This is a genomic window from Pseudomonas sp. Lb2C2, assembly GCF_052112205.1.
Classification (GTDB): Bacteria; Pseudomonadota; Gammaproteobacteria; order Pseudomonadales; family Pseudomonadaceae; genus Aquipseudomonas; species Aquipseudomonas kilonensis.
Map to the genome: position 1 here is coordinate 1 of NZ_JAUTYW010000002.1, position 115,343 is coordinate 115,343.

Sequence of the window (115,343 nt, forward strand, 5' to 3'; positions counted from 1 at the left end):
CATTGGAACCACCTGATCCCATCCCGAACTCAGCAGTGAAACGATGCATCGCCGATGGTAGTGTGGGGTTTCCCCATGTGAGAGTAGGTCATCGTCAAGATTAAATTCCGAAACCCCTATCTGCTGATGCAGGTAGGGGTTTTGTTTTGCCCGCAGGAAAGTTCTTACGACAAGTGCGGACAGCTCCCGGCTGTCACACCCCCCCGACAGTGCTAAGGTTCTGCCCCTAGCTTTTGCATTTTCAAGGATGCCTTTCATGCCGGACGCAACGTCCCTCAGCCCTGCTTTCATGGTGGTTCACGGGAATCGCCTTGATGAATTGCGCAGCCTGGTGATCAGCTTGATGCGGCGTTATCCGCTGGCACCCCTTGAAAATGAAATCGCCCTGGTACAGAGCAACGGCATTGCCCAATGGCTTAAGCTCGCATTGGCTGAAGACCCGGAAGACGATGATTCCGGCGGTTGCGGTATTGCGGCAGCCATTGATGTACAGCTACCGGGCAGTTTCATGTGGCAGCTTTATCGAACAGTCCTGGGACGCGACGAAATTCCGGCCAAGTCCCTGCTGGATAAGGCTCCGCTGACCTGGCGCCTGATGCGTCTGCTGCCGCAGTTGATCGAGCAGCCTCATTTCGAACCTCTGCGACGATTCCTTACCCACGACACCGACTTGCGCAAGCGCTATCAACTGTCCGAGCGTCTTGCCGATCTGTTCGACCAGTACCAGGTCTACCGGGCCGACTGGCTAGAGGATTGGGCGGAAGGTCGACACCAGACAAGAAATGTCCGAGGCGAAATCAAGCCGCTCGCGCCGGCAAATTGCTGGCAAGCGGAACTGTGGCGAGCCTTGCTGCTGGATGTGGGGGAACAAGGCATGGCGCAAAGCCGTGCCGGCGTTCATCAACGTTACATCGAACGCATCAACAGCCTGGAAGTCGCTCCGCAAGGCCTGCCTGCGCGGGTCATCGTGTTTGGTATTTCTTCGTTGCCTGCCCAGGTCCTTGAGGCGCTCGCCGGCCTTTCCCGGTTCAGCCAGGTTCTGCTCTGCGTGCATAACCCGTGTCGTCATCATTGGGCGGACATCGTCGCCGACAAGGACTTGCTGCGTCACCAATACAAGCGCCAGGCACGCAAGGCTGGCATGCCCGTCGTCCTCGATCCGCAAACCCTGCATCAACATGCCCATCCGTTATTGGCCGCCTGGGGCAAGCAAGGGCGCGACTATATCAACCTGCTCGACAGCTACGATGATCCCAACAGCTATCGCTCGGTATTTCGCGATGGGCGAATCGACCTGTTCACCGATGGGACCCCCACGACCCTTCTCAGCCAGTTGCAGGATGACATCCTGGAACTGCGCCCCCTGGACGAAACCCGGGAACACTGGCCTGTCGTCGATCCGGAGCGAGACGGCTCGATCCGTTTTCATGTGGCCCATGGCGCCCAGCGTGAAGTCGAAATTCTCCACGACCAATTGCTGGCCCACTTCAGTGCGGATCCGACCCTGCGCCCACGGGATATCATCGTCATGGTCCCGGACATCGACAGTTATGCACCGCACATTCGTGCAGTGTTCGGCCAGCTCGACAGGAGCGACCCGCGTTTCATTCCCTTCACGCTGACCGACCAGGGCCAGCGTGGACGTGATCCATTGCTGATCGCCGTCGAGCATTTGCTCAAGCTGCCGGACAGTCGTTTCCCGGTCAGCGAAATCCTCGACCTGCTGGATGTCCCGGCGTTGCGCGAACGGTTTGGCATCGATGAGGCCGACCTGCCGACACTGCACCGCTGGATCGAAGGCGCCGGCATTCGCTGGGGGATGAGCGCCGAACACCGTGCCGGCTTGGGCCTGCCTGCCGAGCTTGAGCAGAACAGCTGGCATTTCGGCTTGCGTCGCATGTTGCTGGGGTATGCCGTCGGCAGTTCGAACGCTTATGAGGGCATTGAGCCTTATGACGAGATCGGTGGCCTGGATGCGGCGTTGATTGGTCCCTTGGTTGCTTTGCTGGATGCCCTGGAGGTCGCCCATCAGGAACTCACCCGGCCGGCATCGCCGCAGCAATGGGGTTCACGCCTGCAAGATCTGATGCAGCTGTTTTTCCAGGCAAGCAACGAGCATGACGACTATTTGCTGGCCCAACTCGAAGACTTGCGTGAAACCTGGCTTGAAACCTGTGAGTCGGTGGGGCTGCACGACGAATTGCCGCTGACGGTGGTACGAGAGGCGTGGTTGGCCGGACTGGATCAGGGGCGACTGTCCCAGCGTTTCCTGGCCGGCGCAGTCAACTTCTGTACCTTGATGCCGATGCGCGCAATCCCCTTCAAGCTGGTGTGCCTGCTGGGGATGAATGATGGTGATTATCCGAGAGCCCAGCCGCCTTTGGACTTCGACCTGATGGGGGGCGATTATCGTCCGGGTGATCGTTCCCGCCGTGAGGACGACCGTTACCTGCTGTTGGAAGCGCTGCTTTCTGCCCGGGAAAAGCTGTACATCAGTTGGGTGGGGCGCAGTATTCGCGACAACAGCGAGCGCCCGGCATCGGTGTTGATCGGCCAACTGCGCGATCATCTCGCCAGTGGCTGGCGGTTGGCAGATGACAGCAAGCCTCTTCTCGATGCCCTGACCCAGGAGCATCCGTTGCAACCGTTCAGTGCGCGTTATTTCCATCAAGGTGACGCGCTGTTCAGCTACGCCAGCGAATGGCGGATGCTCCATGACGCTTGCGATCACACCGACAAAAACCAGGTATTGGAACCCTATGTCCAGGAGGAGCCCTTGGGCCTCGGGCAGTTGCAGGACTTCCTGCGCAATCCTGTCCGCCATTTCTTCAGTCAGCGGTTGAAGGTGTTCTTCGAGGCCATCGAAGCGCCTCTGGCCGATGACGAACCTTTTGTGCTCGATGCGCTGCAACGCTACAGCCTGAGTGACAGCTTGCTCGAGGCCGCCCTGGTACGCCTGGACCAGCCGGATCTTGCCCTCACCGCCCACGCCAAAAGACTGCAGAACAGTGGCCTGTTACCCATGGCCGGTTTCGGTGAGTGCATGCAGCGTGAATTGATCGAACCCCTGCCGGATCTCCTCCAGCGTTACCAACAGCTTCTAGCTTTATGGCCGACACCGTCGGTCAGCGCTGTGCCAGTCAGCCTGCAATTGCAGGGAGTGAATGTCGAGGGCTGGCTCAGTGGTTTGCACCAGCGTTCCGACGGTGCGGTCCTCGCCATCACGGCCATACCCAACAGCATTGGCTCCACCAAGACCCGTAAGTGGCATCGCTTGATACGGCCTTGGGTCAATCATCTCGTGGCCTGCGCTAATGGCTTGTCGTTGACGACGGCACTGGTGGCCAGTGATGACAGCTTGCTGCTGGCACCTTTTGACGAGCCTGTCGCACAAAGGCTGCTGGGCGACATGCTGTTGGCCTGGCAGACCGGTATGCGCCAGCCGCTACCGATCGCGGTGAAGACGGCTTTTGCCTGGCTCGGCCAGACTGATCCGGTCAAGGCCGAAGCGGCGGCTCGCAAAGCCTATGAGGGCGATGGACAGACATTTGAAGGCGAACGGCGGGAAAGTCCGGCGTTGGCTCGACAGTTTGCTGATTTCGATGCCTTGATGGCTGACGAAACATTCCCCGATTGGTGCGATGCGCTCTACCGGCCGTTGCTCGAAGCCCCATGGCGTTCATTGGTCGGCGAGGAAGCCCGTTCATGAGTCGACAGACACCATTGGCCCTGGCTTTCCCGCTACGTGGCAGCCAACTGATCGAGGCCAGCGCCGGTACCGGCAAGACCTTCACCATCTCGGCGTTGTACCTGCGTCTGGTGCTGGGGCATGGCGGTTCGGCGTCCGGCTTTGGCCGCGAGTTGCTTCCGCCGCAAATCCTGGTAGTGACCTTCACGGATGCCGCCACCAAAGAGTTGCGTGAACGAATTCGCACCCGTCTGGCCGAAGCCGCGCGTTTCTTCCGCGACGAAGTTCCCGCCCCGGACTCGCTGATCGCTGCGTTGCGCGACGAGTTCAACGCTGACCAATGGCCTGGCTGTGCGAACCGGCTGGACATCGCTGCGCAGTGGATGGACGAAGCGGCCGTCTCGACCATCCACAGTTGGTGCCAGCGCATGTTGCGTGAGCACGCCTTCGACAGCGGTAGCCTGTTCACCCAGACCCTGGAAACCGACCACAGCGAATTGCTGGGCGAGGTGCTGCGCGATTATTGGCGGTTGTTCTGCTATTCGATGCAAGGCGAGGCGCTGAACTGGGTGCGTACCCATTGGGGAGGGCCTGCTGCGCTGTTGCCGCGGGTACGAGGCTTGTTTTCCAGCGAGCGTGGCGATGGTGACGGGCTTGAGCCTGCCGAACTCATCGCCGCGGCCTTGCAGGAGCGCAGTGCCGCCTTGCTTGATCTCAAGGCACCGTGGCGGCAATGGGCGGTGGAACTGTTGGAGATCTGCCAGCAAGGCGTGGCCAGCAAGTCTGTCGACGGGCGCAAGATGCAGGCGCGTTACTTCGAACCGTGGTTTCAGAAAATCACTGCCTGGGTCGATGACGAAAGCCTTGAGCTGTTGGACATCGGCACCGGGTTCTCGCGGTTGACGCCCGAGGGCATGGCCGAAGCCTGGAAAGGTGAAGTGCCCAACCACCCCGGGTTGGACGCCATGGCCAGTCTCAAGGCCAGCCTGGACGCGTTGCCCACACCAGATGCCGCCGTGCTGCAGCATGCCGCGCAATGGGTCGGGGCGCGCTTCGAGGCAGAGAAGCGTCGCCGCGCCGAGATGGGCTTTGATGACATGCTGCTGCGTCTCGATGCAGCCCTGCAGGCCGACGGAGGCGAGCGTCTGGCGAGCCTGATCCGCGAGCAGTTTCCGGTGGCGCTGATCGATGAGTTCCAGGACACCGACCCGGTTCAATACCGGATCTTCGAAAGCATCTACCGTATCGAAGACAACGACCCCGGGACCGGACTTTTCCTGATCGGCGATCCGAAGCAGGCGATCTACGCTTTTCGCGGTGCCGACATCTATACCTATCTGCGCGCTCGCGAAGCCACTGCTGGCAGGCTGCACACGCTGGGCACGAACTTCCGTTCCAGCCATGCCATGGTGGGCGCGGTAAACCATGTTTTCCAGAATGCCGAGTCCCGCCCGAAGGGGCGCGGGGCCTTTCTGTTCCGTGAACCTTCGGGCGAGAACCCGGTGCCGTTCCTGTCCGTTGAGTCCCAGGGGCGCAAGGAGTCCTTGCAGGTCGCTGGGCAGGCGGTCGCGGCGCTGAACATCTGGCACCTGTCGTCGGAGCAGCCACTTTCCGGTGCGGTGTATCGACAATCCATGGCTGCCGCCTGCGCCAGTGAGATCACGGCGTTGCTCAACGGCGGCCAGTCGGGACGCGACGGCTTCACGGTCGATGGAGACGTGCTGCGAGGCGTGCGTCCGGCAGATATCGCCATCCTGGTGCGCGATGGTAAAGAAGCGCAGGCGGTGCGAGACGCGTTGTCCGCGCGAGGCGTGCGCAGTGTCTATCTGTCCGACAAGGATTCGGTCTTTGCCTCGCAGGAAGCGCGGGACTTGCTGATCTGGCTCAGGGCCTGTGCCGAGCCGGATGCCGAACGACCGCTACGGGCGGCCCTGGCCAGCATCACGTTGAACCTGTCGCTGACGGAACTGGAGCGCCTCAATCAGGATGAGCTGGCCTGGGAAGCGCGGGTCATGCAATTCCGCGGTTATCGTACGGTCTGGCGCAGCCAGGGCGTGCTGCCGATGTTGCGGCGCCTGCTGCATGATTTCGAACTGCCCCAGGCCTTGATGGCGCGCAGCGATGGCGAGCGGGTGCTGACCAACTTGTTGCACCTTTGCGAACTGTTGCAGCAGGCAGCCGGTGAACTGGATGGCGAGCAAGCCTTGATCCGGCATTTGTCCGAGCACCTGGCTTTGTCCGGGCAAGCGGGAGAAGAGCAGATCCTGCGCCTGGAAAGCGATGAGCAACTGGTCAAGGTGGTCACGATCCACAAGTCCAAGGGTCTCGAATATCCGTTGGTCTTCTTGCCCTTCATCTGCTCGACGAAACCGGTGGACGGCAGTCGATTGCCGTTGCACTACCACGATGAGGCCAACAAGGCGCAGATCAGCCTAAAACCCACTGCCGAATTGATCGCCAAGGCCGATGACGAGCGTCTGGCCGAGGATCTGCGGCTTCTCTACGTGGCCCTGACCCGCGCGCAACATGCCTGCTGGCTAGGTGTCGCGGATCTCAAGCGGGGCAGCAACAACCGCTCGATCCTCCATGTGTCCGCGCTAGGGTATCTATTGGGCGGTGGTGCACCGCTGGCCGAGTCGGTGGAGTTGAGGCGTTGGCTGGAAGACCTGCAGCAAGGCAGTGACGCGGTGAGCTACCAGCCAATGCCTGAGGCCACCGACGAGCACTACCGGCCCCCGCGCAACGAAGCCGTGTTGCTTGAACCCTTGGTGCCCTTGCGAAAAGCCAGCGAGAACTGGTGGATCGCGTCCTACAGTGCCTTGCGCATCAGCGAAAGCCTGAGCGAAGGCAGCGATACCGCGCCAGAGAGTCCCCAGGCCCAGAAACTGTTCGACGATGAACGACTGGACCCGGACGCTCCCAGGGAGACCGTCGCTGTCGGTGGCGACATCCACCGCTTTCCCCGTGGCCCCAACCCCGGCACTTTCCTGCATGGCCTGCTGGAGTGGGCCGCTGGGGAGGGCTTTTCATCGGCGCCAACGGATATCGAGGATGCCATCGCCCGACGCTGCAATCGCCGAGGCTGGAAAGGCTGGATCACCACGCTGAGCGATTGGCTGCAGCACCTGATCAAGATGCCCATGCACGTCGGCAACGATCAGGCGCCAGTGGTGCTCGAACACCTGAGCCAATTCCAGGTGGAGATGGAGTTCTGGTTCGCCAGCCACAAGGTCGATGTGCAAAAGCTCGACCAGCTGGTTTGCCGGTTCACCCATGGCGGTGTGGCCCGCGTCGCGGCGGAGCCGGTGCTGCTCAACGGCATGTTCAAGGGCTTCATCGATTTGACGTTCGAGCACGACGGTCGGTACTACGTGGCCGATTACAAATCCAACTGGCTGGGTGTCGATGACATGGCCTACACCGTACCGGCCATGGAACAGTCGATCCTGGACCATCGCTACGACCTGCAATACGTGCTGTACCTGTTGGCCCTGCATCGCCAGCTCAAGGCACGGCTCCCCGATTACGACTACGACCGGCATGTCGGCGGCGCGTTGTACCTGTTCCTTCGCGGAACCCGCTCGGCCAGCCAGGGCGTGTATTTCACCAAGCCGCCACGGGCATTGATCGAACAACTGGATCGCCTGTTCCAGGGGGCGCCCGAACCCAAGGCCGAGCCGGCGTGGGTACAGGGGGAATTGCTATGAGTCGTTCTTTTGCCGACCTGCTGCCTAAATCGTCCGACGACGAAAGCCTGGTGGAGTTGGCACCCTTGAGCCGTGCGCAGGACCTGCTGTTGTTACTGACGCGCTGGGTCGAGCGCGGCTGGTTGCGCGCCTTGGACAAGGCATTCGTGGCGTTCCTCCATGAGCTGGCACCTGACGATGATCCATTGGTCCTGCTCGCCGCTGCGCTGACCAGTCATCAACTGGGCCACGGCCATGTTTGCCTGGATGTGTTCGAGACTCTCAAGGAACCGGATTTTGCGCTGTCGCTGCCTCCCGAGGGTGACCTGCAGACGGGCGTGATGCTGTTGCCATCGCAAATATTGGCGACACTGGACGGCGTCCATTGGTGCAAGGTCCTGGCGTCCAGTCGTCTGGTGGCCCTGGCCGTGGATGGGAGCGAAGAGGCGCAGCAACGTCCGTTGGTGTTGTCTGGCAAGCGTCTTTATCTGCGCCGCTACTGGGGTTATGAACGGCGAATCGATGAAGCGTTGCGTCAACGGCTTATCGAGCATGAAGCGGCGCCCGGCGACCTGCGCGAGCGTTTGGACGGGTTGTTCGGGCCGGCCAATGCAAGCGGCCCGATCGATTGGCAGAAACTGGCCTGCGCGCTGGCGACCCGCGGGGCCTTCAGCATCGTGACCGGTGGCCCGGGCACCGGCAAGACCACGACGGTTGTGCGCCTGCTGGCCCTGCTCCAGGCACCGGCCGTCGAGGCCGGGAAGCCGCTGCGGATTCGTCTGGCTGCGCCCACCGGCAAGGCGGCGGCGCGCCTGACCGAATCCATCAGCCAGCAGGTCCGGACCCTGGATGTGGACGACGCGGTGCGCGAACGGATTCCCTGCGACGTCACGACAGTCCATCGTTTGCTGGGTAGCCGCCCCGGTACCCGGCATTTTCGCCACCATGCAGGCAATCGCTTGCCATTGGATGTGCTGGTGGTCGATGAAGCGTCGATGATCGACCTGGAGATGATGGCCAATCTGCTGGATGCGCTGCCGGCCCATGCACGGTTGGTGTTGCTGGGGGACAAGGACCAGTTGGCCTCTGTAGAAGCCGGTGCGGTGCTCGGGGATTTGTGTCGAGACGCCGAGGATGGCTGGTACAGCCCCCGGACCCGAGCCTGGCTTGAGTCGGTCAGTGGTGAAAATCTGGCGGCCAGTGACCTGCAACAGGACCTCGCCGGCACTCATCCCCTGGCACAGCAAGTGGTCATGCTCAGGCATTCCCGGCGCTTCGGCGAAGGCAGCGGGATCGGTCAGCTGGCCCGTTGGGTCAACCAGCAGCAGCCTGAAAAAGCCCGTCAGTTGCTGGAGCAAGGGCAGCATGCCGATCTGTCTTCCCTGAAGTTGGCGAGTGAACACGACACGAAACTGGAGAAGCTGTTACTCGATGGCAAGCCAGATGGGCCCCAGGGTTATCGGCATTACCTGAGCCTGCTACGGCAGCGACGCCCGGTCAATTCTCGCCCGCTGGAAGACCATTGCTGGGCCGATTGGGCCCGGGAAGTCCTGGCGGCCTTCGACGAATTCCAATTGCTTTGCGCGGTGCGCAAAGGTCCGTGGGGCGTCGAAGGGCTGAACCTGCGAATCACCGCCGCCTTGCTCAAGGCCCGCCTTATCGATAGCGATCACCAGTGGTACGAAGGACGCCCGGTGTTGATGACCCGCAACGACTATGGGCTGGGGCTGATGAACGGCGATATCGGTATCGCCCTCAAGTTGCCCGAGCGTGACGGCCCCGATGCCGGCAAGCAGGTTCTGCGGGTCGCTTTCCCGCGCAACGACGGCCAGGGCGGTGTGCGTTTCGTCCTGCCCAGCCGCCTGAATGATGTGGAAACCGTGTATGCCATGACGGTGCACAAATCCCAGGGCTCGGAATTCACCCATACCGCATTGATCCTCCCGGATGCGCTGAACCCGGTATTGACCAAGGAGTTGGTGTACACCGCCATTACCCGGGGCAAGCAATGGTTCAGCCTGATTGAGCCGCGAGCGGGGGTGTTCGAGGAGGCGGTGCGGCGCAAGGTCAAGCGTTTGAGCGGGCTCATGTTGGAGTTGGAGGGTGATGACTGAATGATCAGCTTTCGTGATTCAATGCTGGAGTCACGATTTTGGCTGTTTTCTGTCAGATATGTCTGTAGGGCGCCGGCTCGCTGGCTTTTTGGCACTGTGCTATCGTTCCGACACTTATCGTATTACCTAGAGATTTTCCATGAAAGTGGCGGTTCGGGAGGCTGTGCGCAGCAAGGACTGGGGGCATTATCTGCTTGCCGGTCTTCTGTGGTTGCTGTCGCCTATGGTGCTTGCCGAAGACCTGCCCTCCACGAGCCGGGCTGAACAGCGGGCTGAATCGGTCACTCAAGTCGTCTTGGGCATTCTCAGCTACGCTCGCTGGCCAGTGGAGCCTGCGCAGTTGCAACTGTGCATCGTCGGCCCGACCCAATACACCGACGACCTGGTCAAAGGCACCACCCAGGCCACTGGTCGACCGGTGACCGTGCAGCGATTGCTGGCCGATCACCCCAACATCGCTACGGATTGCAACGCCGTCTACATCGGCAGGCTGACCAGCGACGAGCGTATCCGTCTGTTTGACTCCCTGATCGGCAAGCCCGTGTTGAGCATCAGCGAAGGCGGTGACCAGTGCACCGTGGGTAGCCTGTTCTGTCTGCGGGTCGGTGATGAGCAGGTATCGTTCGAGGTCAACCTCGACTCGGTAGCGCGCAGTGGCGTGCGTATCCATCCGAGCGTTCTGCAGCTTTCCCGTCGCAGGCCGGCAGTACCATGAGCCTGTCCAAGTCGCGGATCCGTCCCACCTTGGGCTCGGTCATCGGGCGCGGCCACCTGATTGTCGCGTTGGTGGCGATCACCATGGCCAGTCTCTCCCTGACGTTGCTGGGTGTGCTTGCGTTGCGGGTCTACGCCGATCACAACCTGCACCTGATTGCCCGTTCGATCAACTACACCGTGGAGGCCGCCGTGGTGTTCGATGACCGGGCTGCGGCCACCGAAGCACTGGCGTTGATCGCCTCCACCGAAGAAGTCGCCGATGCCCAGGTGTTCAATGAACATGGCCGTCTGTTGGCGCGTTGGCAGCGACCGGAAACCGGCCTGTTGTCGGGGCTGGAAGTGCATATTGCCAAGGCATTCCTGGAGAAGCCCATCAGCCTGCCAATCGTTCACCAAGGACAGAACATCGGCCGCATCGTGTTGGCGGGGCATGGCGGCAGCTTGTTGCGCTTTTTGCTCAGCGGCCTGACGGGGATTATTTTGTGCACGGCGGTGAGTGCCTGGGTGGCGCTTTATCTGGCGCGGCGCCAGTTGCGGGCGATCACCGGACCGTTGCGCAGCCTGGCCGAAGTGGCCCACGCGGCACGCAGCGAGCGGGCCCTGGACCGGCGCGTGCCCCCGGCCGCCATCGCCGAACTGGATAACCTGGCCAATGACTTCAATGCACTGCTCGACGAACTGGAGTCCTGGCAGACCCACCTGCAAAGCGAAAACGAAACCCTGGCACACCAGGCCAGCCACGACAGCTTGACCGGCCTGCCGAACCGGGCGTTCTTCGAGGGGCGGCTGATCCGTGCCTTGCGCAATGCCAGCAAGCTCAACGAGCAAGTGGCCGTGTTGTACCTGGACAGCGACCGGTTCAAGGGCATCAACGACAATTTCGGCCATGCTGCCGGTGACGCGGTGCTGACGGCCGTGGCGACCCGGGTCCGGGCACAGTTGCGTGAAGACGACTTGGTTGCACGCCTGGGAGGCGATGAATTCGCCGTGCTGTTGGCACCTCTGCACAAGGCCGAGGACGCCGAGCGGATCGCTGAAAAAATCATCGCCAGCATGGAAATGCCGATTCAATTGCCTGGCAATGCTTCAGTGCTGACGTCCCTCAGTATCGGCATTGCCGTTTATCCCGATGATGGTGCGACACCGGGCACCCTTCTCCATGCCGCCGATGCGGCGATGTACCAAGCCAAACGCCTCGCCCGAGGCGGTCAACATACGGCGGAGTCGGATCACTCCGTCGCTGATCTTCAAACCAGGAGCTGACTCGTGCGTTCATATCCTTCATTTTCCCTGCGCTGGTTCGCGGCGTTTTTGTTGCTGGCAGTCCTGGCAATGAGCGGTTGCCAGACGGCACCGCAGAAGGGCCTGACCCCGGCGCAAATCGCCGTACTCAAGCAACAAGGGTTCGAATTGACTGACGATGGCTGGGCGTTCGGTCTGTCGGGCAAGGTCCTGTTCGGCAGTGACGTGGAAAACCTCAACCCGGCCAGCACCGAAATCGTCGAGCGTATCGGCAAGGCACTGCTGGGGGCGGGAATCCAGCGGGTACGCGTCGATGGTCATACCGACGCATCGGGCTCCCAGGCCTACAACGAACAACTGTCGATGCGGCGGGCCGCCAGCGTGAGCAAGGTGCTGACAAGCGTTGGCATGCGCGAAGAGAACGTCCAATTGCGCGGCCTGGGCAGCAGCAAACCGGTCGCCTCCAACGACACCGCCAGCGGCCGCACCGAGAACCGCCGCGTCGCCATCGTGGTCATCGCCGACTAGTCGGCAAACACCATCTCCCGGCTGTCACCCATCAGCAGTGGCTGGTTCTGTTCAGTCACCTCGCGAATGTAATCCCACAACAACGTAATCCGCTTCAGCTTCCTCAAGTCCTCCCGGCAGTACATCCAGAACTGCCGGGTGACGGTGATGTCCTCCGGCAACACCGGCAACAACCGTGGGTCCTGGGCGGCGAGGAAGCAGGGCAGGATTGCCAGCGAGCGGCCTTGCTGCGCTGCCACGAATTGCGCGATCACGCTGGTGCTGCGCAGGTGGGCGTTGGCGCCGGGCAGGACGTTGGCCAGGTAGAGCAATTCGGAACTGAACGCCAGGTCATCCACGTAACTGATGAACGAGTGCTTGCCCAGGTCGGCCGGGCGCTGGATGGGTGGGTGGTTGTCCAGGTATTGCTGGGTGGCGTAGAGCTGCAGTCGGTAGTCGCACAATTTGCAGCACACATACGGGCCATGTTCGGGGCGTTCGAGGGCGATGACGATGTCGGCTTCGCGCTTGGAGAGGCTGATGAAGTGCGGCAGCGGCAGGATGTCTACCGAAATGGCCGGGTAGGCGTCGACGAAGTGGCTCAGCTGGGGGGTGATGAAGAAGCTGCCGAAGCCTTCGGTGCAGCCCATGCGCACGTGGCCGGACAGCGCGACGCCAGAGCCTGAAACCTGTTCGCAGGCCATGTGCAGGGTACTTTCGATCGATTCGGCGTAACCCAGCAGGCGCTGGCCTTCGGCCGTCAGGACAAAACCGTTGGTCCGGGACTTCTCGAACAGCAGCGTGCCCAACGAGGCTTCCAGCGAGCTGATGCGTCGCGACACCGTGGTGTAGTCGACGGCCAGGCGCTTGGCGGCCGTGCTGGCCTTACGGGTGCGAGCCACTTCGAGGAAAAACTTGAGGTCGTCCCAATTCAGCGACCCCAGGGAGGTGATGTTTTTTTGCATGTTGGACCGGCTTTTATGTGCATTCTTATTAGAAGTTTGCACATCTATACTCCAAAAACAGTCTCATCACCAAGCGTGTCCTGTGCACCTTGGTTTTTGCTGAACCAGCGCTCTCTATAAGAACAATCCCGGAGGCCAGCATGAACGTTTCCCTTACGCCCAGCGATACCACCCTGCAAACCGTCAGACTACTGATCGATGGCGAGTGGGTTGAATCCCAATCCAGCGAATGGCACGACATCGTCAACCCGGCCACCCAGCAGGTGTTGGCGAAGGTTCCGTTCGCCACGGCCTCGGAAGTCGATGCTGCCATCGCCGCTGCCCAGCGTGCTTTCCAGACCTGGAAACTGACGCCCATCGGCGCGCGGATGCGCATCATGCTCAAGCTCCAGGCGTTGATCCGCGAGCATTCCAAGCGCATCGCCGCGGTGCTCAGCGCCGAACAGGGCAAGACCATCGCTGATGCCGAGGGCGATATTTTCCGTGGCCTGGAAGTGGTCGAGCACGCCTGTTCCATCGGCACCCTGCAGATGGGCGAATTTGCCGAGAACGTTGCCGGTGGCGTTGATACCTACACGCTGCGCCAGCCGATTGGGGTGTGCGCGGGCATTACCCCGTTCAACTTCCCGGCAATGATTCCGCTGTGGATGTTCCCGATGGCCATCGCCTGCGGCAATACCTTTGTGCTCAAGCCATCGGAACAGGACCCGCTGTCGACCATGCTCCTGGTGGAGCTGGCCATCGAGGCCGGCGTGCCGGCGGGCGTGCTCAACGTGGTGCACGGCGGCAAGGACGTAGTGGATGCGCTCTGCACCCACAAGGACATCAAGGCGGTTTCGTTCGTCGGCTCGACGGCGGTCGGCACCCACGTGTATGACCTGGCGGGTCGTCACGGCAAGCGCGTGCAGTCGATGATGGGCGCCAAGAACCACGCGGTGGTGTTGCCCGATGCCAATCGTGAACAGACCCTCAACGCCTTGGTCGGCGCCGGTTTCGGCGCGGCGGGCCAGCGTTGCATGGCCACCTCCGTGGTGGTGCTGGTGGGCGCTGCCAAGCAGTGGTTGCCGGAGCTCAAGGCCCTGGCACAGAAGCTCAAGGTCAATGCCGGCAGCGAGCCGGGCACTGACGTCGGCCCGGTGATTTCCAAGCGCGCCAAGGCGCGGATCCTCGAATTGATCGAGAGTGGCGTGCAACAGGGGGCGAAGCTGGAGCTCGATGGTCGTGGCATCAGCGTGCCGGGCTTCGAGCAGGGCAATTTCGTCGGCCCGACCCTGTTTTCCGGCGTGACCACCGACATGCGTATCTACACCGAAGAAATCTTCGGCCCGGTGCTGGTGGTGCTGGAAGTCGACACCCTGGATCAGGCGATTGCCCTGGTCAACGCCAACCCATTCGGCAACGGCACCGGCCTGTTCACCCAGAGCGGTGCGGCGGCGCGCAAATTCCAGAGCGAAATCGACGTCGGCCAGGTGGGCATCAACATTCCGATCCCGGTGCCGGTGCCGTTCTTCAGCTTCACCGGTTCCCGCGGTTCGAAACTCGGCGACCTCGGTCCGTACGGCAAACAAGTGGTGCAGTTCTACACTCAGACCAAGACCGTGACCGCGCGCTGGTTCGATGACGACAGCGTCAATGACGGTGTGAACACCACCATCAATTTGCGTTAAGGAGCCGGACATGAACATCGCATTTATCGGCCTGGGCAACATGGGCGCCCCCATGGCGCGCAACCTGCTCAAGGCTGGCCATTCGCTGAACCTGTTCGACCTGAACCAGACGGTGCTGGCTGAACTGGCGGCGTTGGGCGGCACGATCAGCGCCTCGCCGCGCGACGCGGCCCAGGGCGCGGCACTGGTGATCACCATGCTGCCGGCCGCCGCTCATGTGCGCAGTGTCTGGCTGGGTGAAGACGGCGTGCTGGCTGGCATCGCCGCCGGCACACCGGCGGTGGATTGCAGCACCATCGATCCACAAACCGCCCGCGACGTGGCGGCTGCTGCGGCGAAACAAGGGGTGGCGATGGCCGATGCACCGGTCTCGGGCGGCACCGGCGGTGCGGCGGCGGGCACGTTGACCTTCATGGTCGGCGCCACGGCCGAGTTGTTTGCCACCTTGCAACCGGTGCTGGCGCAAATGGGCCGTAACATCGTGCACTGTGGCGAAGTCGGCACCGGGCAGATCGCCAAGATCTGCAACAACCTGCTGCTGGGGATTTCCATGGTCGGTGTCAGCGAAGCCATGGCGTTGGGTGATGCCTTGGGGATCGACACCCAGGTGTTGGCCGGCATCATCAACAGCTCGACGGGCCGTTGCTGGAGTTCGGACACCTACAACCCGTGGCCGGGCGTGATCGAAACGGCACCGGCGTCCCGTGGTTACACGGGTGGCTTTGGCGCCGACCTGATGCTCAAGGACCTGGGCCTGGCGACCGAAGCCGCACGGCAGGCCCATCAGCCGGTGGTGCTGGGGGCGGTGGCGCAGCAGTTGTACCAGGCGATGAGCCAGCGGGGCGAGGGCGGCAAGGACTTTTCGGCGATTGTGAACAGCTATCGCAAGCCGCAGTAAGAGCGGCGATATCGACGTGCTTTTGTGGCAAGGGCAATTATCTGTGGGAGCAAGGCTTGCCCGCGATTACAGGTGCTGGGCTCCCTGAGAGAATGAGGTGCCTGCATCGCGGGCAAGCCTTGCTCCCACAGATTGCTCCGTCGCCACAGAGGCTACGCAATCTACAAAGTTGTTTTCCGAGAGACCATGTCGGGTGGCCTCTCGGTTTTTTGTTTCAGGCAAAGACGAAATATTTGCGCACGGTTTCGACCACTTCCCAAGTGCCTTTCATGCCTGGCTCGACGACGAAGATGTCACCAGCACGCAGATGGATCGGCGCCATGCCGTCCGGGGTGATGATGCAGTAGCCTTCCTGGAAATGGCAGTACTCCCACTTCACATAATCCACGCGCCATTTGCCGGGTGTGCAGATCCAGGTGCCCATGATCTTGCTGCCGTCTTCGCTGGTGTAGGCGTTGAGGTTGACGGTGTGCGGGTCGCCTTCGAGTTTTTCCCATTTGCAGGCGTCGAGTACGGGCAGCGGATGGGTGTCGCGCAGGACGGTGATGGGTGCGGTCATGTGAGCTCCGAAAGGGGCAGAAGAGAACAGGCACCCTAACGCGCGGCATGAGCGGGTAGATGTCTGTGGTCGACACCGGGCTATCCAGAAGCGCGCATCAATCGGCCAGATGCCGAGCCAGGGCCGTGGCGTAGGCCGGCAAACCGTCGAAGTTGCGGGCGCACAGCAGCAACGCCCGGTGCGCCCAGGCTTCTTGCAGCGGGACGCATTGATACGCAGGCTCGGGTGGGCGCCGGTCGATAGCGGCCTTCGGCACGATGGCAATGCCTGCACCATGGGCCACCATGCGAATCATCCCGTCGAAACCTTCGGCGCGAATGCGCACTTGCATGCGTGAGCCGATGTGCAGGGCCTGCTCTTCCAGGTGGATCGCCAGGGCGCTGGAGGCGTTCAGGCCGACATAATCGTGGCTGAGGGTCTCGCTGAAACGTATGGCGCGACCGTCAGCCAGGGGGTGCCCGGTCGGTAGGATCAATACCAGCGGATCGTCGCGAAAAGGCCAGGTCTGAAGGCCATCGGTCTCCACTGCGTCGGAAACTATCCCGAGGTCTGCCGCGCCTTGGCGCAGCGCATGGGTGATCCGAGAGCTGGGCAATTCCTGGAGGTCAATGTCGAGGTTGGGATGGGCCTGGAGAAAACCGGCCAGCAGCTCGGGCAGGTATTCGGTCATGGCGCTGGTGTTGCACAGCAACCGCACCCGGCCTTTGACGCCTTTGGCGTATTCGGCCAGGTCCTGTCGCAGGCGTTCGGCCTGTTGCAACAGGATCCGGGCATGCTCTGCCAGGGCTTTGCCCGCGGGAGTGGGCGTTACGCCACGCCGCCCGCGTTCAAGCAGGTCGATGCCCAGGGACGCTTCCATGGCACGCACTCGTGCGCTGGCCGCGGCCAGGGACAAATGGCTGCGGGCCGCACCGGCGGTGATGTTGCCGGTGTCGAGGATGTTCAGGTAGAGGCGCAGGTCGGTGAGGTCGAAGTGCATGGGCGGGGATCCTGTGCCGGTTTTTTTGGTGCCTGATGCATTGCTATCGCGAGCAAGCTCGCTCCCACATGGGATTGCATTTCAGCTGTGGGAGCGAGCTTGCTCGCGATGGCGTCGGCCGCATCAGCGAATTCACAGCCTCTTGCCGCAAGAGAGGCAACCTCAGTATATGGCAGATTTTCAAGCCAAGCCCCGGGGCGCACGATACCCCCATGAACACACTCGTCGCTTTTTATCAAAACCTCGGCCTGGCCCTTTCCCTGCTGGTTGTCGGTACCTTCCTGCTGGCCGGCACCATCAAGGGTGTGATCGGCCTCGGCCTGCCGACCATCTCCATGGGCTTGCTTGGGCTGGCTATGGCCCCGGCGCAGGCTGCGGCGCTGCTTATCATCCCGGCGACCCTGACCAATCTCTGGCAATTGGCTTTCGGCGGTCATCTGCAAGCCCTGCTCCGGCGCCTGTGGCCGCTGTTGCTGGCGATTTTCATTGGCACCGGGCTCGGTACGCTGTGGCTCGGCATGACGGGCGGGGCCTGGGTGGTGCGGGCTTTGGGCGCGGCGCTAGTGCTGTATGCGTTGAGCGGGCTGTTGCTGCCAACGCTGCGGGTCGGCGCCCATGTCGAGCCGTGGATCGCTCCGCTCTGCGGGTTGCTCACCGGCCTCATCACATCCGCCACTGGCGTATTCGTCATTCCGGCGGTGCCCTATCTGCAAGCGCTGGGCCTGAGCAAGGACGAACTGGTACAGGCCTTGGGCCTGTCATTCACCGTTTCTACCCTGGCCCTGGCCGCCGGCCTGTTGTGGCGCGGCGCATTGGGTGGGGGCGAATTGAGCGCTTCGTTGCTGGCGCTGGCACCGGCGCTGCTGGGGATGTGGCTGGGGCAATGGTTGCGCCAGCGGATCAGTGCCGTGTTGTTCAAACGGGTGTTTTTCATCGGCCTCGGCGTGCTCGGAGGCCATTTGCTGATCAGCGGCTAGCCGAAGACAGGCTGAGCATGTCGACGCGGCGGATGTCGAAGTCACGCTCCAGATAATCCATGCGTTGCTCGAAGAACTGCTGCATGTGCGGCAGGTTCGAGTGCACCTCCAGGTGCGCCGGGGATGCCCAGATCTCATAGAAAATAAACAGCGTCGGATCCTGCTGGTCCCGCAGCATGTGATATTCGATGCAGCCGGGCTCGGCACGGCTGGGTTCGACGTAGGCGCGGAACAGCGCTTCGAAGGCTTCGGCTTTTTCCGGACGGGTCTTGGCGTGCAGGATGAAACCGTGCAGTTCGCTCATCGAGGTGGCTCCTGAGATAAAAGAGGTCTCGAATTCTAAGGCAATAATCGGTCGTTCATTCGTGCGTATAGGTCAAATCACTTTTGCCGTTTGGCTGCTTATTCCCCATGAAGCTCATCGTTATTCTGCCGCCATCATTTTCAATCTTTCCATGCAGTGGCCCTTTGACGGCCATGCCGTGGAACCCGATGAGGCTCCCCATGAAAAAAGTCCTGTTGCTCAATGGCGGCAAACAATTCGCCCACTCCGACGGTCGCTACAATGCCACCCTCCACGACACGGCGCTCAGCGTGTTGGACCGTGGCGGTTTTGATGTGAAAACCACCTTCATCGACGGCGGCTACGACATCAAGGAGGAAGTTGCCAAGTTCCTTTGGGCCGACGTGATCATTTACCAGATGCCGGGTTGGTGGATGGGCGCGCCCTGGACCGTGAAGAAATACATCGACGAAGTCTTCACCGAAGGCCATGGCAGCCTCTACGCCAGCGACGGCCGGACCCGTTCCGATGCTTCGCAGAAATACGGCAGCGGTGGCCTGATCCAGGGCAAGCAGTACATGTTGTCGCTGACCTGGAACGCCCCGCAGCAAGCCTTCGACGACCCGACCGACTTCTTCGAGGCCAAGGGCGTGGACGCGGTGTACTTCCCGTTTCACAAGGCCAATCAGTTCCTCGGCATGACCGGCCTGCCGACCTTCCTGTGCGTGGACGTGATGAAGCGCCCGAACATCGACGGGGATGTGGTGCGGTATGAGCAGCATTTGCGCGAGGTGTTCGGCCTTTCGCGGTAATCCGGCTACTATCGGGACTTACCCGAAAGCAATTCTGCACCCAAGGAGAGCGCGCTTTTGTGGCGAGGGAGCTTGCTCCCGCTCGGGCGCGCAGCGGCCGCTTTTTTTGGGGGCTGCTACGCAGCCCAGCGGGAGCAAGCTCCCTCGCCACAAAGGCATCTTCATCACATTGAGTGTGCATTCCACGAGAGGATGTCCGTGAAAGCCAGATCCGACGAATTGCAGATTTTCGTCTGCGTGATCGAGTGCGGATCCATCTCCGCCGCCGCCGAGCAGGTCGGGCAGACGCCGTCGGCGGTCAGCCGCACGTTGTCGCGGCTGGAGGCCAAGCTCGACACCACGCTGATCAACCGCACCACGCGGCGCATGGACCTGACCGAGGAGGGCAAGTATTTCTTCGAGCAGGCCAAAGGCATCCTCGACCAGATGGACGAGCTGGAAGAGCGCCTGTCATCCCGCCAGAAGAACCCTGCAGGCCGGTTGCGCATCAACGCGGCCTCGCCGTTCATGCTGCATGCCATCGTCCCGCACATCGAAGAGTTCCGCAGGCTCTACCCGGACATCCTGCTCGAACTCAACAGCAACGACCTGATCATCGACCTGCTGGAGCAAAGCACCGACATCGCCATCCGCATCGGCACCCTCACCGACTCGACGCTCCACGCCCGCGCCCTGGGTTGCAGCCCGTTGCACATCCTGGCCAGCCCCGCTTATCTGAAGCAGCACGGCACGCCGTCAAGCGTCGCCGAACTGGCAGGCCATGCGCTGCTGGGGTTTGCCCAGAACGAGGGCCTCAACCAGTGGCCACTGCGCCACGTACACGGAGATCGTTGGCCGATCCAGCCCGCCATCAGCGCGTCCAGCGGCGAGACCGTGCGCCACTTGGCGCTGCAGGGGCAGGGCATTGCCTGCCTGTCGGACTTCATGACCCGCGAAGACATCCACACCGGTCGGCTGAAGGTGCTGCTGGCCGATGCCAACAGCGGATACCGCCAGCCGATCAATGCCGTGTATTACCGCAACTCGCAACTGGCCCTGCGCATCCAGTGCTTCCTGGACTTCATCCAGGGCAAGCTCGCCAGCTACGCCTCGCGGGAGTTCAAGGGCTGATAACCCCCTATCCCTGTGGGAGCGAGCTTGCTCGCGATGGCGCCGGGTCAGTCGCTATTGAAGTTGGCTGATCCACCGCTATCGCGAGCAAGCTCGCTCCCACAGGTTTTTGTTGGGTGTTGCTTCAGTCGTGCTGCACGCCCGCACGCTTGAGCATTTGTTTGCAACGCTCGGACAGGTGGAACACACGCAGGTGCTTGCCGGCTTTGCTGTAGCGTTCGCGCAGGGTCTTGAGTGCGGCGACGGCCGAGTAGTCGACGAAGCGCAAGTGACGGCAATCGAGGGTGACCTGGGCCGGGTCGTTGGCCGGGTCGAACTGGTTGAGGAACGGTGTCGTCGAGGCGAAGAACAGCGTGCCGTGCAGGCGATAGAGTTTGCTGCCGTCGGCCTCCTGATGCGTGTCGGCGTACAGCTCCCGGGCCTGTTGCCAGGCGAAGTTGAGCGCCGCGATGACGATGCCGCAGAGCACGGCCACCGCCAGGTCGGTGAACACCGTAATGACGGTCACCGCGATGATCACCAACACATCATTCTTCGGCACCTTGTTGATCACCCGCAGCGAGGCCCAGGCGAAGGTCTGTTGCGCAACCACGAACATCACGCCTACCAGCGCGGCCAGCGGGATGCGCTCGATCAGCGGCGACAGGAACAACACGAACAGCAACACCATCACCCCGGCCACCACGCCCGATAACCGTCCGCGCCCACCCGAGCTGAGGTTGATCACCGTCTGGCCGATCATGGCGCAGCCGCCCATGCCGCCGAACAGTCCGGAGGCGATGTTGGCTGCGCCCAGCGCCACGCATTCACGGTCCGGATAACCGCGGCTCTGGGTGATTTCATCGGTCAGGTTCAGGGTCAGCAGGGTTTCCAGCAAACCGACCATTGCCATGATCACCGCGTAGGGCATGACGATCTGAAGGGTCTCCAGGTTCCAGGGAAGATCGGGCCAGGCGAGGGCGGGCAAGCCGCCGGCGATATGGGCCATGTCTCCCAGCGTTCGGGTGGGCAGGCCGAGCAGGTAGACCGCCAGGCCGACACCGAGGATCGCCACCAGGGCCGGCGGCACGCTGCGGGTCAGCCGCGGCAGCAGGTAGACGATGGCCATGGTCAGCGCCACCAGGCCGGCCATCAGATACAGCGGGCTGCCGCTGAGCCAGGTTTCACCCTGCTTGAAATGCTCCAGTTGGGCCAGCGCAATGACAATCGCCAGGCCGTTGACGAAGCCGAGCATCACCGGGTGCGGGACCATGCGCACCAGCTTGCCCAACCGCAACAGCCCGAAGGCCATCATGATCAGCCCGCCCAGCAGCACGGTGGCCAACAGGTACTGCACGCCGTGCTGCACCACCAGCGCGATGATGACCACGGCCATCGACCCCGCCGCCCCCGACACCATGCCTGGCCGACCGCCGAACAGGGCGGTCAGTGTGCAGATGATAAACGCGCCGTACAGCCCCATCAGCGGATTGAGGTGGGCTACCAGGGCGAAGGCGATGCATTCGGGGAGCAGGGCGAAAGAAGTGGTGAGGCCGGCGAGGGCGTCGGCGCGAAGACGTGCTGATTTCATGATTTACCTGACTGGGCGCCGGTGGAGCGTCGGCTGCCGGGGAGTGGTGCAAAAAAACAGGTGCGGATGGTACGGAATTGAGTGCGGGGCGGCCAGCCGTTGGTTGATTGTGTTGATGAATTTGGGGCCGCTTCGCAGCCCAGCGGGAGCAAGCTCCCTCGCCACAAGGGCGATGAAAGTCTTGCGCTGAATTTTCATCAACGCCGTGTCGCGATGTCCGTCAGCGACAACTTTTATCTGTGTGCGAAAATTACTTTCAGTGGGTTTGAAGATTCTCCGTCGAAATGATTTATGAGTTTCACAACACATCGACGTGACCCCATTCGAGGAGTAACGCATGGCCCCTGCTTTCGGTTATTGGCTACTGGTCTACGCGGCCATCGCGATCATTGCGCTGATCGTGCTGATCGCCCGTTATCGGCTCAATCCGTTCATCGTGATTACCCTGGTGTCCATTGGCCTGGCGCTGCTGGCCGGGATGCCGCCGTCGGGTGTGGTGGGGGCGTACGAGGCGGGTGTCGGCAAGACGCTGGGGCACATTGCGCTGGTGGTGGCCTTGGGCACCATGCTCGGCAAGATGATGGCCGAGTCCGGCGGGGCGGAGCGGATGGCGCAGACGCTGATCGAGCGTTTCGGCGAGCGCAACGCCCACTGGGCGATGGTGTGCATTGCCTTCCTGGTCGGGCTGCCGTTGTTCTTCGAAGTCGGGTTTGTGCTGCTGGTGCCCATCGCCTTCACCATTGCCCGGCGTGTGGGCGTGTCGATCCTGATGGTGGGGCTGCCGATGGTCGCCGGGCTGTCGGTGGTGCATGCTTTGGTGCCGCCGCATCCGGCGGCGATGCTGGCGGTGCAGGCGTTCCAGGCTTCGGTGGGGCAGACCTTGCTGTACGCGATCCTGATCGGCATTCCCACCGCGATCATCGCCGGCCCGCTGTACGCCAAATTCATCGTGCCGCGCATTCAGCTGCCGGCTGAGAACCCGTTGGAACGACAATTCCTCGACCGTGAGCCGCGCGCGAACCTGCCGGGCTTCGGCGTGACCCTGGGGACCATTCTCCTGCCGGTGATCCTGATGCTGATCGGCGGCTGGGCCAACCTGATTTCCACGCCGGGCAGCGGTTTCAATCAATTCCTGCTGTTCATCGGTAACTCGGTGATTGCCCTGCTGCTGGCGACCATCCTCAGCTTCTGGACCCTCGGCCTGGCCCAGGGCTTCAACCGTGAGTCGATCCTCAAATTCACCAACGAATGCCTGGCACCGACCGCCAGCATCACTTTGCTGGTGGGCGCCGGCGGCGGGTTGAACCGGATCCTGGTGGACGCCGGGGTTACGCAACAGATCGTCGGCCTGGCCCAGGAGTTCCAGCTGTCACCGTTGGTCATGGGCTGGCTGTTTGCCGCACTGATGCGCATCGCCACGGGGTCGGCCACCGTGGCAATGACCACGGCCTCGGGCATCGTCGCGCCCGTGGCGATTGGCCTGGGTTATCCACACCCCGAGCTGCTGGTGCTGGCGACCGGCGCCGGGTCGGTTATCTTTTCCCACGTCAACGACGGCGGCTTCTGGCTGATCAAGGAATACTTCAATATGACCGTCACGCAAACCTTCAAGACCTGGACCGTACTCGAAACGCTGATCTCCGTGGTCGCGTTCGCCTTGACCCTCGGGCTTTCACGCTTGCTTTGAGCGCAACGCCACCCAACAGGAGCCGCCATGGACATCCTCTACCAGATCCGCTCCCGGCAGGATTCCTTCAGCGCCGGCGAAGGCAGAATCGCCCGGCTGATGCTCGACGACGTAGGCTTTGCCGCCTCTGCCAGCCTCGATGAACTGGCCCAACGGGCGGAAGTCAGCAGCGCTACGCTGTCGCGCTTCGCCCGTACCGTTGGGTGCCGCGACCTGCGGGACTTGCGCCTGCAACTGGCCCAGGCCAGCGGTGTCGGCAGCCGTTTCCTCGACCCGGCTGGTGCGCCGGAGCAATCGGCGTTTTATGGACAAATCGTTGGCGATATCGAAGCGACCCTGCGCCAGCATTTGTCGGCGTTCGAAGAGTCGCGGTTCGGTGATGCGGTGCGGATGATCGGCAAGGCGCGGATGATCCATGCGTTCGGCCTTGGTGGCTGGTCGGCGCTGTGCGGTGAGGAGTTGCAAGTACGGCTGGTGCGTTTTGGTTACTCGATTGCCGCCTGCCGGGACCCGGTGATGATGCGCATCACCGCCACTTCGCTGAGCGATCAACATCTGGTCATCGCCTGTTCACTGACCGGTATCACGCCGGAGCTGTTGAGCGCGGTGGAACTGGCCCGCAGCTACGGTGCGGCGATCCTGGCCATCACCCGCGCCGACTCGCCGCTGGCCCAATTGGCCGACTGCGTGCTACCCCTGCAAGGCGCCGAAACCTCGTTCATCTATAAACCCACGGCGGCACGCTACGGCATGCTGCTGGCCATCGACGTGCTCGCCACCGAGCTGGCGCTGGCCCACCCCGAAGACAATCAAGAGCGCCTGCGGCGGGTCAAACTCGCCCTGGACGATTACCGCGGCGGCGACGATCACTTGCCGCTGGGAGACTGACATGCTGTACGACACGCTTATCCGCAATGCGCTGGTCATCGATGGCAGCGACGCGCCTGGCTACCGCGCCGACGTCGCCATTCGCGCCGGTCGCATCGAACGCATCGGCGACTTGCGCGATGCCCGCGCGGTTGAAGACATCGACGCCGCCGGCCGCGTGCTCGCGCCTGGCTTCATCGATGTGCACACCCACGACGACACGGTGGTCATTCGCCAACCGCAGATGCTGCCCAAGCTCAGCCAGGGCGTGACCACCGTCATCGTCGGCAACTGCGGCATCAGCGCTTCGCCGGTGAGCCTGCGGGGCGATCCACCGGACCCGATGAACCTGCTCGGCACGGCCCAGGCGTTCGCCTACCCGCGCTTTACGGATTATCGTGGGGCAGTAGAGGCCGCCACACCGGCGGTCAACGTGGCTGCGTTGGTCGGGCACACGGCGTTGCGCAGCAATCACATGGACGATTTGTTGCGCACCGCCTCGGTGGGAGAAATCGCCGCCATGCGTCGGCAATTGCGCGAAAGCCTGGAGGCCGGGGCGCTGGGTTTGTCCACCGGCCTGGCCTACGCCAACGCGTATTCGGCGTCCACCGACGAAGTCATGCAACTGACCGAAGAGTTGGCCGCGTTCGGCGCGGTCTACACCACCCACCTGCGCAGCGAATTCGAACCGGTACTCGAAGCCATGGACGAGGCCTTCCAGATTGGCCGGCACGCCCAAAGCCCGGTGATCATTTCCCACCTCAAATGCGCGGGCGCCGGTAATTGGGGACGAAGCCCGCAGGTGCTCGCGGCGTTGGAGAACGCGGCGAAAACCCACCCGGTCGGCTGTGATTGCTATCCCTATGCGGCCAGCTCCTCGACCCTGGATCTCAAGCAGGTGACCGATGCCCATCGCATCACCATCACCTGGTCGACAGCGCATCCGCAAATGGGCGGTCGTGACCTGGCCGACATCGCCAACGAATGGGACGTGTCGCTGCTGGAGGCAGCGCGGCGCCTGCAACCGGCCGGTGCGGTGTACTACGGCATGGATGAAGGCGACGTACGACGGATCCTCGCCCATCCGTTGTCCATGGTCGGCTCCGACGGTTTGCCCGAAGACCCGTTTCCCCATCCGCGCTTGTGGGGCGCTTTCCCACGGGTGCTGGGACATTTCAGTCGTGACATCGGGCTTTTTCCGTTGCACACCGCCGTGCACAAAATGACCGGCCTTTCTGCGGCGCGCTTTGGCCTCAAGCAACGGGGCGAAATTCGTGAAGGGCATTGGGCGGACCTGGTGTTGTTCAATCCCCAAACCATTCGCGACGTGGCTGATTTCAACGAACCTCAACGGGCTGCCGACGGTATTGATGGCGTGTGGGTCAATGGTGTCTTGAGCTATCGCGAAGGACAGGCAAACGGGCGACGGGAAGGTCGGTTCCTGGCGCGCGAAGGCGATCTGCGCCAGGGGTTCAGTCCATCGAATGGCGTGTAAGCGGCTGAAATTGTATAAATTTGCGTCACAATAATGGCACTGCGACACTAAAGAAGCCGGGTTCAAGGCCGAAGCATTGAGGTCAACCCATCTACACTGGGTCTTTTCAGCCAGGGAGCAACCCATGAGCTTCGGTAAAACCACCCCAATCCTGCGGATCTTCGATGAAGCCAAGGCGTTGGCGTTCTATGTCGACTTCCTGGGCTTTACCGTCGATTGGCAACATCGTTTCGGTGACGACTTCCCGCTGTACCTGCAAGTCTCCCGCGGCGACTGCGTGCTGCACCTGTCCGAGCACCATGGCGATTGCACACCGGGCTCGGCGTTGCGGATCGAGACCGATGAATTGGAAGCCTTCCAGCAGCAATTGCTGGCCAAGCAATACCGCTACGCCCACCCCCAGATCCAGGCCATGCCCTGGGGTAGCCAGGACATGGCGATCAGTGATCCGTTCGGGAATCGGTTGGTGTTTACCAATGCGATTAATGTCTAGAGCCAGATACCCATGTTCTTTCCGGGCCGTGCTCCAGGTTCAGGGCATGGCTGTTTCAACGTCTCGGCTCATTATTTGATTTCCGATACATGAAAGTTGTACACCAAATAGTCCCTGGGGTTGCGGCCGGTCGAGATACGGACGTTTTCGGGAATGATGCCGCTGCAGTTGAAGCAGGCAATAAATGGCTCCGGCTGGGTCAGCTGCCCCGTCAGTTTTTCGGTGAACAGCGTCGTATCCGAAAGCACCCGTTCAGCTTGGCCCGGGTACAGCGCAACAACTGAGTTCAACACGCCAACTTCGCCATGGGCTCCCGGTCCTCCGGCTCGTATGGGAATGATTGCGTTGCAGGCATCGATATGTTTTTCGATGAGCTCGCGGGTTGGGCCTTGCAGTTCATACAGGTTGTCGATGGTCCTGCTCAGCGTTGGGTCGAGCTTCAGCGCTTCAGGATCGACTTGAAATTGATGGTTTGGGTCTTTTTTCCGGTCGCGGTAATTGTCGGCCAAGTGTTCGATGTAATCAGGCGTATTGCTGATCTTGTAGCTGCCGAAGTTCAAGTAGAACTTCTCGCTGGTGGCGGAGCCGTCGTAATCCGGGTCTACCCCGCGATACCCCGTTGGGCCGGATCTGGGCGCTGGCAGGTTGTAATGCTCGTTGAGGACCATATCGTTATCGCCCGTGCGGTCCTGAATAACGCCATAGGCGTGAACGACCAGTTCCTTGCGCTTTGTCTTGCTGAAGCTGGGGCTGCTATCGAAACCTTCTCCATGCATTTGCGCGGCTTGTTTCGTACGCTTTGTTGGCGGCGGCAGCATCATTTTTTTCGATCGTTCGTGACCATCACGCTGGGTCCATTCGAATGGGTCAATGTCCCGCCCTTGAGCATCAACGAGCACCAGCCCTTGATGGTCGACGAATCGCAGCGGGTTATTCCCGACCATGCAATACAGGTTCAACCCGTCCACCGCTCCCGCCGGATCCGGGCTGATCCAGCGTTGCAGCCAGGGTGCGTAATACCGGTGTCCGTAGTAGTACAAGCCGCTGGCATCGCGCTCCTTGCCGGAGTAGCGAAGGGTCCGGTAATCGGCCTCCACGGCCGAGCGGGAGGCCATCCAGGCAGTTCCTCCAAAGGGCAGGTAGCTTTCCTGGCTGATCAGTGCGGCCTGTTCGTCGAGTTCCAGCGAGCTGGAACCCAGATGATCGTCCAGGCTGTAGCGCATCTGATTGGCGGCAAGGCCAGAGGGCCGGCCTTCAGTCCAATGCAAGTAACGCACGTTGCAACGGCCGGCTTGCAGGGTGATGACTTCCAGGCGTTCGCCGGGACGGCTGCGAATCTCGAGGCCCGGCAAATAACGGACGTCTCGAATATGCGTCGATGATGAGGTGTAGGTGGTTTGTATCTTGCGCACCCGCAGGCCGCTGCTGTCGTAGCCATAGCGTTCAATGTCAGGGGGACGGTCTTCGCGCTGGACCAGTAACACGCTGTCGAGTTGATTGCGGCTGTTCCATCGCAACGTCCGACCAAGGTCCAGGCTCTGCTGGTTACCGTTGGCATCGAAATCCATTGCTGTGGCGGGCATCGAATGACCCGTGCGCCAGGACAGGAGCCGATTGCTTGTGGCAGCGACGTTCAGTGTCCGGGTGTAGTGGTTGCCTTCGCGAGCATGGCGCAGTTCGGTCAGGTTGCCACCGGCATCGTATTCATAGTGCTCGGTAAAGTTGAACAGTTGCCCGGGGTCGACCGGTGTCTTGCTGAGTGCCGCAACGCTCAGTCCCGCCGCTTCACGGCCCGTCGCGCGGATCAACTGGTAGAGGCTGTCGTAGGCGAATGTGCTGATGGCTTCGACCCGCTGGTTATGGCCGAACCGCACAGGTTGGACCTTGTCCTCGATTCGCGTCACGTTGCCCACCGCGTCATAGCTGTAGTGCAGGTCTTGCAAGGTGCGGCCAGAGACCGATGCGCAGAGTGAGGTCAGGCGACCGTTGGCCGGATCGAAAACGGCGCGACTGACGACGCCATTGCCGAGGGTCTGGGATTCAACCTGGCCAAGTGCGTTGTAAACGAAATCCTTCGCGATGGTTTTTTCAGTGGCCGTGTCGTTTATTTTCAAACTCACGGACATCAGTTGGCCGGCAACATCAAACGCGTAGCGCTGTTGGTGTTGGGCCGCATCGGACTGTTGAATGGGCTGTGCGAGGGCGTCGTAGCGCCAACTCGTCTTGTGGCCTTTCCCTTCTTCAAGCAGTGAATCGCGGTCTTTCTCGTCGGCAGGCCAGTCGGGTGGCGTGATGTCGGCCAGCAAGCGCCTGGTCTGGCTGAGCGGCTTGGCGCAAAGCGCATATTCGTCGATGAGCAAGGTGCCGGCGCTGTCATCGTGACGGATGAGCGCACCGCACAGGTTGCGCGCCGCCGCCTCTGGCGAACTGTCACCGTAGCGCAGGCACTCGACTCGGCGCGGGGCTTGTCCTGCTGCTCGCTCCAGGACCGCCGTCGGTCTGAGTTGGTTGTCGTAGGTCGTTCGCCAATGCTGTTCGTTTTGGTCCCAGCGGTGCACGATCTGCCCGGCATCGCCAGGCAGGCTCAGTCGCCATCCAGCGTCGACACTGTTCACCAGCAGTGCCTTGCCGGACAGGCTGTAGACCGTGACCAGATTGGCGTCGGTTGCCGTGGCAAACAGACGAGGGTCTCGCTGCGCAACCTGTCGTCCGGCCAGGTCGTGGTCTTGCTGGGTGATACGCGCCTGGGCGGGTTCGTCCACCCGGCATCGATGGTAGGCGACCTGTCGCGCCAGCAGGCCACGGCTGTCGATGGCGTTGACCGTGGGGGTCTTGCGATGAAGGCGTGCGTTCATGCCACACCTCCTGCGGTCGAGGAAGGTTCGGCCATGACGTCTTCCAGCGTGTCGTTCTCGTCTTCATCCACGCTGTACCAAGGGTGACGGGTAAGTCGCCGCAGATAGCAAAGGCCGTCTCGTTTGGCGAGACGGGTGTGGGTCGCACGCCCCAGCGCGTCGTAGAACTGCTGGTCGTAGTACCCAAACTGCCGCAAGGACGCATCGTTGATGTAGCGATGCTGATCGGCAAAGTAAGGACGGTAGATGCGGATCGCCAAGCCCTTGCTGTTGTATTCCACCCGTTCGCTGATGCGCCAGCGGGTGGCTGCGATCTGTTCCTGCGGTTTGCCGTCCTTGAGCGTCAGTTCACCGTTGGCGTCCACGACGTAGGCCCTGCCCGATTCCACCCATTGCTTGTTTTGCAAGGTGCGACCAAAGCCGTCGAAGCACGTCTTGGTGACGCGGATTTGTTTCTGGTGATCATCGGGGTAACGATCGGCAACCAGCGTGGTGATGTGCATCGGCTCACGTACCGAGGCGTGAAGTTCACCTTTGAGTTTTGCATCGTCGACAGAAAGTACTGGGAGGTTCGACAGTCGGGTTCGAGCCGAAGCACAGATATGCCCGGTGGGGAGCAGGTCACGGTTCGCCACACAGCGCGCGAGCCAGTCGGCGTCCATCAGTGCCGCCTTCGATACGCGACCCATCCAACTGAAGGGGGCGTAATAGGTAGCCGTGGCGGCCTGCTGTAGGGCCTCCCTGCGCGATTGAATGGCCTCTGCCGGGTCTTTGAAGAGCGCTCGGTCGAACTGCTCGAGCGGTTTGAAACCCACACGGGTGGCGTTCTCGTCGCCATAGACGCTGGTGGCCAAAACTTGGCCGAACGCGTCCGCGAGGCATTCCTGTACGTTGCCGTTGGGGTCGGTAATGCTCACGGGCAAAAGTGAGCGGTAATCGTAGCGGGCCCGAGTAGTACAGCCATCGGGCAGTTTGAACGCGGTGACAAAGCAGTTGCACGTGTCGTAGCTGATCTCGGTCACGCCGTGGCTGCTGCTCGGCTGTATCGCCTTGGCGTTATAGAAGCCTTCCAGCCCTGCGTAGGTCGCGAAGCCACTCTTGACTGACCAGAGGGTTCTCGAAGGCGTGCTCGCGGGGAGAAAGTCGGCCATGCGATGGTAGCCACATCGTTCAAGCAGTCTTCCCTTGGGGCGAGAGGTGGGTGGCAATAGTTGAAAGGCATGCAGAGCGGCTTCGTCCAGCTCGGCGGTTTCCAGATGATCGACCAGGGCCTCGAAATGAGCGACGCCGTCCGGCAAGGTTTCTGCGAGGGTGCTGTCTTTGTAGCGTTGCACGCAAAGGCCGGTCAGAACGCCCTGGGTCATCCAGGCTGCTTCCTTGCTGAGCCCGATGAGTTTTTCGTAAGTCAGATCTTGTGGGGCCAAGCCTTCGGCCTCGGGGGCCTTGGGGCGTTTCCAGGCGTTGGTGCGTTGGCGATAGGGCAGGCTCAGTCGCCATCCTTGAGCGGCTTGCAGATGGATGAACTCGGCACGGGTTTCCCTCAGGTAGTAGAACTGTTGCGCCGGATCATGAGCGTCTCGCCACCATTGTTGCTGGTCAGTATCGCTGAAGGGCGGTGTATCGCTGGCGGTTTTGCGTCGGGCGTAATGGACGTTCACGCTGTGAGTCAGGGCGCCGTAGCGGTCATGCTGCAAGTTGAGGGTGTGCTGGCACTGTGGGTCGTCGCTCAGGCCTTCGTACTGGAAGCTGATGGACTCAAGCGGCAAGGGCAGCAGGCGCGCATAACGCCGATGACCTTCGGGCGCTTGTAGCAAACGTACCCGGTAACGGTTTTCCTGGACCGAATACAACTGGCGGCGTTTATCCCTTGCGTAGGTCTCGCTGCGCAGTAAATGGCCACTCAGGGCGCGGCACATTTCAAGGGTGGTCGCTGCGTCTGGCGGATCAATCAGTACGTCGCTATTGCTGCCAGCATCGTATTGGCACAGCAACGCCTTGCCCAGCGCCACGGCTGCCCGGTCAGCGTCGTGATAGCCGGTTCGGGCCATGTCCACCGACTGTCCGGTATGAAACCAGCTTTTTTTCAAGCAGGGCGCGGTGAAGCTTGGTGAGTCAGCATCGTTGGGATGGGCTTCGTTGTCGGTTTGCAGCAGCAAGCCGAAGCCGCGAAATTCCCGTTCGATGCCATCGTAATAACCCTGGCGATAGGAGAATCTCTGGCTCAGGCGATTACCGCTGATCTCATCCACCTGGGTCTGGCGCGACACCAGGTGCAGAGGCAACGGCAGATGACAGGCAAGGGGGTCGCGGGCATTTACTCTTGCCGCCTTTTCGTCCAGCCATTCCTGGGCCGAGCTGCGGTAGGTGATGCTGTGGGCGGCGCCCATGTTGTTGTGGGTGCCGGTCAGCAGATACGGTTTTTCACGAACAAAATCGTAGCGCCAATGTTGCGCCGGGGTCAGGTACGGCACGCTCAGTATCAGGCTGGAGCAGCCGAGCCCTTGCAGGTCGGCGATGTTCACCTGGCATAAGCGGTCGTAGCGCAGGCCTTCCGGCCAGGGCAGCGCAACCGCAGGCGCGAAGCCGTTGCCACAGCGGTTCATGAAGATCAGTGCTTGATCCGCTTGCAGGTAGATCAGGTCGGCAGCACCGGAACCATCCAGGTCCGCAAAACGGATGCGCGAGGCATCGAAGGTCTGGTGGGCAAGGCCCGGAAAGTCCAACACGATGCCTTTGCCGAAACGTCCACGGCCCAGGTTTGGCCAACACTTCACTTCGTTGTGGCGAATGCGCACCAGATGCTGTTGGCCGCTGCCGAGCAAATCACTGAACGCCACCAGCTCGGAGGGTGACGCGGTGAGTACTGGCAAGGCATCGTCATCGCAGTTATGAGGGATGTCCCGGGCCGCAGAGAAGCCTTTTTCGCGCTGATTGGCATACAGGCGAATGCTGCGTGGGCCTATCATGGCCAGGTCGCCGAGCCCTTCGCCCATCAGGTCGGCCAGTTGCCCTTGTGGATGGAAAAATTCTGCAGGGAACGCGTGAAACGTAGCGAAATCCGACCAGCTTCGATCAGCACCGAGGGAAAAAAAACCGTTGAGCCCCGGTTGGGCAACGACCCAGTCCAGCCGTCCATCGCCGGTGAGGTCGCCTAGCGTCTGGCGCAGCGGCTTTGCCGTATCGGCGACGGGGATGCGGGGCAGTGCTTGCCACTGGTCGTAAGCCACTTCATCCGTCTTGGCTTTGGCTCGAATGGGTTCGCGGTAATACCAGCCTGTGTCGCTTTGATAGAGCACACCGGGCAGACCTTCACCGTACAGATCCACCACTTGAAAACCCAGGTCGCCGCTGAGGCCTGGCATGTCTTGGAAACGTTGCCAGGCGCCAGGATCTGGAAAGCGCTTGAACTCGCTGTAGCTGAATTCAACGGGAGGGCGGTTCTGCGCCACTGCCCGGTCGTCGAACGCCTGGTCATGGGCGGTGCTCAGGAGGTGATATCCCAGGGGTGTCTGGCGGTAATCAAGCAGCAGGCGTCGAACGAGGACGGGGGCAGCGCCCAGTTCCTCGGGAAAACAATGGAACATCAACACCTGGCGGCACAGGCGCTCGGTGCGTAGTTCAAAACCGTAGGCAAAGGTGGAAAAAGCATCGCTACGGGGTTGCCATCGTTGGCCTTCATAGCGCGGTTGCTGGTCGTACCCGGCGCTTCGTTCGCCATAGTCGAACACCAATTCGAAGTGCCATTGCACAGCCGTGGGCTGACTCGTTTTCCACAGGTAAAGGTCGGCGTCGGCCTGGAAATTGCCATAGCGCACGTGGCTCAAATAGCGTTGGGCCGTTGTATCCCCTGTGTATTGATAAAGAATGTGCTCGCCGCGAGCGTTCAGGCTTTCCTCCAGCAGCCATTCACCGACACGGCTAGCTTGCCGGGGATCTGCCCGGCGCGATTGGGGATTCTTGCCGAAAAGATGGAGGCTGCCATCGGCACCGTGCACGAGCCAGAAACCTGGTTTGTCGTTGTTCGACGACCAATGTTCAATGCGGTCGAAGCCGCTTTCGACTCTTGGAAAATGGCGCGTCACGGTGTAGGTCGTGCCCAGGGCCAGCGTGTTGTAGCAATTGATGAGGGTTGAACGGATGACGCCGTTTGCGTCGCGTTCCGGCAACCAGACCACACCGCTGGGGCCGACGATCTCGTCATCCTCGGCATAAGCCGGGACGCCCTTGTTGGTACGTCGTGCCACGCTGGGTAACGACAGTCCCCAGCCGATACCGAACACGCTGTTGCCGACCGAGCTGTCGTAACGCAGAGACAAGGGCGGAGCAAAGCCGCGTCCTGGCGAAATCGGCAACGCAATCTCATAGGATGCGGTGCCGTGGGCGCCGACGTTTCCCCAACCTTTGCCGATGCTCTGGATGGCGCCGCCGCCCTTGGGCAGGGTCGGCGCGGTAACCGGCAATGCGGGTTGCTCGTTCATTGCGCACCCCCGGCGGCCCTGGCCGTATAGCTCATGTGCACGATGACGTCGCTCAGCGATTCCAACAGGTCTTTTTGTGCTTGAGGATTGGGGAAGGCCAGTTGCCACGTGGAGACAGCGCCGGTGTATTCGAACGGCAGGTAGCGTTCATCGTTGAAGTTCAGGGTGAACAAGCCGTTGTCGTCGACGCCGGTGGAAAGGGCGATCTGTTGGTTGGCGCGCCGGTCCTCCATGACCTGTCGCGGGTCATCAGGGGCCATGAACACTTTGCTGGAGGTCTGGGTCAGCGTGGCCCGGATATTTTCATAAGGAGCGACGACGACCGGCAGGGAAACGCTGATGGTTTTGATCCGCCGCAGGTAATGTTTCTGATCCTTGTAATCAGCGTCGAACAGTTCGTGGGGCAGCTCGAACGTGCATTGGCCTTTCTTCAGATCGGCATGCATGTCCTGCCATGGCTTGTTGATCGTCGAGGTTGGGGTCTGGTCCTTCAATTGACGCAGTGAAATCGTCTTGCGGATCTCCAACTCTCGCTCGCTACAGCGCAGATATCTGGCCTGCATGTTCAACAGGCTGAGTTTCAATTGCTCGCCTGCTCCTAGCCCTCGATAGGTGGTATTCCATGCGCCGGGTTGGATGAATCGCGTCGCGAAATCGGCAATTTCGTATTGCCAGCAGGCCTCGGCGGCCAGGCACAGGGCGAGCGTCGTGTCGTAAGCCTGGCGGTAGAACTGCGCGAACCGGCTGTTCAGCCATTGATACAGTTGCGTCTTTGTAAAGCGCTTGCTGAGAAAGTCGTAGTGAGACTTGGCCTGGCTCAGGCCGGTTTCAGCCAGGCGTAACTGCAGGCGGGTGGCGGTTTGCTGCTCGTTGAAGTGCGCCAGTTGGGCGTCGATCTGCGCAAGTTCGAGCTGCGCCTGGTTGTGTCCCTGTATCCATTCATCCCGGCGGCGATTGAACGACTCCGTGCGGTCGATGTTTTCTGCGGCCATACGGCTGGTAATGGCGGCGCTGTGGGCTGATGCGCTGGCAGAGAGCATCGGACCTTCCCAGCGGCTGCCGCCAAAGGAGAAGCCGGCAATGTTCGGAATCACCATCAGGCCCCCTGCCGCGATCTGGCACGCCGTTGCCACGATCTCGGCCGTGCCACTGGCCAGTTGAAACTGGGTGGCCAGTCTCTCGTTTGGACTGACGTCCTTTTCCAGCAACATTTTGTAGTGGTCGATTCGGCTTTGGACAATCGCCTGGCTGGCCAGCAGCGCCTGGTGTTGCTGACGGTCGATGTTCAAGGCCTGGCGTTGCAGGTCGACCGAGATTTTCGCCAGGTTCCATGCTTGCTGCTGCTGTAGCTCCTGCAGCTGGGCCTGTTCTTTGTGCTCGATCAGCGACAACAGCGAGGCGCCAAACTGGCTGAGGCTTTCCACTGCACTCAATGCCTGGCTGTGCATGACCGAGAACCGATAGTGTGGGATCGATGCACTCGGCAGCCCTCGAACCGTATTGTCCGAGGTATTCAGTACTGGGCTACCGAGCAATGCGCGAGGGTCCAGCGGCACAGCAAATACCGGCAGATGCAGCGGCTTGCCGGCGATGTCGAGGTTGTGCCGCAAGTTGTACAGGCGGCTTTCCGCAATGTCCCAGCACTGGAGCAACTGCGGGTTGAACGGCAGACGCAAATGCGGGCTGTCGATGGCTGGCCAGGACGCGTGCAGGCTGCCCTTGCGAACGGGCAATGAGGGCTGGGAGCGGGCGAGTGATCGTTCAAATGTGCGTAAGTCGTCACTGGTGGTTTCGCTCAGCGTTTGCAGGCTGAGGCTTACCCAATGATCGACCGATTGAACGCTCGGGCGTGGCCCCAACAGATCCAGTACCCGCACGTACCACAGCTTTGCCTCGCTGAGGCCGTCCGGGGTCAGCTGGCGGTAGGCGGCGTCGCCTCGATTGATCAGGATGTCCAGGTACAGGAAGTACAGCGCCTTGCGAAAGTGCGCCGGATGGCTGAGCGCGATCTGATGAGGGTCGTGGGGCGTCCGGTCGGCATACGACGGCGTGGTGCTATCGATTAAAGAAACGGCCCTCCAGCAATTTTTCTGGCCGCGACCTGGATCGAAGAGGCGACGCAACCAGCGTTCGGCCTCTTCATAGCGCTGTTCGGCGTTCAAGCGCTGGGCAACCAGCCATGGCACGTAGAGGAACAGTTCGGTGAAGTAACGACCGTAAGGACCGTGGAAGTCCATCCCGTTGTTGGCGTCGTCTGGTATGGCGGGTTCTGGCAGGTGTTGTGTGGTCCAGTCGAACAGCTCATCGAGACTGTTCTCAGTACGCCGGATCAGTTCTGCGGCGAAGGTGGTATTCAACCTGATCGGTTGGCGGAGTTGGTCTCCGGCATCGCTGGTCTTGATGGCGCTATGGGTGAAATCGATAAATTGGGTGGTGCCTAGTCCGGCCGTCGATGAGGGGGTAATGCCTGGAGCTTGAAGGTGCGTAGGGATACAGTTCAGCTTGATGGCTTTAAGGGCGGAATAGAGCTTTGTTTCCGGTTCATCGGGGTAGACAAAGGCGACCCCACAAAAAAATGTATCGCCGTCTTGGCTGAGATCCTCGCTATGCCAAGTGAACTCGAAAAAATCCCTCAGGTCCGGTGCCGGGTTGGACTGCGCCACCACGGTCAGGTTTTCATACGACAGCGGTTGAGCCGCCGAGGCGGTTGGCTGACGGAAAATCACATATTGAATGTTTCGCGGCTCATCAAGAAAGACTAGTGCCTTACCAAAATTTAGCGCTGCGGAGTTGTTTGCTTGTATTGATAAGTTTTGTACCTGTCCGGAAGTGGTGCTGCCATTATTGCGTCTACTTTCGATAATCAGATGGCGCACTGCCTCTGTAGAAAGTAATTTCCCCTGAAGGTCTGTGTAGGCATCGAGCGTGATACCGCGCGAGTGTTCAGAGTCTTTGAGCACGTCGATCATGTGGTCGAACGATAATATGTGGCTCTGGTTAAGAGGTAACGGAGCGTGGCTGGTTACTTCCAGGTATGAACCTGCATCCAGTTCCACGTAGGGTGTTTCCGGCAGGCTTCGGGCGGGAAACACTAAGTGAATCTGGATTCTTGGGAACTGATCGTGTCTGGTTTCAAGCCTTAAGCGTCTTTTTTCAGGTGGTTCATAGAGGCTGGCGCGATTGTCGATGTCTGCAGTCATGTGTAGCGTGAGCGTGGAGGCGGTATGGCCATGGGTGGATCGGATTCTGATCCGCTTCTGGCACCCGTCGAAGTTAGACATGGAATCGCTCATGCTCGTCGGGAGGGAAGCTTCAGCGAGTATGATTTTCGAGCGTGTTTTTGTTTGAATACGTTGCTCGACAGCGCCTATGAGCATTTTCACGGCGGTCTCGTAGGGGAGAGATTTTTCTGTTGCCGTTTGCTCCGTGGTAGCTGAGCTATTCAACTCAGGGATGAGATTCTTATCGATACAAGCCGTTTTAATGAATCTGAAATTGTTGCCAGCCGAGTAGGGCGTGTCGGTTTTGAGTTCTCGTGCACACAAGGCTATAAACAGTGAGTCATGCGAGCCGTTGTTGTAGTGCACCGCAACAGAGCCTATCAATGCCCGGGTTGCACCAAGGTCCTTGCCGCAAAGCACTTTGTCGTCGCAGTAACCCTGCAAGCCAACTCGCGGCGTACTCCAGTTTCCATCCTGTTTCTTGAAGCAAAAGCTCAAGCGCAATAGCGGATGACTGGTGCCCGACTGCCCGACGGAGGTATGAGCGGAGTCAATGGTGAAGGCGCGCGGATCCTGTTGTATGCATTCTGCCCAGACAACAAACAGACGATTGTTGAACCAGACAGGACGAATCGAGTGTTCGACCGCGCTTTCGGGAATGGGCACATCGGCTTTTTCCCAATCCGACCAGGCCGATGGATCCGGCTGATCCAGTTTGGCGGCGATGGCCGGGGACGGTGCTGGCGTGCCGCCCAGTGGGCGTTGCGCCATGTCCAGCGAGCGCCAGAAATAAGTATTCTCCGATCTTGATTTGGCAATGAAATAGTAAGTGCTGTTGGCAAAGTCTTCGCCGTCGATGTAGCCGTTGAGAATATTCAGGTTGGCGATTTCTTCGAATCGGGTCAGGTAGGCCATGACCGCCGATTGAACCGCATCGTCCTGGATCCGGCTCTGGTTGAGGTCGTTTTCCAACTGCTGGAAGTTGTCGCTCTTGTTATTCCTCAGGGCCGGGTCCAGGTAACTTGCGGGGAAATACAGCAGCTTTTGATGAGCCGCCCAGATGGGGTACTGATGCATCTCGTTGCGCCACGTCTGCAGGTGCTCGGGCGTGATGCTTGCCTGGTCGTAGCCGGGCTCCATATTCATCAGGATGCGATTGATGTATTGCTGAACGCTGGCGATGGCGCACGCCACAGGCGTGGTGGGCACATCCTGGCTGACCAGTACGTCCAGTAGCCAGTATTCGTAGAGGTCCTGAGCCGTCTTGAGCCGTACCGTTCCGGTCAGGCTATTGTCGGGCACGACCTTGTCCAGATAGAGCGCCAACTGCGCATCGCGCAGGCTTTCATCCAGCTGCTTTTTCATAGCAACGGTCATATTCAATCCTTGAATAAAAAAATGTTGGCCTCAATGGCACGCAGCGATCAGTCCTTCACCGACGATTTTCCAGTCCTGTGTCAGGCTGTCGCTATTGAGTGCGGCGGCCTTGAGCAGCTGGCTTGCCGACAGGCCCGTGCTCAAGCAACACGCTTGGCAACGCATGACCCAATCCACGGCTTGCATGGTGGTGGCGCGTTTGGGCGTCAGCAGCATTGTCAGGTAACTCACTTGCTCGGTGCTCCAGCCCAGCAGGTGGGCCAGCAGGCTGTTGACTGTCTCTGCTGAATGCTGCGGTAGGTCTTGGTTGGCGAGTTGCAAGTAGTGCAACAGGTTTGCTTCCGACTGCGCCTGACGGCGCGCGCAATGATTGAACCGTTCGAGCAAATACAGCGTTTGAGGTGTAAGCGTTCCTGAACTGTTCGAGGCTAACCACGTGGGATGGTCCATTAACGCCTGTAGCGTGCTGCTGCTCAGATGCAATTTCTGGCAGGCTTCAGCGGTGCGAAGCACGTGCGCCAGCAATGGCGGTGTTTTGCCGACAGTGGCGATGATGGCCTGGACTATTTCCGTGGCATTCGTGCCGGCCATTTTCATCACGCAGGGAAGGTATTCGGCGGACACGTCAGCCCTGTCGTGCAGCAGCGTTTCTACCAGGCGTTGAGGATCGTGGCTGGATTGGGCGTGTTCTCGAAGTGCGGCCAATCGCTTTTCCAGGTTCTGATCCAACGGCAAGTCATGCCTGGCACTCTCGAACAGGCGACACCACTGCAATACATCGAGATCGTTTTGCTTGAGCCAGTCCAGCGCCCAGTCCATCGCCATCAAAACGTCGAGAATGTCCGGACCGGTGGCGGTCAATGTTCCGGTCACCAACGCCCGACAGAATGTATCGCCTCCCAGTAACCGGGCCAGTTCCGTGCACGCCAGCGGCGACAGGCCAAACATCCGGGCGATACGGGCCTGGCGGTAGAGTGAGGAGACTGTAGGCAAATCCTTTTTTAGCGCCAGGTACTTCCCGGTCTGTTTCACCAGCAACAACAACGCGTCTTCCGTGAGTGCGAGCCCCAGGCCCGCGCCGAGATAGCTGAGGGTTTCAAGATCCGTGGGATCGAGGTCCGTCGCCTGTTTCTCCCACGCAGGGTTTTCGAGTAAACGGGTGCGATTGAATACTTGGTCGAACAACGGAACACGTTCTGCGCAAGCGCAGGTCGGCATTTCGTGCACCAGCGAAGCAAACTCCTCAGGGGTGATGCCATGGCGCCGCGTCATGTACTGATAGACCCCAAGCGCGCGCAAGGTGTTGGCGCCGAGTGTCATGGCGGTGTTGCCCTCCGAATGCAGGCTATTGACGATCAGCGTATCCAGTTCGGCAAAGGCAATACCGGTCCATCGTTGCAGTCGGACCATGCGCTGCATGCGGTCGAAGCGTTCGTAGGACTTGTTACCAAACCCACGCTGGTTCTTGTTGGTTTCAAGCACCAAAGCGGAGGTGGTGTCGGGGCCGTTGATGTAAGCGGCGCCCTGGAGGTTACGCGTCGGGGGCGGGTTATGGGGCGAGAGGCAAGGGCTGTATCGGCCATGCGCCAGTAGCTGCTCAACCTGTTCCGTCGTCAGCCCGGTGCGCTCCTTGAAGAACGTGAAATCACCCAGGCGCTTCACATCTTCAGTGCCATAGGCTTTTTTCAAGGCCTCGAAATCGGAGTTCGAAGCGAGCGGTGCGAGCAAGAGTGCCTGTTGCGCCGGGCTGAGCCCTGAAAGCAGTTTTTGCGCTTCGACAGTCGATTGAAAAACGTGTCCATACGTTGAGCCGTCCTGGCAAAACGGCAATTTCAGGCTGATCCGATAATTGACTTCACCCAGGGCGGGTTTACCTGCGCCCAAGCCAAGCAGGCATTGGTGGTGGTGAAGATCATAGGGCAGTGAAAAGGGATAGTGTGCGCTGGCCAAGGCCTGCTGAACGGTCGTGCCGTCATCGAGACTGGCCTCGATATGGCTGCGCAACGTGTCGTTGACGATGTTGAGCATCGGGCGTGCAACCAAGGCGCTGTGTGGGTCGAGCATCAGTGTGTTGAGGTCCGGTCGACGTTTCTCCAGGGGGATCTTGCGGGCGTGGGTGGAGCTGTTTTCCAACTGCCTGGCAAACAGGTACAGCGCACGCAGGTAGGCTACGGGCGAGTCGATCGCGGCGATGTCACCGTCCTTGCAAAACCGATCCCAGTTTTCCTGGAACAGTGCTTGGTAGCTGATCGGCCCGGATGTCGGGTCTGAGTCCAGGCTGCGTCGCACACGGGGCTTGGTGGCGCTGGGGCAGAGTTGATGCTCCAGGTACAAGCGGCTGATCTGCCGGGCGTGGCTCGACGCATTGTCGTAGGCCTGCCCGGCATCTGCATCGCAGTGCCTGGCGAGCGCCTGGGCGAACTGCGCCTTGCCCAGGCGCAGGATGTCGAATACCGATGTCAGCCCCATTCGCTGCAGGGCGGTCTTGAAATCGGTTTTTGCAGCGTCCTCGCCAATTGGCGAGGCAACGAGCGTGTGCAACAGAGAGCCGTTGTCTGCGTCCATGTCGGTGCCTCTCCTGTTCGAACGGAATGTTCTTGTCAGGAGAAAACCGTACAGCAGTACGCAAAAAAAGACGGTAGGACGTGGGCGGGAGATGTGTACGAAAGAGCGATTCGTGGGCTGCGCGGATGCAAGTCCTGTGGGAGCGAGCTTGCTCGCGATGGCGTCGGACCAGCCAGCATTGAAGTTGGCTGAACCTCCACCTTCGCGAGCAAGCTCGCTCCCACAGTGGGTCACACAAATCGGGTAGGGCGTTAGACGCGGAAGTGGCTGACCATCATCTGCAACTGATTACCCAGCCGTGCCAGTTCCACACTGGAGGCGGCGGTTTCTTCGCTGGCGGCGGCGGTCTGTTCGGACACGTCACGTACGTTGATGATGCTGCGGCTGATCTCCTCGGCCACGGCGCTTTGCTGCTCGGCGGCCGCGGCGATCTGCTGGTTCATCGACTGGATATTCGACACCGTGCGGGTGATGTTTTCCAGTGACGCGCCGGCCTTGCGGGTCAGGGCCACGCTGCTGTCGGTGAGGTTGCGGCTGTTGTTCATCACGGCCGCCACTTGCTGGGTACCGTTCTGCAGGCCGGCCACCAGGCCTTCGATTTCTTCGGTGGATTTCTGCGTGCGCTGGGCCAGGCCACGGACTTCGTCGGCCACCACGGCAAAACCACGTCCGGCTTCACCGGCGCGCGCGGCTTCGATCGCGGCGTTGAGCGCCAGCAGGTTGGTCTGCTCGGCCACGGCCTTGATCACGTCCATGACGCTGCCGATCTTGTCGCTTTCCTGTTGCAGCACGGTCATGGCGTCGGTGGAACGCACCACCTCGCTGGCCAGGCGTTCGATCTGGGCGATGGCTTCGCTGACCACTTTGTCACCGGCACGGGCTTCGCCGTCGGCGGCGGCCGCGGCCTGGGAGGCCTCTTCGGCGTTGCGGGCCACTTCCTGCACCGTGGCGGTCATTTCGTGCATGGCGGTCGCGACCTGATCGGTCTCGACTTTCTGGCTGTTGACCCCGGCGCTGGTCTGCTCGGTCACCGCGGACAGTTCTTCGGCGGCGCTGGCGATCTGGGTCACGCCATCGCGGATGCCGCTGATCAGGTCGCGCAGGGTCACGCCCATGCGCGCGATGCCTTGTTGCAGCACGCCGAGTTCATCACGGCGGGTGACGATGACCGTGTGCGAGAGGTCGCCGCTGGCAATGCGCTCGACCACGGCCAGGGTATCGCGCAGCGGGCCGGTGATCTGGCGAGTGATGATCACGGCCGCAATGACGCCGACCAGCAATGCCAACAGGGTGCTGACCAGTTGCAGGGTGCGGGCCTGGGCACTTTCGGCGTCGCGGCGGTTGAGCTGGATCTGGTACAGCTGCTCGCTCAACGTCACGATTGACGCGCCCTGTTCAGTCATTTCCTTGCGTGCCTGTACCGCGTCGGCGGTGGCCAGCTTGAAGGCCTGCACGGCGCTGCGGTATTGGGCGAGGGTGTTTTCCAGTTGGCGCAGTTCATCCTGGCGGGTGCTGGAGAAGTGCTCGTTCAGCGGCTTGAGCGATGCGATGGCGGCGTCCAGTTGGGCGACGGCCCTGCGTTCGGTGTCGGCGTTGCTGTTGGCGGTGTAGCCGCGCACTTCATAGCGGGCCAGCATGAAGTCCTGCTTGGCCTGGGTGATGGCCTGGAACTGGGCGAAACGCTCGTCGCCGGGGGCCATATTCCGCACGTCCGAATCCAGGGTCTCGATCAGTTTGTAGGCGATATCAGCGTTCGTGCCCATGGTATCTCGGGCGGTGTTGCCCGTGCGGTAGGCGCTGCGCATTTTGTTCAGGGACACCTGATAGGCGCTGATGACTGCGCTCTGCTCCTTGAGCAACTTGACGTTTTCCGGGCTCTTGAAACTGCTGAGCAGGGCATTCTGTTGCGCCACGAAACCATCGAGGGTGGTCTGCACGTTTTGGGCGGCGGTCTCGTCACCGTTGGTCAGCATGTATTGCAGGCGCGTGACCCGAAGTTTGGTCAGGCCGGCGTTGAGCTGGGTGATGTCGCTCATCCAATTGCTACGGTCGATCAGCCCACCCAGGCTGGTCCAACTGGTCAGGGCCAGCAGGCAGGTCAGTACCAGCACCAGGCCGAAGCCCAGGCCCAATTTCATGTTGACGCTAATGTTGCCAAACCAGCTGTTCATCAAATTCCTCCAGGAACGTTGTGCTGCTTGATCATCGGTACGCTGGAAGATTGTTGTTGTTAAGAGCCAGCAAGAGCATGTAGCAGGGCTATATCGGCGGTGGGTTCAAGATCTGTAAGTTTTTTTCCGGCTATCTGTGGGAGCAAGGCTTGCCCGCGATGAAGGCGATGCGGTCTGCCACAGAATCGAGGTGTCTGTTTCGCGAGCAAGCTTTGCTCCCACACTAAGCTTTTTTTCACATCGGTTTCACCGCCTGCCCACGTCGGCCTCTCTACTGTCGCGCCATCGAATGACTGGGTAGATGCCGTCGGGGCGGCTTGATGTGGAACTGAGACTGAGCCTTTTCGGCCTGAGGCGCTCGATCGATACGCGCCGCTTTGCCCGCTACCAAAACGCTGTGGTCGTGCTGGCTTCGGCGCTGCTGGTCATCCCGTTGACCCTCTGGCTGCTCAGCCCGGCGGCGATACCGGACCTGGCCCATGGCAATGTTGGCGGCGCCCGGGCCTTGGCCGATGGCTGGGCCAAGGGCGAGATGATCGTACTGGTGCGTCATGTCGAGCGCTGCGATCACTCCAAGGCCGCGTGCCTGAATGATCGCGAAGGCATCACTGACCGTGCCCGTGCCGTTGCGGTGGGGTTGGGGGCGCGGTTCGAGCAACTGGGCCTGGACAACGCCGACCTCTACAACAGCCCTCTGGTCCGTGCGGCCCAGACGGCGGGCTACATGTTCAACAAGGTGAGTGCTGGCGACGACTGGCTGATCAATTGCCGCCACGACCTTCTGCGCAATGCCCTGGCCCACAAAGTCGCCGGGCGCAACCTGATCCTGGTCACCCACAGCGAATGCATGCAGGCATTGGAAACCACGCTCCAGCGGCCTACCTCGACGTTTGGCTACGGCGCTTCGCTGTTCGTCTCCACCGCCCAGCCACAAGCCCCGCAGTTGCTCGGTTTTATCGAGGCATCTGACTGGCGCTCGGTGGCTGTCAGTAACTTTTCCCACGATTAGGACCGCCCATGCTGACGTCTGCTCGCGCCCGTTTCTACGGGCTCAATCTCGGAATTCCCCTGGTCTGCGCCGTGGTGGTGTTCTTGCTGTTCGACATGACTCGCATCGACATCGCCTTCAGCAATTTATTCTACGACCCGCTGCACCAGGTCTTTCCGTTGGAGCACGTGCGGCTGTTCGAGAAAATCACCCATAAATGGGCCAGGATCATCCCGAACTGGACCGGCGAGGCGGCGATCATCGGGGCGCTGTTGTCGTTTGTCTGGTCGATCTTCACGCCGCAGAAGCGCCCGGGATTGCTTCGTCTGTTGGAGAGAACCCGGTTGGCCGCGCCGTTGCGTTTTGCCCACAAACATCGGCGCGATTTTCTCTATGTGGTCTTCGCCTTTTCCCTCAGCACCGGGGTGATCCATTACCTCAAGGGCCACACCAGCGTGTACTGCCCGGTGGAAACCACCCAATACGCCGGCAAGATCGAGCACAAGGAGTGGTTCCAGAATTTCGACCTGCTGAACGTTGCCGGTGACGGTCGCTGCTGGCCCGGCGGTCATGCGTCCGGCGGCTTCACGATGCTGGCGCTGTATTTCGTCGCCCGCCGTTACCGTTGGCGTCATTCGAAAACCTTGATGTATGGGGCGCTGGCCTTGGGGTTTGTCTACGGGACGACGCGGGTCCTGCAGGGCTGGCACTACATGTCTCATACCTTCTGGGCAGGGATTTTCGTCTGGTTGAGTTGTTGGCTGATGGCGTTGCTGTTTTATGGGCGTGCGGCCTTGGAGCAGCCTGTGTTGAAACCACAGCGAGCGACGCAGGCGGCTGTCGTGCCTGCGTCGGGTAATGCACATTCGTCAGCCTGAATGCCAGGCAAAAAAAAGCCCGCTGGGAGCGCGGGCTAAAACCTTAGTTTCTTGAATGAGCGAGGGGACTTTACCCAATCACACGCAGGCGTGGGGTGAAGAAAAGTTCATGAGGTCGCCTCCTTGCACGACCTCATGCCGGCGGACTCTTCTCACCGCAGATCAAACCGATCCAGGTTCATCACCTTGACCCACGCCGCAATGAAGTCCTTGACGAACTGCTCCTGGGCATCCGGGCTGGCATAGACTTCGGCCAAGGCCCGTAGCTGGGCGTTGGAGCCGAAGACCAGATCGACACGGGTGCCGGTCCATTTGACCTGGCCGGTCTTGCGGTCGCGGGCCTCGAAGGTTTCCTGGGTGTCGGAAAGGGCTTTCCATTCCACGCCCATGTCGAGCAGGTTGACGAAGAAGTCGTTGGTCAACGTCCCGGGCCGTTGGGTAAAGACACCGTGAGCGGTGTGGCCGACATTGGTGTCCAGTACCCGCAGACCGCCGATCAGCGCAGTCATTTGCGGGGCGCTGAGGGTCAGCAGTTGGGCCTTGTCGATCAGCAGTGCCTCGGCGGACACGCGATACCGGCCCTTGAGGTAGTTGCGAAAGCCATCGGCGATGGGCTCGAGAAAACCGAACGACTCGACGTCCGTCTGCTCCTGGCTAGCGTCCATGCGTCCCGGCGCGAACGGTACCGTTACGCTGAGCCCGGCATTTTTCGCGGCTTGTTCAATACCGGCGCTGCCGGCCAGCACGATCAGGTCCGCCAGGGAGATTTTCTTGCCGTCGGATTGGGCGGCGTTGAACTCATTCCGGACCCCTTCGAGGGTCGCCAGCACCTTGGCCAGTTGCTCTGGCTGGTTGGCTGCCCAATCCTTTTGTGGGGCCAGGCGCAGACGGCCACCGTTGGCGCCGCCGCGTTTGTCGGAACCACGGAAGGTGGAAGCCGCGGCCCACGCTGTTGACACAAGCTGTGAAATCGACAGGCCCGAGGCCTGCAGCTTGCCTTTGAGGGCGGCGATGTCGCTGTCGTTGACCAGCGGATGGTCGACCGCCGGGATGGGGTCCTGCCACAGCAGTTCTTCGTTGGGCAGTTCCGGGCCGAGGTAGCGTGAGAGCGGGCCCATGTCGCGGTGGATCAGCTTGAACCAGGCGCGGGCGAAGGCGTCGGACAATTGGTCCGGATTTTCCAGGAAGCGCCGCGAGATCTTTTCGTAGATCGGGTCGAAGCGCAGCGCCAGGTCAGTGGTCAGCATCGTTGGGTTGCGCCGTTTGGCCGGGTCATGGGCATCGGGGATGATGCCCGCGCCTGCACCGTTTTTCGGCGTCCACTGGTGCGCACCGGCCGGACTTTTGGTCAATTCCCACTCGAAACCGAACAGGTTCTCCAGGTAGTTATTGCTCCAGCGGGTGGGGGTGGTGGTCCAGGTGACTTCCAGGCCACTGGTGATGGTGTCGGCGCCTTTACCGGTGCCGAAGGTGCTCTTCCAGCCCAGGCCTTGCAACTCCAGGCCTGCGGCTTCGGGCTCGGCGCCGACATTGTCCGCAGGGCCTGCGCCGTGGGTCTTGCCGAAGGCGTGGCCGCCAGCAATCAATGCGACGGTTTCCTCGTCGTTCATCGCCATGCGGGCGAAGGTTTCGCGGATGTCCACCCCGGCGGCGACCGGGTCGGGTTGGCCCTCGGGACCTTCCGGGTTGACGTAGATCAGCCCCATCTGCACGGCGGCCAGCGGGTTCTCCAGGTTGCGTCCATCGTCAGTGCGGCTTTCTTCGTTGCCAGGCTCGGCCACCAGTTGGCCTTCGCCGGGGTCTTGCATGGCGGCTTTGTCGGGTTTGCCGTAGCGAACATCGCCCCCCAGCCATTTGTTTTCAGACCCCCAGTAGACGTCTTCATCCGGTTCCCAGACATCGGCGCGGCCACCGGAAAAACCGAAGGTCTTGAAGCCCATGGATTCCAGCGCGACGTTGCCGGTGAGGACGATCAGGTCAGCCCAGGAGATATTGCGACCATACTTCTGCTTGATCGGCCACAGCAGCCGACGTGCCTTGTCGAGGCTGACGTTGTCTGGCCAGCTGTTGAGCGGTGCAAACCGCTGCTGGCCGGAACCCGCGCCACCGCGCCCATCACCGGTGCGGTAGGTGCCTGCACTGTGCCAGGCCATGCGGACAAACAGCGGTCCATAGTGACCGAAGTCTGCCGGCCACCAGTCTTGCGAGTCGGTCATCAGTGCATTCAGGTCTTGTTTCAGGGCCTGGAAGTCCAGGCGCTTGAACGCTTGGGCATAGTTGAAATCCTCGCCCATGGGATCGGACAGCGAGGAGTGCTGGTGCAGGATCTTCAGATTCAGCTGGTTCGGCCACCAGTCGCGGTTTGTCGTACCACCGCCAGCGGCGTGATTGAACGGGCATTTCGATTCGTTTGCCATGAGAAGCTACCTTTGGTCGTATTCATCCAGCTATCCAGCCCGGCCGGGCTTCGAATAGCGACAGGCGAAATAGATGACACAGGGCGCAGGGCTCACAGTTCGCTCAACTGATCGTGTGCGGCCACACGGCAACGCGGGAGATGTCTGGTTACCCATTCGGTGGCCCACGGCAAGCCCAGTACGGTTCTGAACGCTTCGTATCTCTTTGTCAGGTTTCACGGGCCGGATTGCACCAGCCTGAATTCAGGCTAGTCCTCCTTTGCCAGATAGCTAATAGGCGCAGTATTAACGGTCGATAGGGATAATCTTTTATCGAAGCCTAGCGGCGAGGCAGATGATATGAATGGCGCCTGCCGTGACGGACCCAATAATGAACAAATGCCCGCGCAGCACGGCCTTCCACGAAGCCGGTCATGCCCTGGCTTTCTGGTGGAACGGCCAACCGATAAAACGCATCATCGTGCGTACCAAGGCTGAAGCCTGCACGGGTCCTCTGTTCGACCTGCGCGGCAACCCGCAATACGCAGAAGGGTGGGTCGAAGCTGACTACCTGGTCTCGCGCCCGGCCTTCGAGGCCCCGGGGATCGCTGAATACCTGCCCTCGATGGTCGACGCCATTGAGCGAGACCTGCTCCATTGCTTCGCGGGGCCGGTGGCCGAAGCGGTCTACCGGCACCGCCGGTCCGACCGGTTGATCAGGGGCAGCGGCCGCGGTGACCTGGACCGGGGGCATGAACTGATCAGCCTGTTGCCTCCGCGCAAACTGCTCGACGCCCAATCCCAGGCCATCGCCCGCTGCAGTTGCCTGGTGCACCGTTACTGGCCGGCTGTCAGCGCCGTGGCGGGTTTTCTGCAAGAGCACGGCACGGTTGAAGGGAGCGCCGTCACAGCGCTGCTGTGCGAGATGAGCGGGGAGCGGCCGATGTTCCTTGGCCATCAAGTGGCAAGCCTCGACTTGTGATCAAGGCATTGCCACGGGCCCTATCCGACGCGGATCAAAGCCACTACTTGCTAGCGCTTCACCGTTTCCTCAAGAGAGAAGCGTCCCAGCGGGTTTTGTTGGAAGTGCTCGATGTTCTTGCGCGAAATATTGATGTACGGGCTGTAGTAGAGATCGATCCAGTTGACGTCCTGCTTGGCGATCGCCTGAAGGTCGGTATACATCTGCTTGCGCTTGGTCGGGTCGACTTCTACCCGCGCGGCCGCGACCAGATCCTTGACCTTGTCGTTCTTGTAGCGGGTCATGTAGTTCATGTTGGTGTCGTGTCCCAACACGAAGGTGGTCTTCTGGTCCGGGTCGAGGATGTCGTTGGTCCAGTACATCACGGATAGATCGTAATCGCCGTCGATCAGCATTTGCCAACTCTGGGTTGGGTCGACTTTCTGCAAGGTGGCTGTGACGCCGACCGCTGCGAGCTGTTGCTGGACCAGCACGGCGATCTGCTCGTCGGCTTCATTGCCCGCATTGACCACATAGTTGAGCTTCAGGCCTGAGGCGCCTGCATCTGCCAGCATTTTCTTGGCTTTTTCGGGGTCGTACGGGCGCTGCAGATTATCGGCATTGTGATAAAGCGCGCCTTTAGGAATGTAGGAATACGCCACCTGGCCATGGCCGAACGTCACGGTATCGACCAGGGATTTTTTGTTGATCGCAAGGTCCAGGGCCTGGCGTACTTCAGGCTTGCCCAGCAATCCGTGCTCATGGTTGATCAGCAGATGATCCTCACGGGTGGAGGGATCCATGTGTACGACCAGGTTGGGGTCTTTCTTCAGGGTTTCGACGCGCGAGAAGGGCACGAAGATCGCCGAATCCAGTTCCCCGGCCTGTACCTTCAACATCCGCGTATTGTCATCGGGGATGGAGATCCATTCCACGCCATCCAGGCTCACCTTGTCGGCCTGCCAGAAGTTGGGGTTCTTCTCCAGCACCACGCGATCACCGCGTAGCCATTCCTTGACGACAAAGGCGCCAGAGGCAACCGGGTCCTGGGCATAGGCTTCCTCCCCCATTTTCTCCATGGCCTTTTGCGACAGGATGGAGACGTTGGGCAACGCCAGCTGCGCGAGGAAGGGCACTGAAGGGCCCGTGAGTGTCACCACCAGTGTCTGCGGGTCGGGTGCTTGGGCCTTGTCGATAATCTTGTAGGAGTCGCTCCACAGCGACCCTTTGTTGTCGCGAATGCGCAACAGACTGAACGCTGCATCGCTGGCGGTAATCGGTGAGCCGTCGGAGAACTTGGCCGAGCGTAGTTTGAAGGTGTAAGTCAGGCCATCGTCGGAAACCTGCCAGCTTTCGGCCAGCCCCGGTACCAGCTTGGTACCGGTGTTGTCGACGCGCACCAATACGTCGTAGACATTGGAGAACACCCAGTTATCACGGTTCTGCGCGCTTTTGATCGGGTCGAACGTCGTACTTTCTTCACGGCAACCGATGGTCAGCACGCCTGCCGCCTGGGCGACACCGGCCGCCAGTGTGCAAACGGTCAACGTCGCGGCGGTCAGCAACTTCAAATGTTTCGATCGCATGGTCAAACTCCCTATTGATGAATGTTTTTTAGAGCAATGGCTCTCCGAGCACACAGCTATAACGATGTCCATTGATGTCATGGATGGGGGGCGGCGTTTTCGCGCAGATGGGTTGTGCATACCGGCAGCGCGGGTGAAAAGCGCAGCCGGATGGAAGGTTCAGGGGGCTGGGTGGCTCGCCAGGCAGGGGGGCGCTCAGCAACGGTCGAGTCGGGTCGATGTGTGGAATGGACTGGATCAGCGCGACGGTATAAGGATGCCGCGGGCTGCTGAACACGGCCTCCGTGGGGCCTTGCTCGACGATCTCGCCGAGGTACATCACGGCGACCCGATCACAGAGCCGCCGAACGATCGCCAGGTCGTGAGCGATGAACAGAATCGCCAGGTTCATGCGCTGTCGCAGCTCCAGCAGCAGGTTGATGATCTGTCCCTGGATGGAAACGTCCAGCGCGGCCACGCATTCATCGGCGATGATCAACCGTGGCTCGATGGCCAGTGCCCGAGCGATCCCCACACGTTGGCATTGACCGCCACTCAACGAACCCGGCTTGCGGTGGGCCAGCTCCGGTCGCAGGCCGACCAGGTTCAGCAGTTCATCGACCCGCTGGCGAATCAGCGATGCAGGGATCGCACAGCGCACTCGCAGCACTTCAGCCAGGGTGTCGCCAATGCTCATTCGCGGATTGAGGGCGGTATAAGGATCCTGGAAAATCATCGCGGTTTCGTGGCGCAGTCGCTCGATGTCGATCCGCTTGCCCTGAGCCATATCCACGCCATCGAACAGGATTTGTCCGGCGCTGACCTCAGTGAGGCGCAAGATGGCCCGACCCAGGGTGCTCTTGCCGCTGCCCGACTCACCCACCAGCCCAAGCACTTCCCCGGTGGCCAGGCTCAGCGACACACCGTTGACGGCTTTCACCCATTGCCTGTTGATTCCGAACGGACCACTGCCAGGGGCGGCGAAGCGCACCTGTAGATCCTTCACGTGCAACAGGGTCATGACGAAACTCCCACCGGCAGCGGGTAATGGCAGGCCACTCGGTGTGCCTCTGTCGTGACTTGCATCTGTGGCAACAGCCGCGTGCACTGGCTGCCCTGCTGAAGGCAGCGTGGGTTGAAGCGGCAACCGGTGGGTAGCGCATCCAGCAGAGGAGGCTGGCCGGCGATGGTTTTGAGCATGGCATGGCCGGCGCTGGTAGCCGGTTGGCAGTCGATCAGGGCCGCCGTATAGGGATGTCGTGGGTGAGTCAGCAGATCAAGCTTGTTGCCGTGCTCGCAGAGCCGACCGGCGTACATCACCGCGATGGAATCACAGGTCTGGGCGACGACCCCCAGGTCGTGGGTGATCATGATGATCGACAGCCCACGTTGATCGCGTAAATCCAGGAGCAGGCGCAGGATCTGTGCCTGTACGGTGACATCCAGGGCGGTGGTCGGCTCATCGGCGATCAGCACCTGGGGGTTGCAACCCAATGCCACGGCGATCATGGCGCGTTGGCGCATGCCACCGGAAAACTCATGGGGATAACTGTCGACCCGCGTTAGCGGATCGGGAATGCCCACCTGGCGTAACACATCAATGGCCTTCGCCCGTGCTTCACGTTTGGACGCCCCCTGATGCAGGCGTATGCCTTCGCCGATCTGTTCACCGATACGCATCAACGGGTCGAGATGACTGCCGGGATTCTGAAAAATCATCCCCAGCCGCCGACCCCGTATGCCCCGCATGTCGGCTTCATCCAGCGACAGCAGGTCCTCACCGGCAAGGCGCACGGCCTTGCCCTGGACCCGCAGGTTTGCAGAGGGTAGCAAGCGCATCAATGCCCGGCAGGCCATCGTCTTGCCTGAACCGCTTTCACCCACCAGACCGAGGATTTCGCCTTCGGCCAGGTCAAATGACACACGATCCACCAGCGTGACTTCGCCCTCACCGTGACCGGCGATCACGCTGAGGTCTTCGACGTGCAGCACCGGTGTGCTCATGGGCGTTCTCCCAGGTGCTCGGCGACACCGTCGGCCAGCAGGCTGAAGCCCATGGCCAGGGTGACGATCGCCAGTCCCGGGAAGGTGCAGATCCACCAGGCGTTGGTGATAAAACTCTGGCCCTCGGCGACCATCGTGCCCCACTCGGCGGTGGGTGGCTGAACCCCCAGGCCGAGGTAGCTGACCGCCGCCCCATTGAGCAGTACCAGCACCGCGTCGGACATGGAAAACACGATCGAACCGAACATGGCATTGGGCAACAGGTGCCGAAACAGAATGCGTCCATGGCCGAAGCCCAGGCTTTTCGCCGCCAAAGCAAAATCGCTTTGCTTGAGCACCAGGATCTGCGAACGGATCAGCCGTGCATAGGACACCCAACCCACCAAAGCCATCGCAATATAAAAGCTGCCCAGGCCGGGGCCGAGGATGGCCATGATCGCCAACATCAGCACCAGGAAGGGGAAGGCCAGAATAATATCGATCAGGCGCATGCAGATCGTGTCGAACCGGCCACCGATATAGCCGGCCAAGGCGCCGACGCAAGTGCCGATCAAGAATGGGAAAACCACCCCGATCACGGAAATCTGCAAGTCGATGCGCGCGCCCCAGATCACTCGGGAAAGAACGTCGCGACCGAAATTGTCCGTGCCGAACGGATGGGCCAGGCTCGGCCCCAGCAGGCGGATATCGGTGTTCTGGGCAATCGGATCGAAGGGCGCGACCCAGGGTGCGAAGAGTGCGAGCAACAGCCAGCCAAACAGAATCGCCAGGCCCAGCACGGTGGCCAGGCGCCGGTTGCGCAAGCCCAAACGCAACGCCAGACGCCAGGTGGGACTGAGGGCCTGGCCGCTCATCGCATGTTCACCCGCGGGTCGATCATCACGGTCAGCACATCAGCGAGGAAATTGACCGTGACGGTGGCGAGGGCCAGCACCATGGCCACGCCTTGGACCACCATGTAGTCGCGGGTAAAGATGCCGCGTACCAGCAATTGGCCGATGCCGGGAATGGCAAACAGACTTTCGATGACCACCGTGCCGCTGATCAACCAGCCGATGTTTACCGCCAGCAGGTTGACCGCCGGTACCAGGGAGTTGGGCAGCACATGCCGACGAAATATCGCCCGCTCGGACAAGCCCCGGGCCCGTGCGGCGGTGGCATGATCGGCTTGTAGCTCCATGAGCATGCTGGCGCGCAGATTGCGCACCAGCACGGCGGAAAGTGCCAAGGCAATGGTCAGGCACGGCAAAACCATGTGATGCAGTTTGTCCCACCCTGTACGTCCATAGCCTGAGACCGGGAACAGCCCCAACTGCACACTGAGCAGCAGGATCAACATGATGCCTAGCCAAAACGCCGGCATGCCAAGCCCTGCCGTGGTGAACAGGCGAATCAGGTGGTCCTGCCAGCCGCCCTTGTTGCGCGCCGCCACCGTTGCCAGGGGCACGGCAATCAGCAGCGCCAGCAGTACGCTGCCGAGCACCAGGAACAAGGTTGGCTCAATGCGGGTACTGATCAGCTTCAAGGCGTCGACTTTGTAGAGCAGCGATTGGCCGAGATCGCCTTTGAACAGGTTCTTGAGAAAGTAGAAGTACTGCATCCACAAGGGCTGGTCGAGACCGTACTGGGCACGAATCCTGATCAGCGCCTCCGGCGTGCTGCGCGAGCCCAGCAGCGCCCGGGCGGGGTCCCCGGGAATTGAGCGCACGAGCACAAAGGTGATCATGCTGATGCCAAACAGCACCGGCAATAGCTGTAGCGGGCGCGACAGTATGAAACGGTAGCGCGCCAGGTTCATGGGCTAGTTCCGATGGCGGTGCAGAAAGTCCAGCAGGACTGGGAAATAGGCGTGGGGCTCTTCGTAGAACGGCATGTGGCTGCTGTTGGGGAACACATTCAGTTGTACATCCTTGAGCGCCATTTTCATGCGCATTGCACAGGCTGGCGTCAGTTCATCATGTTGACCGGTGGTGATCAGCACGGGCATTTCGAAGCTGGCCATCTGCTCGATGCGATTCCAGTCCTTGAGATTGCCGGTATAGAGAAACTCGTTGGGGCCCTGCATGGTCATGTAGGGCCCCATGTTCCAGTCGCCCAGGGAACGTGTCACCGGTGCTGGCCACTCATCCAGACGGCAGACATGGCGATAGTTGAGCAAAGTGATGGCCGCCTGGTATTGCGGATGATCCAGGGTGCCCATGGCTTCATGGCGCTGCATCATCGCGACGGTCTCACTGCCCAGGGCAGCCCGCAGACGCTCCAGCTCCAGGGACAGGTGAGGGATATCGCCAGCGGTATTTTCCAGGATCAGGGTTTTCAGCGCTTGGGGGTGATGAATGGCGTACTCGATCGCCAGCCAGCCACCCCAGGAGTGCCCCAGCAGGTGCACTTTGCCCAGGTCGAGGGCTTGGCGGACGGTCTCTACCTCCGCCACATAACGGGTGATGTCCCACAGGGATTCGTCAGTAGGCCTGGCCGAGGCGCCGGTACCCAACTGATCGAAAGCGATGACCCGCAAGCCCTTTTCCTTGAGCCAGCCATGGCTGTCACGCAGATAATCGCAAGGCAATCCCGGGCCGCCATTGAGGCACAACAGCACTTCGTCGCCGTCGCCAAAGCCATAGGCCACCAGGTGATGACCATCGACTTCCACGTCGTACCGCTGGTCTGGCTCGATCTCACGCCACATCATTGCTCTCCTGCTCAGGTACCGCCCGTTGGCTAAACCTTACCGAGGAAGCTACGCGCCCATAAGCTAGCAATTCTTATAGGTTTGATCTGGCATTCCCTCGCTCAGGCGTGGCATTCTACTTGCACGATTTCAGGATTGAAATTAATAAGGGAGCCGAATGGATGCAGGCCAAGCTGTCTGACTTCAATACCCGTCTTTTGTCTGGCAGGAGCCTGGACGAACAGATGGACAACACCCTGGGGATGGTCCAGGCGCTAGGCTTTGAAGCCTTGGTGTACGACTACAGTCCGGTGCCGCTGGATCATGATGGGGCACTGATCACCCCGACTGTGCTGAAGTTGCGCAATACCCCCCGTGATTGGCACTCGCTCTGGTGTGAAGAAGGTTATTACCAGATCGACCCTGTCCAGCATCTGGCAATCAATGCCATTTCTCCTTTTGTCTGGTCCTATCGACCGGAGGCCGACACGGTGTTGCAGCCGTTCATCGGCCAGAGTCATGCACCAGTCGTGAGCTACCTGCAGGATTCGCGCATGACCTGCGGCGTGACGGTGCCTATGCATTTACCCAAAGGCGGCTTTGCGACATTGACCGGGCTGCGCGCCGATACGAAGGGGAGCACCCTGCAGGATGTCCGGCAAACCCTGGGCGACTTCAGCCTGATTTCCCATGCCCTGCAAGAGGCGGCTTTTCCGCTGCTCGGCAAGGAAGCCCGCGCATGCCCGGTTCGCCTGACCAAACGCGAGCGTGAGTGCTTGAGATTGGCCGCTGAAGGGTTGACGGCGGCGGACATCGCCAGGCAACTGAATCGTTCCTTGGCCACCATCACCCTCCACCTGACGTCTGCAATGCACAAGCTCGGCGCCAGGAATCGAGTCCAGGCCGTGGTCAGGGCGGTGCATTATCGGTTGCTCGATAGCTGAAATCGGGCAAAAACCTATCTGTTTCTCTAGTTATTCCGCCGGCCAGTCCCCGGTATCGTGTGCCGCAGGATTCCTGGGGAGCGGCACGAAATGGATTTTCCCGTAACGCACGAAGGCTTTGCGCCTTTTGGTCCGTATCAAACCTGGTATCGCATCACTGGCGACTTCAGCAGTGGCCGTACGCCGCTGCTGATCCTGCATGGCGGCCCGGGCTGTACACACGATTATGTCGATGCCTTCAAGGATATTGCCAACAGTGGCTATCCGGTGATTCATTACGACCAACTGGGCAATGGGCGTTCCACCCATCTGCCGGAAAAAGACCCCTCGTTCTGGAACGTGGCGCTCTTTCTCGATGAGTTGGCGAACCTGCTGGATCATCTGGGCATTGGCGACAATTACGCACTGTTGGGGCAATCCTGGGGCGGCATGTTGGCCAGCGAGCATGCGGTGCTCCAGCCCGCGGGCTTGCGCGGGTTGATCATCGCCAACTCCCCGGCGGACATGTCCACCTGGCTCCTTGAAGTCAATCGCTTGCGCCAGCTTCTACCCATTGAGGTGCAGCAAACACTGCTCAAGCACGAGCGGGCTGGAACCTTGACGTCTACCGAGTATTTTGAGGCCGCTCGGGTTTTCTACGACCGTCATGTCTGCCGTGTCACGCCCTGGCCCGAAGACGTCGCCCGGACCTTTGCCCAGATCGATGCCGATCCTACCGTTTATCACGCCATGAACGGCCCCACCGAATTCCATGTGATCGGCAGCATGAAGGACTGGACCATCGTTGATCGCTTGCCTCGGATCAAGGTGCCGACCCTGTTGATTTCAGGCCGATACGATGAAGCGACGCCGTTGGTGGTCAAACCCTATGTGGATCATGTTCCCGACATTCGCTGGGCGTTGTTCGAACACTCCAGCCATATGCCCCATGTCGAGGAGCGGATGGCTTGCATGGGGACTGTGGTGGGTTTCCTGGATGAGTGTCTGTAGGCGTCTGCGCAATCTGAGCCGTCATTTTTGTTGTGTTTCTCGACGCGTCCTGTGAGACGCGTCTCTTTTTTGAGTGGAAAATTCCCGCTCTCTTGAACCGAAAGCGATATGCAGGGTCTGGTGTGCGCGCATTGCTGTGCATGCCTGCTGTCATTTCTGTATCGAGGGATCGAACATGTCCGTATTTGCCTTAGGGACGAGGCTAGTTGTTGCGTCGCTGTGTTTTCTGGCGATGAACATTGCTGTCGCCGCGCCAACCCCCGGCGACACGGACCTGATCCGTGAACGCCAGGACCGTCTGCTCCAAGAGCAGCGCCGACGCCTTGAAGAACTCAAGGACCTGCCCGGCAAGGAGGCGAAGCCGGCCCAGCCCACGGCACCTGCCGATACCCGTTGTTTTCCGATCAAGACCATCGAGCTCAAGGGCGCCGATGCTTTGTCCGATGCGGAGCGCGAACGCCTGCTCAAGCCTTACATCGGCCAATGCCTGGGCGTGCCGCAGTTGAACGAGCTGCTCAAAGTCATTACTGACCATTATCTCGACAAAGGCCTGGTCACCAGTCGTGCCTACTTACCGCAACAGGACCTGTCCAGCGGTCACCTGCAAGTGCTGGTGGTCGAGGGTCGCCTGGAAGGCTTGAGAGGTGCCGAGAACAGCAAGCTGTCGGATCGCGAGTTGGCGATGGCGTTTCCCGGCAAAACCGGCGAACTGCTCAATCTGCGTGAGATGGAGCAGATGGTCGATCAACTGAACCGGTTGCCGTCCAACCGTGCACAAATGGAACTGACCCCGGGGCAGAACATCGGCGGCAGCGAAGTGCGGGTCAATAACACTGCGCAAAAAACTTGGCGCGCTGGCCTGTCACGGCATAACGACGGGCAGAAAAGCACGGGCGAGCAGCAATGGGGCGCCTCCCTGGACTGGGACAGTCCCCTGGGCCTGGCTGACCAATTGGCCTTGCGCGGTGGCCACGATGCCATCAGCGATCACCAGAAAACCTCGCGCAACGGCATGCTCTATTACAACCTGCCGTTTGGCTGGTGGAACCTGAGCTACACCTACAGCCAAAGCGAGTACCGCGCCGTGGGCCAGGCCAACGGCTTCAATTTCAAGCAGAGCGGCGACAGCCAGAACCATCAGGTGCGCCTGGAACGTGTGGTCCATCGCGACGCGGTGAGCAAGACCTCCCTCAATACTGGTCTTGCGTACCTGCGCACCAGTAACTTCATCGAAGACAGCAAGCTCGCTGAAAGCAGCAATCGCATCAGCGAGGCACAGTTCGGCATCAACCATGGCCGGCGAGTGGGCAATGCCTTCGTCAACCTCGACCTGGGCCTGCAACAAGGTATCGGTGCCCTCGATGCCCAGGGCGATCATGAGCCGGGCCCTGGAGTGCCAGATGCGCGCTATCGCAAATACACCGCGACCCTCAGCTATTTGCAGCCCTTCATGCTGGGCGGCGAGTCCTTCAGCTTCAGCAGCCTGATGACCGGCCAGCGTAGCGAAGACGTGCTGTTCAGCCCCCAGCGCATGAGCCTGGGCGGCCTGTCGTCGATTCGTGGTTACAAGGACCAGACATTGTCCGGCGACAGCGGCGGCTATTGGCGCAACGACTTGCGTTGGAGCCGCCCGGTGACCCTGGAGTGGCTGCGCCCGGTGTTCGCCGAATACGGCACCAGCCTCGGCTATGACCTGGGCGTGATTCGAGGCAATCACTACAACGACGATGAGCACGGGCGCATGTCGAGCAACTCGCTGGAGCTGTTCGCCCGCGGTGAGCACCTGAGCGCCAGCGTCACCTTCGCCCACTCCCTGGAACGTCCGGATGCCCTGACCGAGCGCGAAGCGCCGATCTACTTCCGCGTGGATGTATCCATCTAATTTCTGCTGTAACGAGACCTGATCATGGACGACCGCCAATACGCCTTCCTGGCCCGCCAGCCTTCTGCTGCCCTGAAAACCCGCGACGCCTTCTGGGGCATGCCCAAGCGCGGCCTGGCGTTCCTGCTGGCCAACGTCATGTTCTGGCAGCCAATGTGGGCCCAGGCGGGCGGCATCGTGGTCAGCGCCCCGGGCACCAGCCTCGGGCAGGCCGGCAACGGCGTGCCAGTGGTCAACATCGCCAAGCCCAACGGCAGCGGCCTGTCCCACAACCAGTTCAAGGACTACAACGTCGGCAGCAACGGCGTGATCCTCAACAACGCCACCAACGCCGCCCAGTCCACGCAACTGGGCGGGATCATCCTCGGCAACCCGAATCTCCAGGGCACGGCCGCGAAGGTCATCCTCAACGAAGTCAACGGCGGCAACCCCAGCCAATTGCGCGGCTACACCGAAGTGGCGGGGCAGTCGGCCCATGTCATCGTCGCCAACCCCTATGGCATCACCTGCAATGGCTGCGGGTTTATCAATACCCCAAAGGCGACCCTGACCACGGGCAAGCCGATCATCGAAAACGGCCAGGTGGGTCGCTATCAGGTGGACCAGGGCAGCGTCGCCATTGAAGGCGCGGGCCTGAACGCGAACAACGTCGACCGCTTCGAAATCATCACCCGCAGCGCCAAGATCAACGCCGAGATCCAGGCCAAGAACCTGACCATCGTGGCCGGGCGCAATGACGTCAATGCCAATACCCTGAACGCCACTGCCCGGGCCGATGATGGCAGTGCGAAACCAGAGCTGGCTATCGACTCGTCGGCGTTGGGTGGTATGTACGCCGGCGCGATCAAGCTGGTGGGTACCGAGGCCGGGGTTGGCGTGAAGCTGGACGGCAAGATGGTTGCCAGTGGGGGGGATATTCAGCTGGATGCCAATGGGCATTTGAGTTTGGCGCAAACCACGGCGGCAGGTGCCGTCGAGATCAAGGCTCAAAGCCTGGACGCCCAAGGGACGATCTATGCCGGCAGCCATGTTCAGGCGACGACCAAGGGCGCTCTCAGCAACCAGCGCGCCATCGCGGCGCGCGAGAAGGTCACGCTGACCACCGACGGCCAGCTCAACAACCTCGGCATCATCGAAGCAGGCGTCAACGTCGATAACACCCGCAACCAGATTGGCGATGTCGTGCTGACCGCGGTGAATATCGACAACCGCGGGCAGAGCGTCATCGCCAGTCGCGACTTGAAAGCCACGACCACGCAGACCCTCGACAATCGCGGCGGCACTTTTTCCGCCGGCAAGACCCTGACGCTCGACAGCAAGGACATCGATAATCGCGCCGGCACGCTGGTCAGCCAAGGCAAAATTCAAGCGTTGGCCACTGGGGCGTTGGATAACCGTGATAAAGGGATCATCGCCAGCGACGGCGAGCAGACCCTGGTCGCCGGGACGCTGAAGAACAGCGCAGGCGTCATCAGCAGCAACGACCTCCTGAAGCTCGAAGCGAGAACCTTGGATAACAGCGGCGGCAAGATTGCCTCCGACGCCGCACTGACCCTTGGGGGCGGCAATGCTGAAAATAGCGCAGGACAAATCACCAGCCAGGGTGATCTCGTTGCCACGCTGAAAAGCTTCAACCAGCAGGACGGCAAGTTGGTCAGCCAGGGGAAACTGACCCTGACCGCAGATCACATCAACAACAGCGCCGACGGCTATATCGCCTCGGTCAAGGCGATGAGCCTGACCGCTTACCAGCAACTGCTCAATAACGGCGAGGCGATCATCAGCACTGAGCAGGGGCTGACGATCAGCGGCGGTGGCCTCGATAACACCAAAGGCAGCCTGCTCAGCCAAGGTGATCTGAAGGTCGATATCACCGGGGATTTCCTCAACCAGGATGGCAGCGCCATCACCCAGGCTGGGAACGTGGATATCGAGGCGAGCAGTCTCGATAACCGTGGCGGTGTCCTTGCTAGTGTCGGCGGTTGGCTGAAAGCCACGCTGGCCACGGTGTTGGATAACGGCGAGTCGCTCACCTCGGCCGACGCAGCTGGGTTGATCCAGGCACAGTCCGTCGATCTCGATGCGAAACAAGCGGTGCTCAACAATGGCGGGCAGGTTTCGGCTTTGTCCGATGACGTTGATATCACCACCGCCACGCTTGAGAACCGCAACGGTGCAGTGCTCGCCAAACAGGCCCTGACTGTACGTGCTCAGAATCTGGACAACAGCGACGGACGCGCAGCGGCAAACGCCGTTGATTTCGGTTTGACCGGGGCACTGAATAACCAGCGCGGTCTGGTGGAGGGTTCCAACGGCCTGCTGATCACGGCTGCGTCGATTGATAACCAGGGCGGCAAGTTGCGCTCGGTGGGCAAGCTGGGGAACGCGACGCTAACGGTTGATCAGCTGCTGGACAACCGGAGCGGCGTCATTGAAGCGGCCACCCAGGACCTGTCCTTGCAGATGGCAGGCTTCAACAATGCTGGCGGCAATGTTCGTCATGTGGGCACCGGCACTTTAGCTGTGGACCTCGCCAGGTTCAGCAACATTGGCGGCAGCCTGATGACCTCAGGCACCCTGACCGTCGACGCGGCGCGTTGGGACAACAGCTCGGATATCCAAGCCAATGTCCTGAACCTGAAGGTGGGCCAGCTCAATCAGACCAGCAGCGGCAAGTTGGTCGCGGTGCAAAGCCTGTTGGCTACGGGCGGCACCTGGAACAACGCGGGCATCATCAGCAGCGACGTTGATCTGGATCTGAAGCTGACCGGCGCTTATGTCGGCACCGAAAACAGTCGCCTCAGCAGTGCCGATCAATTCGATCTGAGCGCCGCCAGCCTCGATCTCTCCAGCGGCTCGCGCCTGGCTGGCGGTGGCATGACCACCATCAGCAGTCTCGGTGCGCTGAATAATGCCGGCCGGATCACTGGCGGGGGCAAGTTCTCCCTGGCCGCCACGAGCCTGGTCAATACGGGCACGCTGGGTGGCGCCGACACCGTCGAACTGGCTGCCAACGAGGCCCGTAACGACCGCGGCCTGATCTTCAGCGGCGCGGACATGGCCCTGCGTTTCAACCGCTTCACCAACTATCGCGCGGACGTCTACAGCCTGGGGGCACTGAATGTCGCGGCACGAGATGGCGTCGCTCGCAGCGTGTTGCTGGAGAACATCTCCGGCACCCTTGAGTCGGCAAAGGACATGTCGCTGCGCAGCGACACCCTGATCAATCGCAAGGACGTCTTCTCCACCACCGATGAGCTGGTGTCGGGCTCCATCAGTGTCAAATGCTATGACTGCGGTGGTGACCACCACAACGTCGACTATGTGGCCAGTGAAACCTACCAAAGCGCAGTGCTTGAAGACTCGGCCAGTGCCACGTTGATGAGTGGGGCGAAGCTGACCGTTGATGGCTCTGCGGTGACCAACCAATACAGTGTAATGGCCTCGGCTTCCGACCTGCTGATCACCGCAGACAACTTCGCTAACGTTGGCGCTGCTTCCGGCACTAGCGTCAGGACGCGGACCTGGAACACCGGCCGGGTCACCGATGGCACCGACGAGCGTTTCCGCGCCAGGGTCATCGTCCCCTACAACGCCCAGGCCAACCCGAAACAACTGCCGGTCGATGCGTTGAACCGTTTTCGCCAGGTGGGCGACATCACGATCGTGACGCCAGGAGAGTCGCTGGCACCGTCGGTTGTTCAATCGGGCGGCAATATCAGCATCCAGGCTACGCAGCGCCTGGAGAACAGCAGTATCGTGCAGTTCCGGGCACCGCTGGCGGGTGCAACCAAGTCAGCAGCCACCGATGTGGCCAGCGCCGCACAGCCAGCGGTCGTGGTGCTCAACCCGCAGTTGCCGCCTGATCTGGCCCAACAACAAGTCAACCCGACCACCATGCCCGGGTTCACCTTGCCGACTGGCGAGAATGGTTTGTTCCGTGTCGTCGACAGCGCGGCCGCAGCGCAAGACAGCCACGACCAGAGTCGGGCCACTGTCCAGGGCTCGGACGCCAGCCGGGTCATCACCGGCCCCAAATACCTGATTGAAACCAACCCCGCGCTGACCGACCTCAGGAAGTTCATGAGCTCGGACTACTTGCTGGATAACCTGGGTTATGACCCCGATACCAGTTGGAAGCGCCTGGGCGATGGTTTGTACGAACAACGCCTGATCCAACAGGCGGTGCTGGCCCGCACTGGGCAGCGTTTCATTGCCGGACAGACCAGCGACGAAGGCATGTTCAAGTACCTGATGAACAACGCCATCGCCAGCAAGGAACAACTGAACCTGACCCTTGGCGTGACCCTGACTTCGCAACAAGTCGCCGCGCTGACCCACGACATCGTCTGGATGGAAGACCAGGTCGTCAATGGCCAACATGTCCTGGTGCCGGTGCTTTACCTGGCACAGGCCAACAACCGGCTGATGGCCGATGGCGCGTTGATCCAGGGCAAGAACCTCACCCTGATTGCGGGCACCGACCTGAAGAACGCCGGGACGCTGCGTGCCAGCGAGAACCTCTCGGCGGCAGCCGGGAACAACCTGATCAACACGCGCCTGGCCGAGGCTGGCGAGCGGCTCAAGTTGGTCGCGGGCAAAGACCTGGTCAACATGCAAGGCGGCATCCTCAAAGGCAAGGACGTCGAGCTGTTGACCTTGACCGGCGACATCCGCAACGACCGGACCATCACCACCCTCGAGAACAGCGGCAAGGGCTTCAGTTCGAAAACCTCCGTTGTCGACAGTGCCGCGCGCATCGAGGCCGGTAACAACCTCACCATGCGTGCAGCGGGCGATCTGCTCAACGTAGGCGGCGCGATCACTGCGGGCAGCAACGCGGACTTGAGTGCGGGCAAAGACGTTGTCATCTCCGCGGCTCGCGAAGAAAGCGGCTCGATGCGTCAGGACAAACGCCACTTCTGGGAACAGAGCCAGACCGTTCAGCACGCCAGTGAAGTCAAGGCGGGCGGCGACCTGAACGTCACCGCCGGCAACAACCTGACCGTAGTCGCCAGCCATCTGCAAGCCAAGGGCGATATCAACCTGAGCGGTAACGATGTCGCGCTGATCTCGGCGGCGAACGAGAACTCCAGCGAGTACCGCTACAAACGCAGCGGCAAGAAGATCAACAAGGAAGAGGACCATGTCTCGCAGCAGGCGAGCACCCTCGATGCTGGGGGGGATGTAAGGGTTGCTGCGCGCAATGATCTGTTGATGGTCGCGAGCAAGATTGCGGCGGGTAACGAGGCGTATCTGGTGGCGGGTAAGCAGCTGAGTCTGCTGGCTGAGCAGAATCGTGATTACTCGCTGTATGACATGAAGAAAAAGGGCAACTGGGGCAGTAAAGCCGCACGGCGCGATGAGGTGACGCAACTCACCCATATCGGAAGCGAGATCAACACCGGGGGCGACCTGATGTTGGTCAGCGGTGGCGATCAGACCTATCAAGTGGCGAAGCTGCAAAGCGGCAACGACCTGATCATCGACAGCGGTGGGCGCATCACCTTCGAAGGGGTCAAGGACTTCCACGACGAGAGCCATACCAAGAGCAAAAGCGACCTGGCCTGGTACAAGATGAAAGGCGAGGGGCGGACTGACGAAACCTTGCGCCAGAGCGCTCTGGTTGCCCAAGGAAAGTTGGTGATCAAGGCCGTCGATGGGCTGCGCATCGATGTCAAACAAGTGGATCAGCAGAGCGTCAGCCAAACCATCGATGCAATGGTGAAGGCTGAACCGGACCTGGCCTGGATGAAAGAGGCCCAGGCGCGTGGCGACATTGACTGGCGCCAGGTGAAGGAAATCCACGACAGCTTCGAGTATGACAATTCCGGTCTGGGAGCTGGGGCCAAGATCGCCATCGCGATTTTGATGTCTTTCATCATGGGGCCGGCAGGTTTCGGACTGTCGGGCACCAATCTTGCGGTCGCCACCAGCCTGAGCACCACGGCGGTCACCAGCACCATTGAGAACAAAGGCAACCTGGGACTCGCGCTGAAGGAAACAGTCAGCGCCGATAGTTTGAAGAGTGCGGCGATTGCCGGTTTTACCGCCTATGCATCCGAATACGCGGACCAAGAATGGTTTAGTAGTGCCGACAGCTCCAGCACGACCACTCAAGGCGTCGAGCCGTCGACGGGGTCGGCAGGTTCGGCATCGAGCGCGAGTAATTCCTCCAAGGATATCTTCCGTTGGAACACCGCGACTGACACTGCAATCCGCACAACCGGGCAAGCAGTGATCTCCAGCAGTATCTCCACCGCGATCGGTGGTGGCAGCTTTGGCAGCAACTTCAATGCTGCCCTGCTGGGAGAGGCCGGCAATGTGGCGATGGCGACCGGCTTCAACTGGGTGGGCGATACCATCAAGTTCCCCGATGGCGGCCCACAGAAAATTGTTGCCCACGCGATCATGGGGGGGCTGCTGGCTGAGCTGACGGGCAGCGACTTCAAGACCGGTGCGGTTGCCGCCGGTTTGAATGAAGCGCTGATTCCCGGCATGGCCAAGGTGGCGGGTGAAAACAAAAATCTGCAACTGATGCTGTCGCAACTGACGGGGCTTCTGGCAGCGGCTGCGGTCGATGGCGACCTGAATACAGGTTCGACGATCGCCAAGAAAGCGACGGAATTCAACTATCTGTTCCATGCCGAACTGGTCGAAAGAGAACAGAAGCTCAATACGTGCGCCTCCCCGGCGGATTGCCAATCCGTCAGGGACTATTACAACAACCTCGATACGGCTCGGAACAAAGAGTTCGGACAGTACTGCCGGAATAACCCGGCGAGCTGTTTGCAAGTGACCAAACAGCTGGTGGATGAGATTCCGGCTAATGAGAAGATGCTGCATGACGGCAGGAGCGCCGGGCTCGATCGTTCCGCAGCGCTTTGGGAAATTACTCGAAGTAACGAGCGGGCCATCAATACCGGCATCGTCGAGAAGACGCGTACCGATAAAGGCGATGGGGCTGCCTTTCTGACGGAGCTTGCGGCGGATGGATTGAGTCAGGACCGGGGGCTGTTCTCGTCGACGGCTGGGGGGAAGGGTGGTACAACCGGGGTTAAGGTTGGGGTTGTGGGGGCCGATGGTGAAAAAGGGGCTAGGAATCTTCCACTCAAGGATGCTGATCGTTTAGCTGAGGTAAATAAGACTCTTGATCGTATCGAAGCTGGCGGTCCTTTTCCCCACAGTAAAGATGGAACCATCTTCAGGAACAAAGAAGGTAAGCTGCCAGATGGAGATTACCGTGAGTATACCGTTGATACACCAGGCGCGAGCAATCGCGGCACACGTCGGGTAGTTCAAGATGCAAACTCCGGTAGGATGTACTACACAGACGATCATTACGAAAGTTTCATTCAAGTTGATCCGGTCAGGAGGTAGTCATGGCGAATATGAGCTACTTGAAAAAAGCGTCGGCAGTTTCGATCCACTTTGTTCGCGCTGAGGAGATTAAAGATGAGTTGGACTCTCTAGGCGATATGGTAATTGCGAGGTCAGTAGCGAACGTAAGGTCAGATAAGGATTTGTTTGCAGTTGTCGCGTCGGCGATGCAGTTTCCAGATTATTTTGGAAACAACTGGGACGCTCTTGACGAGTGTTTGGGTGATATGGATTGGTTGCCTGCTGATGGTTATTGTCTTGTTCTACGCGATGCAGCTAAAGGATGGTCTCAGGCCCCATATGCGTTGGGGTGTTTTGTAACGGCTTGGCTGGAAGCTGCTGAGTATTGGGCGGAAAGCAGAACGCCATTCCATTTAGTGTTCGTTATGTAATAAGTTCAAAAGCAACCGGTGCAGCTGTAGAGAAAAGGGCAGACTTGTTTTTTGTAAGCACAGAGGGAGCCAGTTTTTTGTTTTTGCTCGGTGTCTAGTCCTGAAATAGGTTTACACCTATTTCACCCCAACGCCCGATGCATCGCATCGGGCGTTTTGTATTTCAGAGACAGGTGTGGACGCTCGCGGTTGTAGATCGATACCGACTCACTGACCATCTTCTTCGCCTGCGTTAAATCCTGTGGCCGCTGGAGCAAAAGCTCTGTCTTCAATATCCCGTTGACCCGCTCTGCCAAGGCGTTTTGGTAGCAGTCATAGCCATCAGTCATCGAGCACCTGATGCCGTGCTTCACATGCAACTCCTGATACATTCCCGAGCAATACTGGCTGCCTCTATCTGAGTGATGCACCAGCGGCTGCTCCGTTCGACGGTATTTCACCGCTCGGCGCAGCGCCTGCGCGACCGACTCGGTGTGTAGGCTTTCATGGACGTGATAGCCCACGATCTTTCGTGAAAAAGCATCCGTCACAAGGCTCAAGTAGGCCACACCTTCCTGAGTGGGCAGATAGGTGATGTCAGCCACCCAGACTTGTTCCGGGCCGCTGGGAATAACTTGATTAGGACCGGGTTTGAGCAGGTTTGGATGACGCCGAAAGCGGTGATGGCTGTCGGTTGTCTTGTGATACGCCCGCTTGCGGGCTACCAATAAACGCCGTTCACGCAGAATCGAAAACAGGCGATCTCGACCCACTTGCAGCTCAAGCTGAGGTTGGCACTGCAGCAAGTAATGCAGCTTTCGGGCGCCCAAACGTGGCTGCCGCTGACGTTTTTGCTGAACGAAATCGGCAACTTTCTGATCCAGAGCGAGACGCGCCGCATCGGCGCGATTGCGTTTGTAGTAAGCTTGGCGGCTTATCTCCATGAACTGGCAAGCCCTGCTGATGCTCAGGTTTTGGATTCGTTTTTGGGCGAGGACTTGCCGGGACGCTTTTTTACGACAGAGAGACCGTAGTCATTTTTCAAGACATCCACGACCGCCTCGAAAAACTGCGCTTTCTGATTGGACAGCGCCAACTGCTCTTCAAGCTCTTTGATGCGTTGCTCTGGCGTTAATGGTCGGTTTTTGTCGGGCATAGACCCCATCCTCGGCGAGCCAATGTATGTGCCTGGGCTCCAATCCTGCCGACCGTGCTTGCGTAACCACGTCAGAACGGTCGTTTTGCCTTGAATCCCGTAGCGCTCCTGAGCCTCTTTATAACTCAGCTCGCCTTTTTCGACCTGATCGACGACCGACAATTTAAAGGTCAGCGTGTAGTCTCGCTGACTACGCCTTTTTACTGATTCCATTACGTCCTCCTGAAAGCAGATCAGAAGGTGTAAACCTTATTCAGGACGGGACACGGTTTATAAATAAGTCTGTCCCCTTTTTTCCTTTTTTCTGCCAGGGACTGACGGCGCAAGCCGTCACGAAATGGCGTAAGAAACCCAGCGGGTACTAACCCCGCCCGGCAAGGACTAGCCATCCACCGGAAGCGAGTCTTGCGTGGTGTTCGGGTAACCGGCGCTGCGAAGCGTAGACAGCGAGTGTGAAAAGGGGACTGTGAAAAGGGGACAGATTTATTTTGTGCGAAAGAAATACAGATATCCCGTGGTAAATACGGGGAGGCGGCTGATCATATTTCAGATGCGCAAAGAGATGGTCACCCGGATGTATTAACAATCGATAGGCCAGGAGCTCCAGGGAATAGGAAGGAGTCCATTGGTGGTCTCCCGAAGGTTTCTGGGAAACAATTGGATGAGTACCCACCAGCTATGTTTAAGGAAGGTGGGGCTGGCGCGAGTGTTAGACCCATAAGCCCGAGGGATAATATGGCGGCTGGCGCGTGCATAGGGAATGCATGCCGAGGATTGTCAGACGGAGAAAAAGTCAGGATTAAGGTGGTGGAATAATGGCTAGGTTTGAAGAAAGTGTGTATCTGTCATACTCACAATTTTGCGTATTTCTGAGCTCGCTCGATCAGCCATATAACGACTGGAGTGATCGGAGCTATGCGCAAGGATTTTCTTGGCGAGTGGGAAGCGCTTCTTTTAGGGCCTTAACTGAGGATGGGGTTCATAAAGTTAATATTTTTATCAATGAAGAGGAATCTGTACTGGGTACGGAGGTTGTTCGGGCGTTTAGAGTTCCATTTGCTGTCAAAGGTAAGAGTGTTGAAATCGGCAGTATCTCGGATACGGTTTCGCTAGAGCTATCTGAGGGGGATTATGCTCTTTCGGTCGAATTTATTGATCCTTCCCTGAATGGTGTAAATGAAATAAATGTCCGATTGAATAAAGGGAGTTGTGATTTTGACGTGTTAAGAGCAGATGCTGAAATTAATGATCAGGGCGGCTTTGATGTCAATGCGAAACCTGCGAGTTAGATAGTGAAGAAACGTGCCTTGGAGGGCCATTGATGCGACACGATGTTGTTTTACGCTTTATAGCGATGACTTTGTTCTGCTTCACACTGACGGGATGCATTCATTACGAGCATAAGAGCGCAGAAGGAAAACCCTGGGAAGAGGTCGCGACGATTCGGCAGTATGACAAAAGCCTGTCAATATCTAAGATCGATGACGATGAATCCTTATATCAGCTCGCTCGCCAGACCGAATATCGACTCGGCGCAGGAAGACATAAACTTTCCGTTAAGCAAACTATTGGAACCGGATACTCAAGTCCAGTTGAAATGACCGTGGATTTGGTCGGGGGCCGTACCTATGGGCTTTATGGCATATCTTCGATGAAATGGTGGTATTACGAAATTCGCGATGTCGAGACAGGGCGTTCCGCGAAGGTTATAGAGCCGGCTGTTACAGCGACGCCTTCTGGATCAGCTGGGCAGGCGGTCCAATAATTTCATTGTGGCAAGGGAGCAAGCTCTCATGGAACAAATTGCAACCATGTGATTTTTAAGGCTGAAAATACATATCGATCGTTCCCACGCTCCTGCGTGGGAATGTCGCCAGGGACGCTCCGCGTTCCGCTTCTGGAAGGGTGACGCAGAGCGTCACGGGATGCATTCCCACGCAGAGCGTGGGAACGATCAAACTCGGTGTGCCAGGAAGATTGAGTTTACTGCTCTAGGGCTGTTGCGCAGCCCAGCGGGGCGGTGCGATGTTTCGCTAAATCCCCTCGCCACAAAAGCCGGATTGTGATCGCTCACCATGGGCAGGTTTATCTTGCTGTCCCCTTCTTTTTCTTCCTGTCGCGCCTTGGGTGTCCCGGGTTTGCGTACAACGAGCTTACAGCGGGCACCACGGGTCTTCCCCCTTCGCGCTTTCCAGGATCTTCGGAAAGTTTCGCTCAAAGGCCCAGCCTGAAGCCACGGCAGTCATGGTGGTTTTGCAGGCGGGGTTCTTTTCCGAGACGATCACGTTCATATAGAACTGGCTGCCGTAGATTGTCGGCGCCCATAGCACCATGTCGCTTCTGTCGGCATTGCTGTCGACTTTCAATTGGATGGTATTGACGAGTCTCCCACCCGTCGTGAGCTCGGTCACTTGTGGGTGAAAGCAGTGGTTCAGATAGCTTTGTACCCGTTTTTCCACCTCCGCCCGCTCCTGTGTCAGGCAGTACTCGGGGCTGGTTACGCCAGTGTTCAGCAGCTCGTCCTTGGTATACGGATGCAGTGAGCAGCCGCTCAATAGCAGAAAAACGATCCCTGTAAATTTCTTGTACAAAACTCATGCTCCATCTGAAAAAGGAAATATTTTCCATCTATTTAAGAGGTGGATGGCCGTGTGGCTGGATAGGTGACTGGCCCAAGGGCCGTCAGCTTGTCTATCGTGAAGGTGCTCATCAACACTTTGATGAGTACACCGATGGTGGCGTTCAGCGCGGCGATGCAGAGGGCAAACATCACCTCAGTGATCATCCATCAGTGGCCATGGAGCGACTTCCAGGACATGAACTCCGATGGTCGTAACCCGTAGCGTGCGAGCACCCCTTCGTGCAGTCGACGGAGTTCTTCGACGATCAGTGCTTGCACCTCCGGCTGCTCTCTTTCCGAAACATATTCCGCTACGGAGCGTTGAATACAGAACAACGGGTCAAGCTCTGGGTGAGTGACGATTTCCCGAATGGTCTTCTTGATGAGGTCTCGCCATGCCAGGCGTAAAGGGTCCGGCTCCGCAAGGTCTTGCTTGATTGCCAGATATTCCTGTGTTGAGCGTTCGTAGGCCCAGATATACAGGTCGCGAAGCAGCTCTACACGGGTCATTTCGTACACACCCAACGTGGCTCGGCTGTACGCCTGCTCCGGTACATCCAAGAAGGTCAGCGGACAAAGGTTGGCCCGGAACAAGGGGAGATTTGCTGCCAGTCGGGATGTGCGTTTATTGATGCCGGCAAAGGGCTGCAAGTAGGGCAGGTGCACCATCATGAAGAAAGACTGCTCGAACGGATCAGCGATCTGATTGGCTTTGCCAAGCAGGACGTCCAGTGCATCTTCAATTTGCTGTGGCGTTGAGAGCGGGCGATAGGTACTTTTCCCGATGTCGACGGCGTGCTGGCGAATTCGGCCCTCGTCTGCTGGGTTGGGCAGCAGGTTTTCGGCCAAGGCGCTATGCAGGTTCATCAATGTGTAGCGGTTGAACTCGGCACTCTCGATGTTCTCGACCAAAAGCTCGATAGCTGTCTTATGGTTCAAGATCATCTGCGTTTCTATAGCGGCCTTGCCCTGTGCTGCCTTACCTTGCTCGATGAGTTGTCGCGTGTCGAGCCGTGAGTAGGTGTTCCCTTCCAGATGGCTTGATGCCCACGACAGATCAATCAACAAGCGATTCAGAACCGCCCGGCTATAAGTGCCTGCTGGCTCCGTCGCATCTGCGGTTTTGCCCATCCTGTGCAATTGGCGCCGCAACGACTCAGGTAAGTACCCTGTCTCGTTAGGACGATAGGCGTCCAGAAAGTCACGCTGGTAGCCCACCGGCTTGCGCGCTTCTGTGGGCTGGTTGATATAGGCGAGTATGTCCCGGCTGTCTGCAGATAATGGAATGAAGGCAGGGAAGGCATCGGTGTCAGTATTCAGGGCGTGGGTTTCGGCCTGGTGTTCTATTGCGAAATAACGTCGTGCCCTGCCTTCTCCCTGTGCAGTGATTTGGCTGCTTTCGACCAGGTTTGCAAGGATGCGCTGCGCCGTTCGCCGGGCGATTTCCGGGTGCTTGGTCAAAAGCTCTGAGAGGCTCGCCCCGCTCCTGGATGCCAGGATACTGTTCAGTATGTCGGTGGTCGAAGGCATGGTTATGTTGGCGCTGTTAGAGAAGGTTTGGCGCGATTATGGCGCAGTTCTCAGAATCGCGCCATTTTGGGTTGAAAATGTGGCGCAGTTCTTGACGAACTGCGCCACAGCTCATGGGAGTAGATAGATGTAGTTGCTCCCGACGGTGGGGGCTACGTTATGGCCATAGTCGCCCGTCTTCACTTTCCGCCGCCTGCGCCCGCAATCGCCTGCCAATCACATCCATCACATCACACCCATCGCGCAGCGCGATCGTCAGCATTTTGCAAAAGTCGGAAAGCACCAGCGTGTCGGAACTGATCTCCGAGCGGAACGCAATGTTTTCCAGAAGCTGGGTCACGGTACGGATGCGGTAGTCAGCAGTTTCGAAGAGGACATCAAGCGGGGCTTCGGTGTCGATCAGCAGGGTAGCGGGGACGCAGTCGACGCCGGTGATGGGCATGTATCGGTTCATCGGTAGGACCTCATTCAGTTGAAAGGAGCTACCTCGTTGCCGGGTCGCCAAACCCGAGTCGCCATTGGGGCGACGAGGGACTATAGCCCCCTCCGTCCGAGCGCTACAAGACGTCACTTTCCGAGCTTCATGTAGGATTTTTGGCACATCAGTGGTTGTATTTTTCTGCGTCACTTTCGACCTTGACATAGGCCGCATAGGCGAATAGATTTTCGCCCAGTAGCTCAGTACAGCGCGCAGGCAATTGTTAGAACCTGCCCAGCAGTCCTGGGCTTTTTTTTGCCCAAGGAAAAGCCAGTGAAGCGAACCGCCGTTCTCATTGATGGAGGATTTTTCTTCCAGAGGGTTATGTTTTTCGGCCGCAAATATTTCAGCAAGGAACTGCTGTTATCCGCCGACCAGATATCCCAAATCATAAAAAAGCTCGTGAAGCTTCACATCATGAAAATGCCGAGATTGCCGTTGCTGGTGATCTGGAGCCTGATCCTGGATTGATATCTCAGGGCGCTGTGCACCCACAAACAACAGGCAGATGAACCCCGTTTCGCAGCACACCCTGCGCCCGCTCAATTCGGACTAGTAAACCGTGGCAACCCCCAACCGCAACGCTCTTATCGCCCAACTCGCGGCCAACCCCGATGACATCGCCGCACGCGCATCGCTCTATCGCGATCTGCTCGATACCGGGGAGGCATCACTGGAAGGTTTACGCATCGCGGCGGGCCTGGGCGATCCGGCGGCTAAGGTGGTGATGACTCAACTGAACACCACGGCCCACACAAACCTCCCCGGCCCTTTGCTGTCGCACCTGCGTGGCCTGCCGGTCGACCATCTGGAGTTGAACAACGCCGAACCCCAGTGGTGTGACGCCCTGGCCGGGCTGCCCTTGCGCACCTTGGTGCTCAACAGCCCGAGGTTTATCTGCGGGCCGGAGACGTGGCAGCGTTTGCCCGCCAATGCCCTCGAAACCTTGGAAGTCAGTAATTTTTCCCGCGACGATAACGCCAATTGCCTCCCATCGCCCGCGCGTTTGCGTCGGCTGAAGTTGCAAACCTACGGCGAGGACTTCGACGACCGTTTCCTCCGTCAACTGAGCGACAGCCCCTTGCAGGAATTGTCGTTGAACCGTTGCGATGACATCACCGACGACGGCCTTAAAGCACTGTCACGCCTCAAGCTACGCTACCTGACCTTGCAACGCGTGGGCGAGCTGACGTCCCGTGGCATGGCGCACTTGGCAAGTCATCCCCTTGAGCAGTTGTCCCTCAGTGGCAGCGGCGCGGTCCTCGACGATCCTTCCTGGCTTCGCGACCTGACGGGGTTGCGCTCGTTGAGTCTGGATGACTGTTATGCAAGCGAGAGCGTGTTGCAGGCGATTCGGGGGCTGCCCCTGGAAAAGCTTTCGCTGCACTCTGCGTTCATCTGCGAAGACGATCTTGAAGTACTGGAGGGAATGCCGCTCGCGGAGCTGGACCTCAAGTGTCTACGGCAGGTGATCGAGCGGCTCGATGTGCTGCACGAGTTTCCGCTCAAGCGCTTGGGACTCTCCGACGTGCAAGGCGTCTGCGCCAGTACGTTGAGTGATCTGCGTGGGTTGGCGTTGGAGTCCCTGGACCTGTCCTTGAACGACATCACCTGGAAGGAGCTGAAACAACTGGCTGGCCTGCCGCTGAAGCGGCTCAATCTGAGCTTTTGTCAGGGCGTCGACGGTAAGGTCTTGCGCAAGCTCGTCGAGTTGGGATTGCCATTGGAGGAGCTTGAAATAAGCGGCCTGAACCTGCGCGATGCCGACCTGGCTTGTGTGCGGGACCTGCCCCTGCAGCGCCTGGGTCTGTATGACAGCCCTTGGCTGACTGACGCCGGGGTGGCCCATCTCGCAGGCATGCCGCTGCGGGACCTGACGCTTGGGGCTGATCCAGGGGAATCGCGGATCACATCGGTCGTGGTGCCTGTGTTGGAGCAACTGCCGCTGCAAACACTGTGGTTGCCCAACTGCGCCGGGATCGATACAGACGGCTGGGATCGCTTGGCCAGTTTGCCAGCCCACGTGACCGGTCCGGGCATCTGACGCGCTGATAGGAATAGGCAGTGGCTTGGACAACACCCTGGCGCAAGCAGCGCTTGCAGCGGGCCTTCGAAGCGCTCTCCACGGAGCATGACCGACTACGACGCCAGTTTCGATCGTCGCGCTAGGGGGGCTGGATGCTCCTACGTCGTCGTCTCCTCTCTCTGATACCGCTTATTCCTTCCCCAGCAACCAGAGCAGTAAGGTGACTCCGACTCGCGAGAGTAAAAATTGCTCTCGCGTTTAGGTGTAGAGCACGAACAACCAAAAAACCAAACATTATTAGCGTTTTTTGTGGATTTCACCGTGCGGTTGATGTGACTACGCAATTTGCATCAAGTTATGTTCATTTATTATTGGATCCAATGTTCGGTGGCGTCAGATGCCGAGCCTGCCCACCTATGGACGTATCAAAAAGGATAAACGCCATGATGCTGAAGGATCCTTCCAGCAAATATCGACATTTCACCACCGTGGATCTGCCGGACCGCACATGGCCCGGTAAGGTCCAGTCCGTTGCGCCTAGCTGGTGCAGCGTCGATATGCGCGATGGCAATCAGGCCTTGATCGAGCCGATGAATGCCGAACGCAAGCGTCGTTTCTTCGACCTGTTGGTCAAGGTCGGTTTCAAGGAAATCGAAGTAGGCTTTCCAGCCGCTTCGCAGACCGATTTCGATTACGTGCGCGAACTTATCGAAACCGGTGCGATTCCCGATGACGTGACGATTCAGGTCATGACGCAAGCCCGCAGCCATCTCATCGAGCGCACGTTTGAGGCATTGAAGGGCGCTCCCCGCGCTATCGTGCATGTGTACAACGCGACCGCACCGGTGTTTCGAGACGTGGTATTCGGTGTTGACCGCGCCGGGTGCATCGAGATTGCCACCCAGGCCACTCGCGAAATCAAACAGCACATGGACAACAATCCCGAGACGCAGTGGACCTTCCAGTATTCCCCCGAGACTTTTTGTTTCACCGAGTTGGATTTCGCATTGCAAGTCTGCGAGGCGGTGACGGACGTCTTCGCACCAACGCCTACCAACAAGATGATCCTGAACCTGCCGACGACCGTCGAAGTCTCCACGGCCAATGTCTTCGCCGATCAGATCGAATGGTTTTGCCGGCATTTCAGCCGTCGTGACAGCGTGATCATCAGCGTCCATCCGCACAATGACCGGGGCACCGGGGTTGCCACCGCCGAGCAGGCCTGCCTGGCCGGTGCCGAACGGGTCGAGGGCACGCTGTTTGGTAACGGCGAGCGAACCGGCAATGTCGATATCCTCACCCTGGCCATGAATCTCTACACCAGCGGTATCGATCCGCAGCTGGATTTCTCGGACATCCTCCACGTCCAGCGCGAGGTGGAATACTGTAATCAGTTGCCCACGCATCCTCGCCATCCTTACGCGGGCGAGCTGGTGTTCACGGCCTTTTCAGGGTCGCATCAGGACGCGATCAAGAAAGGCTTTGCAGTGCGCCAGGCCAACCCCGATGGCTTCTGGGAAGTGCCTTATCTGCCTATTGATCCGGCGGATATGGGGCGCAGTTATGAGGCGGTCATTCGCGTCAACAGCCAATCCGGCAAGGGCGGCGTGGCCTATCTGCTTGAACAGCATGGGGTCGTGATGCCGCGCCGGTTGCAGATGGAGTTCAGCAACCTGGTCCAGCAAGAGGCGGATGGATCGGGCCAGGAGATCAGTAGCGAGATGATCCTTGCGTGCTTTACCCGGCACTATCTGGACGAGGGCAATCCCTACACGTTGTTGCCGCCTAAATTGGTCAGCGAAGGCGCTGTGACTTATCTGGAGGGCGTGCTCGACATGGGTGGCACCCAGTTCGATCTCCGCGGTGAGGGCAACGGTCCGCTGGCGGCGCTGGTCGATGCATTTGCCCAGCGTGGCGTTCACTTCGATATCGCCGATTATCATGAGCACGCTGCTCGCGATGGGGCTCAGGCCGAAGCACTGGCCTATGTCGAGATTCGCGTGAATAACCGGCTGCTATTTGGCGCCGCGCGCGACGGCAGTAGTTTGCTGGCGTCGCTCAAGGCGGTGACAAGCGCCGTCAATCACGCATTGCGCCTGGGGCTGCTCAGCGTGATGAGCGCTGGGGTGCCTTGCTGAGATGGCTGCGTGTACAGTCCTGGCGACGTTGGCCGCAATGAAAACACCAAGGTCGTAAGGCGGTTTCTCCAACAATGGCGTTATACCGAGGGTTACGGTCACTTGCGCCGTTATTTCCCATCTTGTTGCATCAGGGCCTTGCGTAACTTCCCTGGTGACATGCCAAACATGCTCTGAAAGTGCCGAATAAAATGCGGGGCATCCGCGAAGCCACATTCAAAGGCGATCTCACCGATCTGGCGATCGGAACTCACCAGCAGCCATCTGCCGAACCGGAGTCGGACCTGGCGGTAGAACTGGGCTGGGCTGTTGTTGGTTTCAGCGACAAACAGGCGTTCCAATTGCCGTTTACTGGTGCCGAGCAGATGCGCAATGGCCTCGATATCCAGGGGTTGGGCCATGTGTTTTTCCATCAACATCACGGCTTCATGCAGCCGACGATTGGATGAACTGGCGTATCCGAGCGCCTTGCGTCGGTCGACGAAACTGTTGGACGTGTTCTTTGCCACCGTCATCTGATGCACAACTTTGCCCGCACGATCCGGTCCGCAATGCATGCCGATCAGATGAAGGGCCAGTTCGATCACTGAAACACCGCCCGCGCAGGTAATCCGGTCCCGGTCGATCAGAAAGTCTCTGTTGATGACAAAGCGCAACGTGGGAAACCGGTGCTTCCAGTCATCGCCATGATAGGCGTGGACACACGCCGTTCGCCCGTCCATCAGGCCATGTCGCGCGAGCACGAAGCTGCCGGTGCACAGGCCAATCAACGGCACCTGTGCGGCTGCGGCCTGGTGGAGGAACGCGGGATAGGTTTTCGGCACCGCCTCGATGGAATCGAGCAATCCACCAATCACCACGATGTAGTCGAAACGCTCCGGGTCAGCGAGTTCACTGTCGATCGGTACGTCCAGTCCGCTACTGGAAATGACTCTTTGCCCGGGCGTGCCAAGTACTTTCCATTGGCAGCGTATGGGGCGGCTTTGATCACCCGTATCGGCGGCATGCCGCAACGCATCGGTCAGCCCTGACAGCGACAGCAAGGGGAAGCGTGGCCACAACATGATGCCAATGGACAGCTCGGCGGTGCCGCGGCGCATGGGTGGATGACGCGCCTGCCCATGATCGAGCCCGTCCACGAGGCTTTCCTGGGATGCCACAGGCTCTGTGCCGCCAGAATGTCGCAAATGTTCAATCATTCGTGCAAAGCATCCAACAAGTTATACCGCCGGTCCCACTACGATGGGCCTATGCGAAACGTTCTGCTGCCACCATAAAAACTATTGAGGAGCATCCGATGAAGACGTCCAAAGTTCAGCGTTTTTCCGGTATTTGTGCCGGTTTTCTGGTGTCCGTGCTGGCTGCGGCACCGGTGTTCGCATTGGAGACAGTAGAGCCGGGAAACCTGACCATCGCCTTCAGTGGTGATATGCCAGGAACAGGGTATCAAGATAGTCGGATGGTCGGCTATGACGGTGAAATCCTTCAACAAATTTCCGAAAAACTGGGCCTTAAGGTCAAACCGGCATTAATGGAGTGGTCAGGGACGATTGCATCGGTGCAGTCCAAGCGCGTGGATGTCATGGCAGGCACCATGGGCTGGACCGAACAACGCTCGAAAATCATGGCCTTGAGCGACCCGATCCACTACTTCAAGAACGGTATCACTCAGACAGACAAGACCAACTGGAACAGCCTCAAGGATTTGCAAGGCAAGAAAGTCGGCACCATCACCGGCTTTTCGTTCATCCCTGAGATGCGCAAGATCGATGGCCTGCAAGTCGCCCTGTACGACACGTCCGATGCGGCCGTTCGCGATCTGCTCGCCGGACGCATCGATGCGGTGATCGGCGACCCACCGGTCATGCAATACGCCATTTCCCGCAATGAGCAATGGCACCTGCATTTCAACGCCTTCGTCGACAACGATCCGAATTTCCCACTGCTGACTGGCTTGGGTCAGGTGGTGTTCGGCTTCAACAAGGCCAGCCCGGAACTGGTGACGGCGGTCAACGCGCAGATTCAGACGCTCTGGAAAAACTGTGAGATGCGCAAGATCGGCGCTCGCTACGGCCTGACCCAGGATGTCTGGTTCATGCCCGAAGGCAAGGACCTGCGCCTGGGCGTCGATCGCCCCGCGGACTGGACGCTACCTGGCTGCAAATAAGTGTGTGCGGCGATGGGGCGGACTCATGCGGATGCTCCGACTCATCGCCATGCCTATAACAAAAAAGAGGTTAGCCAAGATGTCGAGCCCGTCTGACACCGCGTTGCTGCGTGTGCACGAATTACACAAGAACTATGGCGATCTGGAAGTGCTCAAGGGCATCAGCCTGGAGTTGAAGCCCGGTGAGACCCTGTCGCTGATTGGCCCAAGCGGATCAGGGAAGTCCACCTGCCTGCGTTGCATCAATTACCTGGAAAAACCGACTAGTGGCGAGATCTGGCTGGGGAACGAGCTGATCGGGCAGGTCAAGGACGGTAAGCGTTTACGCCTGATGAGTGACCGGGAGATGGCTGCGCAGCGCCGCGAGATCGCCATGGTGTTCCAGTTGTTCTATCTCTGGCCGCACTTGAACGTGCGCGATAACGTCGCGCTCGGTCCCATCAAGGCCCAAGGCATGCCGCGCAAGCAGGCGTATGAGTTGGCCGACGCGATGTTGGAAAAAGTCCATCTGCGGCACAAGGCCGAGTCTTATCCCGAGCAATTGTCGGGTGGTCAGCAGCAGCGGGTCGCCATCGCCCGGGCTTTGGCCCAGCAACCGAAAGTGATTCTGTTCGACGAACCGACCTCGGCGTTGGATCCCGAGTTGGTCGGCGAAGTGTTGGCCGTGATTCGCGAGCTGGCGGAAGAGGGCCGCAGCATGATCATGGTCACCCACGAAGTGAGGTTTGCCCGCGATGTGGCGGATCGGGTGATCTTCATGGACGGCGGACGCATTGTCGAACAGGGGCCGTCGGCGCAAGTCATCGACAACCCTCGTCACGAACGTACCCGCAGTTTTCTTGGGCGCATGGCTGTGGAGAGCGCTTGATGGCGAATCTGGAAGCTTTCCTCGGGCTGTTGCCCTTGCTGTTGAAAGGCGCAATGAACGCGCTGGAAATTGCCCTCTGCACCTTGGTGCTGGCCAGCGCGGGTGGTCTGGTGCTGGCGGTTTTACTGACATTCAGCCGATCACGACTGGTACTCGGCGCCATCGCCTGTTTCATCGAATGGATGCGCAACGTGCCTGCGCTGGCACACCTGTTTCTGATCTACTTCGGGCTGTCCTATCTGGGAATCAATCTGCCCGCGTGGCTGGCGGCCATTGTCGGTTTGAGCCTGGTAGGCAGCGCCGTGTTGGCCGATACTTTCCGAGTCGGCTTGCAATCGTTGCACGTCGGCCAGCATGAAGCCGGGCAGGCCATCGGCCTGCACCGTATGCAGATTCTGCGCTACATCCTCTTGCCCCAGGCCCTGCGCGTTGCGTTGCCGGCTTATGCCAACTATGTCACGCAACTGATCAAGGACACGTCCATCGCCTCGGCCATTGCCGTGCCGGAAATCATGTTCCTGGCACGCAATCTTGTGACATCCACGTTCCAGACCTCGCTGATTTATCTGGCGGTGATGTGCATCTATGCGGCGATGATCCTGCCCATTGGCGTGGGATTCATCCGACTTGAACGTCATCTGGGGGCGGCGCGATGATCAGTTTTTTCCAGCAATACCCGGAATACTGGAGCGACTGGATTGCGCGCCTGCTACTCGGAGCACGGGTCAGCGCCGAGCTGTCCCTGACAGGCTTCGCCCTGGCGGCGCTGTTGGGCGCGTTACTGGCTTGGGCGATGAAAAGTCCCAGCGTACTGCTCAAGCGTCTGGCGGTGTTCTTCATCCAGGGGATGCGTGCAGTGCCGCTCCTGGCGTTGCTGCTGGCACTGTATTTCACCTTGCCCAGCCTCGGGCTGACGCTGTCGGGTTACTGGGCCGGAGCCATCGGTTTGGGCTTGCAGGGCTCGGCCTACGTCGCGGAAATCCTGCGCGGTGGACTGGACTCCTTGCATCGTGGCCAACGTGAGGCGGCCATCGCCACCGGCCTGACGCCATTGCAAGCCTTCACCGCAGTGATCTTTCCGCAAGCCATTCGCGGCATGTTGCCGCCGTTGCTCAATGCCTACGTGTCGATTCTGAAGGACAGCTCCCTGTGCGCCTTGATCGCCACCGATGAGTTGATGCTGGCGGCCCGGGCCATCGCGTCCGAATCCTTTTTGCCGATGCATATTTTCCTGCTGGTGGGGTTGTTCTATTTCGTCATCGCTTTCCCTCTTTCTCTGTTATCGCGAGTACTGGAAGTACGATTTTCTCGCGGACGCAAAACCATTCGAGGTTGAACACATGAACATCAAGGATCGAACCGCTTCCCACAGCATTGGCCAGTTGCGGCAAGCGCTGGAGTCCGGAGCGCTCACGAGCGAGTCCCTGGTTTGCGCGCAACTGGAGCGGATCGAGCGATTCAACGGTCAACTCAATGCTTATGTCGAGGCCTATCCCCAGCGCGCGCTCGGTGCCGCCATCGCGGCCGATCGGCAGCGGGCTGCCGGTGTCAACCTGGGGCCATTGCATGGCATTCCGGTTGCGATCAAGGATTTGTTCGAGATCGACGGCAAGGCCATAACCGGTGGTTCGCTGGCGCAGGAGCCGCGTATCTCGCGGCTCACCGCCACGGCAGTGCAGCGACTGGAGCGCGCCGGGGCGATCATCATGGGCAAGACCCACACCGTTGAATTCGCTTTCGGGGGATGGGGCACCAATGCCGTGATGGGCACGCCGTGGAACCCATGGGACGCCGACGTGCATCGTGCTCCAGGGGGTTCCAGCAGTGGTTCAGCGGTGGCCGTGGCCGGCGGGTTGGCAAGCGCGGCATTGGGCACCGACACCGGCGGCTCGGTGCGGATTCCCGCAGGTATGTGTGGTCTGGTTGGCCTGAAAACCACGCGTGGGTTGATCAGCCGTCACGGTTTGATTGAGTTGTGCCCATCGCTGGATTCGGTGGGGCCGATTACCCACACCGTCGAAGACGCCGCGTGGATGCTTGACGCGCTGCTGGGGCCGGACCCGCTGGATCCGGTCTCGGCCAAGTCGCCAGTGTTCAGCGCCGCGGCAGGTTTGAATCTTCCGGTGGCCGGTCTGCGCATCTGGGTGCTGCCACAGGCCGAACGCGTACACATCGCGCCTGGCGTATTGGCAGCCTATGACCAAGGGCTTGAGCAATTGGCCGCACTGGGCATGCATCTGGTCGAACAACCGCTACCGACTTCGCTGGAGCAGTGCATGCGCGTTGCCGGTGGCCTCATGAGTGCCGAAGGCTACGCTAGCCTTGGTAGCCTGTTCGAACGCGATGATCTGCGCTTCGATCCTCATGTGCAGCGTCGGGTGCTGAGCGGGCGCGCCATCGACGCGGCGGCTTATATCCATTTGCACAACCAACGACGTGTTGCCCGTCAAGCCATGGACGAAGCCATGTCCAATGTCGATGCCTGTGTGTTTCCGACCAACGCCATTGGCAGTGTGCCGTTGAATCAGGTCGATGAGTACGGTACGCCGCTGGCCTTGCTCGGCCGTTTCGCCAACTTGCTCAATCTCTGTTCAGTGGCGCTGCCGGCGGGCTTCGACGAGCAACGCATGCCGGTCTCGATGCAGATCGTCGGGCGTGCTTTCGCCGAGCCATTGGTCCTGCGGATCGCCCATGCCTACCAGCAAGTCAGTGATTGGCACCAGCGGCGGCCTGTGGGTTGGGACCTGTCGGACAGGGTGGTGGCGTAATGGAAATCTGTGTCGTCGGCGCTGGAATCGTTGGCTTGAGCAGTGCCTGGTTTTTACACAAGGCCGGTCATAACGTCACCGTCATCGATCGTGCGGGGGAGGCAGGCATGGGAGCCAGTGCTGCCAATGGAGCGCAATTGAGTTACAGCTATGTGCAACCACTGGCTGATCCCTCTCTGTTACCGGGCATTCCGAAGATGCTGTTGGCGCGCAACGGACCGCTGAAATTTTCGCCGCAATGGAGCGTGGAGCAATGGCGCTGGTGTGTGGAGTTTCTCGCGGCCTGCCGTACGTCCATTTCGCGCCAGACCACTGTCGAGTTGCTGGAACTGGCGCATGAAAGTCGGCTGGCGCTGGACGCCTTCATCAGTCAGGAAAAGGTGCAGTGCGATTTCGCCCGTACCGGAAAACTGGTTCTGTACCCCGATGCTGAAAGCCTGCGCAAGGCCGGCGAGCAGGTGCAGTTCCAGGCCGCCCAAGGCGCCAGGCAACAAAAAATCGTCAGCCCCGCCGAAGCCTTGGCGATCGAACCTGCACTTGAGGGCTACAAGAAGGCGTTTCACGGTGCGGTCCATACCGACAGCGAATGCGCGGTCGATGGGCGCAAGCTTTGTCAGGAGCTTGCGAGACTATTGAGCAAGCAGGGTGTGCGTTTTCTGTTCGACAGTGAGGTTGCCGCTTTCCGACGTGAACGCGGGCGCATCACCGCGCTGGAGATTCACCACGCCATCGAAGGCCCTGGTCTTTTAGGGACGCAGGCGGTCGTGCTGGCGGCTGGTGCTTACAGTGCGGGGTTGTTATCAGCGTTCGGTGTGCGCATGCCGGTCTACCCGCTCAAGGGATACAGCATTACGTTGCCGATCACTGATTCGATGAATGCACCGACGGTCAGCGTGACTGACATGCGGCGTAAAACAGTGTTCGCCCGGATCGGTGATCGCTTACGCGTCGCGGGGATGGTCGAGTTGTGTGGGCTGGACGCATCGATTCCCGTTAAGCGTATCGAACAACTGAAAGCCTCGACGCAGGCATTGTTCGGTCTGGGAGGGAACGCCGATGATTGTCAGCCCTGGACCGGTTGGCGTCCGGCGACCCCCACCGGGCGGCCGATTCTGGCCGTCAGTGGTTGTGAGAACCTGTACGTCAATTGCGGCCAGGGTGCGCTGGGCATGACCTTGGCATTCGGTAGTGCCCAGCGTCTGGTCCGGTTGATCGACGGCATGGCGCCTTAACTTTCTCAATTCAGGGAATAAACCCGATGGCAACGATTCAACGTTTTCAGAGCAGCGTGCGGATGTCCGGTGTGGTCAGTCATGGCGATCTGCTTTACCTCTCCGGCCAGGTGCCCACTGATCTACAGGTTGGCATCGAAGAGCAGACGCAGCAGGTGCTGGCCAAGATAGAAGCCTTGTTGTCGCTGGCGGGCAGCGACAAGGGCCAGCTTTTGAGCGCGCAGATCTGGCTCAAGGACATTGATCGTGATTTCGCTCTGATGAATTCGGTGTGGGACGCCTGGCTGCCAGCGGATAGTGCTCCGGCACGGGCCACTGTTCAGGCACGTCTGGCGCGGCCTGAGGTGCTGGTGGAGATCATGGTTATCGCCGTGAAACCTGCTTCTGGTGTTTGAGAAGGTTCAGGCGTTCATCACCTGGTTGGCTGCAAACCCGTTGGTTGGCGATGTGATTCCCGGCTGTGGTGGGTTGCGCAAGGTGCGATGGTCTCGTGGCGGGATGGGTAAGCGTGGTGGTACGCGGGTTATCTACTACAACGCGCTTCCTGAAGGCCACATCTGGTTGCTGATAGCCTACGCCAAGGCGAAGTTCGACAACCTGCCGACCGCCTTCCTGAATCAATTGAAAGAGGAGATCAGCAATGGATCATGAAATGGAGAACTTTCAAAAAGACTTGTTGGCTTCGGTACGCCAAATGAAAGCTGGCAAGGCGGCACGCACAACCGAGGTGACGCTTTCGGCTGCGGCTGAGGCCAGGGCTAAAGTCGGTGTATCTCAAAGTGCATTTGCCGAGCTGCTGGGAGTCAGCCTGCGTACATTGCAGGATTGGGAGCAAGGTCGTCGGCGACCTGCCGGTGCGGCACAAACCCTATTAAGGGTTGCAAGCCAGCACCCAGAAGCACTGCGAGCCCTTCAAGCCATCTGACGTTTAATTACGTCGAGCCGTGAATTTCAGGCACAAAAAAAGACATCCGTGGACGTCTTTAGATGATGAATTGGTGGGCCGGGGTAATTTGAATTGATTCTGTATCGTATTGATTTTTATTGATTATTTTTGGTTAGATTTTCTATTGGAATACCTTATGGAATACCATTCGCGAATCTTCTTAAATTCCTGCCTTTACGTCGACCAAAGCTCAATTCCACAGCTGTACTTCGGATTTCGCCTTTGAGTGGAACCAACGGCTACTGATAGCGATTGCTGGCGCTTGGTTCATTCCTTCACTCGCTCTGGCGAGTCGGCGCGTGCCTTATTGCTGTCGCGTACGGCAAATGCGCTCGTGCTCCAACTTCTCAAGATGTCGCGCGTATTGAGCTGATGGTTCGCGAATTGGCTGTGCAGAATCAAAGTTTCGACACGGATTAAATTGCAGAGGGGCTGGAGGGGATTTGGTGTCTCTGTACAGTGGTCGCGGAGCACACACCCGATAAGCCTATCGGATCTCTCAGATCAGGGATCCATTGATCGCGTCCGGCTTTACGACGGTCAAGGCTCAGGCTAAGGTGCTGGCATAAGGACATGATTCTCTAACATTTGTCCACGGAAGGTTCCTGATCAGTCGTAGTGAAACTACCGCCCTTCCTTTCCGACTTTGTTGTGCCCTGAAAAACGCGTGCCGAGCAAGGTGCTGTCATCGATCACCAACGGGATTGGCGATTGACGCATCAATGTGGTTGTTGCAAGCGTCCCGAACATCAAAAAATTGCTAAATTGAAGGCGGAAAGTATGGATTTTTCGACGCTGTTGCATCTATGGGGTGCAGCAAGCTCCGAGCAGCTGATCGCGCCAATAACGGTAGTTGGCTTCGTTTTCATTTTGTGCGCTTGGTACTTTGTCCGTTATTTTTGTCCATCCTTCAAACTTAGCAGTCAGCTGAAAAAACTGACTAAACGTGTGCACGGTGTGAAAGCGCTCGCCCCGTCTCAACGGCGCTCTGAATTGGAGCAACTGTTCAATGGAAGCAAGCTGGAGCACTCTTGGCACGAATACGCTGAAACGCTGCACGACCAGTTTGAGTTTCAAGAAGGCGAACAGGTTCTTGTCCGGTCGCGCGCCACCGCCGGAGCCGCGCATTTTTTCTCACCTCAAAGCGTGGTTGATACCCCGCTGGGAACCGAGTTTTATAAACACCTGCCTGGTATTTTGACCGGCATCGGTATTGTCGGAACCTTCTTCGGCTTGATGCTAGGCCTACAGCATTTTGATCCAAGCACCCCTGAGCAGGTAAATGCCAGCGTCGATAAGCTGCTCAAGGACGTGTTGTTTGCGTTCATCGGCTCCTTTATTTCAATCATGGCCTCTATAGCCGTCACGATTACTGAAAAGTGGCGTCTGGGCCAATGCTACAGGCTTCTTGAAGCGTTCAACGAAACCATCGACGGGCTTTTCGACAGTGGTGTCGGTGAGGAATATCTAGCGGAGCTTGTGCGCTCGAGTGCTGAAAGCTCCGTGCAAACCCGTCAGCTCAAGGACAGCCTGGTAACCGATCTGCGGGAAATGCTGCAGAACCTCGTTGATACCCAAGTCCGCGAAAGCCTCAAATTAGCGGATACCTTGTCAACGACTTACCGTGACTCTGGGCAGTTGTTGGCCGATCAGGTAAGCAGTGCGATTGAGAACAGTCTCAAATCCCCCCTTGAAGCTATTGCGGGTGCGGTTCAGGCCGCCAGTGGCGACCAGTCAGGGCAAGTACAGAACCTTCTTCAGGATGTTCTAGTTGCCTTCATGAATAAGCTGGAAGGTACGTTCGGCCAACAGTTCAACGGTCTACACGAACTGATGGGTCAGTCCGTTGCCGCAATGCAGTCGATGCAGCAAGGCTTTTCGACGCTGATCCAAGATATGCGTTCGGCTAGCGAGTCCTCGACCCAAAACAGCTCGACTATGATCGCTCAGTTACTCTCCGATATGCAGGCCGGACAGAACGCCATGCAAGCGGGGATGAACGAGATGCTCGCCAATCTCCAGGCTTCGGTTGCCCGTATCGGCAACGAAGGGGAGGGGGCAGGTGCTCGAATGGCCGAGCAGTTGGAGAAGTTGTTTGCTCAAAGCGAGGCTCGCCAACAGGCAATGGCTGAGAATCTCCAGGCTTTTGTTGAGTCGATCAAGCAGAACATCGGCCAAGGTCAACAGGAAACCATGGCGAAAATTGCGGGCTCCGTTGAGGTGCTGGGTGAGCAACTCTCGGCAGTCTTCAAGCAATTGGAGCACGGCCAGCAGCAGATGGATCTAACCACCCGCGCTGCACAGGCTGACCTGCATCAAGGCACCCGTGACTTGGTGGGCGGTCTTGACGAACAGGTCAAGGCGTTGCTGCAAACAGTGTCAGAGCAACAGAAATCTGCACAGGACACCGTTAAGGCATTGAGTGCCCAAACAGAGCAGCATTTGCAGAGCATGCAGCTAGGCGCAGACAAGATGCGGGCGGCGGCTGAGCGGTTTGAAACGGCCGGACAAAGCGTTGCGCGTGCCAGTGAGTCGACTGCGGGGCTGATGGGCACAGTCCAGGGCGCAGGTACTGAGCTTGCACAGGCATCACGTGAGTTGAACACCGTGGTTGCGGACTATCGAAACAATCGTGAAGCGCTGGCGAAAACTCTCGCGGTCATCGAAGGGGTTGTCGCAAGCGCACAAGGGGAGGCCAGCGGCCGCAGCCAGTATCTCCAGGACCTGAAGGTTCAAAGCGAGCGAATGCAGGCGCTTAACCGTGAAGTTTATGAATACCTGGAAAACATCAGTGGTGTGTTGGGTAACGGCTTTAAAGAGTTCGGTGATGGCATGGATCGGACCTTGAGACAAACGCTGGGTAGTCTGGATGCCGAGCTCGATAAAGCAGTCAAGAGCCTCGCTGGCGGTGTAGAAGGGGTCAAGGAAAGTCTCGAAGACTTCGGCGACATCATGGAACGAATCAGGCAGTAACGGAGGCTAGTCGATGTTTGGTAAGCAAATGCCTTCGGTTGTCCGTTCAAAAGACGAGGGAGAGAAGCCGTTCTGGATCTCCTTCGCTGATTTGATGACTGCGATGATGATTCTATTTCTCGTGGTCATGGTGGCGGCTTTGAGTTCTGTGACGCAGCGTATTAACCAAGCGGAGCAGGGAGAGAAGCAACGTAATAGGGACATCAGTCAGATCTGCGAGCACCTGAGCCTTCAGGCGAAGACTGCCAGTAAAACCATCGTCGTGGACTGCAAGGACAATAGGATTAGCTTCGGGGATGCTGGCCGCTTTGGGCATAACCAGTACGCGCTGAGCAACGATGGCCAGTCGGCACTTCAAGAGGTTGTGCCGATGATTCTGGACGCGGCTAACAGTGAAGAAGGCCGTAAATGGTTCAAACAGGTTGTGATCGAGGGATCGACAGACACCGACGGCTCCTATCTTTATAACCTGCACCTTTCACTGCAGCGTTCAGAGTGGGTGATGTGTAGTCTGCTCGATAGCCGCAGCCCGCTCCAAGTCGGATTGTCGCCGGAGCACCAACAGCAAATCAGATCGATTTTCCTGGCAGGCGGTGTGTCGTTCAACAATGCAAAGGACACCAAGGAAGAGAGCCGGCGAGTGGAGTTGCGCATGCAGTTCTTTGGCTTGAAGGAAAAGGAGGACAACCTCAAGCCAGAGGTACCGGTGTTCAATAACACCGATATGGAAAAGTGTCAGTTGGCGATGAGCCGATGACTAGCCCAATCGCGAGGCTTTCCGCCGCTATTAACCTGAGTCTTTCCACGCATCGAACCGGGGCAGCGCCTGAACCGCTGGCGCGATTCCCCCGTCTGGGTGCTGCGGGAATTGATCTTTACGAAAGATTTGAACGCGCTGAAAAGGCTTTGCCGCCACCTCAGGAAAAGCGCCGCGCTGCGATAAACAAATTCCGCAATGTACTCCCACTCAACGCCTCAGAATGGCGTTTGGTTTTTGCCGGTCTCTCGGACAAGAGTGAGCGAGTCGGACCGATACTGGACGATGACCAGCTTTTTGACCGAGTGCATAAAGAAATCCATCACCGCATTGAAAAACGGAGACTGAGCCGCCGAGATTGGTTGGCGCTGTGCTTTAGCTACTTTGGGTACGAGGCCGCCACGCCTGATCGGAACGCCAATTGGTGTGTGTTGCGGGCAGACGTTCAGCTTGGCTTCGAATGCGTCAGTGGTCAGCAAAAACGCGAGAAGGAATGGGTGCATATCGTCCAGCAGCATCAGGAGCTTTTTTCCGAGCAGGCAGGTGCCAGGCTGGGTGACCAGATGTTCAAGGGAGAGATCAGCGACCTTTCGGCATTGCAGACGATTGCGCAGATCCCTGACAGCAGTTGGCTGTGGCGAAGGATCTTTAACGTACTTATCTCTCGTATATTTATGTTGGATGACGCCGAGTTTTCTCAGCGCTTAGCCGACCTTGTCGACATCGGCCGGCAGCATCCGCGGTACATGAACGACATTCTGAGTGCATGCCTGTCGCGTTATCACTTGGCAGCGTATCGAGAGAAACCGTCGTCGCTGCTCAAACAGGTCGCCCTCGACAACTGGGGCAGCCCTCAGATCCGTTCCAGACAAAACAGCTGGCTGCAGTACGTTGAAAAAGATGTCTGTGCAATGGTCGTTGCGTGGTTCGCGAAGGAAGATCTGGAGCACTTCTTCAACCTGTTGAAGGGAGACTCCGAGGTTGATCAGTCGCGCCTGTATTACTGGCTAAGATTTGCCAACCAAATGAGCTACACCCGAATCGTCATGGGCTCGGACGCCTGGCAAGACAGTGGGCGGGACTTCGTTCATTTCCGTGAGAAGAACAAAGGGCGCTTGAGCAAGTTGGTAGGCGGTCCCGGGCACAATAATGCTGTAGTCATGCAGATTGGAAACTACTTTTTCGTGGAGTTTTCTGGAACAGGTAATGCCTGCTATGTGTACAAAGCAGATAATTCACCGTTCAATCCGGACAAATCTCAGCTTGCACTTAAAGCAGATCTGAAGCAGGCAAGTGCTTTCAATCCTATGCGGCATTCACCTGCACCTAGCCGCCCAAATCGCGTAGAGGGCTGGCTCAGCAAATTCGATGATGCCCTCGAGAAATTGGGTATTCGCGTGCAAAGTCAGGCCGGAGCGCCAGGTTCAGCCAAACCATTGCCTTTCGAAGACCAAGTCCGTGACGCCCTGAAGTCGGTCAAACACAAAGTCTATGACCAGCGCGCGCGCGGCGGTGCGTTTCAGGTCCAGCTCGATGACAACGACCTGGCCGCCGTTGCTGCGCTCCAACGCCTGGGCTTCAAGCCCGTCAATCACCAGCCACTCCGGTTCTGGAGACAGTAATGCTCAAGCGTTTCCTCAAAGGCATTGGCCTGCAGATGAATTCGGCGTTAGAAAATACTGAGCCTGTTTTTTCCATTGAGGAGCAGGGCGTTTGTTATCCCCTGAGCTTGGCGGAAAATACGGAGTCCTGGCCGCTGGCAAGCTATCTGGACCAGTTGGAAGAAGAGGAGTTCGTCTCCCAACTCAGCGATCGCTGGCTGCTGACGTGGGATGAGCTCTATCGGCTTCTAGATGAGCCAGAGCACTTAACAAGTCTGCCGCTATTGGGGTTACCGCCACAGACAACTCTCATCCCGCAACTGAGCAGCCAGGGCAGTCTTGCCTCCGACGACTTCAAAGTCTCCATCAGTGGATGGCGTGACCCGCAGTCCAATGCAAATGTGCAGGTGCAGCGTACGGGGGCCATCGTCCAGTACCACGAAACAATGGAAATTCTGTCTGAGTCATCGTGGAAACTGACCGGTGCGGTACGGCAACTTTATCTGGCTCAGCAAAATGAGCCGGGTGAAGTAACTAACCAGATTGGCTGGGCTAGCATCAGGAAGTTGGCGCGCAAGGCTGGTGCCGGTATGGATGGCTTCTTGGATAAGACCGTCGTTATCAAACCTGAAAGCTTGCGACTCAACCCGCGAAAATCGACAGTAGGTAATACGCCTGTTATCGAGCTGGAACCAGGCTTCGAAGGCCAGCCGGCAAACTGGCTTGCGAGTTTCGACGGTGCCAATCAGGTTCAGGATCGATATCGGGTGATCGGTGATGATGGATCGTTAACACACGTCCTGATTGAGCCTGAAGTCAAATCTGTATTGGACTATGTGCGCTCGCTGCCCGGGCGTCGGGTCGCGGGCGACGAAGCGCTTTCATTTGTCCGCAACCCGTACAGCGCACTCGGCGACAGCGCCGCGCAAGTTCTGGATGCCGGGACCTATGAAGACGACTTGGCCGAGGCTGGAATTTTCTTTCATCGCTTTCGTCTGGAGCCCAAACTGGATGAAGCGGGACAGCGCATCGAGCAGGTAAATCTGACGCTCGAACCAATCTCGCCAACGCCGCAAGCGCCCATCGAAGTTGAATTCAAAGCGGCTTATGAACTCGCGCCGTTCGTGCATGAGTTGCAGCTGAAATTGGCCGCTGGCATGCCAGCTGGTTTCTGGCAGGGCTATGAGCTGGAGCTCAGCGATTTTGATTTGCGGCAGATGGTAGGTATCAGCGACCTGCTTAAGCGTTGGCAAAACGAAGCGGCCGGTATTGAGTTCGACTCAGTCCTTGACCTGTCTCTATACGGCGATCGTGTGACAGGCATCGGGGAAGCGGAAAAAATAACTTCGCCTTTCCTCGTCAAAGAGGCGACAGAGAACTGGTTGCCGAAGGATGTGGCGGCGCTGGGCATTGACGCAGAAGTTCTTGGGCGTTGGGATCCTTCCGACCGTGCTCAATTTGAAGCGTTTGAGCAGCGACTGGACGAAGCTCGCGCTGCCGGTGATGAAACGGTCTGTTTGCCAGAGTCCGAAACACCGCTGTCGATTGCCGCCGCCGAGCAACTGTTTAATGCCTGGTCCAAGAAGATCGCCCCTGTCGAGACCGGCCTGGTCCAGCAACAGGAAAAAGTTGGTCGCGCCGTACTGCAAATCGGCCACAACATCGACGAACCGACCTACGTTGAGATTCGCCAAGCAGCATTACGCGCCGCTTTGGATGCAATACCAGAGTTGCCCAGCTTGCTCAAGCCTGAGGTCGTATTGCGTGAGCACCAGCTTCAAGGCGTCGCGTGGTTGCAGCATTTGTTCCGCTTGTCCCCCGCGGACGTGTCAGGTTGCTTGCTCGCTGATGACATGGGGCTTGGGAAAACGATCCAGTTGCTCACCTTCCTTGTCTGGTACCTGGAAAAATATCCACAAGACAAACCGACACTTATCGTCGCCCCAGTTTCGTTGCTTGATAACTGGGAGCGTGAGCTTCATCGGTTCTTCTTCGCTGATGCGCTACCAGTGTTGAAGCTGTATGGCTCAGCCTTGAGTGCAGTGAAGTTCAAGAAGGAAGAAATCCCTGCTGACTTGAAAGCAAAAGGCATCAAGAATTTGCTGCGCCCAGGTTGGGTGGGTGGCGCCCGAATCGTCCTGACGACTTACGAGACACTTCGCGATCAGGAGTTTTCCCTGGCGCGCCAGCAGTGGTCGATCGTCGTGTGCGATGAAGCGCAGAAGCTGAAGAACCCCGCGGCACTGGTGACTCAGGCGATCAAAGCCATTCCTGCGAGATTTCGAGTGGCGTGTACCGGTACGCCTGTCGAGAACACCTTGATCGATCTCTGGTGTCTGTTCGACTTCATTCAACCAGGTTTTCTAGGTGGTTTGAACCAGTTCGGTCGCGAGTATCAGCGCCCAATCGAAGCCGCGTTGGAGCGTGACACGGTTGCCCTGGAGCGCCTTCGAGGGCTTATCGATCCGCAGACTTTGCGCCGAACCAAGCAGGACGTTGCCAAAGACCTGCCTGCCAAAATTGAAGACTCGGCGTGCCGTTCTTTGAGCATGCACGCCTTGCAGCGCAATCTGTACCTGTCGGAAATATCCGCCTACAGCCAGAAGCAGCAGATTGAAGAACAGCTCGATCAAAAGACCTCCGGCATGCTCGGGTTGCTGCACAAGCTCAAGCTCATTTGTGCTCATCCTTACAGCGTTCAGCCAGACAAGCGATTGCGTGACAACTCGCCGAAGCTGCAATGGTTGATGCAGACCCTTGAGTCGATCAAAAGAGCTGGAAATGGCGACAAGGTCATTGTCTTTACCGAGTTGCGTGATATTCAGCGGGAGTTGCAGCACTCGATCCAGGAGCATTTCGGGTTTCGGGCAACCGTCATCAACGGCGATACCAGTACCAGCAGCCAGAGTGCGAATAGCCGGCAGCGGCTGATCGACCAATTCCAGGAGCTGCCGGGATTCGCAGTCATCATTCTGTCGACCATCGCTGTCGGGTTTGGGGTGAACGTGCAGGCAGCCAACCACGTCATTCACTTCACCCGTTGCTGGAACCCGGCCAAGGAAGATCAAGCAACTGACAGGGCTTATCGGATTGGACAGGAGAAGGATGTCTATGTGTACTACCCGACGGTTCGTGATGCGCAGATGCCGACGTTCGAAGCGACACTCGATGAGTTGCTGAGTAAGCGGCGGGCGTTGGCGCGGGACATGTTGAGTGGGGCTTCGGATATTCAGGCTTCGGACTTTGAGGCGCTGCTGAAAACACGCTGAGCCCGACTTGCAGGAAAACGTTGCTTGGCGATATGTCAAATATAAGTACAGGTAAGTTCCTGCTCGGGTTTGCAAATAGGCAAAAACCAGCCAAGTGGCGCTTGTCTGGTACAACCTGTGAGCGGATTGCTTACCTGTGCACACGTCCAGTATTGGCGCCGAAAGCTCAGCGGCTGTGCGCAGCATCCGAGTCTGCTGCCCACCTTAACCCGCTCTCCTGAGCAAGGCATGATGCAAGAACTCCTAACCGGAAGAACCCGACTGCTATGACCAATCTGAGCACGGAAGCGATTCACTTGCCGCAACCCACTGAACTATCCAGCAAGATCGTCAGTGTCTATGAACTGCTTATGGATTCTGCGCTGGATGTTCCCCAGTACCAGCGTCCCTACAAGTGGACCGGGAAGAATATCAACCAACTGTTCTCCGATATCGCCATCCACAAGGATAGGTCCGCCTACCGCTTGGGCACTATCGTTTTTCATCAAGAGGGTGGGACAAGGAACATCGTCGACGGCCAGCAGCGGACTGTCAGCCTGCTGCTGGCGGCCCGTGCGTTGATTCAGCGTAACAAAGAAAAAAAGCTCGAACGCAAAGACCTGCAAGAGCGCCTGCTAAAACTTGAGCAAGCGATGGTGAACCCAAGCTTTAGCAGCGAGATCTCGCAGAAGAACATCCACAGCAATTACCTTGAGGTGGCCCGCATCGTTTCCCGCGCGGACTTCACCGAGGTGCATATCGACTTCTTCCTGAACAAGTGCCAGGTCGTGGCCGTGGCCTTGAACGATGTGTCGGAAGCCTTCCAATTCTTCGACTCGCAGAATGCGCGGGGCCGGGACCTGGAGCCCCATGATTTGCTCAAGGCTTATCATCTGCGTGAGTTCGGCCCGCATGACGAGCCATTGAAGGCGGCAACTGTAGCGCGTTGGGAGAACAGCGACTCCAAGGAGTTGGCCACACTGTTCTCCCAGTACCTGTACCGCATCCGCAACTGGTCGAAAGGGGTTTCGGCTCGTTACTTCAGCAAAGATGACAGCGACTTGTTCAAGGGCGTGAACATTGACACGGTGGCCAGCTATCCCTATGTGGAGCAACTGCGCATCGCCCACCATTTTGTAGATAACTACAACGGGCAGTACGAGCGCAAGATCGACTCGCGCGAGCTCGGTTTTCCCTTCCATCTGGACCAGCTCATCATCAATGGTCGGCGCTTTTTTGAGCTGATCAGCCACTACCAGAGCAAAGTAGCGCGGATCAGCGCCGAGTCCTGGAACGGGCATGAACTGGTGGGGGCTGAGGGGCTCGATGGCTATGCGAAAACTATCATGGATACCCTCAATACTTACCCGGCAAGAACCCGAACCGGCGATTGTTATGTACGGGCGATGTTCGATTGCCTGTTGATCTATTACATCGACAAGTTTGGTCACGCGGATATCTCTCGTGCCATCGAAAAGGTTTTCGTCTGGGCCTATAGCCTGCGCCTGAAGATGCAGGTAGTGCAGCTGGCAAGCATGGATAACCACGTGCTGGAGAACAATCTGTTCAGGTTGATCAAAGACGCCACACGTCCTGCCGACTTTATCAACTGCAGTCTGGCGGTGATGAGCGGTACGAAGTCAACCAGGACCGATGAGATCGAGGCTCTGTTCAAGGCGATGAAATATTATGAGTAATGAAATCAGCCAGCTTTCCATCAAGGCGCTGCTGAGCGGTAGCGTTGAGTATGTTATCCCGATGTATCAGCGTAATTACGCCTGGGAGGAGGGTGAGATCACTCAGCTGATTCAGGACGTGATCGACTACCTGCCAATGACCTCTGATAAAGCGCGCAATTACTATATTGGCACTCTGGTGGTGTATGAGCGCCCGGATAGCAAAACCCCGGTGTTTGAAACCATTGACGGCCAGCAGCGGCTGACGACCCTGTCGTTGTTGACGTCGTATCTGAAAAACACCCGGTTGGTGGATCTCGCCTGGTATTCGACTTTGAGCATTCACTTTGACAGCCGCGAACACTCGCGCGCGACCTTTGCGGCGATCTTCGAGGGGAAGTTCAACGACGATCCTGCCGAGGTATTGGTCGAGAGGCAGATCAATACCGGCATCCTCAATGGCTATCGGCTGATCCAGAAAGTCTTGCCTCAGAAGCTGAAGGAGAAGGGAATTTCGCCTCAGCAATTTGCCGACTACTTGTTTGAATTCGTACAAATCATGCGGGTTAAGGTACCGGCTGATACGGACCTGAACCATTACTTCGAGATTATGAACAACCGCGGTGAGCAGCTGGAAAAGCACGAAGTGCTCAAGGCGCGGATGATGGAGAAGTTGCAAGGCTGTGAGCGGAGTCAGAATTGCTTGCACGCAGTGTGGGAAGCCTGTGCCAACATGGAGCGCTATGTGCAAATGGGCTTCACGCCTGGCCAGCGTGGCAGCATTTTTGGCGAAAAGAACTGGGGACGGTTTGAACTCGCTGACTTCGATTCGCTTCGGGCTGCGTTGCACAGTACGCAAGAGGTGGCTGCCCAGCAGGACACTCGCTTGACCCTTGATCAGATCATTGCCAAGGCACCGGTCGCTGCGAAGCAGGATGAGCCAAGTGAAGACTCGCCGGAGCGTTTCAACACGATTATCAACTTCCCGAACTTCCTGTTGCATGTGCTTCGCGTCGATATCCAAGCGGACATCCCTCTGGATGACAAGCGCCTGCTCGACACCTTTGAAGAGTACGTATTAAAACAACCCGACCCAGTGGCCGCGGTGAAGCGTTTTACCTTCAGCCTGCTGCGCTGCAAGTATCTGTTTGACCAGTATGTAATCAAGCGCGAGTTCATCAAGGGCACTGATGGCTGGAGTCTCAAACGCTTCAAGTGGAATGAGGGCGGTGAGCGCAGCCGCGCTGGTCGAGGAAGTTATGTGAATACCTTCGGCGAAGAGGACGGTAATGAAGGCATCAACCGTCGCATTCTGATGCTGCTGTCGGCATTTCATGTTTCTACGCCAACGCTGGTCTACAAACACTGGCTGAATGCGGCGCTGCATCACCTGTTTCATGCTGATCAGATTGACGCTCAAGCTTATCTTCAGCACATGGAGTCGGTCGCCAAGGCGTTTGTCTTTGACCGCTTTCTCGCTCCAGAGGCAGGCCTGGATTACTACGCGATCATCTATCAGAACAAGGGTGGATGTCAGACACGCCGCGAAAGCATTACGGCGGAGAAATTTGAGTCCAGATTGACGTTTGGCAACATCGAAAACAACCTGGTGTTCAACTTTCTGGACTACCTGCTTTGGCTTGAGCACGGCGCAAGCGAGCCGGTTAAATCCTATGAATTTACCTTCCGTAGTTCGGTAGAGCATTACTACCCGCAGCATCCATTAGACGGACAAGTTCAGCTCGACGCTGGCACGCTGAATTCGTTCGGCAATCTCTGCCTGATCAGCCATGACAAGAACTCTCGCCTGAGTAATTTCATGCCCGCGGCGAAGAAAGAGTTTTATAAGAACAACACCATCGACAGTGTTAAGCAGTATCTGATGATGGAGGCAGAGCCTTGGGAAGCCGGCGCTATATGCACACATTCCAAACACATGAATAACGTGTTGCTCAAGAGCCTCGCCAGTAAACACGAAACCGAGTAAACCCTGCAGGATGCATCTGGTTACTCAACAACCTCGTTCTGAACACCGCATCTGGAATGGCGCTCAGGCCCAGGATGCGGTTCTCAGCGAAAACTGTCGGCTCAACCGATCACAACACTCCCTGTCGCGAACGCCCCTCATGCTTGTTTCATCAACAGGCAAAACGATGGTTTTCATCGACCCGAGCCACTGAGATCTGTAACCCCGAGAGGCCGCACCATGAAAAATCTGTTCGCAATTGTTGGCGTCATCGTCGTCGCCAAGAAAGGCTACGAGTTCTTCCGTGAATACATGGAGATGAAATGGGAGCTGGAAAAACGAGCGGCTGAATCGGCCTGACAACTGCGGCACTGTCGACCGCGTTTTTTCCACCACCAGCAGGTTCTTCTCTAATGCCCTGGCCACCACATCCCTTCACATTCACTTGCCCCCAATGCCATTGGCATAAAACAACTGTGCCACCTAGCGATGCGTTGCGTGAGGGCAAAGACTGGTTTTCAGCTTGCCCTGCATGCCAGCATGTCGACCTGGATGTCCGGTCTGCGACGGGGCTGGAAATCTTCAAGGCCAAGCTGGCGCGACCGTTTAGCTAAAGTCTCATTCAGTTCGAGGTTTGCGATGTGTAAAGATCAAGCTGAAGGTTACCCGGACACCCCATCACCCTCGGTAGTTGAAGCAGAGGGTGAGGTCGAGTACAGCGAGGAGTTCGCCGCCATGATCCTCGAACAGGAGCAGAGCGGCTGTTTCCAGGAAATTGATGTCGACGACATGCTCGCAATGCTCGACCGCATGATCCTTGAGGCCCAAGGCTTGGGCAGTGTGCATTAGCTCTCCAAGCAGAGCGTCAACAACTGATCCAGCTTGCATGGCGAGACTTGGCCGTCCATGCCCCAATGATCGCAGGAGTATGTGCCGCCGCGCACCGCTTTGCCTTCGTCGTCATAGACGGCAATGACCGCGTTCCACAGTGATGCCTTTGGCGCTTCGCTGAGTGGGTCCAGACACAGTAGATCAGTGGGTTGGAAGGTTCATTGCACATGTCCTTGTCGCAACACTTTGACAGGAAAACCGTTGCCTCCATTGTTAGATGGATGTGGTAATCAGTGGTGCTGACTGAGGACGTCAGACCTGCACCACCGGGTAGCAGGCAAGCGCATAGGCGTGACATCCAATTCGCACCACGCTATCAATAACCTGCTGGCGGCTGTCTAGTCTCGTGCGCAAGAGGAGGAATTCATTTTCAAGGGTTTGAAAAAGTCCTCAGAGGGAGAGGGTACGGAATTCACTGGCCGCTGCATTCGTTCGATCGAGGACAAAACCGAATTTCTCGATGCTTGGGGGCCCAACATTGATTTGACGGCCGGCACTGCGTGGCTGTTTGCCGATCCCGCCTTCACCGAGCAACTGGACTATCTGTTCATCGACGAGGCTGGCCAAGTGAGCGTGGCGAACCTGGTCACGATGGGTATGGTTGCAAGCAACATCGTACTGATGGGCGAACAGATGCAATTGTCACAGCCGGTGCAAGGCGTGCATCCGGGCCGCTCGGGCGATTCCATCCTCGACTATCTGCTGGATGGCACACCCACTATCGCACCTGTTCGTGGAGTGTTCCTGGCGCATGCACCCCAGCGTGTGCTCGTTCATTTCGCAGGCTGTGTACGAAGGTCAACTTTCTTCGGCGCCCGGTACCGAGCAGCGGGTGCTGGTGCTGGATGGCCAGCGACCGGAAGTGCCGAATAGCGGGCTGATGTTTTGCCCTGTGGAGCACGATGGCAACAGTCAGAGTTCGGACGAAGAGGCGGTACAGGTCAAAGACCTTTACGCATACTTCTTGCGCCAGCGTAATGTGGATAACAAGGGCGTCGAGCACGCGATCTGCATCGAAAACATCCTGGTAGTAGCCCCCTATAACCTGCAAGTGCAATTGTTGAAACAAGAGCTGCCAGCGGGTGCTCGAGTCGGTACTGTGGATAAGTTTCAGGGGCAGGAAGCAGAGATCGTCATCGTGTCGATGACGACCTCGAATGAAGATTATCTGCCCCGAGACATTGGTTTTCTGTACTCGAAGAACCGCTTGAATGTGGCCGTCAGTCGGGCGAAGTCACTGGCATGTATTGTCGCCTGCCCTGATCTGACAGCCATTTGTTGTCTGACTCCGTACGACATGAGCCTGGTTAACGGATTGTGCATGGCTGTCAGGTATGGAACGGTTGTCAGCGCACCTGTTCTTCGTGCATAGCAATCCCAATGGGTTTCACATCTTTCAGACAAACCTGGCTCGAAGTGTGCTCCTGGCCTGACAGAATGTGGACTGACCGCAATGACCGCTAGCCCAAACTCCACCATGAGCGAAGCACCTTGGAAAAGGGAGATGCGGGTCAGTCATTCATGAGCCAGGGGCGCAATTCCTTGAGGTTGGTTGCCACGATTTGCTGTGCCTCGGGGTTAGTGGCCTGGTTTCTCGGGTCGATCTGATAGCGTTGCAATACATACTTCACCAGCGCTCTACGACTGGGCACCACCAGTTGGCCATCGGTCATGCCAAAGTCGGTTTCGATGATTGACTTCTGCGCTGCGTTTAGCCGCCCGTCGGCTGCAAAAATGACGGGTATCTCGGTATTCCAGTCTTCATCCAGCTCACGAGTGTTCTGCGATTCGTCGAGCAAATCCGGCTGGCCCCGTAGGCGGCTGAGTACAAAGTCGCGGTACTGGCCGTTCTTCTCGCAGTAAGCTCGCACATGCCAGCGCATACCGGTGTAGACCAGTGTGTGAGGGGCGATCAGGCGAATTTCCACGTTCGGTGTGTTGAGCGATACGTACTCGGTTTCCAGGCGCAGGCCATCGCGACAGGCCTTGAGTAGTGGGCGCAGGACCTCCGGCCGGATTGGGCGATCCGGGACTTCCAGCACCTTGGTGTGGGCGTAAGCCAGGGCGAGCCCGTCAATGTGAGGAGCGCGTTCGTTGTTCTGGTAGAGCAGGTGCAAATAAGCGCTTGCGCTGTCGTCGATGAACAGTGGCGTGAACGCCTTGCCGGGCACGTAGCCTTTTATTTTTTTGTCATATGTAAGGTTTTTAGGCGCATGTTCCGTGATGTAGGTGTTGATGTCCTTGGACGCCTGCTGACGGCTGATACCGAAGCTCTGCATCAAGTGTCCCGTGGTCAGACGGCCTTCCCACCAGGCGACGGTCTCGATCAGACGATAGCGAAGTGCCAGATCCCAGCGTACCTGCTCGATAGATTGCTTTCGTTTCATACCCTCTCCATGTGCGCGAATACTTTACCTGTATAAGTCTACATTCTAGACCTGTCATAAATCACTACATATCGTGTGTCTGTCTTCGAAATGAATCGAAGTCACCAAAGGAAGTGGACATGAATATGTCGGAAGCGTTTTCGACAGGGGCCTTGTTGATGATGGGGACAATCCTGTTGGTACTTCTGCTGCAGTACCTAAGGGTGCGTGAGCTCTGGCAAATGGCGATTGCCTGTCGAAAGGATGTGCGCTGGGCACGGATTTGGGAGATGGAGAACCGGGAACTGCGCTCGGCGCTGCGCGCAGAGAAAGAACACGTCAAGCAGTTGCAAAGAAAGCTGGTGATTTTGCAGGAATTGATCCCGGCAGAGGGATAAGGAAAGGACATGAACAGACTTGAGCGGATCAAAGGTTGTCTGCTGGGTGGGGCCATTGGCGATGCGCTGGGCGCCCCAGTGGAGTTTCTCGAGTGGTCTGCAATCGCAGCTAAGTTCGGTCCGCAGGGAATTGTCGATTTTACTCCGGCTTACGGAGTCACCGGTGCGATCACCGACGATACACAAATGATGCTTTTCACCGCAGAAGGCTTGCTGCGGGCTTATGTGCGCAGCAGTTCACGAAAGGCTTGCCACGTCCCCAGCATTATTCATCATGCATTGCTGCGCTGGCTGATGACCCAGGAGTACCCTGCGGCGATACCAGTCAGCAGGGATGGGTGGCTGATCGAGCAACTGGCGCTCTGGTCTCGCCGCGCCCCTGGCACTGCGTGCCTCGGTGCACTCAAGACCAGTCCGCGGCTGGGCGCTGTGGCCGTGAACAATAGCAAAGGTTGTGGCGCCTTGGTGCGTGTTGCGCCCTGTGCTTTCTTTGCTAATGCCTTTGACTACGCTGCCCAGTCAGGGCGCCTGACACATGGACATCCGACGGGCTATCTGGCGGCCGGGCTGTTCGCCGATATTCTCCAGCGCATTGTCGATCGGCAAGACAGCCTGGAGCACGCAGTCACTCAGAGCTTGGCCCATTACGGGCAAAATCCCGGTATGGAAGAAACTCGTAGCCTCATAGAGCGCGTGTTGTTCTTCTTTTACGAAGGCTACCAGCCCACTCCACAACGTATTGGCGAACTCGGTGGCGGCTGGGTCGCCGAAGAAGCCCTGGCCATCGGTCTATGGTGTGCGTTGTTTGCGGACTCATTGGAAAGCGGCGTCATCACGGCCGTAAACCACAGCGGCGACAGCGATAGCACCGGCCTGATAGCAGGCCACCTGCTCGGCGTGCAATACGGCGCTGCCGCTATCCCGGCGCGCTGGCTCATCCAGTTGGAACTGCGTGAGGTGATCGAGCAAATGGCCGAGGACATTGACCGTGTTCCGCGTGAGTACTGCGGGGTTGGCGGGGAGTTTGATGAGCAGATCGAGCGGGCGTATCCCGGCTATTGAAACGACTTCAGGAGAACAGTGATGCCGATGCCTCCGAGGCCTTTTACCTTTGTATGTGACAACTGTGGTTGGAAGCAAACCGTGGTGCCCCTGAGCGATGCACTGCGGCCTGGGGAGTGGTTTGAGCGCTGCCCGAAGTGTGGGAGCAAGGAATTGAGGATGCGGGCGGCAGGGTGGTTGGAGAAAGCGGTGGCGGAGTTTTTGCGGCGGTGTTTATGGCTGTAAGTAAGGGCAGCAATTACACCTCGCGAGCGGACGTAGCGTTTACGCTGGTCTATGACTTGGTAAACGGCATTGTGAGGCCCTGAGTTTGATCAGCTGAGCACCCTCAGAAGGCAGCTTATATCCCGGTTGAATATCCGGGCCTGATCGCTTGCATGCAAGCTGTAACAAGCGATCAGGCTGGCTGGGACTCAGGCCGCTTTCAGAACAGCCATACGACCATTGGGCAGGGACAGCAGCAGCCGGTTTTCTTCCGAGTGGATCAGTTGTTTGGCTTTGTGTTCGATGCGATGGAATATTTCGGCCTTTTCGCCGATGCTGCCTCGGATCAGGCTGCGGTGTTGATCGTTTAGGAAGTTTTTGTAGAGATTCATGGCCCCTTGGTAGCGCTCGGCACCGTCTTCCAGGATTTGCTGGGCCAATTGTGGTTTGCCGACGCGGGCGGCCAGCAGGTATTCGGTGTGCATTCCCAAGGGCATTATTTCCAGCATCATGTGGGCGAAGTTCACCACCAGTTCGTAATGCTTGTTGGTCAGTTCATTGCTGTTATGCGCCAGGTTGAGGATATTGTCGATGAAGGACAGCGCGTGATTGCGCTTGGCCGCTGCGGTAGCCAGTAATGGGTAGGCCACTTCCCTGATCTCATGGGCCAGGCTGCGGTCCTTCAGCAGGGTGCGAGCAACTTCTATCCCTCCGATGTAGTCGGTGACTTTGTCCATGTAATAGACAATGTTCTGGGCGTGCAGGTCTTTGGCGATTTCGTCGACGGTGTTCTGGATCTTGTCGAGTTTGGCGGCCAGATATTTGGTCTGGATGATCAACGCGCCGAGGATCACGCAGGTGGAAGCGGCTGCGGCCATGACGGTTGTCATTTGTGCAGCTTTGATCGCTTCTTCGGCGGACTTGATCATGGTTTCCTTGAATGGCAGGTGTTGAATAATCCCACTCTCGCCACTACCTGCTTTCCAGTAGGCCACGCCGTCATGGATCACAGCTTTACCCTGAGCCAAGGCGTCGAGCAGTTTTTTGGAGAAGGCGGCTTCATCGAGAACCCAGATTTTCTGCAGTAGGTCGGCGGCGGCTTGCATCAGAAACGGTCCTCTTTTTCGTATTTGCGGCGCATGTAGGCGATCTGGATGACCGCTGGAATGGTAACCCGGTAGGCGGTGCCGCTCAGCAACGGTATGGTCACAGCGATCGCCGCGACCGGCCCGGCGAAGGCGGCCACGGCGCGTCCGCCAATCAGCGCAGCGGCGCCACCGGCACCCATGACCAAGGCATTGCCGAAGTACTGGCGGGCGGAATTGGCGAGCCAGGCAGACCATTCAAAGGACCCTATGCCACCTGAACTGATAGCTTTGATGATTGCGGCCAGGGGCATGGATTCAATGGCACCAGGAATATTCATCGATTCCATGGCCTTGCGTTTTTCGGCGTCAGACATGCTGTCCCAAGACTGCTCGACCAGGCGCTCGATCAGTTTGTTTTCGATGTCATAGGCAGACGCTTTGCTGTTGTACTTGGCTTTCGCCTTGTCGCAAACGTCGCAAAGCATTTCCTTGTACCGCACGCCCTGGCGGCGAAACAAGTTGACGATCGAGTCGCCACCGAAATGCTGCAGTTCACCGGCCACCAGTTTCCAGCACTGGCGCCACTGGTCCGGCTGGCCCTCCAGTTTTTTGAATTGCTCATCGTTAGCGATCTCGCTGGCAACCCGTTTTTCGCCATCGTTATCGAGCATCAGGTACTTGGCCAGCTGGCGGATGTCTGCCTCCGTGCAGTACTGGAGAAACGCCAGGTCGTCATCTTGTCTGTAGGTGATACCCATTACTGGAATCCTTTATTTGTGGTGAAAAGTATGGCGAACCCGGTCTAGCGATCTTCCTGTATCACCCAACGCACTTCGATGCGCCGTTGCTGGGCATCCTCTGGTGCGATACCAGGGATAGGCTGGGAGTCGCCGTAACCGGCCACCACGACGCGCTTGGCGCTGGCCGTATCAAGGTCGCCGATGATCAGCTTGCGGGCCTCGCGTGCGCGAGCGGCGGAAAGTGTGAAGTTGTCGTCGTATACCGTGCAGAACGCTTCGAAGTTGGTGACTGGGCGCGATACCGGCAGGTTGTCGGTGTGCCCCTCGACATACACTTTGCCGTTGCTGAACGTGGCCAGGAAATCGGCGATGCGCGCCTCGATGCTGGCGAATGCCTGTTTGGCCTGGTCAGTCACGCAGGCGCTGCCGCGGCCGAAAATACCGTCGCGCAGGGTCATCTTCTGGGCGTTGACATCCAGTACCACCAGCCCGTCGTTCTCACTGGTCTCGAGCGAGGCTTTGAGCTGGCTGAGGATTACGCCGACCTTTTCGCGCTGTGAGGTGCTGCTCTTTTCCATCTCCTGTTTGTGCTTGAGGTCGGAGTAGGTCTTCTGCAGCACCGACATCACCAACAGCAGCATGACCACGGCCATAACCCCGGCCATCAGGTCGGCGATGGAGACCCATTCATTTGGTTTGTCTTTCATGGAGGGCTACCTTCACGCCTCTTCGGCATCGAGACTCAACTGCTCGAGACGGGTGTCGAGGTATTCAAGCCGCTCGACGATCCGCTCCAGTGGGCCCTGTAATTGGCTAATGGCTTGCAACTGGCGCTCGTCATCGGCTGCAGACTTTAGCGCTAGCAGGTGCTCGTCGAGGCGCTGCAAGCTGTGCCCGATCATATCTACCCTGCCGGCGACGGCGTCCATGACCGGTTGCAAGGGGCTGGAGTGCTGAAGGTTCTGCAGTTCGGCGACCAGTTCTTCGATAGCTACGGCGCTGCGGGCAGCCTTTTCTGTTACTTCCTTGAATTGAGAGTCGACGGCGATCATGCGCCGGCCACTTTCTGACACGGCCTTGAGGCCCGAGACGATGCGTTCGCGCAGGTCCTCGACAAGGCCTGTCATGCCTCCTATGTTCATGTTCAGGTTTTGGCTGGTCGCCAGGAATTCGATTTGGGCTTTCTTCTGGATCTCCATCGAGTCTTCGTTGGACTTTTGCATCTTATCCATCGTCTGGCTGACGCTGCTGGACAGATCGGTGACGGCCGTTGAAATACCGTCGGTGGCGTTGGCCATGGTCGCGGACATAGTGGCCATGTTGTCTGTGAAGCTGTTGCCCATCTGGTCGATGGTAGTACCCAGATCCTGCTTGATGCTGCCCAGCACATCAGCCACACCGTCCTTGAAACCACTGATGACCGACTGCAACTCACCAGCGGACTGCCCAACATCGCTGGCGGCGCTGGCCATCTGCGTGGCAGCTTCGGAGATTGCACTCAGGTTGCTGAGACTGGCTTCGACTTGCTCCAGGCTTTTTTGCGCAGTGCGGGTGGCCTTGAGTTGTAGCTGCTGTCCTTCGTTGCTCTGCTGCAGAGCGCTTGCGGAGTCGCGCAGCGTATCGAGGGCCAGCTCACTGCTGCTCTTGAGGGCTTGCACCTCGGGTACCAGAGCTTGCTGCAGCTCTTGAAGGGCGGAGTGGGTTGCGCCCAGAGTGAGGCCGTGTTGCTGCAGGTTGCTGACGGTTTCTTTCAGTGCATCGCGGGCCTGGGCATTGCTGGCATTGAGAGTCTGCACCTCGGGTACCAGTGCTTGCTGCAATTCCTGAACGGCAATGTGGGTCGCGCTCAGAGTGAGGCCGTGTTGCTGCAGGTTGCTGACGGTTTCCTTCAGTGCATCGCGGGCCTGGGCATTGCTGGTGTTGAGGCTCTGCACCTCGGGTACCAGTGCTTGCTGCAGTTCCTGAACGGCAATGTGGGTCGCGCTCAGAGTGAGGCCATGTTGCTGCAGGTTGCTGACGGTTTCCTGCAGTGCATCGCGGGCCTGGGTATTACTGGTGTTGAGGCTCTGCACCTCGGGTACCAGTGCTTGCTGCAATTCCTGAACGGCAGTGTGGGTCGCGCTCAGAGTGAGGCCGTGTTGCTGCAGGTTGCTGACGGTTTCCTGCAGTGCATCGCGGGCCTGCACATGGCTGGCATTTAGGGTACGAACTTCTGGCACCAAGGCTTGTTGCAGCTCCTGAACGGCCTTGTGGGTTGCCACCAAGGTGACGCCGGCATGCTTATTCAGCTTGCATTGGGTGTCGAGTAAGGCGTGACTGGCTTGCCATTGGCTGATCAGCGTCTGGTCGATTCTGCCCAAGGCCTCGATCAGTGCATGTTGGGTTTGCTGACGCTCCTGCTGTTGGGCCTGGCGGCTGTACTCGAAGGCGGCTTTCATCTTGCCGACACACCAGCGCAGCCGTCGTTCTTCATAGCCATTGCGGGCCGACCAGGCCTTGATCAGCAGGAAAGCCATGATGCCCCAGGTCGAAGTTTTGAACTTGGTGCCCAGGCCTTCCATCATGCCCATCAGGTTGGCCATAGCACTGTCCATACCACCACCAGCGTTGGCTTCGAGCAGGATCGTTGAGGCCTTGTTCAAGGCGATACCCAGGCCGAGGAAGGTGCCGAGCAAACCTAGAATCAGCAGAATGCCTGGCATAATGTCAGCGAGTTTTTCGCCGGTGCTGGCGACGGCCGCACTGATTTCGTTGACTGAGCCATGTTCGACATCCAAGTTATCTGCGCGGTCGTCGATCTGGCCGTTACCGTTCCACTTTTTTTCCCAGGACGCCGGCGTTGCACCACGCCATACACCGATCAGGGTAGCTGCGATCAGGATCAGGAAAACGCCACCAAAAATCAGCTGGATGGGGTCGTTTCCCGGTATTAGAAAGCCGATGATTTCTTCGGGTTTCACACGGCCACCTCGACCAGCCTGGCCGCTCGGGCGCGACTGGCTTCTTCAAAGATGTTGGCGAAGTCGATAATCAGGAATTGCTCGGATTCGCTGAGCTCCTCCCATTGTTTGCCGTGCTGAGCACACTCGATGATGATCATGCCAGCGGCGCTGCTGTCATTGAGCAAATACTCTTTGTCGGCGAAGTCTTCGGGATTTTTTTCCAGCATTTGCAGGAAGCCTTCAGCGGCAAATACATAGCTGCGCATTTCATTGGTGCGCTTGCGCTTGCTGTCCATCCGGGCCTTGAGGGCAGGGACTTTAGCCTGTAGGTCGGCCAGCATGGCGGCTTCTTCGGCATCCAATTCAGCCAGGCGCTGGCCGATTTCCAGCCTGCGCAGCAGTACCTGATCCTTGGCGATGCCTTCGCTCTCGGCTTTCCATTCCTTCTCCATGGTTTCCAGATTGTAGCCCCAGGCCATGATCATTTCTTCGAACACGAACGGAATTAATTTCTGCTGGAAGCGTGCGTGAATGACGTCATCGAGGCGCTGAGTATCGGCATCGCTGATGGCCGGGACTTTCTTCAGCAGCTCGGCACCGATCTCCATCAGGAACAGGTCATCGGCGTTGATGGCATGGATGTCCTGAGCCTGCATCAGACGTTTCTCGGTGTCTTTGAGCAACTTCTGCGCAGCACGCAGGCGCAGATAATGCTCGAAGTCCTCGATATTGTTGTTCTCCATCACGTGGGTGATGCGGGTGTTGAGTTGGGCATAGCTGGTAATCAGACTGGCCAGGTCGATGGCCTTGGCGGCATCGCCGCGCACTTCGCTGCGGGCTGCGCGCAGGGTTTCTTCATGCTGCTCGGCAGTGGCCATTTCCTCTTCGTTGAGGTTTATGTCGTTCAGGTCTTTGGCTCGCTGGATGACCCAGTGGATGGCGTCGTCGAGCTTTTTCGCCATTTCGGTCTTGTCCCAGGCCAGCAAGGCCTCCAGGGCTTTGTCGAAGGCGGTGATTGCGGCGCTGACCCAAGGGAAGGTGGGCAGATTCGCTGCCGTCCATTTGGCTGCGACCTTGAGTGCCGGTTGTACCACCTTGGCGATGAAGGGTTTGACTTTCTGCCAGACACTTTTCACGGTGCCAACGAAGGTTTCAGCTTTTTCCGCCATCCATCCGATCGCTTTGCTGGCAACCTCTTTGGTTTTTTCCCAGGCCGACTTGGCTATGTTGACTGTAGATGTGGCAAGACTGGTTATGCCGCCCCAAACATTTGAAAAGAATCCCATATGCTTTGCTCGTTGTTGAGTTATTGAAGGCCCAGCAGGCTCTTGGCGCGCGCCACGTCCTGCTCGCTGTGTGTTCTATTGGAAGGCGGCGTCGACACCTGGTGGTGGCTGGCCAAAACTTCATCGATGGCGGCGTGCACATGTTCGGCGTGCAAGCACGGGAGTAGGCCGTGCTTCTCGGCGGCAAGAAGCGACTTGGGCAGGGCCAGGCGCATGCAGGTACGTATTTCCCGGCCGGACAGGCCGTCGGAACGCTGGCTAGCGCTTTCGATCAGTGCTTCACGTGGCTCGGCCAGCGGAATCTGCTCGACCAGGAAGCGCTCCCAGAGCTGTTGCCGGGCACCCAAGTCGGGCAGGCAGAATTCGACGTGATAGCCGATCCGGCTGCGAAAGGCTTCGTCGTAGTTCTTGGCGAAGTTGGTGGCGAACACCACGATGCCCTCGAAGCGCTCCAGCTCGATCAGCAAGGTCGAGCGCATGGCATTGACCTCGTTGTCCACCCCCTGGGTGACTGACGACAGGCGTTTGCCCAGTAGCGTGTCGGCTTCGTCGAAGAACAACAACGCGCCGGTTTGCCGGGCCTGTTCGAACGTGGCTTGAATGTTTTTTGCCGTATCGCCCATGAACTTGCTTTCCAGCTCCGCAATACCCAAGGCCATGAACGGCAACCCCAGCTGGCCGGCGAGGGCTTCAGCGCAAAGCGTCTTACCGGTGCCGGGTGGGCCGTAGAAATTCAAGATGGCGGTCATGCCCATGGGGTCTACAGCGGCAAATCCCCAGTCTTGGTAGATCTTGGTGTGAAAACGCAGGCGTGCGAGGCACTCGTCCAGTTGCAGTCGGGTACGCGCAGGGAGCACCACATCCCGGGTGAGGTTGAAACGAGGTTCGCGCAATGGTGTTTTCGGCGCAGGGGGCGTCGCCTCCATTAAACGCCGATGGGCGCTGGAGGGGGGAGTCTCGGTCATAGGGGAGCCTGAAATGAACGGGGTAGGGTAACCGCCGGCAAATAGTGCCCGGTCTGCTCGACACCAGCAGTGGTGCTCGGGCAACAGGTACAGTAAGGCCGAAAGCCAGCGTAGCGGATCCTTCGCTTTGACATGGTAACTGCCTTGTACTGCGGGCTTGGGGGATGATGTCAATTTGGCCACGAGCCTACTACGAGGAGTGGCTATTTGCTACTTTCCGTTGGTCGGCTGCGCAAGGTCGGGGGCTGAGCCGCCATTCGGCGATCGCTTCGGTCACCTTTTTACCGTTCACTTAGGACTTTGCCCTCCTTGGAGTGTTTTAGTCGTTTGTGGGTTGGTATTAGAAGAGCTGACACTTTGTAGTACCCCATTCGGCGGGCTGGCGAAACGTTCTCGATGTTGACCGTCTCGCCGAAAGGGTTTCATACAATGTCACTCCCTTACAGACTCATGGTAACAACCAGACTGTACTGGGGCGGGCGGTTCGACCTATACCTACTGATCCACATGCTTCAAGAATCGGTAGCACATACGTGATCACCATGGGCCCGGAACTACCACCAGGCTCTCTGCGTGCAGCCTGGCAAAGCGGACTTGCCAGCAAAGGGTCTTTATTGGACCCGATTGCGACCTGATTGGAATGCCCCTGATGTCCCTGAGTGAGCAGATAGTCCAGCGTCTGTTCAAATGCCTGCCGCGAAACACTGACAGTGCTGCTGTGTGTCGCTATGGTCACGTGAGTAGGGCTGACTGCCTGAACTTCAAAATCCGATCGGTTGGCAGGTGTATCTAAACGCTGGCCACTGAGGTTGGAAATTTGTGCCCAAAGTGCATTGGAAACTCGAGGAGTGGTCATCAATCTTGCTCCGGATAATTTTGAAAATACGCTTGTCGGCCGCTCGAAAAGTCCAGCCAAGCCCTACCGCTTCCCGATGCCCAATCCATTGGTAATCCGGCACTTGCTCGGTTCGACACCTCCCCAATGGTTGGACGGAAACGGCCCGGCATTGACCACCGTTCCATCCGCAGTTTGCACCTCCAGCACCGCATTCCACAGTGACACCCGAGGGGCTTCGAGGAATGGATCGAGGCAGAGCAGGTGGGTGACGTTGGTCTGGGACTTGGCACCCGCTACTTCTACCACCTGACCTTGATAGCCAACGACCAGCAACCAATGACCTTCGCCGCCCGGCCAGTCGACTCCGATGATGGTGGAGTAGCCATTGGTTACTGCTGCCACCAGCTCGGTCACCATAGAGCGAGTGTTGCCGCTGAATTTCTCAAGGCTGATCTGGTTGCGAAAACAGTCGACTAGCCAGTCCAAGTCACATCCGTTGGTACCGTTATTGATCAGGCCGCCGAATTCGGCTAGGCGATTATGGAATTTGCCCAGCCGAGTGCGGCCGTCGTTCAGCCCCATGTAACTGGCCTCGAAGCGGCTGATGATGCCGTTGGCAACTAGCGCCATCAGAAGACTGTAAGGGCCGCAGGCGCCGTCAAGGTCGCCTTGACGAAAATGTACCTGCTCCCCGGCTTCGTTCACCGGGCCACAGGGAGACAGGGACAGTTGGGGCATTACGTTCATCACATTCATGGTGCGCAGCATCCGATGCAGTAGGTTGGTTCGTTCTCAATGCTTAACAGGGGCAGGGAATCAGGGCAGGTCACCGCGGTTAATGTTGGCCGCCTGGTTTCCCCAAACGCTTCAATCATCGCCGTCTACAACCCCAGATTCGCCCGCTCCACCCCATCGGCAACTCCTTCGATACCGAAACTCCGATATCTTTGAAATCCGCCGCCGCTGGGCTTGCTGCGCCCATCCTCATACAAGCGTTCGTCGGGCCCGATGAGGGGAATCGATCAGTGAGGGCGGGTGCGACTAGGTGCGTCGTGGATTTGGCGATGGCATCGTGAATGTGAGCTGCCCGCAACGATGATGGCTAATTGCTTTGCCTCTGTCGAGAGTGCTGTATGGCTCGGTGCCGGACCTGGCGGGTGCCAGGAAGCATGAGCAGGCGTTTTCGCCGATCTACATCGGTACCATCAACGGCGGGGGGCTGGCGCTGGAGCTTGGCAGCCTAGGTGACATCACGGGGATCCCTGCTACCGACGCTGCCCATGTCCTGGTTTGTGCAGCTGGTCCTGAATGCCGATGAGGCGCCAGGCTGGACGCAAACTACTGCCATTTTTAGCCTTTATGCAACCTGGAAGTTGGGATGAGCTGAGTGCCATCATGAAGCGCCTTATGGACTCGCCAAACTTCACCGGGCAAGCTTCGTGTTTTTGTGATGGCACGGAGATGGCAATGCCGAAAGAGATAGTATTCACCATCCGCCCACGCGGCCTTGTCAGTGCTCTGCTTGTATCGCCGTTAGTCGTCCTAGCCGCTTGGTGGATCTTCAATTGGCCTTGGGGAAATCCCAACGCGCCAGCATGGGTTCAGGCTGTGGGTTCTATCGCGGCCATACTGGCATCGGTGTGGATAGCAAATGCGAAGGATCGACGTGATGAGGAAAGGGCGCTGCGCGAAGTAGAGAAGGCAAAGGAGAAAATGACTTTTCTTCAAAATTCAATAAGCCATACCGCCCTATCCATGCACGACTTTGCTGTACGCCTGTTGGACTGCGTTCAGGGCTTGGGGGCGCTGACTAAAACAGTTGATTGGGGTCAGGTAAGGAGATCACTTGAAGGCTATTACGAGCAGCTGAACAAGCTGAGTGCATTGGATCTACCCAGCGACCAGCTGGCGAAAGCTTATCTGAGCTTGTGGGGAGCAGTTAGAGAAGCTCATGCCGAGATCAGCATTTCGATGAGTGACAGTCAGCACGAGAATTTGGTCCCTAATGCCATTTCTGGCTGCGAGCGAATCATTAAAGCTGCCAACTATTGGGCTGAGACCACGAAGCTCGATTAGCGCTGTGTATTTTCCAACCGCCTACGCGTGCATACGTGGAGAGTAAGACAAGCCGGCTTTCTGTGAGGTCGGTGATGCTGCCATGGGTGCCCCATAAGTGATACCAATTTGGAATGCGGCGCGTATCGACACCGGCGCTCCGTGAGGCGCGGGGCAGTGAGTGCTGGTCAAGTGCCATTATTCTTCGTTAAAGTTGAAATAATTTGTTTGCGCTTGTGCACATGATCGCTGCCAGAACCAGTCTAAGGAATGACGCAATGTCCCAACGCTCTAACTTCTTCTTCCTTGCCGAACACGACCCGGTTTTCAATAAGTTGGCCGCAAGCGCCGAGCAAGCTTTCAGCAGCGATCCCAACATTACGCTGATCAAGCTCCGACAGTTGGGAGAAGCCCTAGCGCAGGACCTTGCCAGCCGTGCTGCCATCGAATTTGATGTCAAGACCACACAGGCCGACCTGCTTTACAAACTGGGCCGTGAAATCCAGCTTGATCGAAATATTGTCAGCCTCTTCCATACGCTGCGTATTGAAGGAAACAAGGCGACTCACGAGTTCAGCACTTGCCACCGGGAGGCGCTCGATGGCTTGAAAGTCGCCCGCGAACTTTGCGTCTGGTACCACCGCGCTGTTGGTAAAGCCGATAGCAAATTCAAGCCTGGTCAATTTATCACGCCAGCAGATCCCAGCGCGCCGCTGCGCGAGCTGCAAACGGAGATTGATCAACTCAAGGCACAGTTGCGCGAATCGGATCATCAACTGGGAGATAACCACCATCTGGCAGATCTGCTCAAGCGTGAAGCCGAAGAGCACGCAGAGCTCGCGCACCTAATGGAAATCGAGTCGCGCAACTACAAACAGAAGGCGGACGAGCAGGAAAAGCAACTGGCCGATTTGCGGGCCGAGCATGAACGGAATCTTGAGACCTTGCGCAAAGAGCTGGCTTCTCAAGCCAAGGTCTCTCAAGAGTTCGCCAAGAAAACCAAACGAGCGACCAGACAGTTCGATCTGGATGAAGACCTTACCCGTATTCTCATCGACCAGCAGCTCAATGAGGCGGGTTGGGAAGCCGACTCTTTAGATCTCACCTATACCAAAGGCGGGCGTCCAGAAAAGGGCAAGAACAAGGCAATTGCCGAGTGGCCTATGTCCAACCTGAATTCCAAGGCAGACTATATTCTGTTCCGCGGCCTGATGCCGATTGCTGTAGTCGAGGCCAAGCGCAAGCGCATCAACATCGCGGAGCGCATTCCCCAAGCCGAACGATACGCTCGAGGGCTCGATCCCACCGCGCACCTGACCGCCTGGAGCGAAGCGGGTCGTTCCGACGCATGGGAAGACGGAGAAGGCGGCCGCTTCCAAATCCCCTTCGCCTTCGCCTGCAATGGTCGCCCGTACATCCAGCAGCTTGCTGAGCAATCCGGTACCTGGTTCAGAGACCTTCGCAGCCCCGCCAATACCCGTCGTGCCCTGCAAGACTTCCACCGGCCAGACGATCTGCTCGACCTGCTCAAACAGGACCGGGCAAAAGCCGAAGCCAAACTTCATACAGAAGGTTTTGGCTACCTGAAGCTGCGAGACTACCAGGAGAAAGCCATCCTGGCTGTCGAAAAGGCCTTGGCTGAAGACAAACGCAATTGTCTATTGGCCATGGCCACCGGGACTGGCAAGACCCGTACGATAATCGGCCTAATGTATCGCTTCCTGAAATCGTCACGGTTCAAGCGCATCCTGTTCCTGGTAGACCGCAGTGCTCTGGGTGAACAGGCCATCGATTCGTTCCACGATATGCCATTGGAGCAGAATCAGACCCTCGCGCAAATCTACGACGTCAAGGTGCTCGGCGATATGGCGGCTGAAGCGGAGACCCGCGTCCAGGTGGCCACTGTCCAAGCCATGGTCAGTCGTATCTTCCGTTCGGATAATCCACCACCGGTTGGCGAGTTCGATTGCATCATCGTTGACGAAGCGCACCGCGGTTATACCCTTGATCAGGAGATGACTGAAGGCGAGCTTTCCGTTCGGGATCATAGCCAATACCTTTCGCAATATCGTCGCGTACTCGACTATTTCGACGCCTGTCGCATCGGGCTGACCGCCACCCCGGCGATACAGACAACGGAGATCTTCGGAAAACCGGTGTTCACCTACAGTTACCGCGAAGCGGTCGCGGATGACTGGCTGATCGATCATGAACCCCCAATCAACTACAGAACCGAGCTAAGCGAAAACGGCATTCATTTTGACAGAGGCGATAAGGTCAGCGTAATCAACACGCAAACTGGCGAAGTCGACGTCGCCGAGCTGGAAGATGAGCTGGATTTCCAAATCGAATCATTCAACCGCCGAGTGATTACACCTGACTTCGACCGGGTCATCTGCGAAGCCCTTGCTGGAGATATCGACCCAAACGGCGAAGAGAAATCCATGATCTTTTGCGTCAGTCAGGCTCACGCGGAAAGGGTGAAAAACCTTCTCGACTCGGCCTTCAAGGATATCTACGAGGAGAGCTACAACCAGGCTGCGGTACAGGTCATCACAGGCCAGAGCGACCATGTTGAAAGTCGTATTCGCCATTTTAAGAACGAGAAATATCCCAATATCGCGATTACCGTCGACCTATTGACCACCGGTATTGATGTGCCCTCGATCTGCAACCTGGTGTTCATGCGTCGCGTGCGTTCTCGCATCCTCTATGAGCAAATGAAAGGCCGCGCGACCCGGCGCTGCGATGACATAGGCAAGACCGTATTCCGCATCTATGACCCAGTGGACCTGTACGCCAGCCTGGAATCGGTCGATACGATGCGGCCACTGGTAAAAGACCCGAGCATCACGTTGGAGCAATTGCTGGATGAAATTACCAGCGACCATAGCCACGAAGCGCCGGGCAACAATGAGCAGACGAGTCATGCCCATGACGTACTAGACCAACTCAACCAGCGCATCATGCGTATCCTGCGCAAGGCCCAGCACAGAGCTGAGACGCGGCCGGACATCAAGCATAAACTCGATGAGCTACATGAACTCTGGGGAGTAGAGCCGGCTAGCCTACACCAGCATCTTCATGAGCTGGGCCCCCAGCAAGCAGCAAATTTCGTTCGTCAGCACAGCCAGTTGCTCAATCAGCTTGCCACGGTGAACGAGTTGCTCGGTACCTATCGTTATCCGGTGATCTCGCATCACCCGGATAAGCTGTTGGTCCGTGAACAAAGTTATGGTCATTACGGCAAGCCTTCCGACTATCTGGACAGCTTTCGCGAATTCATCCACCTGCAGATCAACCAATCCGCGGCCCTGTCTGTAGTGGTAAACCGCCCGAAAGATCTGACACGTGAACAACTCCGCGAGATCCGCCTGTTGCTCGATCAGAATGCATTCGGTGAAGCCAGTCTGCGTAGCGCCTGGTTCAATAACAGTAATCAGGAAATCGCTGCCAGCGTGATCGGCTACATTCGTCAGGCTGCACTGGGTGAAGCGCTGATTCCTTTTGAGCAGAGGGTCGCCAACGCCATGCAGAAAATCTATGCCCTTCAACCCTGGAACCAGGTTCAGCGCAGATGGCTGGATCGCCTGGCGACCCAATTGGTCCATGAAATTGTGGTCGATAAGCAGCAACTGAACCGTGCATTTTCCAATGACGGCGGATTGAAAAGGCTCGACAAGCTGCTTGGAGGCCAACTGGAGCAAGTGCTGGAAACACTCGGCGATAACCTCTGGTCCGCCGCCGCGTGATCAGCCGGGGGCGTCGGGATGGTCTCTTGCAATGTCAGGCAGATCTCCATAGGCTCTCGCGCAACATGATGGCCAGCTTCGGCCACTGCAAACCTTTTCTTTCGATTTTTACATAGGTCGATGACTCGCATGGGGCTTCCACGCCTTTCCCGATCGACCTGATACCTTCTTTTCTCAGAGTATCCAATGATCAATAATGACATCGTCCAGAAACTCTGGAACCTCTGCGACGTCCTGCGCGACGACGGCATCAATTACAGCGACTACGTTACCGAGTTGGTCCTGCTGCTGTTCATCAAGATGGAATACGAGCAGGTTCAGAACAACGACGACTTCAACCACAAGCTGCCGGCCGGTGCCCGCTGGCCAGACCTGTCGAACAAGTCAGGTCTGGAGCTGCTCAACTACTACCGCCAAATGCTCCTGGATCTGGGCAAGAACAGCGATCCCTTAATCGCCGCCATCTACACTGATGCCCAGACGCGCCTCAAGGAGCCGCGTCATCTCGAACAGCTAGTAAAGAGCCTGGACGGAATCGACTGGTTCAGCGCGCGCGAGGACGGGCTCGGCGACCTTTATGAAGGTCTGTTGGA

The 115,343-nt window shown here is 58.6% G+C and carries 82 protein-coding genes, 1 rRNA gene and 4 pseudogenes (1 of these 87 running past the window's edge); 54 read left to right on the top strand and 33 right to left on the bottom strand.

The window, feature by feature from the left end; translation table 11 throughout:
* The 7 genes from rrf to Q7F16_RS04355 form a co-directional block, all read left to right on the top strand.
* A 5S ribosomal RNA gene (gene rrf, locus Q7F16_RS04325) occupies positions 1-100 on the top strand; the annotation flags it as partial.
* A gap of 156 nt (positions 101-256) precedes the next feature.
* Positions 257-3,709 carry an exodeoxyribonuclease V subunit gamma gene (gene recC, locus Q7F16_RS04330; RefSeq protein ID WP_409556031.1) on the top strand — a complete coding sequence of 1,151 codons (3,453 nt, stop codon included), beginning with the start codon at positions 257-259 and terminating at the stop codon, positions 3,707-3,709.
* Positions 3,706-7,395, top strand: coding sequence for an exodeoxyribonuclease V subunit beta (recB, locus tag Q7F16_RS04335; RefSeq protein WP_046063059.1), 3,690 nt, complete (start codon positions 3,706-3,708; stop codon positions 7,393-7,395). The genes recC and recB overlap by 4 nt, the downstream gene beginning before the upstream one ends.
* A complete protein-coding gene (gene recD / locus Q7F16_RS04340; protein ID WP_409556030.1) occupies positions 7,392-9,488 on the top strand; it encodes an exodeoxyribonuclease V subunit alpha in 2,097 nt (698 codons plus the stop codon). Before recB ends, recD begins: the two co-directional genes overlap by 4 nt.
* A gap of 139 nt (positions 9,489-9,627) precedes the next feature.
* Complete coding sequence (locus tag Q7F16_RS04345; RefSeq protein ID WP_046063061.1) at positions 9,628-10,203, top strand: YfiR family protein; 576 nt, start codon at positions 9,628-9,630, stop codon at positions 10,201-10,203.
* Positions 10,200-11,468, top strand: coding sequence for a diguanylate cyclase domain-containing protein (locus Q7F16_RS04350; RefSeq protein ID WP_046063062.1), 1,269 nt, complete (start codon positions 10,200-10,202; stop codon positions 11,466-11,468). Before Q7F16_RS04345 ends, Q7F16_RS04350 begins: the two co-directional genes overlap by 4 nt.
* A gap of 69 nt (positions 11,469-11,537) precedes the next feature.
* A complete protein-coding gene (locus Q7F16_RS04355; protein ID WP_236712368.1) occupies positions 11,538-11,975 on the top strand; it encodes an OmpA family protein in 438 nt (145 codons plus the stop codon).
* Here Q7F16_RS04355 and Q7F16_RS04360 read toward each other — a convergent pair.
* Complete coding sequence (locus tag Q7F16_RS04360) at positions 11,972-12,919, bottom strand: LysR family transcriptional regulator (protein ID WP_024617832.1); 948 nt, start codon at positions 12,917-12,919, stop codon at positions 11,972-11,974. The genes Q7F16_RS04355 and Q7F16_RS04360 overlap by 4 nt on opposite strands.
* 140 nt (positions 12,920-13,059) lie before the next feature.
* On the opposite strand from Q7F16_RS04360, the gene Q7F16_RS04365 reads away from it, so the two are divergent.
* Positions 13,060-14,586, top strand: a complete 1,527-nt coding sequence (locus tag Q7F16_RS04365; RefSeq protein ID WP_003197536.1) for a CoA-acylating methylmalonate-semialdehyde dehydrogenase — start codon at positions 13,060-13,062, stop codon at positions 14,584-14,586.
* A gap of 10 nt (positions 14,587-14,596) precedes the next feature.
* On the top strand, positions 14,597-15,484 hold the full coding sequence (mmsB, locus tag Q7F16_RS04370; protein WP_046063065.1) for a 3-hydroxyisobutyrate dehydrogenase: 888 nt from the start codon (positions 14,597-14,599) through the stop codon (positions 15,482-15,484).
* A gap of 214 nt (positions 15,485-15,698) precedes the next feature.
* Here the strand turns inward: mmsB and Q7F16_RS04375 are convergent, their stop codons facing one another.
* Together Q7F16_RS04375 and Q7F16_RS04380 are read right to left on the bottom strand one after the other, a co-directional pair.
* Complete coding sequence (locus Q7F16_RS04375) at positions 15,699-16,043, bottom strand: cupin domain-containing protein (protein WP_003197542.1); 345 nt, start codon at positions 16,041-16,043, stop codon at positions 15,699-15,701.
* 97 nt (positions 16,044-16,140) lie between these two features.
* Positions 16,141-17,022, bottom strand: coding sequence for a LysR substrate-binding domain-containing protein (locus tag Q7F16_RS04380; protein WP_409556029.1), 882 nt, complete (start codon positions 17,020-17,022; stop codon positions 16,141-16,143).
* A 212-nt stretch (positions 17,023-17,234) separates the two neighbouring features.
* Here Q7F16_RS04380 and Q7F16_RS04385 point away from each other — a divergent pair, with 212 nt between their 5' ends.
* Entirely contained in the window at positions 17,235-17,999 is a 765-nt protein-coding gene (locus Q7F16_RS04385) for a sulfite exporter TauE/SafE family protein (protein ID WP_409556028.1), read from the top strand.
* Here the strand turns inward: Q7F16_RS04385 and Q7F16_RS04390 are convergent.
* Both Q7F16_RS04390 and Q7F16_RS04395 read right to left on the bottom strand, forming a co-directional pair.
* Positions 17,989-18,303: a putative quinol monooxygenase gene (locus Q7F16_RS04390; RefSeq protein ID WP_095974173.1), complete on the bottom strand. Its 315-nt coding sequence runs from the start codon at positions 18,301-18,303 to the stop codon at positions 17,989-17,991. The genes Q7F16_RS04385 and Q7F16_RS04390 overlap by 11 nt on opposite strands.
* A 55-nt stretch (positions 18,304-18,358) precedes the next feature.
* The gene (locus Q7F16_RS04395) at positions 18,359-18,505 is read right to left on the bottom strand and encodes a hypothetical protein (protein WP_172898805.1); all 147 of its coding nucleotides are present in this window, start codon (positions 18,503-18,505) and stop codon (positions 18,359-18,361) included.
* Here Q7F16_RS04395 and Q7F16_RS04400 point away from each other — a divergent pair.
* Both Q7F16_RS04400 and Q7F16_RS04405 read left to right on the top strand, forming a co-directional pair.
* Entirely contained in the window at positions 18,504-19,094 is a 591-nt protein-coding gene (locus tag Q7F16_RS04400) for an NAD(P)H-dependent oxidoreductase (RefSeq protein ID WP_409556027.1), read from the top strand. The genes Q7F16_RS04395 and Q7F16_RS04400 overlap by 2 nt on opposite strands.
* A gap of 198 nt (positions 19,095-19,292) precedes the next feature.
* A complete protein-coding gene (locus Q7F16_RS04405; protein ID WP_409556026.1) occupies positions 19,293-20,204 on the top strand; it encodes a LysR substrate-binding domain-containing protein in 912 nt (303 codons plus the stop codon).
* Positions 20,205-20,328: 124 nt separating this feature from the next.
* On the opposite strand, the gene Q7F16_RS04410 is transcribed toward Q7F16_RS04405, so the two are convergent.
* A complete protein-coding gene (locus tag Q7F16_RS04410; protein WP_014336446.1) occupies positions 20,329-21,774 on the bottom strand; it encodes a SulP family inorganic anion transporter in 1,446 nt (481 codons plus the stop codon).
* Between the two features lie 337 nt (positions 21,775-22,111).
* On the opposite strand from Q7F16_RS04410, the gene Q7F16_RS04415 reads away from it, so the two are divergent.
* From Q7F16_RS04415 to Q7F16_RS04430, 4 genes are all read left to right on the top strand, one after another.
* Positions 22,112-23,461, top strand: a complete 1,350-nt coding sequence (locus tag Q7F16_RS04415; protein WP_046063070.1) for a GntT/GntP/DsdX family permease — start codon at positions 22,112-22,114, stop codon at positions 23,459-23,461.
* A 27-nt stretch (positions 23,462-23,488) separates the two neighbouring features.
* Positions 23,489-24,349, top strand: a complete 861-nt coding sequence (locus Q7F16_RS04420; protein ID WP_046063071.1) for a MurR/RpiR family transcriptional regulator — start codon at positions 23,489-23,491, stop codon at positions 24,347-24,349.
* Between the two features lies 1 nt (position 24,350).
* Positions 24,351-25,823, top strand: a complete 1,473-nt coding sequence (locus Q7F16_RS04425; RefSeq protein WP_409556025.1) for an N-acyl-D-amino-acid deacylase family protein — start codon at positions 24,351-24,353, stop codon at positions 25,821-25,823.
* 124 nt (positions 25,824-25,947) lie between these two features.
* The gene (locus tag Q7F16_RS04430) at positions 25,948-26,316 is read left to right on the top strand and encodes a glyoxalase superfamily protein (protein ID WP_003197565.1); all 369 of its coding nucleotides are present in this window, start codon (positions 25,948-25,950) and stop codon (positions 26,314-26,316) included.
* A gap of 71 nt (positions 26,317-26,387) precedes the next feature.
* Here Q7F16_RS04430 and Q7F16_RS04435 read toward each other — a convergent pair whose 3' ends face one another.
* From Q7F16_RS04435 to Q7F16_RS04460, 6 genes and pseudogenes are all read right to left on the bottom strand, one after another.
* Positions 26,388-29,171, bottom strand: a complete 2,784-nt coding sequence (locus Q7F16_RS04435; protein ID WP_409556024.1) for an RHS repeat-associated core domain-containing protein — start codon at positions 29,169-29,171, stop codon at positions 26,388-26,390.
* Entirely contained in the window at positions 29,168-33,649 is a 4,482-nt protein-coding gene (locus Q7F16_RS04440; protein WP_409556023.1) for a SpvB/TcaC N-terminal domain-containing protein, read from the bottom strand. The genes Q7F16_RS04435 and Q7F16_RS04440 overlap by 4 nt, the downstream gene beginning before the upstream one ends.
* Positions 33,646-38,247 (bottom strand): neuraminidase-like domain-containing protein, encoded by a 4,602-nt coding sequence (locus tag Q7F16_RS04445; RefSeq protein WP_409556022.1) that lies wholly within the window; start codon positions 38,245-38,247, stop codon positions 33,646-33,648. Before Q7F16_RS04445 ends, Q7F16_RS04440 begins: the two co-directional genes overlap by 4 nt.
* A gap of 30 nt (positions 38,248-38,277) precedes the next feature.
* Positions 38,278-40,812 carry a Tc toxin subunit A gene (locus Q7F16_RS04450; protein ID WP_409556021.1) on the bottom strand — a complete coding sequence of 845 codons (2,535 nt, stop codon included), beginning with the start codon at positions 40,810-40,812 and terminating at the stop codon, positions 38,278-38,280.
* A 251-nt stretch (positions 40,813-41,063) separates the two neighbouring features.
* Positions 41,064-41,927: a methyl-accepting chemotaxis protein gene (locus Q7F16_RS04455; protein ID WP_409557442.1), complete on the bottom strand. Its 864-nt coding sequence runs from the start codon at positions 41,925-41,927 to the stop codon at positions 41,064-41,066.
* 42 nt (positions 41,928-41,969) lie between these two features.
* Positions 41,970-42,983: pseudogene (locus tag Q7F16_RS04460) on the bottom strand (methyl-accepting chemotaxis protein); the annotation flags it as partial.
* A gap of 301 nt (positions 42,984-43,284) precedes the next feature.
* Between Q7F16_RS04460 and Q7F16_RS04465 the strand changes: the two are divergent.
* Together Q7F16_RS04465 and Q7F16_RS04470 are read left to right on the top strand one after the other, a co-directional pair.
* Positions 43,285-43,992 (top strand): histidine phosphatase family protein, encoded by a 708-nt coding sequence (locus tag Q7F16_RS04465; protein WP_046063079.1) that lies wholly within the window; start codon positions 43,285-43,287, stop codon positions 43,990-43,992.
* Between the two features lie 8 nt (positions 43,993-44,000).
* Entirely contained in the window at positions 44,001-44,849 is an 849-nt protein-coding gene (locus Q7F16_RS04470) for a phosphatase PAP2 family protein (RefSeq protein WP_409556020.1), read from the top strand.
* 152 nt (positions 44,850-45,001) lie between these two features.
* Here the strand turns inward: Q7F16_RS04470 and katG are convergent, their stop codons facing one another.
* Positions 45,002-47,266, bottom strand: a complete 2,265-nt coding sequence (katG, locus tag Q7F16_RS04475) for a catalase/peroxidase HPI (protein WP_409556019.1) — start codon at positions 47,264-47,266, stop codon at positions 45,002-45,004.
* A gap of 370 nt (positions 47,267-47,636) precedes the next feature.
* Between katG and Q7F16_RS04480 the strand changes: the two genes are divergently transcribed.
* Positions 47,637-48,227 (top strand): hypothetical protein, encoded by a 591-nt coding sequence (locus Q7F16_RS04480; RefSeq protein WP_046063106.1) that lies wholly within the window; start codon positions 47,637-47,639, stop codon positions 48,225-48,227.
* A 50-nt stretch (positions 48,228-48,277) separates the two neighbouring features.
* Here Q7F16_RS04480 and Q7F16_RS04485 read toward each other — a convergent pair whose 3' ends face one another.
* From Q7F16_RS04485 to Q7F16_RS04510, 6 genes are read right to left on the bottom strand one after another with little or no spacing between them, the layout of a single operon-like run.
* Positions 48,278-49,792 (bottom strand): ABC transporter substrate-binding protein, encoded by a 1,515-nt coding sequence (locus Q7F16_RS04485; RefSeq protein WP_409556018.1) that lies wholly within the window; start codon positions 49,790-49,792, stop codon positions 48,278-48,280.
* A gap of 28 nt (positions 49,793-49,820) precedes the next feature.
* Positions 49,821-50,792, bottom strand: a complete 972-nt coding sequence (locus Q7F16_RS04490; protein WP_079302010.1) for an ABC transporter ATP-binding protein — start codon at positions 50,790-50,792, stop codon at positions 49,821-49,823.
* Positions 50,789-51,775: an ABC transporter ATP-binding protein gene (locus Q7F16_RS04495; RefSeq protein ID WP_186650479.1), complete on the bottom strand. Its 987-nt coding sequence runs from the start codon at positions 51,773-51,775 to the stop codon at positions 50,789-50,791. Before Q7F16_RS04495 ends, Q7F16_RS04490 begins: the two co-directional genes overlap by 4 nt.
* Positions 51,772-52,629 carry an ABC transporter permease gene (locus Q7F16_RS04500; protein WP_207963389.1) on the bottom strand — a complete coding sequence of 286 codons (858 nt, stop codon included), beginning with the start codon at positions 52,627-52,629 and terminating at the stop codon, positions 51,772-51,774. Before Q7F16_RS04500 ends, Q7F16_RS04495 begins: the two co-directional genes overlap by 4 nt.
* Positions 52,626-53,573, bottom strand: coding sequence for an ABC transporter permease (locus tag Q7F16_RS04505; RefSeq protein WP_046063111.1), 948 nt, complete (start codon positions 53,571-53,573; stop codon positions 52,626-52,628). Before Q7F16_RS04505 ends, Q7F16_RS04500 begins: the two co-directional genes overlap by 4 nt.
* A 3-nt stretch (positions 53,574-53,576) precedes the next feature.
* Positions 53,577-54,464, bottom strand: a complete 888-nt coding sequence (locus Q7F16_RS04510; RefSeq protein WP_027912122.1) for a proline iminopeptidase-family hydrolase — start codon at positions 54,462-54,464, stop codon at positions 53,577-53,579.
* Positions 54,465-54,628: 164 nt separating this feature from the next.
* Between Q7F16_RS04510 and Q7F16_RS04515 the strand changes: the two genes are divergently transcribed.
* The 5 genes from Q7F16_RS04515 to Q7F16_RS04535 all read left to right on the top strand — a co-directional run bounded on the left by Q7F16_RS04515 (position 54,629) and on the right by Q7F16_RS04535 (position 66,034).
* A complete protein-coding gene (locus Q7F16_RS04515; protein ID WP_003197595.1) occupies positions 54,629-55,390 on the top strand; it encodes a LuxR family transcriptional regulator in 762 nt (253 codons plus the stop codon).
* Between the two features lie 90 nt (positions 55,391-55,480).
* Entirely contained in the window at positions 55,481-56,380 is a 900-nt protein-coding gene (locus tag Q7F16_RS04520) for a proline iminopeptidase-family hydrolase (RefSeq protein WP_409556017.1), read from the top strand.
* 175 nt (positions 56,381-56,555) lie between these two features.
* Positions 56,556-58,262: a ShlB/FhaC/HecB family hemolysin secretion/activation protein gene (locus Q7F16_RS04525; protein WP_409556016.1), complete on the top strand. Its 1,707-nt coding sequence runs from the start codon at positions 56,556-56,558 to the stop codon at positions 58,260-58,262.
* 24 nt (positions 58,263-58,286) lie between these two features.
* The gene (locus Q7F16_RS04530; protein ID WP_409557440.1) at positions 58,287-65,642 is read left to right on the top strand and encodes a two-partner secretion domain-containing protein; all 7,356 of its coding nucleotides are present in this window, start codon (positions 58,287-58,289) and stop codon (positions 65,640-65,642) included.
* A 2-nt stretch (positions 65,643-65,644) separates the two neighbouring features.
* On the top strand, positions 65,645-66,034 hold the full coding sequence (locus tag Q7F16_RS04535) for a barstar family protein (RefSeq protein ID WP_039010458.1): 390 nt from the start codon (positions 65,645-65,647) through the stop codon (positions 66,032-66,034).
* A gap of 94 nt (positions 66,035-66,128) precedes the next feature.
* Here Q7F16_RS04535 and Q7F16_RS04540 read toward each other — a convergent pair.
* Positions 66,129-67,382, bottom strand: a pseudogene (locus Q7F16_RS04540) (IS3 family transposase).
* Between the two features lie 411 nt (positions 67,383-67,793).
* Here Q7F16_RS04540 and Q7F16_RS04545 point away from each other — a divergent pair.
* Genes Q7F16_RS04545 through Q7F16_RS04555 form a run of 3 tightly spaced genes read left to right on the top strand, consistent with a single transcriptional unit; the run spans position 67,794 to position 68,934 of the window.
* Positions 67,794-67,985, top strand: coding sequence for a NucA/NucB deoxyribonuclease domain-containing protein (locus Q7F16_RS04545; protein WP_409557443.1), 192 nt, complete (start codon positions 67,794-67,796; stop codon positions 67,983-67,985).
* Complete coding sequence (gene comJ / locus Q7F16_RS04550; RefSeq protein ID WP_409556014.1) at positions 67,985-68,458, top strand: competence protein ComJ; 474 nt, start codon at positions 67,985-67,987, stop codon at positions 68,456-68,458. The genes Q7F16_RS04545 and comJ overlap by 1 nt, the downstream gene beginning before the upstream one ends.
* A gap of 32 nt (positions 68,459-68,490) precedes the next feature.
* Positions 68,491-68,934: a hypothetical protein gene (locus Q7F16_RS04555; RefSeq protein WP_204127242.1), complete on the top strand. Its 444-nt coding sequence runs from the start codon at positions 68,491-68,493 to the stop codon at positions 68,932-68,934.
* A gap of 388 nt (positions 68,935-69,322) precedes the next feature.
* Here the strand turns inward: Q7F16_RS04555 and Q7F16_RS04560 are convergent, their stop codons facing one another.
* From Q7F16_RS04560 to Q7F16_RS04575, 4 genes and pseudogenes are all read right to left on the bottom strand, one after another.
* A complete protein-coding gene (locus Q7F16_RS04560) occupies positions 69,323-69,760 on the bottom strand; it encodes a hypothetical protein (RefSeq protein ID WP_079301723.1) in 438 nt (145 codons plus the stop codon).
* Between the two features lie 74 nt (positions 69,761-69,834).
* Positions 69,835-69,954, bottom strand: a pseudogene (locus Q7F16_RS04565) (DMT family transporter); the annotation flags it as partial.
* 3 nt (positions 69,955-69,957) lie between these two features.
* Positions 69,958-71,319, bottom strand: coding sequence for a Fic family protein (locus Q7F16_RS04570; RefSeq protein WP_046063121.1), 1,362 nt, complete (start codon positions 71,317-71,319; stop codon positions 69,958-69,960).
* A 157-nt stretch (positions 71,320-71,476) separates the two neighbouring features.
* Positions 71,477-71,773, bottom strand: coding sequence for a hypothetical protein (locus tag Q7F16_RS04575; protein WP_409556013.1), 297 nt, complete (start codon positions 71,771-71,773; stop codon positions 71,477-71,479).
* Between the two features lie 297 nt (positions 71,774-72,070).
* Here Q7F16_RS04575 and Q7F16_RS04580 point away from each other — a divergent pair, with 297 nt between their 5' ends.
* The 3 genes from Q7F16_RS04580 (at position 72,071) to leuA (ending at position 75,961) form a co-directional block, all read left to right on the top strand.
* Positions 72,071-72,268, top strand: a complete 198-nt coding sequence (locus tag Q7F16_RS04580; protein WP_409556012.1) for a hypothetical protein — start codon at positions 72,071-72,073, stop codon at positions 72,266-72,268.
* 91 nt (positions 72,269-72,359) lie between these two features.
* Entirely contained in the window at positions 72,360-73,841 is a 1,482-nt protein-coding gene (locus Q7F16_RS04585; RefSeq protein WP_409556011.1) for a leucine-rich repeat domain-containing protein, read from the top strand.
* A gap of 425 nt (positions 73,842-74,266) precedes the next feature.
* Entirely contained in the window at positions 74,267-75,961 is a 1,695-nt protein-coding gene (gene leuA / locus Q7F16_RS04590) for a 2-isopropylmalate synthase (RefSeq protein WP_409556040.1), read from the top strand.
* Positions 75,962-76,071: 110 nt separating this feature from the next.
* Here the strand turns inward: leuA and Q7F16_RS04595 are convergent, their stop codons facing one another.
* Positions 76,072-77,100 (bottom strand): GlxA family transcriptional regulator, encoded by a 1,029-nt coding sequence (locus Q7F16_RS04595; protein ID WP_235399599.1) that lies wholly within the window; start codon positions 77,098-77,100, stop codon positions 76,072-76,074.
* Positions 77,101-77,258: 158 nt separating this feature from the next.
* Between Q7F16_RS04595 and Q7F16_RS04600 the strand changes: the two genes are divergently transcribed.
* From Q7F16_RS04600 to Q7F16_RS04685, 18 genes are all read left to right on the top strand, one after another.
* Positions 77,259-78,128 (top strand): substrate-binding periplasmic protein, encoded by an 870-nt coding sequence (locus tag Q7F16_RS04600; protein WP_046063128.1) that lies wholly within the window; start codon positions 77,259-77,261, stop codon positions 78,126-78,128.
* 79 nt (positions 78,129-78,207) lie between these two features.
* Positions 78,208-78,996: an amino acid ABC transporter ATP-binding protein gene (locus tag Q7F16_RS04605; protein WP_409556010.1), complete on the top strand. Its 789-nt coding sequence runs from the start codon at positions 78,208-78,210 to the stop codon at positions 78,994-78,996.
* Positions 78,996-79,652, top strand: a complete 657-nt coding sequence (locus Q7F16_RS04610) for an amino acid ABC transporter permease (RefSeq protein ID WP_409556009.1) — start codon at positions 78,996-78,998, stop codon at positions 79,650-79,652. The genes Q7F16_RS04605 and Q7F16_RS04610 overlap by 1 nt, the downstream gene beginning before the upstream one ends.
* Positions 79,649-80,332, top strand: a complete 684-nt coding sequence (locus tag Q7F16_RS04615; protein ID WP_014336532.1) for an amino acid ABC transporter permease — start codon at positions 79,649-79,651, stop codon at positions 80,330-80,332. Before Q7F16_RS04610 ends, Q7F16_RS04615 begins: the two co-directional genes overlap by 4 nt.
* A 4-nt stretch (positions 80,333-80,336) precedes the next feature.
* A complete protein-coding gene (locus Q7F16_RS04620) occupies positions 80,337-81,764 on the top strand; it encodes an amidase (protein ID WP_409556008.1) in 1,428 nt (475 codons plus the stop codon).
* Positions 81,764-82,996 (top strand): D-amino acid dehydrogenase, encoded by a 1,233-nt coding sequence (locus Q7F16_RS04625; protein ID WP_409556007.1) that lies wholly within the window; start codon positions 81,764-81,766, stop codon positions 82,994-82,996. Before Q7F16_RS04620 ends, Q7F16_RS04625 begins: the two co-directional genes overlap by 1 nt.
* 26 nt (positions 82,997-83,022) lie before the next feature.
* Positions 83,023-83,391 carry a RidA family protein gene (locus Q7F16_RS04630; RefSeq protein WP_014336535.1) on the top strand — a complete coding sequence of 123 codons (369 nt, stop codon included), beginning with the start codon at positions 83,023-83,025 and terminating at the stop codon, positions 83,389-83,391.
* Positions 83,384-83,647: a transcriptional regulator gene (locus tag Q7F16_RS04635; RefSeq protein ID WP_409556006.1), complete on the top strand. Its 264-nt coding sequence runs from the start codon at positions 83,384-83,386 to the stop codon at positions 83,645-83,647. The genes Q7F16_RS04630 and Q7F16_RS04635 overlap by 8 nt, the downstream gene beginning before the upstream one ends.
* Positions 83,637-83,921, top strand: a complete 285-nt coding sequence (locus tag Q7F16_RS04640) for a helix-turn-helix domain-containing protein (RefSeq protein ID WP_409556005.1) — start codon at positions 83,637-83,639, stop codon at positions 83,919-83,921. The genes Q7F16_RS04635 and Q7F16_RS04640 overlap by 11 nt, the downstream gene beginning before the upstream one ends.
* 801 nt (positions 83,922-84,722) lie before the next feature.
* A complete protein-coding gene (zorA1, locus tag Q7F16_RS04645) occupies positions 84,723-86,915 on the top strand; it encodes a type I Zorya anti-phage system protein ZorA1 (protein ID WP_409556004.1) in 2,193 nt (730 codons plus the stop codon).
* Between the two features lie 13 nt (positions 86,916-86,928).
* Positions 86,929-87,672, top strand: coding sequence for a type I Zorya anti-phage system protein ZorB1 (zorB1, locus tag Q7F16_RS04650; RefSeq protein WP_409556003.1), 744 nt, complete (start codon positions 86,929-86,931; stop codon positions 87,670-87,672).
* Positions 87,669-89,294, top strand: coding sequence for a type I Zorya anti-phage system protein ZorC (gene zorC / locus Q7F16_RS04655; RefSeq protein WP_409556002.1), 1,626 nt, complete (start codon positions 87,669-87,671; stop codon positions 89,292-89,294). Before zorB1 ends, zorC begins: the two co-directional genes overlap by 4 nt.
* On the top strand, positions 89,294-92,542 hold the full coding sequence (zorD, locus tag Q7F16_RS04660) for a type I Zorya anti-phage system protein ZorD (protein WP_409556001.1): 3,249 nt from the start codon (positions 89,294-89,296) through the stop codon (positions 92,540-92,542). Before zorC ends, zorD begins: the two co-directional genes overlap by 1 nt.
* Positions 92,543-92,808: 266 nt before the next feature.
* Complete coding sequence (locus Q7F16_RS04665) at positions 92,809-94,218, top strand: DUF262 domain-containing protein (RefSeq protein WP_409556000.1); 1,410 nt, start codon at positions 92,809-92,811, stop codon at positions 94,216-94,218.
* A complete protein-coding gene (locus tag Q7F16_RS04670; RefSeq protein WP_409555999.1) occupies positions 94,211-96,184 on the top strand; it encodes a GmrSD restriction endonuclease domain-containing protein in 1,974 nt (657 codons plus the stop codon). The genes Q7F16_RS04665 and Q7F16_RS04670 overlap by 8 nt, the downstream gene beginning before the upstream one ends.
* A 618-nt stretch (positions 96,185-96,802) precedes the next feature.
* A complete protein-coding gene (locus Q7F16_RS04675; protein ID WP_070413310.1) occupies positions 96,803-97,012 on the top strand; it encodes a hypothetical protein in 210 nt (69 codons plus the stop codon).
* A gap of 420 nt (positions 97,013-97,432) precedes the next feature.
* Positions 97,433-97,927, top strand: a complete 495-nt coding sequence (locus tag Q7F16_RS04680) for a hypothetical protein (RefSeq protein ID WP_409555998.1) — start codon at positions 97,433-97,435, stop codon at positions 97,925-97,927.
* On the top strand, positions 97,818-98,426 hold the full coding sequence (locus Q7F16_RS04685) for a DEAD/DEAH box helicase (protein WP_409556039.1): 609 nt from the start codon (positions 97,818-97,820) through the stop codon (positions 98,424-98,426). Before Q7F16_RS04680 ends, Q7F16_RS04685 begins: the two co-directional genes overlap by 110 nt.
* A 139-nt stretch (positions 98,427-98,565) precedes the next feature.
* Here Q7F16_RS04685 and Q7F16_RS04690 read toward each other — a convergent pair whose 3' ends face one another.
* Positions 98,566-99,441 carry a WYL domain-containing protein gene (locus Q7F16_RS04690; protein WP_019582650.1) on the bottom strand — a complete coding sequence of 292 codons (876 nt, stop codon included), beginning with the start codon at positions 99,439-99,441 and terminating at the stop codon, positions 98,566-98,568.
* A gap of 119 nt (positions 99,442-99,560) precedes the next feature.
* Between Q7F16_RS04690 and Q7F16_RS04695 the strand changes: the two genes are divergently transcribed.
* Complete coding sequence (locus Q7F16_RS04695; protein ID WP_409555997.1) at positions 99,561-99,818, top strand: hypothetical protein; 258 nt, start codon at positions 99,561-99,563, stop codon at positions 99,816-99,818.
* Positions 99,819-99,827: 9 nt separating this feature from the next.
* Complete coding sequence (locus Q7F16_RS04700; RefSeq protein WP_409555996.1) at positions 99,828-100,880, top strand: ADP-ribosylglycohydrolase family protein; 1,053 nt, start codon at positions 99,828-99,830, stop codon at positions 100,878-100,880.
* Positions 100,881-101,293: 413 nt separating this feature from the next.
* On the opposite strand, the gene Q7F16_RS04705 is transcribed toward Q7F16_RS04700, so the two are convergent.
* The 7 genes from Q7F16_RS04705 to Q7F16_RS04735 all read right to left on the bottom strand — a co-directional run bounded on the left by Q7F16_RS04705 (position 101,294) and on the right by Q7F16_RS04735 (position 109,699).
* A complete protein-coding gene (locus Q7F16_RS04705; RefSeq protein ID WP_409555995.1) occupies positions 101,294-102,190 on the bottom strand; it encodes a hypothetical protein in 897 nt (298 codons plus the stop codon).
* Positions 102,190-102,930: a DUF3944 domain-containing protein gene (locus tag Q7F16_RS04710; RefSeq protein ID WP_409555994.1), complete on the bottom strand. Its 741-nt coding sequence runs from the start codon at positions 102,928-102,930 to the stop codon at positions 102,190-102,192. Before Q7F16_RS04710 ends, Q7F16_RS04705 begins: the two co-directional genes overlap by 1 nt.
* 44 nt (positions 102,931-102,974) lie before the next feature.
* Positions 102,975-103,619: an OmpA/MotB family protein gene (locus tag Q7F16_RS04715; protein ID WP_236378509.1), complete on the bottom strand. Its 645-nt coding sequence runs from the start codon at positions 103,617-103,619 to the stop codon at positions 102,975-102,977.
* Between the two features lie 12 nt (positions 103,620-103,631).
* Complete coding sequence (locus tag Q7F16_RS04720; protein WP_409555993.1) at positions 103,632-105,872, bottom strand: hypothetical protein; 2,241 nt, start codon at positions 105,870-105,872, stop codon at positions 103,632-103,634.
* Entirely contained in the window at positions 105,869-107,023 is a 1,155-nt protein-coding gene (locus Q7F16_RS04725) for a hypothetical protein (RefSeq protein ID WP_409555992.1), read from the bottom strand. Before Q7F16_RS04725 ends, Q7F16_RS04720 begins: the two co-directional genes overlap by 4 nt.
* A gap of 137 nt (positions 107,024-107,160) precedes the next feature.
* Positions 107,161-108,105 carry an ATP-binding protein gene (locus Q7F16_RS04730; RefSeq protein WP_186618618.1) on the bottom strand — a complete coding sequence of 315 codons (945 nt, stop codon included), beginning with the start codon at positions 108,103-108,105 and terminating at the stop codon, positions 107,161-107,163.
* Positions 108,106-109,024: 919 nt separating this feature from the next.
* Positions 109,025-109,699, bottom strand: coding sequence for a hypothetical protein (locus tag Q7F16_RS04735; protein ID WP_186618619.1), 675 nt, complete (start codon positions 109,697-109,699; stop codon positions 109,025-109,027).
* Between the two features lie 364 nt (positions 109,700-110,063).
* On the opposite strand from Q7F16_RS04735, the pseudogene Q7F16_RS04740 reads away from it, so the two are divergent.
* The 4 genes and pseudogenes from Q7F16_RS04740 to Q7F16_RS04755 all read left to right on the top strand — a co-directional run.
* Positions 110,064-110,325 (top strand): annotated as a pseudogene (locus tag Q7F16_RS04740) (hypothetical protein); the annotation flags it as partial.
* Positions 110,326-110,338: 13 nt separating this feature from the next.
* Positions 110,339-111,019, top strand: a complete 681-nt coding sequence (locus Q7F16_RS04745) for a hypothetical protein (protein ID WP_409555991.1) — start codon at positions 110,339-110,341, stop codon at positions 111,017-111,019.
* A gap of 257 nt (positions 111,020-111,276) precedes the next feature.
* The gene (gene hsdR / locus Q7F16_RS04750; protein ID WP_409555990.1) at positions 111,277-114,750 is read left to right on the top strand and encodes a type I restriction-modification system endonuclease; all 3,474 of its coding nucleotides are present in this window, start codon (positions 111,277-111,279) and stop codon (positions 114,748-114,750) included.
* A gap of 186 nt (positions 114,751-114,936) precedes the next feature.
* Positions 114,937-115,343, top strand: partial view of a class I SAM-dependent DNA methyltransferase gene (locus tag Q7F16_RS04755; protein WP_409555989.1) — the beginning only. Its footprint extends 1,132 nt past the window's final position; 407 of the gene's 1,539 nt are visible here — the first part of the coding sequence; its start codon is at positions 114,937-114,939; its stop codon lies off the right edge, out of view.

Excerpts from the sequence above, each read along its gene's own strand:
- recC (WP_409556031.1), top strand. The coding sequence starts at position 257 with ATGCCGGACGCAACGTCCCTCAGCCCTGCTTTCATGGTGGTTCACGGG.
- recB (WP_046063059.1), top strand. The coding sequence starts at position 3,706 with ATGAGTCGACAGACACCATTGGCCCTGGCTTTCCCGCTACGTGGCAGC.
- recD (WP_409556030.1), top strand. The coding sequence starts at position 7,392 with ATGAGTCGTTCTTTTGCCGACCTGCTGCCTAAATCGTCCGACGACGAA.
- Q7F16_RS04345 (WP_046063061.1), top strand. The coding sequence starts at position 9,628 with ATGAAAGTGGCGGTTCGGGAGGCTGTGCGCAGCAAGGACTGGGGGCAT.
- Q7F16_RS04350 (WP_046063062.1), top strand. The coding sequence starts at position 10,200 with ATGAGCCTGTCCAAGTCGCGGATCCGTCCCACCTTGGGCTCGGTCATC.
- Q7F16_RS04355 (WP_236712368.1), top strand. The coding sequence starts at position 11,538 with ATGAGCGGTTGCCAGACGGCACCGCAGAAGGGCCTGACCCCGGCGCAA.
- Q7F16_RS04360 (WP_024617832.1), bottom strand. The coding sequence starts at position 12,919 with ATGCAAAAAAACATCACCTCCCTGGGGTCGCTGAATTGGGACGACCTC.
- Q7F16_RS04365 (WP_003197536.1), top strand. The coding sequence starts at position 13,060 with ATGAACGTTTCCCTTACGCCCAGCGATACCACCCTGCAAACCGTCAGA.
- mmsB (WP_046063065.1), top strand. The coding sequence starts at position 14,597 with ATGAACATCGCATTTATCGGCCTGGGCAACATGGGCGCCCCCATGGCG.
- Q7F16_RS04375 (WP_003197542.1), bottom strand. The coding sequence starts at position 16,043 with ATGACCGCACCCATCACCGTCCTGCGCGACACCCATCCGCTGCCCGTA.
- Q7F16_RS04380 (WP_409556029.1), bottom strand. The coding sequence starts at position 17,022 with ATGCACTTCGACCTCACCGACCTGCGCCTCTACCTGAACATCCTCGAC.
- Q7F16_RS04385 (WP_409556028.1), top strand. The coding sequence starts at position 17,235 with ATGAACACACTCGTCGCTTTTTATCAAAACCTCGGCCTGGCCCTTTCC.
- Q7F16_RS04390 (WP_095974173.1), bottom strand. The coding sequence starts at position 18,303 with ATGAGCGAACTGCACGGTTTCATCCTGCACGCCAAGACCCGTCCGGAA.
- Q7F16_RS04400 (WP_409556027.1), top strand. The coding sequence starts at position 18,504 with ATGAAAAAAGTCCTGTTGCTCAATGGCGGCAAACAATTCGCCCACTCC.
- Q7F16_RS04395 (WP_172898805.1), bottom strand. The coding sequence starts at position 18,505 with ATGGGGAGCCTCATCGGGTTCCACGGCATGGCCGTCAAAGGGCCACTG.
- Q7F16_RS04410 (WP_014336446.1), bottom strand. The coding sequence starts at position 21,774 with ATGAAATCAGCACGTCTTCGCGCCGACGCCCTCGCCGGCCTCACCACT.
- Q7F16_RS04415 (WP_046063070.1), top strand. The coding sequence starts at position 22,112 with ATGGCCCCTGCTTTCGGTTATTGGCTACTGGTCTACGCGGCCATCGCG.
- Q7F16_RS04420 (WP_046063071.1), top strand. The coding sequence starts at position 23,489 with ATGGACATCCTCTACCAGATCCGCTCCCGGCAGGATTCCTTCAGCGCC.
- Q7F16_RS04425 (WP_409556025.1), top strand. The coding sequence starts at position 24,351 with ATGCTGTACGACACGCTTATCCGCAATGCGCTGGTCATCGATGGCAGC.
- Q7F16_RS04430 (WP_003197565.1), top strand. The coding sequence starts at position 25,948 with ATGAGCTTCGGTAAAACCACCCCAATCCTGCGGATCTTCGATGAAGCC.
- Q7F16_RS04435 (WP_409556024.1), bottom strand. The coding sequence starts at position 29,171 with ATGAACGCACGCCTTCATCGCAAGACCCCCACGGTCAACGCCATCGAC.
- Q7F16_RS04440 (WP_409556023.1), bottom strand. The coding sequence starts at position 33,649 with ATGAACGAGCAACCCGCATTGCCGGTTACCGCGCCGACCCTGCCCAAG.
- Q7F16_RS04445 (WP_409556022.1), bottom strand. The coding sequence starts at position 38,247 with ATGACCGTTGCTATGAAAAAGCAGCTGGATGAAAGCCTGCGCGATGCG.
- Q7F16_RS04450 (WP_409556021.1), bottom strand. The coding sequence starts at position 40,812 with ATGGACGCAGACAACGGCTCTCTGTTGCACACGCTCGTTGCCTCGCCA.
- Q7F16_RS04455 (WP_409557442.1), bottom strand. The coding sequence starts at position 41,927 with ATGGGCGTGACCCTGCGCGACCTGATCAGCGGCATCCGCGATGGCGTG.
- Q7F16_RS04465 (WP_046063079.1), top strand. The coding sequence starts at position 43,285 with ATGCCGTCGGGGCGGCTTGATGTGGAACTGAGACTGAGCCTTTTCGGC.
- Q7F16_RS04470 (WP_409556020.1), top strand. The coding sequence starts at position 44,001 with ATGCTGACGTCTGCTCGCGCCCGTTTCTACGGGCTCAATCTCGGAATT.
- katG (WP_409556019.1), bottom strand. The coding sequence starts at position 47,266 with ATGGCAAACGAATCGAAATGCCCGTTCAATCACGCCGCTGGCGGTGGT.
- Q7F16_RS04480 (WP_046063106.1), top strand. The coding sequence starts at position 47,637 with ATGAACAAATGCCCGCGCAGCACGGCCTTCCACGAAGCCGGTCATGCC.
- Q7F16_RS04485 (WP_409556018.1), bottom strand. The coding sequence starts at position 49,792 with ATGCGATCGAAACATTTGAAGTTGCTGACCGCCGCGACGTTGACCGTT.
- Q7F16_RS04490 (WP_079302010.1), bottom strand. The coding sequence starts at position 50,792 with ATGACCCTGTTGCACGTGAAGGATCTACAGGTGCGCTTCGCCGCCCCT.
- Q7F16_RS04495 (WP_186650479.1), bottom strand. The coding sequence starts at position 51,775 with ATGAGCACACCGGTGCTGCACGTCGAAGACCTCAGCGTGATCGCCGGT.
- Q7F16_RS04500 (WP_207963389.1), bottom strand. The coding sequence starts at position 52,629 with ATGAGCGGCCAGGCCCTCAGTCCCACCTGGCGTCTGGCGTTGCGTTTG.
- Q7F16_RS04505 (WP_046063111.1), bottom strand. The coding sequence starts at position 53,573 with ATGAACCTGGCGCGCTACCGTTTCATACTGTCGCGCCCGCTACAGCTA.
- Q7F16_RS04510 (WP_027912122.1), bottom strand. The coding sequence starts at position 54,464 with ATGTGGCGTGAGATCGAGCCAGACCAGCGGTACGACGTGGAAGTCGAT.
- Q7F16_RS04515 (WP_003197595.1), top strand. The coding sequence starts at position 54,629 with ATGCAGGCCAAGCTGTCTGACTTCAATACCCGTCTTTTGTCTGGCAGG.
- Q7F16_RS04520 (WP_409556017.1), top strand. The coding sequence starts at position 55,481 with ATGGATTTTCCCGTAACGCACGAAGGCTTTGCGCCTTTTGGTCCGTAT.
- Q7F16_RS04525 (WP_409556016.1), top strand. The coding sequence starts at position 56,556 with ATGTCCGTATTTGCCTTAGGGACGAGGCTAGTTGTTGCGTCGCTGTGT.
- Q7F16_RS04530 (WP_409557440.1), top strand. The coding sequence starts at position 58,287 with ATGGACGACCGCCAATACGCCTTCCTGGCCCGCCAGCCTTCTGCTGCC.
- Q7F16_RS04535 (WP_039010458.1), top strand. The coding sequence starts at position 65,645 with ATGGCGAATATGAGCTACTTGAAAAAAGCGTCGGCAGTTTCGATCCAC.
- comJ (WP_409556014.1), top strand. The coding sequence starts at position 67,985 with ATGGCTAGGTTTGAAGAAAGTGTGTATCTGTCATACTCACAATTTTGC.
- Q7F16_RS04555 (WP_204127242.1), top strand. The coding sequence starts at position 68,491 with ATGCGACACGATGTTGTTTTACGCTTTATAGCGATGACTTTGTTCTGC.
- Q7F16_RS04570 (WP_046063121.1), bottom strand. The coding sequence starts at position 71,319 with ATGCCTTCGACCACCGACATACTGAACAGTATCCTGGCATCCAGGAGC.
- Q7F16_RS04575 (WP_409556013.1), bottom strand. The coding sequence starts at position 71,773 with ATGAACCGATACATGCCCATCACCGGCGTCGACTGCGTCCCCGCTACC.
- leuA (WP_409556040.1), top strand. The coding sequence starts at position 74,267 with ATGATGCTGAAGGATCCTTCCAGCAAATATCGACATTTCACCACCGTG.
- Q7F16_RS04600 (WP_046063128.1), top strand. The coding sequence starts at position 77,259 with ATGAAGACGTCCAAAGTTCAGCGTTTTTCCGGTATTTGTGCCGGTTTT.
- Q7F16_RS04605 (WP_409556010.1), top strand. The coding sequence starts at position 78,208 with ATGTCGAGCCCGTCTGACACCGCGTTGCTGCGTGTGCACGAATTACAC.
- Q7F16_RS04610 (WP_409556009.1), top strand. The coding sequence starts at position 78,996 with ATGGCGAATCTGGAAGCTTTCCTCGGGCTGTTGCCCTTGCTGTTGAAA.
- Q7F16_RS04615 (WP_014336532.1), top strand. The coding sequence starts at position 79,649 with ATGATCAGTTTTTTCCAGCAATACCCGGAATACTGGAGCGACTGGATT.
- Q7F16_RS04620 (WP_409556008.1), top strand. The coding sequence starts at position 80,337 with ATGAACATCAAGGATCGAACCGCTTCCCACAGCATTGGCCAGTTGCGG.
- Q7F16_RS04625 (WP_409556007.1), top strand. The coding sequence starts at position 81,764 with ATGGAAATCTGTGTCGTCGGCGCTGGAATCGTTGGCTTGAGCAGTGCC.
- Q7F16_RS04630 (WP_014336535.1), top strand. The coding sequence starts at position 83,023 with ATGGCAACGATTCAACGTTTTCAGAGCAGCGTGCGGATGTCCGGTGTG.
- Q7F16_RS04640 (WP_409556005.1), top strand. The coding sequence starts at position 83,637 with ATGGATCATGAAATGGAGAACTTTCAAAAAGACTTGTTGGCTTCGGTA.
- zorA1 (WP_409556004.1), top strand. The coding sequence starts at position 84,723 with ATGGATTTTTCGACGCTGTTGCATCTATGGGGTGCAGCAAGCTCCGAG.
- zorB1 (WP_409556003.1), top strand. The coding sequence starts at position 86,929 with ATGTTTGGTAAGCAAATGCCTTCGGTTGTCCGTTCAAAAGACGAGGGA.
- zorC (WP_409556002.1), top strand. The coding sequence starts at position 87,669 with ATGACTAGCCCAATCGCGAGGCTTTCCGCCGCTATTAACCTGAGTCTT.
- zorD (WP_409556001.1), top strand. The coding sequence starts at position 89,294 with ATGCTCAAGCGTTTCCTCAAAGGCATTGGCCTGCAGATGAATTCGGCG.
- Q7F16_RS04665 (WP_409556000.1), top strand. The coding sequence starts at position 92,809 with ATGACCAATCTGAGCACGGAAGCGATTCACTTGCCGCAACCCACTGAA.
- Q7F16_RS04670 (WP_409555999.1), top strand. The coding sequence starts at position 94,211 with ATGAGTAATGAAATCAGCCAGCTTTCCATCAAGGCGCTGCTGAGCGGT.
- Q7F16_RS04675 (WP_070413310.1), top strand. The coding sequence starts at position 96,803 with ATGTGTAAAGATCAAGCTGAAGGTTACCCGGACACCCCATCACCCTCG.
- Q7F16_RS04690 (WP_019582650.1), bottom strand. The coding sequence starts at position 99,441 with ATGAAACGAAAGCAATCTATCGAGCAGGTACGCTGGGATCTGGCACTT.
- Q7F16_RS04695 (WP_409555997.1), top strand. The coding sequence starts at position 99,561 with ATGAATATGTCGGAAGCGTTTTCGACAGGGGCCTTGTTGATGATGGGG.
- Q7F16_RS04700 (WP_409555996.1), top strand. The coding sequence starts at position 99,828 with ATGAACAGACTTGAGCGGATCAAAGGTTGTCTGCTGGGTGGGGCCATT.
- Q7F16_RS04705 (WP_409555995.1), bottom strand. The coding sequence starts at position 102,190 with ATGCAAGCCGCCGCCGACCTACTGCAGAAAATCTGGGTTCTCGATGAA.
- Q7F16_RS04710 (WP_409555994.1), bottom strand. The coding sequence starts at position 102,930 with ATGGGTATCACCTACAGACAAGATGACGACCTGGCGTTTCTCCAGTAC.
- Q7F16_RS04715 (WP_236378509.1), bottom strand. The coding sequence starts at position 103,619 with ATGAAAGACAAACCAAATGAATGGGTCTCCATCGCCGACCTGATGGCC.
- Q7F16_RS04725 (WP_409555992.1), bottom strand. The coding sequence starts at position 107,023 with ATGGCGGAAAAAGCTGAAACCTTCGTTGGCACCGTGAAAAGTGTCTGG.
- Q7F16_RS04730 (WP_186618618.1), bottom strand. The coding sequence starts at position 108,105 with ATGACCGAGACTCCCCCCTCCAGCGCCCATCGGCGTTTAATGGAGGCG.
- Q7F16_RS04735 (WP_186618619.1), bottom strand. The coding sequence starts at position 109,699 with ATGAATGTGATGAACGTAATGCCCCAACTGTCCCTGTCTCCCTGTGGC.
- Q7F16_RS04745 (WP_409555991.1), top strand. The coding sequence starts at position 110,339 with ATGAAGCGCCTTATGGACTCGCCAAACTTCACCGGGCAAGCTTCGTGT.
- hsdR (WP_409555990.1), top strand. The coding sequence starts at position 111,277 with ATGTCCCAACGCTCTAACTTCTTCTTCCTTGCCGAACACGACCCGGTT.